The 99,939-nt window shown below is 69.5% G+C and carries 84 protein-coding genes; 45 read left to right on the top strand and 39 right to left on the bottom strand.

The window, feature by feature from the left end:
- Positions 1 to 143: 143 nt before the first annotated feature.
- From IEZ24_RS18505 to IEZ24_RS18490, 4 genes are all read right to left on the bottom strand, one after another.
- On the bottom strand, positions 144 to 428 hold the full coding sequence (locus IEZ24_RS18505) for a YrhB domain-containing protein (protein WP_129456220.1): 285 nt from the start codon (positions 426 to 428) through the stop codon (positions 144 to 146).
- 104 nt (positions 429 to 532) lie between these two features.
- Entirely contained in the window at positions 533 to 1,258 is a 726-nt protein-coding gene (locus IEZ24_RS18500; RefSeq protein WP_129456293.1) for a VIT1/CCC1 transporter family protein, read from the bottom strand.
- A 65-nt stretch (positions 1,259 to 1,323) separates the two neighbouring features.
- Positions 1,324 to 1,884, bottom strand: coding sequence for an RNA 2',3'-cyclic phosphodiesterase (gene thpR, locus IEZ24_RS18495; protein WP_129456221.1), 561 nt, complete (start codon positions 1,882 to 1,884; stop codon positions 1,324 to 1,326).
- Entirely contained in the window at positions 1,884 to 3,029 is a 1,146-nt protein-coding gene (locus IEZ24_RS18490; protein WP_129456222.1) for an acyl-CoA dehydrogenase family protein, read from the bottom strand. Before IEZ24_RS18490 ends, thpR begins: the two co-directional genes overlap by 1 nt.
- A 128-nt stretch (positions 3,030 to 3,157) precedes the next feature.
- On the opposite strand from IEZ24_RS18490, the gene IEZ24_RS22460 reads away from it, so the two are divergent.
- Positions 3,158 to 4,915, top strand: a complete 1,758-nt coding sequence (locus IEZ24_RS22460; RefSeq protein WP_129456223.1) for a sensor histidine kinase — start codon at positions 3,158 to 3,160, stop codon at positions 4,913 to 4,915.
- A 115-nt stretch (positions 4,916 to 5,030) separates the two neighbouring features.
- On the top strand, positions 5,031 to 6,872 hold the full coding sequence (locus IEZ24_RS18480) for a sensor histidine kinase (protein ID WP_129456224.1): 1,842 nt from the start codon (positions 5,031 to 5,033) through the stop codon (positions 6,870 to 6,872).
- Between the two features lie 6 nt (positions 6,873 to 6,878).
- Here the strand turns inward: IEZ24_RS18480 and IEZ24_RS18475 are convergent, their stop codons facing one another.
- A complete protein-coding gene (locus IEZ24_RS18475; RefSeq protein ID WP_129456225.1) occupies positions 6,879 to 7,628 on the bottom strand; it encodes a hypothetical protein in 750 nt (249 codons plus the stop codon).
- A gap of 70 nt (positions 7,629 to 7,698) precedes the next feature.
- A complete protein-coding gene (locus IEZ24_RS18470; protein WP_129456226.1) occupies positions 7,699 to 8,388 on the bottom strand; it encodes an NAD-dependent deacylase in 690 nt (229 codons plus the stop codon).
- Between the two features lie 79 nt (positions 8,389 to 8,467).
- On the opposite strand from IEZ24_RS18470, the gene IEZ24_RS18465 reads away from it, so the two are divergent.
- The 3 genes from IEZ24_RS18465 to IEZ24_RS18455 are packed head-to-tail and all read left to right on the top strand — an operon-like array spanning position 8,468 to position 11,495.
- Positions 8,468 to 9,271 (top strand): N-formylglutamate amidohydrolase, encoded by an 804-nt coding sequence (locus IEZ24_RS18465; RefSeq protein ID WP_207206887.1) that lies wholly within the window; start codon positions 8,468 to 8,470, stop codon positions 9,269 to 9,271.
- Entirely contained in the window at positions 9,268 to 10,458 is a 1,191-nt protein-coding gene (locus IEZ24_RS18460; protein WP_129456227.1) for a flavohemoglobin expression-modulating QEGLA motif protein, read from the top strand. The genes IEZ24_RS18465 and IEZ24_RS18460 overlap by 4 nt, the downstream gene beginning before the upstream one ends.
- Positions 10,455 to 11,495 carry a glutathione synthetase gene (locus tag IEZ24_RS18455; RefSeq protein WP_129456228.1) on the top strand — a complete coding sequence of 347 codons (1,041 nt, stop codon included), beginning with the start codon at positions 10,455 to 10,457 and terminating at the stop codon, positions 11,493 to 11,495. The genes IEZ24_RS18460 and IEZ24_RS18455 overlap by 4 nt, the downstream gene beginning before the upstream one ends.
- Before the next feature lie 2 nt (positions 11,496 to 11,497).
- Here IEZ24_RS18455 and IEZ24_RS18450 read toward each other — a convergent pair whose 3' ends face one another.
- Complete coding sequence (locus IEZ24_RS18450; protein WP_129456229.1) at positions 11,498 to 12,682, bottom strand: sterol desaturase family protein; 1,185 nt, start codon at positions 12,680 to 12,682, stop codon at positions 11,498 to 11,500.
- A 339-nt stretch (positions 12,683 to 13,021) separates the two neighbouring features.
- Between IEZ24_RS18450 and IEZ24_RS18445 the strand changes: the two genes are divergently transcribed.
- From IEZ24_RS18445 to IEZ24_RS18435, 3 genes are all read left to right on the top strand, one after another.
- Positions 13,022 to 13,645, top strand: coding sequence for an HNH endonuclease (locus tag IEZ24_RS18445; protein ID WP_129456230.1), 624 nt, complete (start codon positions 13,022 to 13,024; stop codon positions 13,643 to 13,645).
- Between the two features lie 35 nt (positions 13,646 to 13,680).
- Positions 13,681 to 14,001 (top strand): hypothetical protein, encoded by a 321-nt coding sequence (locus IEZ24_RS18440; RefSeq protein ID WP_129456231.1) that lies wholly within the window; start codon positions 13,681 to 13,683, stop codon positions 13,999 to 14,001.
- A 107-nt stretch (positions 14,002 to 14,108) separates the two neighbouring features.
- Complete coding sequence (locus IEZ24_RS18435) at positions 14,109 to 15,233, top strand: hypothetical protein (RefSeq protein ID WP_129456232.1); 1,125 nt, start codon at positions 14,109 to 14,111, stop codon at positions 15,231 to 15,233.
- Here the strand turns inward: IEZ24_RS18435 and IEZ24_RS18430 are convergent.
- A complete protein-coding gene (locus IEZ24_RS18430) occupies positions 15,228 to 17,549 on the bottom strand; it encodes a DNA-methyltransferase (protein WP_165356147.1) in 2,322 nt (773 codons plus the stop codon). The genes IEZ24_RS18435 and IEZ24_RS18430 overlap by 6 nt on opposite strands.
- Before the next feature lie 822 nt (positions 17,550 to 18,371).
- Between IEZ24_RS18430 and mobF the strand changes: the two genes are divergently transcribed.
- The 5 genes from mobF to IEZ24_RS18405 all read left to right on the top strand — a co-directional run bounded on the left by mobF (position 18,372) and on the right by IEZ24_RS18405 (position 24,351).
- Complete coding sequence (gene mobF / locus IEZ24_RS22455) at positions 18,372 to 21,008, top strand: MobF family relaxase (RefSeq protein WP_242498561.1); 2,637 nt, start codon at positions 18,372 to 18,374, stop codon at positions 21,006 to 21,008.
- Positions 21,009 to 21,172: 164 nt separating this feature from the next.
- Positions 21,173 to 21,415, top strand: a complete 243-nt coding sequence (locus IEZ24_RS18420) for a helix-turn-helix transcriptional regulator (protein ID WP_129456234.1) — start codon at positions 21,173 to 21,175, stop codon at positions 21,413 to 21,415.
- 59 nt (positions 21,416 to 21,474) lie between these two features.
- Positions 21,475 to 22,602, top strand: a complete 1,128-nt coding sequence (locus IEZ24_RS18415) for a tyrosine-type recombinase/integrase (RefSeq protein ID WP_129456235.1) — start codon at positions 21,475 to 21,477, stop codon at positions 22,600 to 22,602.
- A 13-nt stretch (positions 22,603 to 22,615) separates the two neighbouring features.
- The gene (locus IEZ24_RS18410) at positions 22,616 to 23,593 is read left to right on the top strand and encodes a DNA-processing protein DprA (protein WP_165356148.1); all 978 of its coding nucleotides are present in this window, start codon (positions 22,616 to 22,618) and stop codon (positions 23,591 to 23,593) included.
- The gene (locus tag IEZ24_RS18405) at positions 23,590 to 24,351 is read left to right on the top strand and encodes a hypothetical protein (RefSeq protein ID WP_129456237.1); all 762 of its coding nucleotides are present in this window, start codon (positions 23,590 to 23,592) and stop codon (positions 24,349 to 24,351) included. Before IEZ24_RS18410 ends, IEZ24_RS18405 begins: the two co-directional genes overlap by 4 nt.
- Positions 24,352 to 24,370: 19 nt before the next feature.
- On the opposite strand, the gene IEZ24_RS18400 is transcribed toward IEZ24_RS18405, so the two are convergent.
- Positions 24,371 to 25,180 (bottom strand): hypothetical protein, encoded by an 810-nt coding sequence (locus IEZ24_RS18400; RefSeq protein WP_129456238.1) that lies wholly within the window; start codon positions 25,178 to 25,180, stop codon positions 24,371 to 24,373.
- Positions 25,181 to 25,340: 160 nt separating this feature from the next.
- A complete protein-coding gene (locus IEZ24_RS18395) occupies positions 25,341 to 26,276 on the bottom strand; it encodes a 1,4-dihydroxy-2-naphthoyl-CoA synthase (protein ID WP_129456239.1) in 936 nt (311 codons plus the stop codon).
- 141 nt (positions 26,277 to 26,417) lie between these two features.
- Here IEZ24_RS18395 and IEZ24_RS18390 point away from each other — a divergent pair, with 141 nt between their 5' ends.
- Positions 26,418 to 26,858 (top strand): nitroreductase family deazaflavin-dependent oxidoreductase, encoded by a 441-nt coding sequence (locus tag IEZ24_RS18390; RefSeq protein ID WP_129456240.1) that lies wholly within the window; start codon positions 26,418 to 26,420, stop codon positions 26,856 to 26,858.
- Between the two features lies 1 nt (position 26,859).
- Here the strand turns inward: IEZ24_RS18390 and IEZ24_RS18385 are convergent, their stop codons facing one another.
- Entirely contained in the window at positions 26,860 to 27,030 is a 171-nt protein-coding gene (locus IEZ24_RS18385; RefSeq protein WP_165356149.1) for a hypothetical protein, read from the bottom strand.
- Positions 27,031 to 27,146: 116 nt separating this feature from the next.
- Here IEZ24_RS18385 and IEZ24_RS18380 point away from each other — a divergent pair, with 116 nt between their 5' ends.
- Entirely contained in the window at positions 27,147 to 28,463 is a 1,317-nt protein-coding gene (locus IEZ24_RS18380; RefSeq protein ID WP_242498562.1) for an MFS transporter, read from the top strand.
- 70 nt (positions 28,464 to 28,533) lie between these two features.
- On the opposite strand, the gene IEZ24_RS18375 is transcribed toward IEZ24_RS18380, so the two are convergent.
- From IEZ24_RS18375 to IEZ24_RS18350, 7 genes are all read right to left on the bottom strand, one after another.
- Complete coding sequence (locus tag IEZ24_RS18375; RefSeq protein ID WP_129456241.1) at positions 28,534 to 29,139, bottom strand: ACT domain-containing protein; 606 nt, start codon at positions 29,137 to 29,139, stop codon at positions 28,534 to 28,536.
- A 36-nt stretch (positions 29,140 to 29,175) separates the two neighbouring features.
- Entirely contained in the window at positions 29,176 to 30,927 is a 1,752-nt protein-coding gene (gene recD / locus IEZ24_RS18370) for an exodeoxyribonuclease V subunit alpha (RefSeq protein ID WP_191192881.1), read from the bottom strand.
- The gene (locus IEZ24_RS18365) at positions 30,924 to 34,268 is read right to left on the bottom strand and encodes a UvrD-helicase domain-containing protein (RefSeq protein ID WP_129456243.1); all 3,345 of its coding nucleotides are present in this window, start codon (positions 34,266 to 34,268) and stop codon (positions 30,924 to 30,926) included. The genes recD and IEZ24_RS18365 overlap by 4 nt, the downstream gene beginning before the upstream one ends.
- Positions 34,268 to 37,621: an exodeoxyribonuclease V subunit gamma gene (recC, locus tag IEZ24_RS18360; protein ID WP_129456244.1), complete on the bottom strand. Its 3,354-nt coding sequence runs from the start codon at positions 37,619 to 37,621 to the stop codon at positions 34,268 to 34,270. The genes IEZ24_RS18365 and recC overlap by 1 nt, the downstream gene beginning before the upstream one ends.
- Positions 37,622 to 37,697: 76 nt before the next feature.
- On the bottom strand, positions 37,698 to 37,826 hold the full coding sequence (locus IEZ24_RS22150; protein ID WP_263575466.1) for a hypothetical protein: 129 nt from the start codon (positions 37,824 to 37,826) through the stop codon (positions 37,698 to 37,700).
- Between the two features lie 66 nt (positions 37,827 to 37,892).
- Positions 37,893 to 38,066, bottom strand: coding sequence for a CsbD family protein (locus tag IEZ24_RS18355; protein ID WP_129456245.1), 174 nt, complete (start codon positions 38,064 to 38,066; stop codon positions 37,893 to 37,895).
- 101 nt (positions 38,067 to 38,167) lie between these two features.
- On the bottom strand, positions 38,168 to 38,350 hold the full coding sequence (locus IEZ24_RS18350; protein ID WP_129456246.1) for a hypothetical protein: 183 nt from the start codon (positions 38,348 to 38,350) through the stop codon (positions 38,168 to 38,170).
- A 112-nt stretch (positions 38,351 to 38,462) separates the two neighbouring features.
- Here IEZ24_RS18350 and IEZ24_RS18345 point away from each other — a divergent pair, with 112 nt between their 5' ends.
- Positions 38,463 to 39,296: a DICT sensory domain-containing protein gene (locus IEZ24_RS18345; protein WP_129456247.1), complete on the top strand. Its 834-nt coding sequence runs from the start codon at positions 38,463 to 38,465 to the stop codon at positions 39,294 to 39,296.
- A 4-nt stretch (positions 39,297 to 39,300) separates the two neighbouring features.
- On the opposite strand, the gene IEZ24_RS18340 is transcribed toward IEZ24_RS18345, so the two are convergent.
- Entirely contained in the window at positions 39,301 to 39,579 is a 279-nt protein-coding gene (locus IEZ24_RS18340; RefSeq protein WP_129456248.1) for a DUF7218 family protein, read from the bottom strand.
- 85 nt (positions 39,580 to 39,664) lie between these two features.
- Between IEZ24_RS18340 and IEZ24_RS18335 the strand changes: the two genes are divergently transcribed.
- Positions 39,665 to 40,126: a DUF6328 family protein gene (locus IEZ24_RS18335; protein ID WP_129456249.1), complete on the top strand. Its 462-nt coding sequence runs from the start codon at positions 39,665 to 39,667 to the stop codon at positions 40,124 to 40,126.
- Here IEZ24_RS18335 and IEZ24_RS18330 read toward each other — a convergent pair.
- Positions 40,123 to 40,560 carry an SRPBCC family protein gene (locus IEZ24_RS18330; RefSeq protein WP_129456250.1) on the bottom strand — a complete coding sequence of 146 codons (438 nt, stop codon included), beginning with the start codon at positions 40,558 to 40,560 and terminating at the stop codon, positions 40,123 to 40,125. The genes IEZ24_RS18335 and IEZ24_RS18330 overlap by 4 nt on opposite strands.
- Before the next feature lie 97 nt (positions 40,561 to 40,657).
- Here IEZ24_RS18330 and IEZ24_RS18325 point away from each other — a divergent pair, with 97 nt between their 5' ends.
- On the top strand, positions 40,658 to 41,251 hold the full coding sequence (locus IEZ24_RS18325; protein WP_129456251.1) for a Dps family protein: 594 nt from the start codon (positions 40,658 to 40,660) through the stop codon (positions 41,249 to 41,251).
- Positions 41,252 to 41,283: 32 nt separating this feature from the next.
- The gene (gene speB, locus IEZ24_RS18320) at positions 41,284 to 42,294 is read left to right on the top strand and encodes an agmatinase (protein WP_129456252.1); all 1,011 of its coding nucleotides are present in this window, start codon (positions 41,284 to 41,286) and stop codon (positions 42,292 to 42,294) included.
- A gap of 4 nt (positions 42,295 to 42,298) precedes the next feature.
- On the opposite strand, the gene IEZ24_RS18315 is transcribed toward speB, so the two are convergent.
- Together IEZ24_RS18315 and IEZ24_RS18310 are read right to left on the bottom strand one after the other, a co-directional pair.
- Positions 42,299 to 42,718, bottom strand: a complete 420-nt coding sequence (locus tag IEZ24_RS18315) for a hypothetical protein (RefSeq protein WP_129456253.1) — start codon at positions 42,716 to 42,718, stop codon at positions 42,299 to 42,301.
- 18 nt (positions 42,719 to 42,736) lie between these two features.
- On the bottom strand, positions 42,737 to 43,837 hold the full coding sequence (locus IEZ24_RS18310) for a WXG100 family type VII secretion target (RefSeq protein ID WP_129456254.1): 1,101 nt from the start codon (positions 43,835 to 43,837) through the stop codon (positions 42,737 to 42,739).
- Positions 43,838 to 43,885: 48 nt separating this feature from the next.
- On the opposite strand from IEZ24_RS18310, the gene IEZ24_RS18305 reads away from it, so the two are divergent.
- The 3 genes from IEZ24_RS18305 (at position 43,886) to IEZ24_RS18295 (ending at position 45,691) form a co-directional block, all read left to right on the top strand.
- Positions 43,886 to 44,368, top strand: a complete 483-nt coding sequence (locus IEZ24_RS18305; protein ID WP_129456255.1) for a hypothetical protein — start codon at positions 43,886 to 43,888, stop codon at positions 44,366 to 44,368.
- A gap of 109 nt (positions 44,369 to 44,477) precedes the next feature.
- A complete protein-coding gene (locus IEZ24_RS18300; RefSeq protein WP_129456256.1) occupies positions 44,478 to 45,092 on the top strand; it encodes a ClpP family protease in 615 nt (204 codons plus the stop codon).
- Positions 45,089 to 45,691 carry a ClpP family protease gene (locus IEZ24_RS18295; protein WP_129456257.1) on the top strand — a complete coding sequence of 201 codons (603 nt, stop codon included), beginning with the start codon at positions 45,089 to 45,091 and terminating at the stop codon, positions 45,689 to 45,691. Before IEZ24_RS18300 ends, IEZ24_RS18295 begins: the two co-directional genes overlap by 4 nt.
- A 1-nt stretch (position 45,692) precedes the next feature.
- On the opposite strand, the gene IEZ24_RS18290 is transcribed toward IEZ24_RS18295, so the two are convergent.
- Positions 45,693 to 45,992 carry a helix-turn-helix domain-containing protein gene (locus IEZ24_RS18290; protein WP_129456258.1) on the bottom strand — a complete coding sequence of 100 codons (300 nt, stop codon included), beginning with the start codon at positions 45,990 to 45,992 and terminating at the stop codon, positions 45,693 to 45,695.
- A 58-nt stretch (positions 45,993 to 46,050) separates the two neighbouring features.
- Positions 46,051 to 46,902: a nucleoside hydrolase gene (locus tag IEZ24_RS18285; protein WP_165356150.1), complete on the bottom strand. Its 852-nt coding sequence runs from the start codon at positions 46,900 to 46,902 to the stop codon at positions 46,051 to 46,053.
- Between the two features lie 88 nt (positions 46,903 to 46,990).
- Here IEZ24_RS18285 and IEZ24_RS18280 point away from each other — a divergent pair, with 88 nt between their 5' ends.
- The 5 genes from IEZ24_RS18280 to IEZ24_RS18260 all read left to right on the top strand — a co-directional run bounded on the left by IEZ24_RS18280 (position 46,991) and on the right by IEZ24_RS18260 (position 53,205).
- A complete protein-coding gene (locus tag IEZ24_RS18280; RefSeq protein ID WP_129456260.1) occupies positions 46,991 to 47,821 on the top strand; it encodes a hypothetical protein in 831 nt (276 codons plus the stop codon).
- Between the two features lie 36 nt (positions 47,822 to 47,857).
- Positions 47,858 to 49,888: a sensor histidine kinase gene (locus tag IEZ24_RS22450; protein ID WP_129456261.1), complete on the top strand. Its 2,031-nt coding sequence runs from the start codon at positions 47,858 to 47,860 to the stop codon at positions 49,886 to 49,888.
- Complete coding sequence (locus tag IEZ24_RS18270; RefSeq protein ID WP_129456262.1) at positions 49,885 to 50,535, top strand: response regulator; 651 nt, start codon at positions 49,885 to 49,887, stop codon at positions 50,533 to 50,535. Before IEZ24_RS22450 ends, IEZ24_RS18270 begins: the two co-directional genes overlap by 4 nt.
- Positions 50,536 to 50,602: 67 nt before the next feature.
- Entirely contained in the window at positions 50,603 to 52,891 is a 2,289-nt protein-coding gene (locus IEZ24_RS18265; protein WP_165356151.1) for an aryl-sulfate sulfotransferase, read from the top strand.
- A 119-nt stretch (positions 52,892 to 53,010) separates the two neighbouring features.
- Positions 53,011 to 53,205, top strand: a complete 195-nt coding sequence (locus IEZ24_RS18260) for a hypothetical protein (protein WP_129456264.1) — start codon at positions 53,011 to 53,013, stop codon at positions 53,203 to 53,205.
- Between the two features lie 185 nt (positions 53,206 to 53,390).
- Here the strand turns inward: IEZ24_RS18260 and IEZ24_RS18255 are convergent, their stop codons facing one another.
- From IEZ24_RS18255 to IEZ24_RS18240, 4 genes are all read right to left on the bottom strand, one after another.
- Positions 53,391 to 54,587 (bottom strand): hypothetical protein, encoded by a 1,197-nt coding sequence (locus tag IEZ24_RS18255; RefSeq protein WP_129456265.1) that lies wholly within the window; start codon positions 54,585 to 54,587, stop codon positions 53,391 to 53,393.
- Between the two features lie 13 nt (positions 54,588 to 54,600).
- Positions 54,601 to 55,734 carry a hypothetical protein gene (locus tag IEZ24_RS18250; RefSeq protein ID WP_129456266.1) on the bottom strand — a complete coding sequence of 378 codons (1,134 nt, stop codon included), beginning with the start codon at positions 55,732 to 55,734 and terminating at the stop codon, positions 54,601 to 54,603.
- A 70-nt stretch (positions 55,735 to 55,804) separates the two neighbouring features.
- Positions 55,805 to 56,143 (bottom strand): hypothetical protein, encoded by a 339-nt coding sequence (locus IEZ24_RS18245; RefSeq protein ID WP_207206888.1) that lies wholly within the window; start codon positions 56,141 to 56,143, stop codon positions 55,805 to 55,807.
- Positions 56,140 to 58,602 carry an AAA family ATPase gene (locus IEZ24_RS18240; protein ID WP_129456267.1) on the bottom strand — a complete coding sequence of 821 codons (2,463 nt, stop codon included), beginning with the start codon at positions 58,600 to 58,602 and terminating at the stop codon, positions 56,140 to 56,142. Before IEZ24_RS18240 ends, IEZ24_RS18245 begins: the two co-directional genes overlap by 4 nt.
- Before the next feature lie 169 nt (positions 58,603 to 58,771).
- Between IEZ24_RS18240 and IEZ24_RS18235 the strand changes: the two genes are divergently transcribed.
- From IEZ24_RS18235 to IEZ24_RS18225, 3 genes are read left to right on the top strand one after another with little or no spacing between them, the layout of a single operon-like run.
- Positions 58,772 to 59,938 (top strand): DUF6361 family protein, encoded by a 1,167-nt coding sequence (locus IEZ24_RS18235; protein ID WP_275938093.1) that lies wholly within the window; start codon positions 58,772 to 58,774, stop codon positions 59,936 to 59,938.
- 1 nt (position 59,939) lies between these two features.
- A complete protein-coding gene (locus IEZ24_RS18230) occupies positions 59,940 to 61,751 on the top strand; it encodes a phospholipase D family protein (protein WP_129456269.1) in 1,812 nt (603 codons plus the stop codon).
- Positions 61,748 to 64,918 (top strand): C-terminal helicase domain-containing protein, encoded by a 3,171-nt coding sequence (locus tag IEZ24_RS18225; RefSeq protein ID WP_129456270.1) that lies wholly within the window; start codon positions 61,748 to 61,750, stop codon positions 64,916 to 64,918. The genes IEZ24_RS18230 and IEZ24_RS18225 overlap by 4 nt, the downstream gene beginning before the upstream one ends.
- On the opposite strand, the gene IEZ24_RS18220 is transcribed toward IEZ24_RS18225, so the two are convergent.
- The 6 genes from IEZ24_RS18220 to IEZ24_RS21820 form a co-directional block, all read right to left on the bottom strand.
- On the bottom strand, positions 64,893 to 65,756 hold the full coding sequence (locus IEZ24_RS18220; RefSeq protein WP_129456271.1) for a hypothetical protein: 864 nt from the start codon (positions 65,754 to 65,756) through the stop codon (positions 64,893 to 64,895). The genes IEZ24_RS18225 and IEZ24_RS18220 overlap by 26 nt on opposite strands.
- A 73-nt stretch (positions 65,757 to 65,829) precedes the next feature.
- The gene (locus IEZ24_RS18215) at positions 65,830 to 67,197 is read right to left on the bottom strand and encodes an AAA family ATPase (RefSeq protein WP_165356153.1); all 1,368 of its coding nucleotides are present in this window, start codon (positions 67,195 to 67,197) and stop codon (positions 65,830 to 65,832) included.
- A 110-nt stretch (positions 67,198 to 67,307) separates the two neighbouring features.
- On the bottom strand, positions 67,308 to 68,126 hold the full coding sequence (locus IEZ24_RS18210) for a GIY-YIG nuclease family protein (protein WP_129456273.1): 819 nt from the start codon (positions 68,124 to 68,126) through the stop codon (positions 67,308 to 67,310).
- On the bottom strand, positions 68,123 to 69,139 hold the full coding sequence (locus IEZ24_RS18205; protein ID WP_129456274.1) for an EcsC family protein: 1,017 nt from the start codon (positions 69,137 to 69,139) through the stop codon (positions 68,123 to 68,125). The genes IEZ24_RS18210 and IEZ24_RS18205 overlap by 4 nt, the downstream gene beginning before the upstream one ends.
- Positions 69,136 to 70,719: a type ISP restriction/modification enzyme gene (locus IEZ24_RS21825; RefSeq protein ID WP_224745538.1), complete on the bottom strand. Its 1,584-nt coding sequence runs from the start codon at positions 70,717 to 70,719 to the stop codon at positions 69,136 to 69,138. Before IEZ24_RS21825 ends, IEZ24_RS18205 begins: the two co-directional genes overlap by 4 nt.
- A 434-nt stretch (positions 70,720 to 71,153) precedes the next feature.
- Complete coding sequence (locus tag IEZ24_RS21820) at positions 71,154 to 73,991, bottom strand: restriction endonuclease (RefSeq protein ID WP_207206889.1); 2,838 nt, start codon at positions 73,989 to 73,991, stop codon at positions 71,154 to 71,156.
- 104 nt (positions 73,992 to 74,095) lie between these two features.
- On the opposite strand from IEZ24_RS21820, the gene IEZ24_RS18195 reads away from it, so the two are divergent.
- From IEZ24_RS18195 to IEZ24_RS18185, 3 genes are read left to right on the top strand one after another with little or no spacing between them, the layout of a single operon-like run.
- Positions 74,096 to 76,786, top strand: coding sequence for a hypothetical protein (locus IEZ24_RS18195; protein WP_129456275.1), 2,691 nt, complete (start codon positions 74,096 to 74,098; stop codon positions 76,784 to 76,786).
- Positions 76,783 to 78,288 (top strand): DEAD/DEAH box helicase family protein, encoded by a 1,506-nt coding sequence (locus tag IEZ24_RS18190; protein WP_129456276.1) that lies wholly within the window; start codon positions 76,783 to 76,785, stop codon positions 78,286 to 78,288. Before IEZ24_RS18195 ends, IEZ24_RS18190 begins: the two co-directional genes overlap by 4 nt.
- Positions 78,289 to 78,323: 35 nt before the next feature.
- A complete protein-coding gene (locus tag IEZ24_RS18185) occupies positions 78,324 to 79,847 on the top strand; it encodes a hypothetical protein (RefSeq protein ID WP_129456277.1) in 1,524 nt (507 codons plus the stop codon).
- 47 nt (positions 79,848 to 79,894) lie between these two features.
- Here IEZ24_RS18185 and IEZ24_RS18180 read toward each other — a convergent pair whose 3' ends face one another.
- From IEZ24_RS18180 to IEZ24_RS18165, 4 genes are read right to left on the bottom strand one after another with little or no spacing between them, the layout of a single operon-like run.
- Positions 79,895 to 81,892 (bottom strand): sigma factor-like helix-turn-helix DNA-binding protein, encoded by a 1,998-nt coding sequence (locus tag IEZ24_RS18180; protein WP_129456278.1) that lies wholly within the window; start codon positions 81,890 to 81,892, stop codon positions 79,895 to 79,897.
- Positions 81,889 to 82,962 (bottom strand): PGN_0703 family putative restriction endonuclease, encoded by a 1,074-nt coding sequence (locus IEZ24_RS18175; RefSeq protein WP_129456279.1) that lies wholly within the window; start codon positions 82,960 to 82,962, stop codon positions 81,889 to 81,891. Before IEZ24_RS18175 ends, IEZ24_RS18180 begins: the two co-directional genes overlap by 4 nt.
- 34 nt (positions 82,963 to 82,996) lie before the next feature.
- Entirely contained in the window at positions 82,997 to 83,278 is a 282-nt protein-coding gene (locus IEZ24_RS18170) for a hypothetical protein (RefSeq protein WP_129456280.1), read from the bottom strand.
- Positions 83,272 to 84,168 (bottom strand): hypothetical protein, encoded by an 897-nt coding sequence (locus tag IEZ24_RS18165; protein ID WP_129456281.1) that lies wholly within the window; start codon positions 84,166 to 84,168, stop codon positions 83,272 to 83,274. The genes IEZ24_RS18170 and IEZ24_RS18165 overlap by 7 nt, the downstream gene beginning before the upstream one ends.
- A gap of 74 nt (positions 84,169 to 84,242) precedes the next feature.
- Between IEZ24_RS18165 and IEZ24_RS18160 the strand changes: the two genes are divergently transcribed.
- From IEZ24_RS18160 to IEZ24_RS18125, 8 genes are all read left to right on the top strand, one after another.
- Entirely contained in the window at positions 84,243 to 84,935 is a 693-nt protein-coding gene (locus IEZ24_RS18160) for a hypothetical protein (protein WP_129456282.1), read from the top strand.
- Positions 84,928 to 85,224 (top strand): hypothetical protein, encoded by a 297-nt coding sequence (locus tag IEZ24_RS18155; protein ID WP_129456283.1) that lies wholly within the window; start codon positions 84,928 to 84,930, stop codon positions 85,222 to 85,224. Before IEZ24_RS18160 ends, IEZ24_RS18155 begins: the two co-directional genes overlap by 8 nt.
- A 98-nt stretch (positions 85,225 to 85,322) precedes the next feature.
- Positions 85,323 to 86,219, top strand: a complete 897-nt coding sequence (locus tag IEZ24_RS18150; RefSeq protein ID WP_129456284.1) for a ribonuclease HI — start codon at positions 85,323 to 85,325, stop codon at positions 86,217 to 86,219.
- Positions 86,220 to 86,247: 28 nt separating this feature from the next.
- A complete protein-coding gene (locus tag IEZ24_RS18145; protein WP_129456285.1) occupies positions 86,248 to 87,555 on the top strand; it encodes a vWA domain-containing protein in 1,308 nt (435 codons plus the stop codon).
- Between the two features lie 44 nt (positions 87,556 to 87,599).
- Positions 87,600 to 87,773, top strand: coding sequence for a hypothetical protein (locus IEZ24_RS18140; protein WP_165356154.1), 174 nt, complete (start codon positions 87,600 to 87,602; stop codon positions 87,771 to 87,773).
- 110 nt (positions 87,774 to 87,883) lie between these two features.
- On the top strand, positions 87,884 to 88,759 hold the full coding sequence (locus IEZ24_RS18135; protein ID WP_165356155.1) for a WYL domain-containing protein: 876 nt from the start codon (positions 87,884 to 87,886) through the stop codon (positions 88,757 to 88,759).
- Positions 88,759 to 89,766 (top strand): helix-turn-helix transcriptional regulator, encoded by a 1,008-nt coding sequence (locus tag IEZ24_RS18130; RefSeq protein WP_129456287.1) that lies wholly within the window; start codon positions 88,759 to 88,761, stop codon positions 89,764 to 89,766. The genes IEZ24_RS18135 and IEZ24_RS18130 overlap by 1 nt, the downstream gene beginning before the upstream one ends.
- Before the next feature lie 61 nt (positions 89,767 to 89,827).
- Positions 89,828 to 91,366 (top strand): SIR2 family protein, encoded by a 1,539-nt coding sequence (locus IEZ24_RS18125; protein ID WP_129456288.1) that lies wholly within the window; start codon positions 89,828 to 89,830, stop codon positions 91,364 to 91,366.
- On the opposite strand, the gene IEZ24_RS18120 is transcribed toward IEZ24_RS18125, so the two are convergent.
- Positions 91,348 to 91,935, bottom strand: a complete 588-nt coding sequence (locus IEZ24_RS18120) for an NUDIX hydrolase (protein WP_224745533.1) — start codon at positions 91,933 to 91,935, stop codon at positions 91,348 to 91,350. The genes IEZ24_RS18125 and IEZ24_RS18120 overlap by 19 nt on opposite strands.
- Positions 91,936 to 92,103: 168 nt before the next feature.
- On the opposite strand from IEZ24_RS18120, the gene IEZ24_RS18115 reads away from it, so the two are divergent.
- The 4 genes from IEZ24_RS18115 to IEZ24_RS18100 are packed head-to-tail and all read left to right on the top strand — an operon-like array spanning position 92,104 to position 98,959.
- The gene (locus IEZ24_RS18115; RefSeq protein ID WP_129456290.1) at positions 92,104 to 93,036 is read left to right on the top strand and encodes a TY-Chap domain-containing protein; all 933 of its coding nucleotides are present in this window, start codon (positions 92,104 to 92,106) and stop codon (positions 93,034 to 93,036) included.
- Positions 93,036 to 94,496, top strand: coding sequence for an ADP-ribosylglycohydrolase family protein (locus IEZ24_RS18110; RefSeq protein WP_129456291.1), 1,461 nt, complete (start codon positions 93,036 to 93,038; stop codon positions 94,494 to 94,496). The genes IEZ24_RS18115 and IEZ24_RS18110 overlap by 1 nt, the downstream gene beginning before the upstream one ends.
- Positions 94,497 to 94,529: 33 nt before the next feature.
- Entirely contained in the window at positions 94,530 to 98,039 is a 3,510-nt protein-coding gene (locus tag IEZ24_RS18105) for a TM0106 family RecB-like putative nuclease (protein WP_129456292.1), read from the top strand.
- Positions 98,030 to 98,959 (top strand): PGN_0703 family putative restriction endonuclease, encoded by a 930-nt coding sequence (locus IEZ24_RS18100; RefSeq protein ID WP_165356156.1) that lies wholly within the window; start codon positions 98,030 to 98,032, stop codon positions 98,957 to 98,959. Before IEZ24_RS18105 ends, IEZ24_RS18100 begins: the two co-directional genes overlap by 10 nt.
- The last annotated feature ends 980 nt before the right edge of the window (positions 98,960 to 99,939 follow it).

Below are 99,939 nucleotides of genomic sequence, written 5' to 3'. Positions count from 1 at the left end.
CGACTCTGACTCCAGCGCGGCCGGCTCACAGCCCCACACCAACTCTTCGGACAAGCCACTTCCCGGACCCGCCACGCAACACCCTAGAACTCCACTCACTGCTGCGTCTTGACACAGAGGGGTGCCAGATCCGGACGTTGGCGTCAGGCCTCGAAGGCAGACCGTCCCTGGGTGATCTGGCTCGCGGTGTCGGCTCCCGACCACGTGAACCATGGTTCGTCGCCGGACTTGGGGACGACGAGGGCACCGTTGCCTGCAAGCGCGCGGGTTACCTCGCCTGTGTCGAGAAACGCGCGACTGTTGTAAGAGAACGCCCACGCGGTGTCGTACTCGGTGACGTCCGAGATCACCCAGTCGCCCGCTGCGAACTCCGGGTAGCGGGAGTTGAGCAACGAGACAGCCACTCGGCGTGCGTCATCCTCGGTCATGGGTTCGAGGCTACCGAGCGTCGGCGCTCTGGGCGCTCGCTCATCGGCAGATCCGGATGCTCAAGGCGTCAACGCCAGGAGGCGCGACCGTCCGGAGCCGGACCTCAGAGGTGCACGCCCGCGTACATGCCGATGAGGTAGGTGACGCCCATCGCGAGCACGCCGCCGCTGACGTTTCGCAGGACCGCGGGCAGCCGGGGGCTCAGCCCGATCTTGGCGCTGACGAAGCCGGTGAGCGCCAGGGCGGCGACCACGCTCAGCACGGTGACGAGGATCCGCGTCTCGGCCGGCACGAAGGCCACGATCAGCAGCGGCAGCAGCGCGCCGATGGTGAAGGCGAGCATCGAGGCCCACGCCGCGTGCCAGGGGTTGGTGAGGTTGTCGGGGTCGATGCCGAACTCGATGTCGGCGTGGGCGCGCAGGGCGTCGTGCTCGGTGAGCTCGCGCGCGACCTGCTCGGCGGTCTCCTGCGAGAGGCCCTTCTCGACGTACATCTTCGCGAGCTCGCGCTCCTCGGTCTCCGGCATCTGCCGCAGCTCGGTCGCCTCGAGGTGGAGGATCGACTTCTCGGAGTCGCGCTGGGTGCTGACCGAGACGTACTCGCCCGCGCCCATGCTCAGCGCGCCGGCGGTCAGGGCCGCGATGCCGGCGATCACGATCGTGCCGCTGTCGTCGGTGGCGCCCGCGACGCCCATCACCACGCCGGCGGTCGAGACGATGCCGTCGTTGGCGCCGAGGACGGCGGCGCGCAGCCAGTTCAGCCGCGTGCCGACGTGGTCGCCCAGGTCGTCGTGGAAGTGCTGGGGCTCCTCGTCGGTCCCGATCTCCATGCTCACCCCACGATCCTCGCCCGCGGGAGGGGCCGTCGCAACGAAGGTGAGGCTGCGCTCAGCCGTCAGGCGAGGGCGTACGTCCCCAGGACCTCGTGGCGTGGGCGCCGGCGCGGGCCCTCGCCCAGGTGGGACGCCACGAGGGCGAGCTCGGTGACCTGCCAGCGCGGGGCGTCGGCGTACGCGTCGAGGAGCCGGACCCACGAGGTGACGTTGGCCGGCCGTCCGAGCCGCGCGAGGGTCAGGTGCGGGTGGAACCGCTGCCCGTCGACACGGGCGCCGGCGCGGGACACCGCGGCCCGAGCAGCCGTTGCCAGCTGGTCGAGCGCGGCGTCGTCGTCGGGCTCCAGCCCGGCCCAGAGGACGCGGGCGGCGTCGGGGTGCGGGAAGGCGCCGCCGCCGGCGACGCGCATCCCGAACGACACCCGGCGTGCCGCCGCCTCCGCGAGCAGGTCGTCGAGCTCGTCCAGCGACCGCTCGGGCACCGACGCGGCGAACGCCAGCGTCACGTGCCACTGCTCGGGCGTCGACCAGCGGAAGGCCGCGGCCTCCCGGCGTACGTCCAGGAAGGCGTCGAGGTGCTCGACGACCTCGGCGGGCGGGACAACCGCGACGAACGCCCGCATCAGAGCCCCAGGTCGCGCCCGATCAGCATCTTCATGATCTCGTTGGAGCCGGCCCAGATCTTGGTGACCCGGGCGTCGCGCCAGGCGCGGGCGACGCGGTACTCGTTCATGTAGCCGTAGCCGCCATGGACCTGGACGCAGTGGTCGAGGACGTCGTTCTGGACCTGCGAGGTCCACCACTTGGCCTTGGCCGCGTCGACGGGGGTCAGCTCCTTCTTGGTGTGCGCGATGACGCACTGGTCGACGAAGGCCTGGGTCACGTCGACGCGGGTGACGAGGTCGGCGAGGAGGAACTGGGTGTTCTGGAAGGCGCCGATCGGCTGCCCGAAGGCCTGGCGGTCCTTGGCGTACTGGACCGTCTCCTCGAGGATCTGCTTGGCGTGGGCCAGGTTGGTGATGGCCGAGCCGAGCCGCTCCTGCGGCAGGAACTGCATCATCGAGATGAAGCCGGTGTCGAGCGGGCCGACGAGGTCGGCCCCGGAGACGCGGACGTCCTCGAAGGCGAGCTCGGCGGTGTCGGACTCGTCCTGGCCGACCTTGTCGAGCACGCGCCCGACGCTGAACCCCTCGAGGGTGGTGTCGACAGCGAAGAGCGAGATGCCCTTGGCCTTCTTCTCCGGGGCGGTGCGCGCCGCGACGAGGACGAGGTCGGCGGAGCCGCCGTTGGTGATGAACGTCTTGGACCCGTTGATGATCCAGTCGTCGCCGTCACGCACCGCGGTGGTCTTGAGGTTGGCGAGGTCGGAGCCGCCGCCGGGTTCGGTCATGCCGATCGCGGTGACGATCTCGCCGCTCGCGCAGCCGGGCAGCCAGCGCGCCTTCTGCTCGTCGTCGGTGAGGTGCACGAGGTAGGGCACCGTGATGTCGGCGTGGATGCCGACGCAGCTCGGCAGGGTCATGTTGACCTTGGCCAGCTCCTCGGTCAGCACCGCGTTGAAGCGGTAGTCGCCGGCCTCCGAGCCGCCGAACTCGTCGGGGATCTCGAGGCCGAGGAAGCCCTGCTTGCCGGCGGCGAGCCAGAACTCGCGGTCGAGGCCGTGGTTGTCGGCGTACGTCTCGAGGTGCGGGGTGACCTCGCGGTCCAGGAACTGCTTGACCGAGGCGCGGAACGCCTCGTGGTCCTCGTCGTAGATCTCACGCTTCATGCCGCTATGTTACCCGTGAGTCACCAAGCCGACCATCATTCCCAAGACGGTCCCGGGCCGGCCGGTTTCGGCGTACCGTCGCGGCGTCGGACTGGTGAGGGGGCGAGCGCACGGTGAGGGACAGCGACGTGGCGTGGGCACGCCCGCGGGGACAGGCGTGGGGCAACGAGTCGCAGCGCGCCGTCCTGCACGCCGTCGCCGAGGACATCGCCAAGCGGACCCAGCACAAGGTCGTGGCCATCGAGGCCCTGCGCTCCGACGGCTTCCTCGAGTTCGTCGCCATCGCGGGCGACGACGCGGCCCGCGACAAGATGCTCGGGCAGGCCTCACCACTGGCGCTCGACCACATCCACGACCTCGGGCAGGAGATGGACGGCTGGCGCCACATCCCCAGCGAGCGCCTCGACGACGTGACCCGCGCGTTCCTCGACGAGTACGGCCACAAGCCGGACGTGCCGGCCTCGGGGCTGCCCAACGGGTGGGACCCCGACGACCAGCTGGTGCGCCTGCTGGAGAACAAGGACGGCGAGCTGCGCGGGCTGCTCTACCTCGACGAGCCGCTCTCCGGCCTGCGGCCGACGCCCGAGGTGGTGGCGGCGATCAACGCCGAGGCGGGCGTGCTGTTCGAGGCGATCGTCAGCATCGTCGAGCGCGAGCTCTACGGCGAGCAGGTCCGCATGGTCACCCAGGCCCGCCGCGCCATCGACACCGTACGGCCCGGCCTGGGTGTCGCGGACCTGATGTCCGAGCTGTCCCGCGCCCTCGGCGAGGCCCTCGACGTCGCCACCGTCGACGTGGTCGTGTCCGGCTCGGTCGTCCCGGGCCTCGAGGACGACCGGCACCGCATGGGCGAGGTGATGCGTCGCCAGTGGGAACGGCGCGGCCACGTCGTGGTCGAGCGCGAGCGGACCTGGAGCATGCAGGAGGAGTCGGTGGAGACCCCGCCTTCCCTCACCCGGCTCCTCGACGCCCACGACCTGGGGTCCGGTCTCCTCGTCCCGATCGGCGCGGGCGAGGAGTACCTCGGAACCCTGGCCATGGGCCGCGCGGCGGACGCGCCGCGCTGGATCGCCTCGGAGATCAACGCGGCCACCGTCGTGGCCGCCGACCTCGCCCGGCTGTTGCTCGAGGCCCGCCTCGGCGAGCGCGAGCGTGCGCTCAACGCCGAGCTGCGCGGCGTCAGCGACTACCGCCGCGACATGGTCCTCACGCTCGCCCACGAGCTGCGCAACCCGGTGAGCGTCCTGTTCACCCACCTCGAGCTGCTCGGCCAGGTCCCGCAGACCGACGAGGCGCAGGAATCGCTGGACGCGCTCGTCCGGGCCACGCGCCGGATCGAGGACATGGTCGAGGACCTGATGGCCCTGGCCTCGGTGAGCGACCCGGAGCGCGGCACGTCGATGACCGAGGTGGACCTCTCCGCCCTGGTCCACGAGTGCGCGGAGTTCCTCGCGCCGATGGCGACCCTGTCCGGGGTCGAGCTGCGGCTCGCAGTGGCCGACGACCTCGTCCTCACCGGCGAGCCCGCCGCGCTCCAGCGGATGGTCACCAACCTGCTCTCCAACGCGTTCAAGTACACCGAGGCCGGGGGACGGGTGAGCATGGACGTCGCGCGCGCGACGGCCGACGGGGGCGACGGCGTACGGGTCACCTGTGCCGACACCGGCATCGGGATCCCCGCCCACGAGGTCGACAAGGTCTTCACGCCGTTCTTCCGCTCCGGCAGCGCGGAGGCGCGCAGGCGTCCCGGCACCGGCCTGGGCCTGGCGATCATCGAGCGGGTGGTGACCGCCCACCACGGAACCGTCCGGGTCACCTCGGACGTGGGCGAGGGGACCACCTTCACCGTGTGGCTCCCGCTCGCCCCACCCGCCGAGGTGGGCTGAGCACCACGCCGGGCAACAGTTCGTCCACAGCCGGGCCCAAGACCTGCGGAAACCCGCCCGGCCGCTTGGCGCCGCGCCTACCATCCCAGTGGCGGGTGGGGAGGACGAGTGCGCCATGGAGCAGGGGCAGAAGGGGGAGCGCAGGACGCGCGACCTGAGCTGGGGTGATGCACGCGCCCGTGCGCTGATGCACGCCCTCGCCCGGGACGCCGCCACCCGCGCCGGCTTCCGCGTCTGCGCCATCGAGGTGGTCCGCCCCAAGGGCCTGCTCGAGTTCGTCGCGATCTACGGCGACATGACCAGCGCCCAGGAGCGGCTCGGCACCGCCTCGCGGCTGTCCGACATGCAGCAGGTCTTCGCCGTCGGCGAGCCGTTCGGGCTCTTCATCTGGGTCCCGGAGGAGAACTTCTCCGAGGAGCTGCGCGAGCAGATGGACGGCGTGATCGTCGTCCCCGACATCCCGGTCACCGGGGAGGTCGGCGACTGGCACCCGATGGACATGCTGGTCGCACGGATCCTCGACGAGCGCGGCGACCTCCGTGCCCTGCTCTACGTCGACGTCCCCGTCGACGGGCGGCGCCCCGACAAGGAGCGGCTCCTCGAGGTCTCCGACGAGCTGTCGATGACGCTCAACTCGGTGCTCACCGCGATCGAGCGCGAGGAGTACGCCGACCACATGCGGGTCATCCGCGCCACACGGCGCCTGGCCCGCTCCGGCCCGGCCCGCCACGACGTCGGGCACCTGCTGCGCGAGGCCCGCTCCACGCTGCTCGGGGCGCTGTCGGTCGACGAGCTCGAGATCCGCGTGTTCATCGACGAGGACGTCGAGGCCCCCGACAGCCTCGGCCTCCAGATGGCGCCCGAGGTGCGCCGCGCGCTCGACGAGGCGGCCGCGCGGGCCTGGGTCGGCCAGCACGTGCTGGTCATCGAGCCGGAGAACGTCTGGGGCGACGCCGAGCTGACGGCGTACGCGCCGTGGTTCAGCGACGCGCTGCGAGCGGCCGGCTTCGAGGCGGTCGTCGTGGCGCCCGTCGGTGTCGACGACGAGGTGCTCGGCATGCTGATGTGCGCGCGTCGCACCGGGTCACGGCGCTGGACCGACGGCGAGGGGGTCGCCGCCCTCGAGCTCGGGCACGACCTGGGCCGCGCCATCGCCAACGCGTACGCCACCCAGCGCGAGCGTCGTCTGCTGACCGAGCTGCGCGAGCTCGAGGAGTCGCGACACCGCTTCCTGCGCGAGCTCACCCACGAGATCAACAACCCGATGACGGTGATCGCGGCCAACGCCGAGTTCCTCGCCTCGAGCGAGTTCGTCGACGAGCGCGACCGCAAGCGCGCGCAGGCGATCCTGCGCGGCAGCGAGCGCCTGGGCGACCTGCTGCAGGGCCTCGCGATGCTCTCCCGCGTCAGCGACCCGCAGTCCCCGCCGGCCATGCAGCACACCGACCTCGTCCCGATCGTCGAGGAGACGCTGTCGGCGATGACCGCCGTCGCCGAGCGGGTGGGCGTGACGCTGCACCTGGTCGGGGACCTCGGCGAGGCGGTGGTCCTCGGCGACCCGCGCGAGATCGCCAGCGCCGTCACCAACCTCGTCGACAACGCGGTCAAGTACTCCAACACCGGTGACGAGATCTGGCTCGGCGTCGAGCGGCGTGCCGACGGTGGCCTGTCCTTCGCGTGCCGGGACGAGGGCATCGGCATCTCCGACTCCGACCAGGCCAACCTGTTCGCGCCGCTGTTCCGCTCGACCAACGAGGAGGCGCTGATGCGCCCGGGCACCGGGCTGGGCCTGGGGATCGTGCGGGAGATCATGCAGCGCCACGGCGGCAGGGTCGAGGTGGAGTCGACGCTCGGGCGCGGCACCTGCGTACGGCTGCACTTCCGTCCGCTCAGCTCCGACGAGCCGGACGACGACCCCTCGCCACGCGACTCGACGAGCTGGGTCGTCGGGTCCTGAGGCCGGTCAGGGACGGATGACGTCCTTGCGGGGAGGCGCCTCGACCTCGACGTCGACGTCGAACTCCGAGAACGAGAGGGTGCCGCCGTCCTGGGTGGCGGTGGACTCCAGCCTCACGACGTGGTGGGGCGCCTCGCTCAGCACCCAGGTGTTCTCGTCGTGGGCACCGCCGGGGGAGGCGGTGAGCTGCACGGCCTTGTGGCCGTCGATGGTGGTCTCCTCCACGACGCTCGCCGGGACCGGGCCGTCGACCGCGTCCCGCTTCGAGCGGCCCTTGCCGGCCTTGCCCTGCTGGCCGAAGTCGACGACCTCGAAGGTCGCGAGCAGCGCGTCGAAGTCGCAGAGCCGCGTCGCGGTGCGGCCGTCGAGCTGCACCCAGGAGCCGCTGAGGCGGTCGAGCACCTGCCGGGGCACGGACCCGCCGCCGAGGCGGTTGAACGCGCCGGCCTCGCCCTTGAGCCACGCCCGGTTGCCGATGCGACGGATGTCGAGGTGGCTGCCGCCCACCCGGATCGTGCCGGTGCACCGGTCGTCGCGGTCCATGCTGAGGTCGACGAAGTACTGCTCGCCGCCGTCGCGGACCTGCCCGGTCACCCGCAGGCTCGTCACGTCGAGCATCGCCTCGCTGGCGGCGACGACGATCGCGTCCCCGTCCTTCTGGGCGAAGTCGCTGGTGGTGAAGTCCTCGTACACGCTGCACCCGGCGGTGGTCGCCACCAGCGCGGCGGTTGCCGCCACCACTCGGATCACGCGCATGGGTCCCCCTCGTTGCTGAGCCGCTCGATCTCATCACGGACCACTGCGTGCCGCAGGCGATCGGGGCAAGTCAGTCGAGCAGCTCCTCGACCCACTCGGGCACGAGGCGGCTCGCCGGCCCGCGGCGCGACTCGGCGAAGTCGGTGGCTCCGGCGCTCGGCTCCAGGTTCAGCTCGAGCGTGTGGCCCCTCGCCCAGTGCACGAACGCCGCGGCCGGGTAGACCGTCCCCGAGGTGCCGATCGAGACGAACAGGTCGCACTCCCACAGCGCCTGCTCGACCACGTCCATGCCGTGGGGGACCTCCCCGAACCACACGACGTCGGGACGCAGGGTCGCCGACCCGCACCCGGGGCAGGGCGGACCGTCGACCAGCGGCCCGTCCCACGGGTGCCGGGCGTCGCAGGCGGTGCACCAGGCGGACTGCAGCCGACCGTGGATGTGGTGGACCCGGCGGGAGCCGGCCCGCTCGTGCAGGTCGTCGACGTTCTGCGTGACGACCAGCAGGTCGTCGCCGAGGGCGTCCTCGAGGCGTACGAGCGCGTGGTGGGCCGCGTTGGGCTCCACCCGGGAGAGGGCGGCGCGCCGCGCGTCGTAGAACCGCTGCACCAGGTGCGGGTCGTGGGCGTACGCCTCCGGGGTGGCGACCTGCATCGGGTCGTGGCCCTCCCACAGTCCGCCGGAGTCGCGGAACGTGGTGAGCCCGCTCTCGGCGGAGATGCCGGCGCCGGTGAGCACGACGATCCTCTGGTGGCGGGACATGCTCCAGTCCTACCAGCCCGTCACCCGTAGGGGTGCGCGCCCATGGAGGTGGCGCGGCGACTCCGGTAGACAGACGGTCATGACCGACTTGGGAGGGACGTCGGACGCTGTCGCGTTCGTCGGTGACTGGACCGGGCAGCTGGTGGCGACGTCGGTGCACGCCGGGCACGCGCTGCGGCCCGAGATCGCCGAGGCGATGGTGCTCGACGAGGCCGAGCGGTTCCGCGAGGAGGACCCGTTCACCGACCGGCTCGCCGCGGTGGTGCCCGACCACGTGGTGACCACGCGCTCGCGCTTCGAGGCCGACCTCAACCGGCCGCGCCGTGAGGCGGTCTACCGGACGCCGGACGACTGCTGGGGGCTCGAGGTGTGGCGCGGCGGTGAGCTCTCCGACGAGCTCTTCGAGGGCAGCCTCGCGACGTACGACGCGTTCTACGACGCCCTGGCGCCGCGGCTCGACGCCGTGGCGGAGCGCGGCCCGTTCGTCCTGCTCGACGTGCACTCCTACAACCACCGCCGCGACGGCGCCGACGAGCCGCCCGCCCCGGCGGCCGAGAACCCGGAGGTCAACGTCGGCACCGGCAGCCTCGACCACGACCTCTTCGGCCCGCTGGTCGAGCGCTTCATGGGCGACCTGCGCGACGCCTCGCTCGGGTGCGGGCCGCTCGACGCTCGCGAGAACGTCGCGTTCGAGGGGCGCAACCTCGCCTGGTGGGTCCACGACCGCTACCCGCGGGTGGGCTGCGTGCTGGCGCTGGAGTTCAAGAAGACCTTCATGGACGAGTGGACCGGCGAGCTGCACGCCGACCGGTTCCGCTGCGCCCAGCAGGGGCTCGCGGCGGCCCTGCCCGGGCTGCTCGACGAGCTGGCCCTGCTGCGATGAGCGACGACGCCGACGATCCCCGGGCCCACGCGGAGCTCAGCGCCGCGGACCTCGCCGTCGACCACGGGCTCTCGCTGCTCGCCCAGAGCTTCCGCTTCCTGCTCGACATCACCCCGGTCGACGCCGACGACCTGCGCGAGGACTTCCTCGAGGGTCGCGAGCCGGACCCGCCGTTCACCTACCGTGAGCTGGAGACCGACCCGGCCGTCATCCGCGCCGAGCTCGACGGCATCGACCCCGGCGACGTCTCGGACCCGGTGCTCGGACAGCTGCTGCGCGCCAAGCACCGCGAGATGGAGCTCCAGCTCGACATGCTGGAGGCCCGCGACACCGACGACTTCCTGCCGCTCAGCGTGGAGCTGTACGGCGGGGTGTCGCCGTCGCTGCGCAAGCAGGCCGAGGCGCTGCTCGCCTCGATCACCCGCACCGAGCCGACCGACGAGGCCCTCGACGCCGAGGAGTTCCTCGCGATGGCGGAGGCCGAGATCGCGCTCTACCGCGACGAGGACCCCGACCTCGACATGCACGCCGAGATCCGCTCCGACGTCAACGGCGTCATGGTCTCCGGCGACGTGCTGCTCATCGGCCCCGAGACCAAGGTCCAGCGGCAGCGTGCGCAGGCGTTGCTGCACCACGAGGTCGGGACCCACCTCGTCACCCAGGCCAACGGCAGCCACCAGCCGATCAAGGTGCTCGGCGTGGGACTGGCCGGCTACGACGAGACCCAGGAGGGCCTGGCGGTGCTCGCCGAGATCGCCTGCGGCGGTCTCACCGCCTTCCGGCTGCGACAGCTGGCCGGTCGCGTCGTGACCGTCCACCGGCTCGTCTCCGGCGCCACGTTCGCCGAGGCGCACGAGGCGCTGGTCGCGGACGACTTCCCCCGCGGGAGCGCGTGGACCACCGTCATGCGCGTCTACCGCTCCGGCGGGATGACCAAGGACGCGATCTACCTGCGTGGGCTCGTCGAGCTCCTCGAGCACCTCGGATCGGGCGGGTCGCTCGACCGGATGTGGCTCGGCAAGTTCTCGTTGCGCGACCTTCCCCTGATCGGCGACCTGGAGGAGCGTGGACTGCTGCGCCCCGCCCGGGTGCTGCCGCGCTACCTGCTCGACCCGTCCGCCCACGACAACCTCGCCCGGGCGGCCGGCACCGAAGACCTCGGCACACTCCTGGAGGGACACGCATGAAGATCGGATTCGTCGTCAACGACATCGAGACGGAGAAGGCGGAGTACACCACCAACCGCCTCGCCATGGCCGCGAAGGAGATGGGCCACGAGGCCTGGTACATGGGGATCGGCGACTTCGCCTACGAGCCCGACGGGTCGCTGAGCACGAAGGCTCGCGCGGGGCAGGCCAAGTCGTACCGGTCCCTCGAGCGACACATGTCGGACGTGAAGAAGCCCGACGTCGAGCAGCTCATCGGCATGGACGAGTTCGACGTGGTCATGCTGCGCAACGACCCGGCCGACGACGCCGAGTCCGACCCGTGGCGCAACAACGCCGGCGTCGCGTTCGGCCAGCTCATCGCCTCGAGCGGGGTGCTCGTCGTCAACGACCCCACCAGTCTGGCCAACGCGCTGTCCAAGGCCTACTTCCAGCACTTCCCCGAGATCGTCCGCCCGCGCACGCTGATCTCGCGCGACGAGGACATGATCGAGGAGTTCATCAAGGACCTCGGCGGCAAGGCCGTGCTCAAGCCGCTCCAGGGCTCCGGCGGGGCGGGCGTCTTCCTCGTCGACCGCAAGGAGGCGCCCAACCTCCAGCAGATCATCGAGGCCATCTCGCGCGACGGCTACGTCGTCGCCCAGGAGTACCTCCCCGAGGCGGCCAAGGGTGACGTGCGGATGTTCGTGATGAACGGCCAGCCCCTCATGGTCGACGGGCAGTACGCCGCGTTCCGGCGTACGCCGTCGACGAAGGACATCCGCTCCAACATGTCGGCCGGCGGCAAGGCCGTGAAGGTCGCGGTCACCGACGAGATGCTCGAGATGGTCGAGGTCGTGCGGCCCAAGCTGGTCGCCGACGGCATGTTCCTGGTCGGCCTCGACATCGTGGGCGACAAGCTGATGGAGATCAACGTGTTCAGCCCCGGCGGCCTCGGCAGCGCGCAGGCGCTCTACGAGGTCAACTTCGCGCCCGCGATCATCGCCGAGCTCGAGCGCAAGGTGAACATCCGCCAGCACTACCCGGAGATCGACAACTGTCGCCTCGCGACCAGCTGACGTCAGGCGACGCCGGCCGCCGCGCGCCGGGCGTACGCCCATCCCGGCCGTCGGAGCAGGAACGACCAACGGTCGTGCCACGTGTCGGCGGCGGCCACGTCGGCGGCGATGTCGGTCCACTCGTGGGTCGCGATCCGCGCGGGGTCGTAGGAGTCGATGTTGGCGGTGAGGCCGTAGACCACCGGCTCGTCCTCCTCCTCGAAGGTCCCGAAGAGGCGGTCCCAGAGGATGAGGATGCTGCCGTGGTTGCGGTCGAGGTAGTCGCGGTTGGACCCGTGGTGCACGCGGTGGTGCGAGGGGGTGTTGAAGACCTTCTCCACCCAGCCGAGCCGCTGGATCGCCTCGGTGTGGATCCAGAACTGGTAGATCAGGTTGATCCCGCGGGCCTGCTCGATCAGCGCGGGGCGTACGCCGGCCAGCGCGAGGAGGCCGTACGGGACGGTCAGCGTGACCCCCTCGGCGACCGGCTGGCGCAGCGCAGTCGAGAGGTTGTAGCGCTCGCTCGAGTGGTGCACGACGTGGACCGCCCACAGCCACCGGCTCTCGTGGCTGAGGCGGTGGTTCCAGTAGTAGACGAAGTCCCAGCCGAGGGCCGCCGCCAGCAGCGCCCACCGCCCGCCGCCGAGGTCGAGCGGTGAGCGTGCGAAGAGCCGCTTGCCCGAGGTCATCGCGGCCCACGTGGTCGAGGTCACCAGCGCGGTCGACGCGACGGCGCTGACGGCCAGGGCTCCGTGGGCGCGGCGCAGTGCCGGCGGGATCCGGTCCACCGTCCGGTCGACCGTCCGGTCCTCGGGGCGTACGGCCGGGCCCTGCAGGATGTCGGCCAGCTCCTCCTGCACCTCGCGGACCTGCGCCGGCACGGTCTGCGGGTCCGGCAGCCGACCGTCGCGCAGCCGGCGGCGTACGACGTCACCGACCGTGGTCAGCGCGGCGGTCGCTGCTCCCACCGCGAGCAGGGTCCGCCCGTGCCGGCCGACGCCCGGGGTGACGGGGTCGAGCAGGCGGCGGGCGACGTACGGCGCCGCAAGGCTGCCGACCCCCATGCTCAGGCTCGCGACGGTGTCGGCGAGCTGGTAGTCGCCGGCGCGGGTACCGGGCTCGACCGGGTGCGCGCGCTGCCAGGCGTACTCCGCAGCCATCGCGCCGACGAAAGCGGGGATGGCGGCGACGGTGAGGTCGACCTTCATCCGCGCATTGTGGTGGCTCAGTAGTACCAGGGGAAGCATCCAAGCGGGCTCAAACTGGTCGCGGTTACCGTTGCTTCTCGACGAAAAGCATCCCTGACCTGCGCGAACATCGCGATGGCTGTCGCCGGTCACGTTGGTCAAGATCGGACGACGTCGAGCATCTTGCGGACTTCTTGCGGACCCGTGCGTCATCGCCAGGTACTTCCACCACCCACGAGGTCGACGGTCACAGCGAGACTGCCCATCCGGTTTCCGATCACTGCCAGCTACAGATTCCAAGCTGGTGACGAATCAACAATCGCCGGACACCGGGTAGTGGCGCGGCTACGGTCCGCACTTGTGAGTGCACGACACCTGAGCCCCAATGACCCCGCCTTCGCTGGATTGCCCACCGCTGACCACGAGTGGACCTCTGACGACTGGCAGCAGCTCCTCCACTGGCTGATCGAGAGCGGCATCCTGACCTACAAGGACGTGACTGCCCTTGTCCTCGGCCACCTGAACCCACCGCAGGTCGGGACCTCGATCGCCTCGAAGAAGACCTTCCAGGCACACTTCCCGCCGAGGAAGACTTGGCAGGCGGTACGTGCGTGGTTCTACCAGCAGCGCGGGAAGTGTGAGGACTGCGGCGCCCGCTTGGAGTTGCAGGCCGATCACGTCGAGACTCGCCAGGACTACGGCGACCAGGCGGACCGCCTCGACAACATGCTGCTCCGCTGCCGCCGCTGCAACGTCATCAGGCGGCCGTCGCACGCCCAGGGAGGACTTACCTTCTTGACGGCGGAAGCCGCCCTCATGTGGATCCTGCTCATCAAGCGTCCGCGGACGTACCAGGAGTTCGAGGGAATGTGCCGCGACTACGGCATGACGATGGCGAACATCCGGTTCCAGGAGGCCTGGGCGATGGCTCACTGGCTTGAGGATGACGGCTCGTACACGATCGACCCGTCGTCGAGCCTCTAACCGCCGACAAGTCCCGTCGACGTAGCATCGTCGCCGTGTCGGAGGACCTCTCGCTATTCGGTGATGACGATCGAGCACCCAGGCCCGCGGAAGCGGTCCCGCCTGCTGTGGCGCCGATTGCCGACTGGCAAGTCGACCTGCTTCGAAAGGCCCTCGATGCGCGAGGCCTGACCAGCATGGACGAGCGCAAGGCCGCGATCGAGTTGGCAGCAGCTAGGCCGGTCGAGGCTCTACGAGCCCTGACCCATGACGAGGCGCTGAAGGTGTTGTCCAACCTTGGCCCAACTGGTGGCACCTTGGCGTCGCGCTCGGCTTGGGACGAGCGCGACGCCGACACCTGGATCGACCGCCTTTGACGAGCACGAATCCGCAGTGATGTAGAGATCGCCGAATCGCCTCCCTGCGCCCGACGTCGTCCATATGCTTGCTCGGCTCGGCTAGCAACTAACCGGAGGACCGCGCCATGGCATCCAATGCATCCGAGGATGAGGAACTCGCGCCAGATGCGCACGGTCTCTACGACGCGACCTGGCAGCAGCCCGAATGGAAGGCGATGGTCGAGCGGCTGGTCGACGACGGGTTCGTCACCTGGAAGGAAGCCGCCGCGACGCTGCTCGGCGAGCTCAACCCCCCACAGGTAGGCACGCAGATCGCCTCGTCCGATGCTGGCACCTTTGGGTTCAAAGCGAATCACAGAGCCGCGTTCCCCGATGAGTCGTTGATGAGCCACGTCTTGGAATGGTTCTATTCCGAGAGCGGTCGGTGCGTGCATGTGGTCGATGGGGCGACGTGCGGGACGCGGCTCGACCTTCAGGCCGATCACGTGAATGGAAGAGAGAACTTTCGCGAGAACCCTCACGCCGCCGACACGCTCGACAATTTGACGCTGCGATGCCGGCGCCACAACGTCGCGAAGCGCAAGTCGCATGTCAACAATGCGAACCGAACCCTCCTTCCAGCGCAGCAAGCATTGATGTGGATCCTCATCGAGATTCAGCCCTATACCAAGTACGACTTTGGGCGCCTCTGCCGCATCTACGGCATGACGATGGCGTCGGTCCGCTTCGATGAGGCCTGGGCGATGGCCGTCTGGCGCGAGCGAGAAGGCCGGTACCAGATCGCCGCAGTGGCCGGCGAATACGACCTGATCGTATGGCCAGATGGTGCCGTCACCCGGCGATTCGCGAGCGGCGAGCCGTCCCCGCACGGAACGCAGATCCTGGCATCAGAAGTCCAAGGAGGCGACGTCTTCTGCTTTCTCGCGTCACCCGACGGCGTCAAGGCGAATCTGCGCTACTACGAGTGTGACGTCGCCCGAATCCCCTTCGTCTATCCGCTGGACTCACGACCCCCAACGGACATCGCAATCTGGCCGACCGCGAAGGGCGGTGTGCCGATGCCGCCTCGCGGCCTACAACTCCACTCGTGGGTTCTACGGCGGCCGGACGAGGAGGTCCACTTGTCTGCACTGGGCGTAGAACGGCAGACCCCGACGCCAAAAACCGTGAACGGTCTCAAGGTGACTGGCCTGGGACGACGCGCGACTGTTGCCGATCTGTCGCTGGTAATTGCGGCGGACGCGTCATAGAAGCGTGAGGATGGTGCTCTCAAAGGCCATCGCTGACGTGTGCTCGCTGATGAGCCGACGGCTCAGTTCGGCGTACGTCGGGTCTCGCTCGATGAGAACGGCCTTGTGACCAGCGCTCAGAGCGGCGCGCGCTGTCGTCCCGGACCCTCCAAACGGATCGAGAACGAGCGAGCCTGGCTCGAGTCCGTCAAGTAGGGCGATCACGAGCTCGTGCGGGTACGGGGCAGTGTGACCGAGGGTATTCTTCCCTCGAACCATCTTCACGACTGGATGGATGCGTAGGGCGCGGTTGATGCATGCCAGGGCACCTCGTAGCTTCGCGTCCTCGGGCGACTGTTCGGGCTTCTGCACGACTATGACGTGTTCCCAGCAGTTGAACGGCGACTGGTAGAACGGCGAGAAGTTCCCTGCATTGAAGCCGCGTTTCCCCTGGATCTCCCCCTTGTCCCATACCGCTGAGCCAAGGTATCTAAAGCCGATCCGGCGGAACGCATCTACCATCAGCGCGGACAGCAGGATCCTCTTCTTGCCCATGTCACTGAAGGTGACGACACGTTCGTTGTCGAAATAGTCGAAGATGTTGTACGCGTACAGCCCGCCAGGCTTGAGCGTCCGAAAGACCTCGTCGGCGATCCGATACATGTCGTGCATGTATGAATAGAGGTTCGGCCACTGAGCGTACTCACGTGCGTTGTAATACGGCGGAGAGGTGACGGCTCGGTCGAAGGTTTCATCGGGCAGGGAAGCCAAGACGTCCACTGCATCACCTTCGATGACGTCCCACCCTGACTCGCCTCCCCGAACCGGTGTCCGGTCACGACTCGAGGACGGACGCGAGGGCAAGTAGCGGTGAAAGAACGCGGAGTCCCAGAAGGACGGGCTCCCCTCGACCACCACAGGCTCCTCGCCGGCGCGAAGGTCGCGGCCGATGGGATCGGTTGGCGGCTCCTTGACGTCGAGAAGTACGACTACGTCTCCGCGCATCGAGTAGTGGGCGACGAGCGTGTCTAGGATCTCTTCGTCCGACAGAAAGGGAAGAACGTCCCGCTGCCAACGACGGACGCTCTCCTTCGAGATCTGATTGCCATCCGTCTCGATCGCCTCTTGCTTCAGCAACGACCGGAAGTCGTAGCGCTTTCCTCGGTTATAGATGCTGCGATCCGTGCACAGAGGGTTGCCGCACTCCCAACTCTTGACGCCGAAACTCGGATACGAGTTGCCGCCCACGTTGTCGCTGCGGCAACCCGGGCAAGGAATCTTGGTCTCGTCCCGACGGTTCTTCTGGAGGACCAGAAGAAGCCGACGAACGCGATCCGACTCATCGTGAAGCACGAACGTGTCGCGATACGTGAAGCCTTCGTTGAGCAGCTCGAACCGAGCCTTTTCCTCGTCGATCTGCGTGACGTGGTCGAGCGTCTCCTGTCGAATCTGCTTCACACGGAAGAAGAGCTGTTTGAGGGGCACCTCGCTGAACCGCTCGGCGAACAAGGGCAGCTCAGAGGCCAGTTGCCATGCCTCCGCCTCTAGACCGTCTTCAACGTTGACCAAGATCGCGAGGAACCCGTAGTTGTCGATCGCGTCAAACTCCTCTGCAATCCACTGGGTCAGGGAGGCGCGCTGGGTCTCGTATGAGCTTTGAGGCTCCGGTCGAACCTGGCGGACCACCAGGCTGCGACGACGCTCGAAAAGTTCAGGCTTATGGGCGCGCAAGTCCGACATGTAGTCGTCGGAGAAGGGCATCGGGTCCTCAGATAAGACGTTTGCCATCTCCCTCGGGCTCCAGATCGACCATGCAAGCGGCCCTGCAGCGGCGTTGTACACATCGTTGGCAACGTCTCGGTCGGGCTGCTTGCGAAGCTTGGTGGGGTTCGTTGTCTCAGCCGACAGGAGCCGACGCGTTTGTTCATGGCTCACCGGCTCGATCCGGGCGCGGACCCTCTCGAGCAGCTCGCGTTGCACGCCGCGTTCGTCCAGAAGGAGCTCGAGGTCGTTGATGTTGAGTGCGTTGATGGCCCACTCGAGCCTGCGCTTCGTCGGATAGTTGAAGGTGACGCCGGCAGCTGCACACTCTGCGTACAGGGACGCGATGAACTCCTTGTTCGCGAACATCTTCTGGTTGAGGCGCCCGTAGAAACCTGCCGCGATCGGACCCATGTCCACGTTCACCGGCCCCAGCTCGGCAATGACTCTTTCGATGCTTCGCGCCACGTCTCTCGACACGGCGCCATCGATGCCCGTCAGGTCCGAGAGCAAGAGCTCAAAGGACCTGACATCAGCCACGCAGCTGACTTCGACGGAGGCCTGGGGAGAGGACATGGGACGAAGGTATGCGATCGCACGGACATTACAGAGCCGACGCAACGAGGGTGTGGAGAACCCAGCCTGCATGGTGCCCTGTGGAGAGAATCTGGCTGGCCTAGTCCCTATGAGTGGCGGCGAAGACGGCGTCGCTCGCCCTGTCACGGGCACGTCGTCTCCCACCGGACTCGACTCAGCCCGGCCGATGCCGAAGGCCGACGGGCGGGTTCGATGTCACCGGGATGTGGGCGAGAACCACGATCTGCCCGAGCAGCAGTGGATCGGCGCCGAGCTCCACGAGCCGTGCCACAGCCCCTTCCAGTCGACCCAGGACCGTGATGCGACCCGCCGGCCCGGGCCAGGTGGCGGGCCGTCAGGTTCGAGAATGTCGAGGGTAATCAGGAGACGCTCGAAGCGGCTTGCCTGCACATCGTCGTCGGCCATGTCGGCCAAAAGCGACGAGACAGGAGCGTGCCTCACCGAGAGCGAGCAGGTAGTCGAGGTCGGGCGGCATCCGACGACGTTGACGCCGCGTCGGCTTGCCCACACGGGTCAGGGAGAACTCCTGCGAACAATCTCCGCCAAGCCGGCCCTCTGGACCTTCCCTTAGATCTCCCTGCATCCCGGTCTTCATCTCCTCGCCGTTGGACGCCATTGACCCTCGTCAGCCCCCCGAATCCCGTCCCCGTCAACCTCCTCTTCATGGCTCTCACCCCTAGTTCTCCAGCGGCACGCATGCTACGAAGGTTCGTAGATGGGCCGCCCCTCCTGGGGCGGCCCACGCGGCATTTCTAGGGGTCCGTTGGTTGTCGACGGACGCGTTGGGTCGGGTGATCCGAGGTGATCGGCGTGCACGGAGGGGTGAAGTTCTACCGCGGTGCAGCGAAGGCGGCGCGGACCTACGTCGAGCGTGACTGCGCCCGCTACGACGACTATTACCTCGCCGAAGGCGACGGGATTGCGATGCGGTTCGTCGCTGAAGCCAAGGGCGGCGACGGAGAGCGCGAGGTCCGCGTCGAGAAGAAGCCAGACATGGACGGCGAGACCTACGAGGGCTGGGTCGCCGGGATCGTCGTAGAGACCGGGCAGGCGAAGGGGCGGCTGCGGAAGAACGCGAACGGGCTGCGGTTCGTCGAGGTCACGATCAACGGGCCGAAGACGTGGTCCCTGGCGGCGGCGCTGAACCCGGAGGTCTCGGCGGCGCTCGATGCCGCGCAGGAGAGCGCTGCCCAACAGATCATCAGCTACCTGGCCAAGCATGCGACGACTCGCGTCGGGCCGCGCGATCGGCAGGTGCAGGTCCCGGTGGAGCACATCGAGGCGGCGGTGATCCGGCACTACACCTCACGCGCTGGCGATCCGCATCGGCATCTGCATCTCCAGATCAACGCGCGGGTCTTCGCCAAGGGCGCCTGGCGCGGACTCCACTCGGTGGGCGTGCGGGACATGATCGAGGCGATCAACGGCATCGGACACGCTGCGGTCGCCACAGATCCGGAGTTCCTGTCTGCGCTCGCGGAGGCCGGGTTCACGATGGATCCGGAGACGGGCGAGATCCGCGAGTTGGCGCCGTACGTCGGGGCGTTCAGCGCACGGACCTCGCAGATCCGGGCCAACGTCGAGCGGTACGAGGCCGAGTGGCGTGCCGAGCATCCGGGCGAAGAACCCGGGCCACGGATGCGGGAGGTGTGGGATCGGCGGGCGTGGGCGCAGGCCCGCCCGGACAAGGCGGCGCCGGAAGATGGCGCCGAGGTGGTCGAGCGGTGGAACGAGCAACTGCGAGCGCTCGGGTACATCGACCCACACCACTCCGTGCCGCTGACATCTACCCGGATCGGCGACCTCGATCGCGAGGCCGCAGTCGATCTCGTGCTGTCACGACTCGGGGCGAAGAGGTCGGCGTGGAACGCCGCCGACATCCGAGGACAGGCCGAGACTCTCATCGTCCAGACCGGGCTGATCACTGAGGCGGCTGTACGGATCGAACTGGCAGAGGACCTGACCGCGCGTACCGTCCGAGGTTGCACTCCCCTGCTCCTGCGACCCGACGTGCCCGAGCATGTTCGGTCGCTGACGTCGATGGCGGTGCTGGCCGGGGAGACGGAGATCCTCGAGCGGCTGCTTCGTCGCTCGGCTGCGGCCGCGCCGGCAAGGATGCACCGGGCGACCCTTGAGCGGCTGTCGCAGGAGCAGGGCCGTGTCGCCGAACTGCTGTGCGGTCGCGGTCCGCTTGTCGTCGTCGAAGGCGCCGCCGGGGCCGGGAAGACGACGACGCTGGCGGCCGTGAGCAGCTATCTCGCGATGCGAGGACGGCGGCTGCTGGTCGTGACGCCGACGCTGAAGGCCGCTGAGGTTGCGGTTCAGGAGACCGGCGCCGACGGACGCTCGGCCGCCTGGCTAATCCATCAGCACGGCTGGCGGTGGGACGACGACGGCCACTGGACCCGCGAGCCCGCCAAGCCCTCCCCGGCAGCGCAACTCCGACGTGGCGACCTCCTGCTGATCGACGAGGCCGGCATGGTCGACCAGGACACGGCACTCGCCCTGTTGACCATCGCCGACGAAACGGGGGCGCGCGTCGCGTTCATGGGCGACCGGCACCAACTGCCCGCTGTCGGCCGCGGAGGCGTACTCGATCACGCCATCGCCTGGGTCCATCCGTCGGCCATCGTGTCGATGCAGCAGACACGTCGGTTCGCGGATCCCGAGTACGCCAAGCTCAGCCTGGCGATGCGCGACGGCAGGCACGCCGAGGCCGTCTTCGACCTGCTCGTAGCACGGGGCCAGGTCGTCGTACACGCCTCGGAAGCCGAGCGCACGGCGAGCCTCGCGATCGTCGGCGTCGACGGAGCGCTGGTCGTTGCCGACACCCGGGAGCACGTTGCAAGGCTCAGCGCCGCGATCCGCACCGAGGGCGGCCACGACTCCGGCTCGGTTGCCACCGACCGTGGCGAGCTGATCGGACTCGGCGACCGGGTCGCGACCCGCCGCAACGACCCCGGCCTCGGCGTGACGAACCGTCAGATCTGGACCGTCGTCGGGATGGGCGAGAGCGGCAGCCTCGTCGTCAGCTCGCCCGATCAGGGACGCGACCGGGAGCTACCGCCGGCGTACGTCCGGGAGCATGTCGAGCTCGCCTACGCCACCACGATCCATGGCGCGCAGGGCGAGACCATCGACCGCGCCCACGTCGCTATCGGCGAGGCGACCGGCGCCGCGGCAGCGTACGTCGCGATGACCCGCGGCCGCCAGACCAACGTCGCGCACCTCGTCGCCGAGTCCGTCGAGGACGCCCGAAAGCAGTGGGTCGACGTGTTCAGCCGCGATCGCGCCGACCTCGGTCCAGCTCACGCTCGCGGCCAGGCGATCGACGCCATCGACCGGTACGGCCCGGCCGCCATACGCCCTCCGAGCCCGGCCCTCCCCGTCCCGGAACACCGGCCGCCCACGTCACAGCCGCCCGGAATCGGCTTCTGACAAGCCGGCGCGGCCAACGACTTAGGGATACCTGTTGACCTGCGGAAACGCAGGTTCCGGGCAGGTATCCCCCTCCAGGTATCCCGAAATCGTGGATACCTAGCCGCCCACGCTGGCCAACACGGACCGACTGTCCGTGACCACAACCGGCGAGGAGCAACGCCATGACCGCATCACCGATCAACCCCGACAAGAACCGCCGCCCGATCAAGAACCCCGGCGACGAGATGCTCACCCTTCAGGAAGCCTGCCGCTTCCTCCGCGTCGCCGAGGGGACGCTGCGCTACTGGCGCCACCTCGGCTGCGGACCGCGCAGCTTCAAGATCGGCCGCCACGTCCGCTACTGGCGTGCCGATCTCGTCCTCTGGCTCTCCGAACAGACCCGTCGTCCACAGGATCGCGACTGAGCGGGGCGTCATGACTGTCGTCGTGCTGACGATGGCTCGATCTCGGAAGGAGGGCTGCTATGGCCGGAAGCATCGCGAAGCGGCCCAACGGCCGCTGGCGTGCCCGCTATCGCGACGATACGGGACGGGAGCGGTCGCGCCACTTCACACGCAAGGTCGACGCGGCGGCGTGGCTCGACGAGGTGACGTCGACCCTGCACGCGGGAACCTACGTGAACCCGCGAGCGGGTCGGGTCACCTTCCAGCAGTTCTACGACGGCTGGGCGCCACGGCAACTGTGGCTGCCGTCGACACGGACCAACGCCGACCTGGCGATCGGCTCGGTCGAGTTCGGCGATCTGCCGATGAAGGCGATCCGGCGATCCCACATCGATACCTGGGTGAAGTCGATGTCGGCGAAGTGGGCGTCGACGACCCTCAAAACACGGTTCGTGATTGTCCGTTCCGTCTTCCGGGCCGCAGTCGCGGACCGGGTGATCGCCGAGGACCCGACGATCGGGGTCGCACTCCCTCGACGACGCAAGATCGAGGCCGCGATGCGGATCCCGACGGTCGAGCAGGTTGGGCGGCTGCTGGCCCACGCCGACAGCAACAGAGTGTCGACCCGTCACGGATTCCGCGCGTACGTCGCGCTCTGCGCCTTTGCGGGTCTGCGAAAGGGCGAGGCGGCGGGTGTCCAGGTCGGCGACATCGACTTCGCCCTGCGTCGGCTGACCGTGTCACGACAGTTGCAGCGAGACGGCTCAACCTTCGTCGCGCGGCTGCCGAAGTACGGCTCCGAGCGAGTGGTTCACCTGCCCGACGAGCTCGTGGAGATGCTCCGCCTTCACGTCGAGAGGTTCCTGCCCGAGGAACCACCGTCGGACGCGTGGCTGTTCACCGTCCGCGACGGGCCGATGTACGACAACGACATCGACTGGCGATGGCGCGCGACCCGGACCTCGGCCGGCTTGCCGCACGTGCGCATGCACGACCTTCGGCACTTCTACGCCTCTGGGCTGATCGCCGCCGGGTGCGACGTCGTCACAGTCCAGCGAGCGCTGGGGCACTCGTCGGCGACGACGACGCTGAACACTTACAGCCACCTGTGGCCGACCGCGGAGGACCGCACGCGGGCAGCCGCTGCGGACCTGATGCGCGACGCTCAGGCCCCTCCCGGCGGACCCCGAAGTGTCGGTGCGCTCTGACATGATAGAACACATGTTCGAAGACACGAGGCTCGAAGAGTCCGCAGCGGCCGCGCCGCGCGGTTACCCTTGCGACGTGTATGTGTCGTCGTTCGAAGAGCAAGCAGCACTCGTTGCTCTCCTGCGGACCAGGCCGGACGGTCTGTCATGGCCCGAGCTGACGACAAGAGTCCGTGACGAGGCAAGTGTCGAGCGGGTGATCGAGGACCTCCAGCCGAGCCAGGGCCTTTTCCCCGATCCCGAGTTCGCGGATGCACTGGCCGTTGCCGAGAAGGACGTGCACGCCTGGAACAGCGAGGGATTGACCTTCCTGACCATCCTTGATGGCCGATACCCGGCGTCGATGCGGGACATCCATCAGGCGCCGCCCTTCCTGTTCACCCGCGGGGAGCTCCGCGAAAGTGATCCGGGCATCTCGATCGTTGGCTCGCGCGACGCATCACCAACCGGCCTCAAGATCGCCGAGGCGGTGGCGATCGCCGCGGTCGAGGACGGCCTGTCGGTCATCTCGGGGCTCGCCGCCGGGATCGATACCGTCGCCCACACGACTGCACTCAGAGACGGCGGCCGGCCCGTTGGTGTGATCGGCACCGGCATTCGCAAGGCCTATCCTGCGGCCAACCGTGAGCTGCACAGCGAGGTGGCCGAGCGAGGCCTCCTTCTCTCGCAGTTCTGGCCGGATGCGCCCCCGCAGAAGCACACCTTCCTCATGCGCAACGCGACGATGTCCGGGTACGGGCTGGCGACAGTGGTAGTCGAGGCTGGTGAGCACTCAGGGGCACGCGCCCAGGCCCGCATCGCCGTGGAGCACGGGCGTCCGGTCGTCCTGACGGACCTTGTGCTCGAGCGGACGCAGTGGGCCAAGACGCTCGAAGGTCGCCCGGGAGTAACGATCGCTTCGTCGACCCAGGACGTCATCGATGCGATCCGCCAGATCCGCGCCGCGGACGACTCGATCAACGACGCGATCAGAAGCCTCGTCTCCGCTTGAACGCCGCCCAGCCCGATGCCTACGGGGTGATTCGCCAACTCCTCATCGACAACGCCGGGGGGTACCTGCGCAACGTCGTCTGGGGGCCGGCCACGTGCAGCCACTGCGCAGGAATCCCCGGCAACGAAGGGTTCTCCACGTGCTACCGGTGCGACGGCTACATCGCCCGTGCCGGGCAGCTCTCGGATCGTCGAGGCTTCATCACGTACGCGCTGGCCGGGGCCCAGTCGGGCGCCAACATGTACCGCTACAAGGACGACGTGCCGCCGCCGGCGGCGACTCGCATGATGACCCTGCTGCTGGCGGCGACGCTGACCAAGCACATGACATGTGCCGTTCATCCGGGCCACGGCCCCGTGACGGCGTGGGCAACCGTGCCGTCCCTGAGCGGGCGCGCAAACCATCCGCTGGCCGGCTTAGCGGCACCGTTTCTCAAGACTCTCCCGTGGATTGCCCTCCGGGCATCGGCCGCCGCAAGGAACGTCCGAGAGCTCCGGCTCGGCAACTACGTGACGACGGATGAGGGCGGCTCTCCCTCCGGCCAGCACGTCCTGCTCCTCGACGACACCTGGGTCACCGGCTCGAACCCCGAGTCCGCGGCTGGCGCCCTAAAGCGGGACGGTGCGACGGCGGTCACCAGCCTTGTGGTCGCCCGCTGGCTAGACGCGAGTCGCGGTGCCACCAAAGAGTTCATCAAGTCGCATCTCACCCAGGACTTCGATCCGATCGTCTGCCCCTTCACCGGGCACCCTTGCTAACAGCACGGACTTGACGGCCTCAGCCGCAGACGACGCAGGTGTCGAGACGCCACTCTTCGGCCGACTGGTCGTCGAATACTTCCCGCGTACTGCCGTACGCGGTCGTCAGGTTCAACTGGCGCCCGAGGGTGAGAACGACGACCCGGGCGGCTCCGGCTCGCTTCAGCGCCGCCGCCGCACTCGCTGCGGAACTGCCCGACGTCCAAGTGTCGTCCAGGAGCAGAACGCGCGACCCCTCGACTACGAACGGAGCCACGGAGTACGCATCCGGGGCGAGATGACCCCGGGCGGGTCGAGGCTTGGACGGGTCTCTCGTGAGGAACGCTGTATCCCAGTGCCATAGGCGGGCGAGGGGGTCGTGCTCCACGACGCCGAGTACGAGTCGCTCCAGATGGTTGAAGGCCCTTTGATCGTTCGACGGCACGATGGTGGCGACGTCGACGGCTCCTCCGGCCTCGGCCGCGACACATCCGCTGTGAACCTCGAGGAACTCATGCAGCAGGGACGACAAAGCCCAGCCGAGCCAGTCGTAGCCCTCGAAGTCCTTGTATCGATGCAGCATCGACTCCAGCCCAGCATCGAGGCTGTAGGTGATGGGGATGACCGAGTCGACTGCGCCCGCGTACCCCCTGCAGTTCAAGCAGGTGCTCCAGGTGGCCGGACCGCCGTCGAGGTAGCCGGACGATCCAAAGCACACCTGACACGCATGCGGGTGCCGAGGCGCCACGGGGACCAGCACGCCGTCGAGATCGGCCAGCCAGTCGATCCACTCGGGCGTGGTGTGGGCGCGCCTGGCGAAATCGGGTGCGAGAAAATTCCGATACGGCATGGGGGTCCTCCCTGCCGTCAAGCCTAGGAACGAGCGCGGCATCGCGCAGCCGATCACAGGCGGCCAGGACGGGACACCGTCGGCTTCTTGCGGACTTTCTGCGGACCAGACGCGGACTTGGGAGTCTCAACCCCCTCCTGACCTGCGCAAATGCGTCAGATCAGTAGTACCAGGGGAAGGGCGACCAGTCGGGGTCGCGCTTCTCGAGGAACTGGTCGCGGCCCTCCTGCGCCTCGTCGGTCATGTAGGCCAGACGCGTCGCCTCGCCGGCGAACAGCTGCTGGCCGACCAGGCCGTCGTCGAGGAGGTTGAAGGAGTACTTCAGCATCCGCTGCGCGGTGGGGGACTTGCCGTTGATCTTGCGACCCCAGTCGAGGGCGACCTTCTCGAGGTCGGCGTGCTCGACGACGCGGTTGACCGCGCCCATGCGGTGCATCTCCTCGGCGTCGTACTCGTCGGCGAGGAAGAAGATCTCGCGGGCGAACTTCTGCCCGACCTGGCGCGCGAGGTAGGCCGAGCCGTAGCCGCCGTCGAACGAGCCGACGTCGGCGTCGGTCTGCTTGAAGCGTGCGTGCTCGCGGCTGGCGAGGGTGAGGTCGGCGACGACGTGCAGGCTGTGCCCGCCGCCGGCGGCCCACCCGGGGACCACGCAGATGACGACCTTGGGCATGAAGCGGATCAGCCGCTGGCACTCGAGGATGTGGAGGCGCGCGAGCTTGGCCCGGTCGATGGGGTTGGGCGGAGCGCCCGCGTCCACGTGGCCGTCGGTCTCGTACTGGTAGCCGGCCCGGCCGCGGATGCGCTGGTCGCCGCCGGTACAGAAGGCCCACTTGCCGTTCTTGGCACTCGGACCGTTGCCGGTGAGGATCACGCAGCCGACGTCGGCGGACGTGCGCGCGTGCTCAAGGGTGCGGAGCAGCTCGTCGACGGTGTGCGGCCGGAAGGCGTTGAGCACGTCGGGGCGGTCGAAGGCGATGCGTACGGTGCCGTGCTCGCGGGCCCGGTGGTAGGTCAGGTCGGTCAGGTCGTCGAAGCCGGGGACGACGTCCCACGCCTCGGGGTCGAAGATCTCGCTGACGCCCTCGATGGCACTCATGCACGTACTCGCTTCGCTCCGTGCGCGCACGAGGCACTGGGCACCCAGCGTTGGATGATTCGTTCGCTGCGCTCACTCATGGTCGGGAGGGTAGCCGTGACGCGGCGGAAGAACCGCGCCCGCCTCGGCGTTGGACCGGGCATGGCACTGACTGGAACCTATGTCCCGAGCACCGCCCAGTGGGTCCGCGACCAGGTGGCGGAGTACGAGGCCAGCAACGGCGAGAGGGCGAACACCCTGCGCGACACCGGCTACCCGATCGTGGTCATCACCTCGGTCGGCGCGAAGTCGGGCCACCTGCGCAAGAACCCGGTGATGCGGGTCGAGCGCGACGGCGCCTACCTCGCGGTCGCGTCGCTGGGCGGGGCGCCCCAGAACCCCGAGTGGTACCACAACCTCGTCGCCCACCCCGAGGTCGAGCTGCAGGACGGCGCGGAGAAGCACGTCTACACCGCTCGGATCCTCGAGGGGGAGGAGCGCGCCGACTGGTGGCAGCACGCCGTCGCGACCTGGCCGACGTACGCCTCCTACCAGGAGAAGACCGACCGGGAGATCCCGCTCTTCCTGCTCGAGCGCGCCTGACTCAGGTCGGCTGCCCGGGGTCGGGCTCGACCTCGTCGACGACCGCCTCGTCGTCGAGGTCCTCGTCGTGCACGATCGTCTCCTCGTCGGGGTCCAGGTGGGCCGGCGCCTCCGGCTCGAACGGGTCCTCCGGGTCTGTCGCGTCGTCCGGGAGAGCCGCGTGCTCGCTCATGTCCGTGTCCTCTCGTCGGGTGGGGGCGTGCGTACCCCCATCCGACCGCGTCGTGTGCGGACGCGCAACGGCCCCGCGCACTTCCCGTCGGCGATTCCCGGCCCCACAATGACGCCGTGACGACCACGGTGCCGACCCGCTCGGCCTTCGACGACCCCGTCGACGCCCCGCCGGCGAGGTGGGTCGGCGCGCTGGTGCTGCTCAACCTCGGCCTGATGGCCGGCTGGTTCGGCCCGATCCAGGTGCTGCTCGCCCAGCAGGCGGCCGACGTCGCCGCGGCCGAGCCAGGCGGGATGAGCAAGGAGGCGCTGCTCGCGGTCGTCCTGTTCTCGGGTGCGGCGGTGTCGCTCGTCGCCAACCCGGTGTGGGGAGCGTTCAGCGACCGTACGCGCTCGCGCCTCGGGCGCCGGGTGCCGTGGATCCTCGGCGGCGTGGTCCTCGGCGCCGCGTCGCTGCTGCTGCTGTCCATGGCCGACAGCGGACTCTGGATGGTCGTCGCCTGGAGCCTGGTCCAGCTCTCGCTCAACGCCGCCTGGGCCGGCGGCGTCGCGGCCGTGCCCGACCAGGTGCCGGTCCCGCGGCGCGGGCTGATCGGTGGCCTGATCGCGATCGCCGGCACGGTCGGCGTGCTGCTCGGCATCAAGATCGCCGAGGTCACCGGGTCGATCGCCCAGGGCTACGTCGCGATCGCGGTCGTGATGCTGCTGCTGTCGGTGCCCTACCTCCTGGGGTCGCGCGACATCCCGCTGCCGCCCGACCACGAGCTGGCGCCGATGGACTGGAAGCGGCTGGTCCGCTCGTTCTGGGTCTCGCCGCGCGAGCACCCCGACTTCGCCTGGGCCTGGCTGACGAGGTTCCTCGTCAACCTCGGCAACTGGATCGCGCTCAACTACCTCTACTACTTCCTCACCGACGGTCTCGGGTTCGGCGACGACGACGCGACCGCCAGGCTGGGCGTCCTGGTCCTCATCTACGGCGGGTGCACCGTCGCCACGACCGTGGTCGTCGGTCACTGGAGCGACCGCGTCGGCCGAAGGAAGGTCTTCGTGATCTGGTCCGGCGCCCTGATCGGCGCCAGCTCGCTCGTGCTCGGGCTCTGGCAGGCCTGGCCCGGGGCGTTGCTCGCCGCGGCCGTGCTGGGCGCCGGGTTCGGCGTCTACCAGGCCGTCGACTTCGCGCTCATCACCCAGGTGCTGCCCGGCGCCGGGGACCGGGCCAAGGACCTCGGAGTCATCAACATCGCCTCCGCCCTGCCGCAGGTGCTCGCGCCGGCCATCGCCGGCCTGCTCCTGGTCGCCGTACGCGAGCTGGGCGGGTCGGTGGCCACGCAGGGCGAGTCCTGGTCGCTGGGCTACGGCGTGGTCTACGTCGTCGGGTTCGCGTTCTGCGTGCTGGGCTCGGTCTTCGTGACGCGGATCCGCTCCGTGGCCTGACCTCCGGAGACTCGTACGGAGCGCGGGCTCGTACGCGGGGGCGCGGGGGGAGAGAGAGGCGAGGACGACCTCAGGCGCGGCTGATCGTGATCGCCAGGCCGAGCAGGTGCTCGAGGCGGGCGAGCTCGGAGTCGAGGAACTCCGGACCTCCGCGGCGGCCCATCAGCACGAGGTCGTCGCCGAAGGGGGCGGCACACTCGACGTAGACCTCGTCGCCCGGCAGGCGGGTCGGTGCCGGGACGGGCCCGATGTCGTACGCCGACGGTGCGGCGTCGGTCGCGTGCACGACGCGCGCACCGTCCGCGCCGGGCGTGACGCGGGCGGCCCAGTCGACGCGGAAGGCGATCGGCAGCAGCTCGACGAGCCGGTCGCGCGCGGTGGAGGGGTCCTCGGTGAGCGCCTCGACGACCTCGAGGTCGAGGAAGAGGTTGCCTCCGGCGGCGTAGCGGCTGATCCACAGCACGCTCACCCCGTCGAGCACGGAGCAGGCCGAGATGATCGAGTCGGGCATCGTTCCGGCCGGGATCTCGAGCAGGACGTCGTCGACTGCGAAGCCGTCGCGCTTCTCGACGATCTCGATCGCCTCGATGTCGCCGCCCGCCTCACCGATCGCGCTCGCGACGCGGCCCAGCGACCCCGGGACATCGGGGAGCTCGACGCGCATCAGGTAGGGCATGCCACGAGGCTAGCGGTCGCGCGTGTCGGCCACGTTTCAGGCATCCGACAGGCGGGCGCGCAGCCCGCTGGCCCTCAGCGCCTGCCGCGCGATGGCCGCGCGCACCGCCGACTCCGAGCCGATGACCCGCACCTTGCGCTGCGCCCGGGTGACCGCGGTGTAGAACAGCTCGCGGGTCAGCAGGCGCGACTCCTCGTCGGGCAGCAGCACGGTGACCTCGTCGGCCTGGCTGCCCTGCGACTTGTGGATCGTCATCGCGTGCATCGTCTCGACGTCGCCCAGGCGCGAGGGCGCGAGGTCGAGCGAGCCCACGCCGGTCGCGATCGCGGCCCGCGGACCAGAGGGACCGGCCACGACCACGCCGGTGTCGCCGTTGTAGACGCCGAGCGAGTAGTCGTTGGACGACACCAGGATCGGGCGGCCGGGATAGGCCGCGTCGTGGACCGGCACGCCGGTCTCGGCGGTGAACCACTGCTCGATGCGACGGTTCCAGTGGCGTACGCCGAAGGGGCCGTCGCGGTGCGCGCACAGCAGGCGGTGCCGGTCGAGCGCGGCGAGCGCCCGCGCGGCGTCACCGGCCGCGGCCGCGTCGTGCACGGCGAGGGCGTGGGGCAGCACGGCCGACCGGATCGTGCCGGCGGGGTCGCCGTCGGCCACCCACTCGACGGCGTCGCCCCCGGACCGGAGCGCGTCGATGGCCGCGTCGGCGTCGCCGAGCCGCAGGGCCTCCGCCAGCCGGCCGATCTCGGCGCCGTAGCGGTGGGCGGTGCGCAGCGCGGCGACCGGGCTGTCGTCGCGGTGCTCGTAGCCGCGGACCAGGTCGGTCAGCACGGCACCGGCGTCGACCGAGCTGAGCTGGTCGGGATCGCCGACGAGCACCAGCCGCGCCTCGGGGCGTACGGCCTCCAGCAGCCGGGCCATCATCGTCAGCGACACCATCGAGGCCTCGTCGACGACGACGAGGTCGTGCGGGAGCCGGTTGCCGCGGTGGTGGCGGAAGCGGGTGCTGTTGCCGGGGTCCTGGCGCAGCAGCCGGTGCAGCGTCATCGCGGACACGTCGGCCAGCCGTGCCCGGTCGGCGTCGCCGAACCGGGCCGCCGAGGCGCGCACGGACTGCTCGAGGCGGGCGGCGGCCTTGCCGGTCGGTGCCGCGAGCGCGACGCGCAGCGCCACGCCGGACGCCTCCGCCTGCTCGACGAGCGCAGCCAGCAGGCCGGCCACGGCGGTCGTCTTGCCGGTGCCCGGACCGCCGGTGACCACGGTCGTGGCCCGGGTGGCCGCACTCCAGCAGGCAGCGCGCTGCTCGTCGGCCTCGGCGCCCGGGAAGACCCGGGCGAGGGACTCCTCCAGCAGGTCGCGGTCGACCACGTGCGCCACCAGCGCACGGGTTCGCAGGTCGTCGAGGACCTGCGTCTCCTGCTCGTGGTAGCGGTCGAGGTAGACCAGCCCGTGCTCGAGGTGCACCACCTCGGCGGCGACCAGGGGACTCGCCGAGACGGCGCTCGCCCAGCCGGCTGGCGCGGGCCAGGGGAGGTCGCGGTCCGGCAGCGAGCCCGGCACCGCGGCCAGGTCGAGGCAGACGGATCCGTGGCGTACGGCGCGCACGGCCAGCGCGACCGCGAGGAGCACCGCCTCGTCGCTCTCGCCCACCAGCCTGCCGAGGGCGGACGCGACGTGCACGTCGGCCGCGGTGAGCACGCCGGCCGTGTTGAAGGTCGCGAGCACGCCGGTCGCCGCGAGGGCGAGGTCGCGGTCATGGGCGTCGACCGGCTCGAAGACGTCGCTCACGGCACCGTCACCCCCGCGCGTACGCCGTCGAGCAGGTCGGACAGCTCCTCGACGAGGGCCACCGGCGGGCGCCACGAGAAGACGCCGCACGGCATGCCGTCGACGACGGGCGTGTCCGGCCCGCACATCCCCCGCAGGTAGAGGTAGAGCACGCCGCCGAGATGGGTCGCGGGGTCGTAGGCCGGGAGCCGCCACCGCAGGAAGCGGTGCAGGACCACGGTGTAGAGCAGGGCCTGGAGTGGGTAGTCGGAGTGCGCCATCGCCTCGTCGAGCATCTCGGGCCGGTAGTCGTGCGCGGTCAGCGGCTGGTCGACCGGACCCAGCCAGTTGGTCTTGTAGTCGACGGTCAGGAACCGCTGCGCACCGTCCACGTCGAGGCGCAGCACCACGTCGATCGACCCGGTGAGGTAGCCGCGCAGCGACTGCGCCGCCAGGTCGGGGTCGGCGTCGAGGGCGTCGGCGTAGACCCGCACGGCGTCGCCGTCGGGCAGGTGGCGGCGCAGGAGCGGCGCGAGGTCGCCGAGGCGTACGTCGGTGGCGGGCGCCGCCGTGTCGCCGCCGGCCAGCGGCACCTCGAAGTCGAGCTCGCGCAGCCGGTCGGGCAGTCCCAGCGACAGCAGGGTCCGGTCGGCGGCCAGCGGGCCGAGCGGGCTGCTGCAGACCGCGACGAGGGCGTCGGCCAGCTCGTCCGGGTCGAGCTCGACCGGCCACCACACGAGCTGCTCGTCGATGAGCCGCAGCAGCTCGCCGCGGAAGTCGTCGGCCGCCGGGTCGGCGTGCTCGAGCACGGCGTGCACGAGCGAGCCGAACGTGGCGCCCACCGGCAGCGTCGCCATCGGCGACGGCACGGACGCCGCGGCCGGGAGCGCGGTCGCGGCAGCCGCGTCGCCCAGGTCCTCCGCCGAGACGGTCGAGTCCTCGTCGGGCACGTCCTCGGGCTCCGACAGCGACGCCGCGGCCGCGTGCGACGCGCTGGCCGCGGACAGCGAGGAGTAGGAGGTGCGGCGCCAGGCGGTGTCGACCGACCGGGTGAACGCTCGCACGGCGAGGTCCTCGGTCGAGCGCTGCAGGGGGGTGGGGTCGGGCGGGACGAGGGTCGCGAGCTCGACGCTCGGACCACCGGCGTCCTGCCAGGCCGCCAGGATCGTCGTGAGGCGGTCCTCGTCGACCAGCGCCTGGCTGTCGGGGACGGGGGCCATGCCGGGCCGCCGGCCGAACAGGACCCGGTGCAGCGGGGAGTCGGGGGTGTTGCGCTCGGCCGCGGCGTACCAGGCGACGACCTGCGACTGCGCGCGGGTCATCGCGACGTAGAGCAGTCGCAGCGACTCACCGGCGTCCTCGCGCCAGTGCCGGGCCACCGCCTCGCGGCGGAAGGCGCTCGGGCCGCCGACGTCGCGGCAGCGCTGGCCGTCGTCGTCGTGGTAGAGCGGGACGACGGGCTCGCGCCCGGTGTAGCGGTTCCAGAGGGTCGGCAGGTAGACGACGGGGTACTGCAGGCCCTTGCTGCCGTGGATGGTGACCAGCTGGACGGCCTCGGCGTCGGAGTCGAGGCGCCGGGTGCGCTCGGAGGCGACCTCGAGCTTGTCGTCCGCGACCTGCTCGCGCAGCCACGCGAGCAGGCCCACCAGGCCCAGGCGCTCCTCGGTCGAGACCCGCAGCAGCGACTCCCCGATGTGGCGCAGGTCGGTGAGCGTCCGCTCGCCGCCGACGCGGGCCAGCACCCGCGCGGTCAGGCCCTCGGCAGCGGCGACCTCGACGACGGCGGCGACCCCGCGCTCCGTGAAGACGTCGGCCAGCTGGCGTACGCGGTCGGCGAGCCGGTCGGTCAGGTCGTCGCCCCCGGCGTCGAGCGACGCCGCGGTGTGGCCGAAGAAGGAGGTGAGCGCCGCGGCGCGGACGCGGTCGGCGCGGTGCGGCTGCTCGAGGGCCTCGAGCAGGGCGACCCACTCCCCGGCCGCGGGGGTGTGGAAGACGGACCCGCCGGCGTTGACCACCGACGGCACCCCCACCTGCGCGAGCGCGTGCTGGACGGCGTCGAGCTCGTTGCGGCGGGCGGCGAGGACCGCGATGTCGCCAGGCCTCAGCTCGCGGCCGTCGAAGGTCGGCCGCGACTCGATGAGCCGCCTGACGTCGTGGGCCGTGTCGGTGATGACGTGGTCGCGCCACAGCGCCACCGGCGGCTTGGAGCGCGGGCCCTTGCCGAGCTCGGCCCGCCGCACGACCCGCAGCCGGAAGGGCGCGCCGGCCCCCTGCAGTCGGGACGACGTGCGGTGCGCCTGGACCGGGTGCACGACGATCCGCTCGTCGCCGAGCCGGGCGCCGCGCAGGACGGCGTGGACGGAGTCGAGCAGCGGTCCGTCCGAGCGCCAGTTGACGCCGAGGGTCTGGACCGTCGTCGCCGTCTCCGAGGCCTGGAGGTAGGTGACGATGTCGCCACCGCGGAAGGCGTAGATCGCCTGCTTGGGGTCGCCGATCAGCACCATGGTGGTGGTCTCGGAGAAGGCCCGCTGGAAGACCTGCCACTGCACCGGGTCGGTGTCCTGGAACTCGTCGATCAGCACGAACTTCCACCGGTGCTGCATGCGGCGCCGGGCCGCGGCGGTGGTGTCCTCGAGCGCGTCGGCGAGCTGGCTGAGGAGGTCGTCGTAGCTGAGGATCCCGAGCCGGCGCTTGCGGCGCTCGACCTCCTCGAGCACCTCGGTGGCGAAGCGCACCCGCATCGCGGCGGCCGAGTCGGGTGAGGCGGTGAGGGCCGCGGCGGGCTCGACGACGGCGCGCGGGTCGCCGACGACCGTACGCGCCAGCTCGAGCGCGGCGGCACGCGTCCAGGGCGGCTTCTCCTCCTGCCCGAACCGGGCGAGGTAGAGGTCGTCGACGGTCTCGGTGGTCAGCTGCTCGAGGTCCTCGACGAGGGTGGCGGCGGCGTCGGTGTCGCCCGCGACGCCGAGGCTGCGCAGCACGAGCTGGCAGAACTGGTGGATCGTCGCGATGGTGGCGGCGTCGAACGACACCAGTGCCGCGGTCAGCCGGTCGAGGCGGCGGGCGACCTCGTCCGCGGTCGCGTCGAGCAGCCAGGCGTGCAACCGGTTGTCGGGGTCGCGGAGCGCCGGGTCGGCCAGCAGCTGGACCGCCTCGTCGAGCTGGCGGCGTACGCGCTCGCGCAGCTCCTGGCTCGCGGCCCGGGTGAAGGTGACGACGAGCATCTCGTCGAGTCGCACCTCGCCTGAGGCGACCTGCTTGGCCACCAGCGCCGCGATGGTCCAGGTCTTGCCGGTGCCGGCGCTGGCCTCCAGCAGGGTCGTGCCGGGATGGAGGTCGGCGGCGATGTCGAAGGTGTCCATCACAGGCCCCTGATCGTCTCGTGGCCGCCGTCGATGAGCGGGCTCCAGAGCCGCCACGCGTAGTGGCCGAGGCGGTGCGGCCCGTCCTCACCGTCGCGGACGCCTGCAGCCAGCAGGTCGTAGTCGGCGGCCTCACCGAAGGCGCGTACGTGCCACACGTCCGCGTCCTCCTTGGGGAACCCCGAGTCGTTGAAGCGGGGCGTCTCCCACTCCGCGCGCGCCCGTACGTCGGGGTCGCCGTCGCTGCCCGCCCGGACGCGGCGGGACTCCTCGGCCCAGGCGAGCGACGTCCTCACCGGGAGCGGCAGCGGCTCGCAGCGGCCCGCGTCGTAGAGGGCGACCAGGTCGCGCAGCCACTGCTCGGCCTCGTGCTGGGCGAGCGGCCCGACCTGCTGCACCTGCCCGCCCGAGCGGTGCTTGCCGATGGTGTGCACGGTCCAGTTCTCGTCGGGCAGGCCGGCGCCCAGGGCGAGGGCGTTGATCCACGAGGCGAGCCGGTGCTTGGCGCCGAGGTTGGAGAACGAGACCGCGACCGCCCGGTTGCCCCACACGTCGCCGACGGTGCCGGAGAGCCGGCGTCCGCCACCGAGGTCGATGTCGACGTCGAGGGTGCGCCGCGGCCCGCTGCGCAGCGACTGCGCCGTCTCGACCAGCGGCTTGACGTTGCCCACGATCTCGCGCAGCACGCCGACGCCGAGTGCGGCGGGCGGGAGGGACCCGCTGAGCTGCTCGACCAGCATGGCGTCCCGCGGGTCGGCCCCGGACATCACGTTGGTGACGATGCGGTCGCCGATGGCCCACTTGTCCAGACCGTCGAGGCTGATCGGGATCGCGTCCTCGACCTCGTCGGCGTCGTAGGGGCGCGCGATCCGCAGCCGCCGGAAGAAGCCGCGCACCGGGTGGGCGAAGAAGTCCTGGAGGTCGGCCAGCGAGACGTCCCGCGGCGTCGGGTCCGGGGCCGGCAGGGGCGTCGGCACGAGCACGGTGACCGGCTCCCGCTCGCCTCGCGCGGCGGTGGCGCCGGCCAGCGCGAGGCGGTCGAAGGTGAACGGGTCCGACCCGCGCAGCGCGCCGACGACGAAGTTGGCCTCGTCGAACGGCTGCAGCGGGTGGTGGGTCAGCACGTGGTCGCGCACCGGCTCGGCCACCGTGCGGTCGAGCGCGTCGAGCAGCTCGCCCAGCGGCACCGCCGGCGGACGCTCGGAGCCGGTGTGCTCGCCCCGGCCGGTGTAGGTGATGACGAGCTTGTCGGTGGCCGCGACGATCGCGTCGAGGAACAGCTGCCGGTCCTCGGCGCGGAGGTCGCGCTCGCCCGTGCGGGGTCGCCGGGCCAGCACGTCGTCGCCGTCGACGGTGGACACCCGCGGGAACACACCGTCGTCGAGGCCGACCAGGCACACGACGCGGTGGGGCACCGACCGCATCGGCACCATCGTGCAGACGGTGAGGGTGCCGGTGCGGAAGTTGGCGCGCGTGGGCCGGCCGCGCAGCCGCTGCTGGAGGAGGGCGCGTACGTCGGCCTGCCGCAGCAGGGTGCCGGAGTCGCCCGCGCCGGCGGCGATCCGCGCCACCTCGCGGTCGAACTGCGCGACCTGCCAGACCTCGGTCAGCGGCGTCGACGTGAGCCGGTGCACGGCGTCGGACAGGGCGGTGGTCCAGTCGGTCACCGTCCTCGCACGCTCGGCGGACTCGACGAAGGCGTGGATGCGCTCGACGAGCTCGGCGAAGCGCCCGACGAGGTCGAGGTCGCCGTCGCTGACGTCGTCGACGGGGACGGTGCCGGACACGTGGCGGTGGTCCAGGCCCGACATGGCCGCCCCCAGCAGCACCCGTCGCATCCCGGTGACCCACGTGTTGGCGTCGAGGCCGCCCAGCCCGAAGGCGCCGCGCTGGTCGCCGTCGTAGCCCCACCGCACGCCGCTGACGTCGACCCAGTGGGTGATGCGCTCGAGCTCCTCGTCGCCGAGGCCGAACCGCGCCCGCACCGGGTCCGCCCCGGCGACGTCGAGCACCTGGCTGGCCGTCATCCGGCCCCGGACGAGCCCCACGAGCTGGGCCGCGAGGGCGAGCAGCGGGTTGGTGGCCGCGAGCGACCGGTCGGCGAGGCGTACGCGCAGCTGGTGGCCGGGGTGCCCGGCGCCGTCGCCGGCGACGTCGGGCATGCCGAACGACGCCGAGATCAGCGGCGCGTAGGTCTCGATGTCGGGCACCATCACGAGGATGTCGCGCGGCTCGAGCGACGGGTCGTCCTCCAGCAGCCCGACGAGCACCTCGCGGAGCACGTCGACCTGCCGGGCCGCGCCGTGGCAGGCGTGCACCTGGACCGAGTCGTCGCCCGTGCGGGGCGTGCCGCGGGCGGCGCGCTCGCCGGCGTCGGGCGCGCGGTTGGCGCGGAGGTCGTGCTGGAGCAGCCCCAGGAGCGTGTCGGGGGCGACCGGGACGCGGCCGGCCGACTCGGCGGGCAGGTCGCCGAGGGTCCGGCGCAGCTCGCGCGAGTCGCGACCGAGCGACCCGAGCAGCGGGTGGCCGACGACGTCGGCCGAGGTGTCGCTCGACCGTGGCACCTGCCCCTCGCGGGCGGCCGGCTCCAGCGCCGCCCACAGCGCGGTCGAGGCCTGCGGCAGCCACAGGTGCACGTCGCGCAGCGTGCCCAGCGCGGCGAGCAGCGACACCTCGGTCTCGGGCAGGCGGGTGTGGCCGAACAGCGACAGGCGCGAGGGCAGGTCGAGGTCGTCGCCGCCGGCGCACAGCCGCTCGAGCGTCTGCGCGTGGCGTACGTCGGGCGGGGGAGCGGGCACCTCGTCGAGCAGCCGCCGCCACAGCCCGGCCTGCCACACCAGGTCGGGGTCGAGGTCGGCTCCGGTGCCGTCGCGGTCGCGCCCCTCGCGCCAGTCGGTCAGCAGGGCCGGCCGCTGGACGGCGTAGGAGGAGAACAGCCCGGCCAGGCGCCGCGCGACGGCGTAGCGACGGGCCGAGCGGTCGTCACCGGGGTCGCCGCCCCCGAGGTGGCGGGTGAGGTCATCGAAGCCGGCGGTGCCCATCACGTCGTCGATCACCGCGAGCAGCGGCCAGGCGAGCCGGTCGGGGCTCCAGGGGTCCTCTGCGTCGCGGTCGAGCAGCATCGAGACCAGCGAGTGGGGTGTCACGAAGCCGACGCCGGCGCACACGCCGTCGCCGCGGTCGCCGACGCCGAGCCGGTGGGAGAGCCGCTGGGTGAGCCAGCGCTCGACCCCGCGGGCCGGCACGACCACGACCTCGCGGGCGAACGGGTCGGGCAGGGGAGTGACGAGCAGGTCCGCCAGTCCGTCGGCGAGCGCGTCGGTGCGCTCGGCGGTGTGCAGGTGGAGGCTCACGGCGCCCACCCTATGAGCGCCGACCGACATCACCGGCCGGGACCGGCCGGGACCAGCCGGTGGCGAGCGGCCGCGGTCAGCGGACGTAGAAGTAGACCGCCGCCAGGAGGGCGAGCGCCAGGATGATGCCGACGACCGCCCCGGTCACCATGACCGGCCGGCCGCTCTGGTTCGTGGGGTCGAGGTGATCGGGGTCGCGGTTCATGGGGAGCCCGTACCCCTCGCCGGTGCCGTCATGCACCGGCGAGGGCGGGACGGGCCCACCGGGCAGTCAGCCCTTGAAGGCGTCCTTGACCTTCTCGCCGGCCTGCTTGAGGTTGGCGCCGGCCTGGTCGCCCTTGCCCTCGGCCTCGAGCTTCTCGTCGTCGGTGGCCTTGCCCGTGGCCTCCTTGGCCTTGCCCTTCATCTCGTCCGTCTTGTTGTCGATCTTGTCGTCGAGACCCATGTCGTTTCCTCCTGTGAGGTCGGTGCGGACCGGGTGGCCCGCTCTCCAACCTGCCACGCGGGTGCGCGGTCAACGACACCCGTGCGGGTGGGCAGGGGCCCTCAGGAGGAGGGCAGCGACGTCGGGCGGGGGGTGTCGGTGGCGGCGAGCTGCGCGCGAGGACGCTCGGGCGGCGGGGTGTGCTCGATCTCGTCGGCGCGGAGGGCGTCCATGCGCCAGATGACCGCACACCCCACGATCGCGACGATGATGGCGGCAGTGCTGATGAGGATCACGCTGACCATGGGAGTCTCCTGACGTCCGGGGGTGGGCTGGATGAAAACCTCTACACACCTGTATAAGTTATTCCTGCACACCTGACAAGGGGTGTGGCAGTTCTTCTCGAGGAGGGTCGTCATGTCGGAGGGCTTCAGCATCGGTGTCCTGGCGGCGCGCGCCGGGGTCACGCCCGGGACGCTGCGCACCTGGGAGAACCGGTTCGGCTTCCCGAGCGGCGAGCGCTCGCCCTCGGGCCACCGCCGCTTCACCGACGCCGACGTCGAGCTGGTCCGGCGGGTGCTCGAGGTGCGCGACGGCGGCCTCCCGCTCCAGGTCGCGATCGACACCGTCGTCCGCGACCGGGACGTCGCGGACGAGCGCTCGGTCTTCGCGGCCGCAGCGGCGGCGGCCCCCGGCGTACGTCCGCTCCGGTTCGGCCGTCGCGCCCTCATCGCCGCGTCCCACGCGGTGGAGGACGAGTGCCTCGCCCGCGGCGACCGCGCCGTCGTGCTCGGCGCCTTCCAGCTCGGGCACCGCTACGCCTCCTCGCGACACCGCTGGGAGGAGCTCGGCCGGACGGCTGCCTGGGCGGCCGTCGTCGCGGACTTCGACGAGGACACGCCGGCCGACCTCACCGCGTCGCCGGTCCGGTGCCAGCTGCCCGGCGACTCCCCCCTGCGCCGGGAGTGGGCGGTCGTCTGCCTCGGCGACTCGTACGCCGCGCTGGTCGCCGCGTGGGAGGTGCCGTCCGGCGCCGCGGAGCCGGCCTACGAGGCCGTCATCAGCACGCACCGCGCGGTCGCGGTCGCCGCGGCGCGCGTGCTCACGGGCGTCGTACGGAACGCGGGCGGGGAGGTCCCGGCGAGCGCCACGCGCCTGGTCGACGCGGTGCGTCCCGCGCCTGCCACCTCATCGGTCGACGCCGACCGCACGTGGCTGCGCGCGCTCGCCGAGATGGGGTCGGCGCGCTGATCGGTCAGTGGTTGCGGAGCGCGTCGATCAGCTCGGCCTTCGACATCGACGAGCGACCCTCGATGTCGAGCTCGGCCGCACGCTCGCGCAGCTCCTCGACCGTCCGGTCCTCGTAGTCGCTCGCCTCGCCGCCGCGCTCGCCCACCTTCGACCGGCCCTGTGCGGCGGCGGCGTTGGCGATCCGCGCCGCCTTCTCCTTGCTCGCCCCGTCGTCGCGAAGCGCCTCGTACACCTCGGGGTCCTTCACCGACGGGCCCGGGTCTGCCTTCTTCTTCTCGGCCATGCCTCCCACGGTGCCACCCGACGCACGGTGGCTCCTCACCCGTGAGGGGGTGGGCAGTCCGCGCCGGCCGAGTAGCGTCCGGGGGATGTCCGCACGAACCCGAGACGAGACGCCCCAGGAGCGGGCGGACCGCAACTGGAACGAGCTGCTGCAGGAGCTGCGCGTCAGCCAGACCGGCGTGCAGCTCCTGGCCGGGTTCCTGGCGACGCTGCCGTTCCAGTCACGCTTCGAGGCGCTCGACGCCTTCCAGCGCGGGTGGTACGTCGGGCTGCTCGCCCTGGCCTTCGCCACGGTAGGGGTGACGCTGACGCCCGTGGCGATCCATCGCCGGGTCTTCCAGGAGGACTCCAAGCCCGAGCTCGTCCGGGCCGCCCACCGGCTGACGGCGGCGGCGCTCGGGCTCATCGCCCTGCTGATGGCCGGCATCCTCTTCCTGGTGGTCGACGTGGTGTACGACCGCGCGTGGGCCGCGGCGATGGGCGTCGGCGCCCTGGGTGTCCTGGCCGTGCTGCTGGTGCTGCTGCCGCACCGGGTGGCGAGCGACTAGCCGGGCTGGCGGTCCAGGCAGGAGCGCAGCTGGTCGACGGTCTTCCGCGCGAGGACCGGCAGGTAGGCCTGCACCAGCGGCGAGGCGAGGCGCGAGACCCCGGAGAAGCCCATCCGCGCGGTGTAGGTGACCTCCGACCCCGCACCCGAGGCGCGGACCTCGAAGATGTCGTGACCCTCGAACTGCTCGTTGGTGCCGCGCAGGTGGACGAGGGTGGGCGGGACGAGCTCGACGGTCGTGTACGCCACCTCGACCTCGCGGCCGAGGAAGGACGAGACGTTGCGGTACGTCGTGCCGACCCCGCCGTCGCCGCCGGTCCGCTCGCAGGTCCTGGTGCCCGGGTCCCGGGCCTCCGCGTTGCGGAAGTCGGCGAGGTAGGCGTGGGCCGCCTCCGGCGGGGCGGTGGTGGTGAAGGTGCGCGTGATCGACGGCATGGGATGGACGCTAGCGAGCGCCTCCAACGGGCTCCGCCGGCCGAGCACCTACCTACGGGCGGTGTGGTTTGTCCATGGTTTGTCCTATGTTGGGGGCATGGCCAAGAAGACGACAACCACCAGCACCCCGGTCACCAGCGACGCCGACGCGCCGCTCACGGTGCCGGGCCTGACCACCAAGACGGGCCACGCAGTCGCCGAGGCCCTCCAGATGCGCGTCCACGCGCTCAACGACCTCGCGCTGACGCTCAAGCACGCGCACTGGAACGTCGTGGGTCCGCACTTCATCGGCGTGCACGAGATGCTCGACCCGCAGATCGACGGGGTGCGCGACATGGTCGACGTCCTCGCCGAGCGCATGTCGACCCTCGGCGTGCCGCCCAACGGGCTGCCCGGCGCGCTGGTCGCGGCTCGCACGTGGGACGACTACGACCTCGACCGCGCCGACACGGCCGCCCACCTCGCCGCGCTCGACCTCGTCTACAACGGCGTCATCGAGGACCACCGCGCCGCGATCGAAGCGGTCGGCGACGACCCCGTCACCGAGGACGTCCTCATCGGCCAGACCGCCGACCTCGAGCAGTTCCAGTGGTTCGTCCGCGCCCACCTGCAGGGCACGAGCGGCGCGCTGGTCACCGAGGACGCGCAGAGCGAGGTCGGCGCGGCGCGCAAGGCCTCCCGCAAGCGCTGACCCGCGCGGGTCGCGACCCCTAGAGTCGGCGCATGGCCCGCTACGGCGCACAGTTCGGTCCCGACATCACCTTCCTGGGCGTGCCCGCCTGCGACCTCGACGACGAGTCGACGTACGCCGGCGCGGACGTCGTGGTCGTGGGGGCGCCGTTCGACGGGGGCACCTCGCACCGTCCCGGCACCCGGTTCGGGCCGCAGGCCATCCGGATGACCGACTACCTGCCCCACGACGGGTCGCGGCCCTCGCTGGCGCTGCGCACCGACGGCCTCCAGGACCTGCGCGTGCTCGACGCCGGCGACGTCGAGCTGCCGCCGGGCGACATCGAGACCACGCTCGGCCGGCTCGAGGCCGCGGTCGAGAAGGTGGCCCGCGTCGGCGCGATCCCCGTCGTGCTGGGCGGCGACCACTCCATCGCCTACCCCGACGCCAAGGGCGTCGCCAACGTGCTCGGCCACGGGCGCGTGTCGATGATCCACTTCGATGCGCACGCCGACACCGGCGACATCGAGTTCGGGTCGCTCTGGGGCCACGGCCAGCCGATGCGCCGCCTCATCGAGTCCGGCGCGCTGCGCGGTGACCGCTTCCTCCAGATGGGACTGCGCGGCTACTGGCCCGGGCCCGAGACGCTGGACTGGATGGCCGCGGAGCGGATGCGGTCCTACGAGATGACCGAGATCGTCCACCGCGGCCTGGAGGAGTGCCTCACCGAGGCCTTCGGCATCGCCACCGACGAGTGCGACGGGGTCTTCCTCTCCGTCGACATCGACGTCTGCGACCCCGGCCACGCTCCCGGCACCGGCACGCCCGAGCCCGGCGGGCTGACCGCCCGGCAGCTGCTCGACTCCGTACGCCGCATCTGCCTCGAGCTGCCGGTGGTCGGTGTCGACGTGGTCGAGGTGAGCCCGCCCTACGACCACGCCGACATCACCGCGGCGCTGGCCAACCGGGTCGTCCTCGAGGCGTTGTCGGCCATCGCCCGCAGGCGGCGCGACGAGCGCGACGGCACGACCTGGGACCCGGCCCGGCCGCTGCTGGACCGGTAGGGGCTCAGCCCCAGCGCCCCGTGCCCGGCGGGCCGGCGTCGCCCGGGCGTCCGTCCTCGCGCCTCGCCTCGGCCTCCCGGTCGGCGGCCACGGCGTCGGTCTCCTCTCCCTCGGTCAGGGCCTCGATCTCGGAGTCGTCCGTCCGTTCCTCGCCGACGCGGTCCATCAGCGCCTCGCGTTCGTCGTCGCTGAGCCTGGCCAGGCCCTGCTCGAGGTTGGCCATGTTGCGGTCGGCCATCGCCCAGAAGGACGGGTGCTCGAACATCCGCCGGACGCTCTGGCGACCGGCGAGGATGTCGTGGCAGAGGTGACGGAGGTCGGGGTCGTCCGTGCGGCGGGAGATGACGGCGACGTCGGCGCGCAGCTGTCGGGCGGCGCGCTCGTCACCGTGTGCCATCGCGTCGATGGCGGAGAAGTCGTTCACGTCGGAGGTCCTCCGGGCTCAGGACTGCGAGCTGTTGGCGTAGGGGGCCGGTGGGAAGGTCGACGCGACGTCCTGGTCCATGAACGCCTGGTCGATCCAGAGCACCAGGCCCAGGAACGACTCGACGACGAGCGTCACGCCGGTGCACGCCTTGATGAACGCCGCGACCGCGTCCTTGGTGGTCCACACCTGGTAGGCGCCGATCAGGCTGACCAGCACGTTGATGCCCGGCACAGTGGACAGGCAGCCCGCCGCTGCGAGGGAGGCCACGCACATGAGGATCTTGTCGATCGCGATGGCGAGCAGGCTGCTCAGCACGGTGGCGATCTGCGCGCACGCCTGCACCAGCTCGGCGTACTTCTGCCCCAGGTCGTCGAGCTCTCGCGCATGGGCCTCCAGCGCCGTGGCCAGCTGGGAGAAGTAGAGCTGCGCCTCGTCGGCGGCGTTGCCTGTCCAGTCCTGGAGCATCGCGCCGAGCCCGGTGTTGATCGCGTCGGCCGCCGCGCGCTCGAAGTCGGCGAGCGCCTCGGCCGCGTGCCCGGCCTGCGCGAGCTCGCCGTAGTTCCCCGTCACGGCCTTCGTGAGGCTCGCCATCGGGTCGAGGCCGAAGAGGGACGCGATCTTGAGGGCAGTGCCGGCGATGGAGATCCAGCCGGCCTTGTCCATCACCCAGTGCACCGGGTCGGGGATGCTCGCGTCGCTCGAGGGAACCCCGGACAGGCGCGACGTCGGGTCGGTGACCCTGCCGTTCGAGGAGGGGATGTCCGACAGCGGCGGGACGGGGCCGAGCCGGCCGTCCCACAGACCGTCGGCCCGGGCGTTCTGGGCCTCGTCGGTCGTGCGGTAGTCCCGGGCGGACGCGACCAGCGCTGCTGCCGACTGCTCGAGCAGGAGCTCGATCTCGGGCATCGCCCGCTCCAGCCGCGCCACGACGCTCGCGTTGGCCCTGTAGACCTCCTCGAACAGGTCGCTCGAGTCGTACGGGACCGAGGAGTAGCTCGACACGTAGCCGGCCGCTGTCGTGCCGAACGCGCTGGCCAGGTTGACGTCGTGCCCCCCGTCGCCCAGCACTCCGGCGTACTGGTCGAGGGATCCGGGGATGACTCTGAACGCAGGCATGGGTCCTCAGGGAGTTTGGCGGGTGTGGCGTGGTGGCACCATGCCCATGTGCCACATGACGCAAACACCCTCATCGGTCGTCCGCACTGGTCGGAGCGCTGGGCCTTCCTCGCCGGCGGCGCGCTGCTGCTGCTCGTCGGGCTCGGGAGCGTCGCCTGGAAGCAGAACCCGTGGGGCCTCGCCTTCCTGGCCGTGGGTGCGGTCACGCTGCTGGAGCTCCGGCGGTGCGTGGTGGTGCGCGAGGGAGAGCTCCGTGCCCAGGGCCGCTTCGCGAGCCGTACGGTCCCGCTGTCGAGCCTGCAGCAGGTGGCGGTGTCGCCGTTGGCCGAGGTGTGGGTGCAGCCCGGCTCGGAGCGGCCGTTCTACCTCCACATGGTGAACCGCCTCGCCACCGGTTCCGGAGCGGGCGTGTGGGAGTTCCCGATCCGACTGCGTGAGCTGGCCGCCGCGGACGGCGCGCAGCTCGACGCATGGGGGCCCGACGAGACCATCGCGCCGCCCGAGGACATCCGGCCGGTGTTCAGCCGCTGACCGACGGCTCGCCTGCCGCGCGCGCCGCGTGCTCCCGCTCTGCCCCGGGCGGATCCGCCCCGGGCAGAACGCCCTGTGGCGACGGCCCGGGCGGCGCCACGCTGGGTCCATGAGCACCCACACCACCCCTGACCGCATCGAGGACGAGCTGGTCCGCCGCCTCATGCACCGACGCATCATCGTGCTGGGAGAGGAGCTCGGCGAGCGCAACGGCAACCGGTTGATGCACCAGCTGCTGCTGCTGTCCGCCGAGGACCCCCGCGCCGACATCAGCCTCTGGATCAACTCCCCGGGCGGGTCGGTCTCCGCGATGCTGGCCATCCACGACGTGATGCGCCTGGTGCCCAACGACGTCAGCACGATCGCCATGGGCATGGCGGCCAGTGCCGGGCAGTTCCTCCTCTCCGCGGGCACACCCGGCAAGAGGTACGCCCTCCCGCACGCCCGCGTCCTGCTCCACCAGGGCTCGGCCGGGATCGGTGGCACGGCCGTCGACATCGAGATCCAGGCCGACGACCTCCGCCACACGCGCGACACCGTCCTCGGCCTCATCGCCGAGCACACCGGCCAGGACCGCGACACCGTCGAGCGCGACTCCCGGCGCGACCGGTGGTTCAGCGCCGAGCAGGCGCTCGCGTACGGCTTCGTCGACCAGCTGGTCACCAGCATCGACCACGTCGCGCCCGGGCGGTCGCACGCCCTCGGGCTGGCTGGTGTGCGATGAGCGGCTACCCGATCCCGTACGTCGTCCAGCAGACCCCGCGCGGCGAGCGCACCCTCGACCTCTACTCCCGGCTGCTGTCCGAGCGCATCGTCTACCTCGGCACCGAGATCGACGACGGGGTGGCCAACGCGGTGATCGCGCAGATGCTGCACCTCGCCTCGGAGAACCCCGAGCTGCCGCTCAGCCTCTACATCAACTCACCGGGCGGCTCGATCTCGGCGAGCCTCGCGATCTACGACGCGATGCAGTTCGTCAAGCCCCGCGTCGAGACCGTGTGCGTGGGCCAGGCGGCGTGGACCGCGGCCGTGCTGCTGGCCGGCGGAGCGCCCGGCAGCCGGGCGATCCTGCCGCACGGCCGGGTGGTGCTCCACCAGCCCGCGACCCAGGGACGCGGCACCGTCCCCGACCTCATCCTCGAGGCCGACGAGGTCGCCCGGGTCCGGCTGGTGCTCGAGGAGATCCTCGCCGAGCACACCGGACGCACGACCGAGCAGGTGCGGCAGGACACCGACCGCACCCTGGTGCTCCCGGGGCAGGCGGCCGTCGACCACGGGATCGTCGACACCGTCCTGCGCGAGCAGGTGCCGGCGCTGGCGTGAGTCAGGCCGCGAGCGCCAGCGCGTCGGGTCGGGCCACGCGGGTGGCGAGCTCGCGCACGCCGAGGTCGAGGGCACCGGCGATGGCGTGGAGCATCTCCGAGGAGGGGTCCTTGAGCCCGCGCTCGACCTCGGAGAGGTACTGCACCGAGACGCCCGCCCGCCCGGCGACGTCGACCAGGCGCTCGCCGCGCTTCGTACGCTCGCGGTGCAGCTCGCGGCCGACGAGCTCGCGCCACAGGGGCTCGGGCGCCTCGACCGCCTCGTCGCCCGGTCGGTCGGGGAACCGCAGGATCTCGCCCATGCGCCGAACCTAGCCAGTCCGGTGCTGCCCGGCCCACTTGTTCCGCCCAGAGCAGAACTCAGGCAGTCAGCAGGGCGTCGACGACGGTGCGTGCCGCACGCTCCCGGTCGACGTCGACCACGACGTCGACCCACCGCCCGTCGGGTGTCTCGGTGAGGTGCTCGCCGACCATCCCCATGCGTCGCCGCTCCACGCGGAACAGGGTGGGGTGGGTGATCAGCACGAGGGCGCCCGCGTCGCCGACCAGGTGACCCCGCCGTACGGCGAGCAGCTCGCCGGCGAGCTGGGCCGCGGCACGGCCGGACGACCTGAGCCGCGCGACGTCGTCGGGCCGCACCGAGACCCGCTCGAAGACGTCGGCGACGTGGAGCGTGAGCGGGCGGCCAGCCGCCAGGACGCGCGCGGTGGCGCCGGGGTCGTGAGCGGCGTTGGGCTCGGCGGGTTCCCCGCCCCCGAGCTCACCGGCCACCAGGACGACGTCGTCGGCCATCGGAGCCAGCACGGCGAGGTTGGTCAGCGGAGCCAGGCCGACGAGGGTCACCGGACCGTCGGAGGCGACGGACCGGAGCAGGGACCGGGGTCCGTGCTCCGAGGGCGCGGCGCCGCGACGCACGCGTACGCCGCCCAGTCCGTCCGCACCGTGGTCGGTCGGTCCTTCGCGCGGACCGGACCCCGACAGGGTCCGGCCGGCACCGATCGCGACCGGTACGTGGTCGGCGCCCACGTGGGACAGCACGGCCGTGGAGTTGCGGGTCGCGACCTCGACCGGCACGTTGCCGGCCACCACCGTCACCCCGCACAGGTCGAGCGCCGGGCTGGCGGTCGCGTACAACAGGGCCAGGGCGTCGTCGATGCCGGTGTCGACGTCGAGCACGACTCGTCTCGCGCGGAGATCGCGTCGCACCGTCACGGCGTCAGGATAGGGACGGAGCGGCCCGGGACCTCGCCGGGACATCTGCCCGATGTCCCCGGGACACCGGGAGCCGCAAGGTCGAGCCATGACCACACACACCACCCCGTCCACCGTCCACTCCACCTCCTCGTCCGCCTCCCCGTCCGCCTCCCCGTCCGCCGCCACCCGCGACACCCGGCCCGTCGGCCGCGGCCGGCGCTCCCTGCTGGTCCTCACCGGCCTGCTGGCCTGCGCGATCCCGACCGTCTTCACCGTCACCATCACGGGCATGCTCGTCACGGGCACCGACTCCGACCACCGGTTCCACCAGCTCACGGGCCAGGGACTGATCCTGTGCGCCCTGTGGCTCCTGCCGATCCTGGTCCTGCTCCGCGCCGGCTGGCAGGGTCGTCGACCGAGCACCGCGGCGGGCCTGGCCCATCTCGTCCTGATGACCGCGGGTGCCGGGTGCGCCCTGGCGGCCCAGGGCGGGGGTGCGCCGGTTCTCATGGCGATGATCGGGATCCCCGGCGCGCTGCTGTGGGCGTCGCTGCCGCTGCGACCGCGGCTGCGCGTCCCGGTCCAGGTCGACCCGCTGCTCGCTCCGGTCGCGCTGGCCGCCAGCGCGGTGCTCCTGCCCTTCGCGGTCGACCAGGTCGCCCTCCAGAACGCGTCGACCACCGGCTACCACGCGGAGAACCCGCACTACTTCGACATGGCCTGGATCGCGATCACCCTGGCCGCCCACGCGCTGCTCGCCGCCCTGCTCCCCGCCGCCCGGGCGCTCGCGGTCGGCTTCGCCCCGGCGATGGTGGTCCTGGGCTCGGCTGGGCTCGCCCTCGGCGAGAGCACCCCCTGGTCGCTCTTCGTCCTGGCGTGCGGCGCCCTCGCCGGGGCCGCCTCGGCCGTCGTACGCCGCCAGGCCGCGCGGAACTGACCTCGCGCGGTGTCCGCCCGACTTACACTCCGCCACGTGCAGCCAGCGTCGCGACCCCGGTCACGTCCCGTGACCGCGGTCGCGGCGCTGGCCGCCGTTCCGGGCGTCGGCGGCGGGCTCCTGGCCCTCGTGCTCGCCGCAGTCCTCGACACGTGGGACCTCGCGGTGGCCGGCGAGGTCCCGGTCGACGTGGTCGTCGCCGTCTCCTACCCCGTCACGGCACTCGTCGTCCTCAGCTCACCGGCGCTGCGACGCGGGGGGCGCGCGCTCGCCTGGATCCTCATGGTCGCCGGAGCCTGCGCGGGGGTGGCTGCGCTGTCCACGGTGTGGGCCCAGGCGGCCACGGAGCCCTCGGTGGCCACCGGCGTCGCGGTCATGCTGCTGACGAGCATCTGGGCGCCGGGCTTCCTGTCGCTGCTGACGCTCGTCCCGCTGTTCTACCCCGACGGACTCCTGGCGGGCAGGCCGTGGCGGTGGGCGGCCGGGGCCGCCGGGGTCGGGCTGGTGCTCCTGACCGTGGGCCTGGCGATCCACCCGCTGACGTTCGAGGGCCGCACCGAGCTCACCAAGCCCGTCACCGACCTGACGGTGTCGCGGGGACTGACCTGGGTCGCCGTCGCGCTGCTCGTACCGGCCGGTCTCGCCGGTGTCGCCTCGCTGGTCGTGCGCCTGGTCCGGAGCCGGGGTCTCGCGCGCCGGCAGGTGCTCGTCCTCCTGGCAGCGGTCGGGGTGCTGATCGCGGTCACCCTCGCCCAGGGCCCGCTCCCGTCCCCGGTCGACATCCTCGCGCAGGCCTTCGCCGCGGCCCTCGTCCCGCTCGCGATCGGGGTCGCCATCACCCGGCACGGTCTCTACGAGATGGACGTCGCCGTACGCCGGGCACTGGTCGCCACCAGCCTGGGCACGTGCCTGGCCGGCGCCTACCTCACGCTGTTCGCGCTGCTCCAAGCGCTGCCGCAGCACCAGTCCGCGCTCAGCGCCGCCGTCGCAGCAGGCTTCACCGGCGCACTGATGCAGCCGCTGGCGAGGCGGCTGACCGCCGGCGTCGACCGGATGTTCTACGGCGACCGGGCCGACCCCTTCGCCGTGACCAGCGCGCTCGGCACCAGGCTCTCCGAGGCCGGCCTCGACGTCGCCCGGGTGCCGCAGCTGCTGGTCGACACGGTCGTGGAGACGCTGCGGCTACCCGGTGCCCTCGTGTGGTTGTCGGGCGACAGCATCGAGCGGCCGGTGGCCGCTGCCGGGACCACGGGCGACCAGCGCCCGGCCGCCTTCGAGCTGCGGCACCGGGGCGACGTGGTCGCGGAGCTCGACGTGTGGCCCCGCGCGGGCGAGCGCTCGCTGCACCCGCGTGACGAGGTGGTGCTGCGCGGCCTCGCCGACCAGGTGGCCCCGGCCGTGGCGGCGCTGCAGCTGCACCAGCAGCTCCAGCGCAGTCGCGAGGCCCTCGTCGCCGCGCGGGAGGACGAGCGTCTCCGCCTCCGGCGCGACCTGCACGACGGGCTCGGCGCCACGCTCGCCGGCGTACGTCTCCAGGTCGAGACCGCTCGGGACCTCGCCGAGCAGCCGGCGGTCGACCGCCTGCTCGACTCGGTCGGTGCCGGGGTGGCGCAGGCCGTCGCCGAGGTGCGGGCGATCACCGACGGCCTGCGACCGGCCGCGCTCGACGAGCTCGGCCTCGCGCGCGCCCTGTCCGCGCTCGTCGACCGCGTCCGTGCGCCCGGCCTCGAGGTCGAGGTCGAGATCGACGAGCACGTCACCGCCGACCCGGCCGTCGAGGTGGCGCTGCACCGCATCGCGGCCGAGGCGCTGGCCAACGCCGTACGCCACTCCGGGGCCACGGAGATCCGCCTCGACGTACGGGACGGCCCGCACGTCGAGCTGCGGGTCAGTGACGACGGCGTCGGCATGGCGGCCGCAGACGGCTCGACCACCGGCTCGGGCCTCGGCCTGGAGTCGATGCGGCAACGCGCCGAGGAGGTCGGCGGCACGCTCGACGTGCACACCTCCGACTCAGGCACCACCGTCCACGTACGTCTGCCGCACGCCGTAGGAGACCTCCGATGACCACCGTCCTGCTCGTCGACGACCACCCCCTGTTCCTCGACGGCGTCCGCGCGGCCCTCACCGGGGTGCCGGACGTGGAGGTCGTGGGTGAGGCGCACGACCGGCGCGAGGCCGTGGAGAAGGCCGCGGCCCTGCGCCCCGACGTCGTGCTGATGGACCTCAACCTCCCCGACGGCTCGGGCATCGACGCGACCCGCGAGATCCTCGCGACCGCGCCGGACACCGGCATCCTGGTGGTCACCATGTCCGCGGACGACGACGCCGTGGTCGCCGCCATGCGAGCCGGTGCGCGTGGCTACGTCGTCAAGGGCGCCGGCCGCGCCGACCTCCTCCACGCCGTGGCGACGGTCGCTGCCGGGGGAGCGGTCTTCAGCCCGGCCGTCGCGGCGCGGCTCGGCAGCTGGTTCAGCGGTCTCGCCGCCCAGCCCGGACGCGAGATGTTCCCCCAGCTCAGCGAGCGCGAGCGGGAGGTGCTCGACCTCGTCGCCCGTGGCTTCGACAACCGCAGGATCGCCCGCGAGCTCTTCCTGTCCGAGAAGACCGTGCGCAACAACGTCTCGGTGCTGCTCAGCAAGCTCGGGGTGGCCGACCGCGCCGAGGCGATCGCCCGGGGCAGGCGTGCGGGGTTGGGTCAGGATCCGGGGTGAGCCACCCTTGCTGCTCCGCTCCCAGCAGAACGGGTCGCTGACCTGCCGGTGCGGGTTAGTGTCGAGCGTGATCCGGACCGCGCTGCCGCTTCTGCTCGTCTCCACCGCCGTTGCGGTGGCCCCCCTGCACACCGCGGCGACCGCAGCGCCTGAGCCCGACCACTCGCTGGTGGTCAGCGGCACCGGTGTCGCGACGTACCCGGCGTTCGACCCCGACGTGGAGCGCTACGCCGCCACCACCACCCCGGAGACCGCCGGGAGCCTGACGATCACGGCCACCACCACGGACCCGGCGGGCCGGATCTGGATCGACGGGGCGCCCGACCCGGACGGGACAGCCACGGTCACCGGCCTCGAGGACGGCGACGAGGTGGCCGTCTTCATCGACGACGCGGCCGGCCGGTCGGTCCACGCGGTGGTCTACCTGCCGCACGGGTTCCCCGCGCTGTCGACGCCGGTCGCGTCGCCGGGAGCGACGCCGGGGCACGTGCTGATCACCCCCAACCGGTTCGCCAACGGCAGCGACACGTACGAGGCGGCGGTCGACGCGCGCGGCGTCCCTGTCTTCGTGCACGCCAACCGTGACTCGGCCTCCCAGGACTTCAAGCCCACCGGTTTCGGTGGCTACACCGTCTTCCGCGACGACGTCAGCGGGGACGCGGCCGGCTCCCGGTTGGTGCAGCTCGACCGGGCCTTCGAGCCGATCCGGGAGATACGCAACATCGGCCTGACCACGGACGCCCACGACGCCATCCTCCGCGAGGACGGCAGCCGGATCATGGCCGCCTACGAGCGCGACCCGGCCAACCACGACCGGCAGAACGCGGTGCTCCAGGAGGTGGACGCCGCCGGCGACGTGGTGCGTACCTGGAACTCGGCAGACCACTTCGCGCCGGTCGACCCGACGCTCACCGGAGACGCCCGGGACGCCGCGATCGCCGCCACCGACACCATGAACCCGTTCGTCACCAACCCGACGACGGGCGCGGAGACCATGCGTCTCGACTACGCCCACATCAACAGCTGGGAGCTGGTGGACGGTGACCAGAACCTGCTGCTCTCCTTCCGGCACACCAGCTCGGTGGTCAAGATCGCCTGGTCGGACGCCGAGGACCGCACCGACGGCAGGGACTTCGGCGACGTCGTCTGGCGCCTCGGCGGCAAGTTCAGCGACTTCGACTTCACGGACGACCCCTACGCCGGTCCGTGCGCCCAGCACACGGCGAGCCAGCTGGACAACGGCAACATCCTGATCTTCGACAACGGGTCGCCCTCGCCGACCAACGGCCTCTTCAACGACGCCGCGATGTGCCCGGACCCGGCCGACCCGGCCGGAGAACCCGTGGGTCGCCAGTTCACCCGGATCACCGAGTACGAGCTGAACGAACGGCTCGGGACCGCGCGGCTGGTCTGGGAGTACACGCACCCGGTCGACGGCGGTCCCGAGTGGTTCGCCCTGTTCGCCGGCGGCGTGAACCGGCTGGACAACGGCAACACCCTGATCAGCTGGGCCTCGGCGAGGAAGGCCATGGTCACCGAGGTCGAGGCTGTGACCGACGAGGTGGTGTGGCAGCTCGAGGACGACCGCAGCCACGGTCTGTCCACTCCCTACTTCAGCTACCGCGCGGTCAAGCACCAGGTCGCCGACGCCATCGACCCCACCGTCGTCCTCGAGGCCCCCGCCGACGGCGCGGTGCTCGACCTGGGCAGCACCGTTCGGGTCGCCCAGCAGTGCCGGGACCGGGGAGGCTCCTCCCTGCAGCAGTGCACCAGCACGGCGACCTCCGGCCTGCTGGACACCAGCCGATCGGGACCGTTGACGCTGCAGGTGGTCGCCGTCGACGGTGCCGGGAACCGCACGGTCGTGACTCGTGGCTACACGGTCTCCGGACCTCCGTCCGTCCCGCCGGTGACTCCGGCACCCGCGAACCCGGCACGACCGGACGCCGTTGTGCGTGCCCCTGGCGGGTCGTGGGTCGGCGACGGGCAGTACGACGGGCGCCAGCGGGTGCGGACCACGCTGCGCCGGGCGAGCACGACGGTGCGGGTGCGCCTGCAGAACGACGGCGGCACATCGACCGACCTCCGGGTCCGGGGCACATCGGGCAGCCGTGCCGTCCGGGTGCGCTACTTCGTGGGCGCGGAGGACGTCACTCGCCAGGTACGCCGGGGCCGGCTCCGGCTCGCGGAGATGGCTGCGGGCGAACAGGTCGTGCTGAAGGTGAAGGTCTCCCGACGGGAGGCAGCCCGGTCCGGTGACCGGCTGAGGATCCGGGTGCGTGCCAACGTCCCGGGTCGGCCCGACCTGGACGACGCGGTGCAGGCGGTGGTCCGGGTCCGCGGTGGTCAACGCTGACCGGCGCCCACGGTCTCCCGGGACGGGCCTTCCGGCCCACCCACGACGGGTCCTCTGGACCTGACGCGCCGGTGCTCGCCGGGCCATCGTGGGTGCATCGACGAGCCCAGGAGGTCCCGATGCCCACCGACCAGTACGTCCAGCACGACTGGCCCCCCGCCGTCTTCGCGCTCATGCTCCTGGCGATGGCGGTGTTCGTCGTCATCGGCATGGGCGTGTTCCTGATCGGTGCCAACCGCGAGCTGCGCGGCTGGACCGCGCGCCACGCGGGCCCGGACGCAGAACAGCCCGGTCGTGGCGACCGGGCTGCGTGACTTGCGCCTGTAGGGATTCGAACCCAAACCTTTTCATCCGTAGCGGCGCGTAACCTTCCTCGGGCCTGCTGCGCAACCGCTGGGGGCCGGTGCGCAGCGTCAGCGTCGTCTATCAAGGGCACTACGCGAGGTTTCGTCGACAGGCCGAAGTCGACATGACGAGATGAGGGGGAACCCGGACTCCGTCAGGCCCTCAACAGGTCGCTGAGGTAGTCGTCCTCGTCGATCGTCACGTCGTCGCGGTGGGTGGTCAGCAGCCGGTCGAGTACCGCCGGCGAGATTCCGAGAGTGCGCCCGGCGGCCGTCTTGGCCATGCCGCGGTCCAGCAGGGCCCGACCCACCGTCGCGAACCGGCGTTCGCGGGAGACCAGGTTCCGTGCCTGCTCGATCTCCACGAGCTCGCTCACGTAGGAGCGCCGCGCGCGCTGGGGGACGTCGGCGAGCATGCCCTCCAGGAGAGCAGCCTGGGCCGCGGGTCGTCGGTTGAAGCCCAAGGTGTCCCGCGTCTGGGGATCCAGTGCCTCGTAGAGAGACAGACCATCGCGATTGGCCGCGGCGTGGACCTCCTCGCGGAGCTCGGTGAGTCCCGACCGGACCGCACCGACCACGAATGGAGCAAGCTGCGGGTCGAGATCGGGGATCGAGCTGAGGACCACGGCCTCGATCTCGCCCCAGCGGTACATGTCGATGTCCAGGTCGTGACGGGCCAGCAGGTCGCCGGAGATCTCAGCCGCCTGGGCCGTCAGACCGGGCTCCACGAACACTTCCCAACGGTGGTTCACGGCGCGGCGCACGAGCGGACGGTCGCGGTCGTTCAGACCGGTCAGGTGCCGCTCCAGAATCGGCTGACGGTTGCTGAACCGGCCGTAGCCGGGATCCTCGACGACTGAGTCCACGATCGGTTCGAGCCGGGCGGCCCGCTTCCTGCTGCCCATGATCCTCTCGAGGGCTTGGGGCCACGTCTCTCCTGCGGGTCCCTTGTCTGAGTACGCCCGAACGAATGCGAAGGCCTCGACGTCCACGTGGGCCAAGTCAGAGGCGGAGTCGGAGTCCTCCCAGTTCCCGTCGACCACGTCGGTGTCGGCCTCCGGGGCCTCGTGGCGAGAACCATGGGCGAACCGATAGATGACCCCCTGATGGGCGAAGGCGGCGCCGACGTGACTGACCGCGTCGGGAGCCTCGCCAGCAGTCGCCAGGTAGAGGAGCTTGGCTCCGACCGCTGCGGCCTCACGCACGAAGCCCGCTGGGTCCTCGTCGTCGGGCCAGCTCACCGTCCCGTGCCAGAAGTCGCCGGGGAGGTCCGGCCAGATGCGCAGGCCGACCTCTGCGGCGGTGTCGCGAAGCACGTCGGTGATGTCGTTCGGTGTCGGCGGCGAGGTCATGGGCGAGTCCCTTTCACTGGTTGGCCTCCAGGAGTCGCCTCAGATGATCCGACTCGTCGATGTCCACGTCCTGGGGGTACGACGTGAGCAGGCGGTTGAGAGTGTTGGGAGTGATGCCCAGCTCGCGTGCAACCGCCGCCTTGCTGGGGAGGCGCTGCGCGAGCGCTTGAGCCACGGTGGCGTAGCGCTTTTCGCGGGACAGTCCGTACAGCTCCTCCTCCAAGCCGCGCATCTTGTAGAGCACGTGGTCGCGGAGACGGTCGAAGTGTTCGAGGGTCTCCGAGAGCTCGTCGACCGCCTCGGCGACCATCCCATCTCGGATGGCGTTGCGTGAGGCGAAGCCAAAGCGATCACGGGTCTCAGGGTCCAGCGAAGCCAACACGTCGCGCGCCGCGTCCTCAGCTCGCCGGTAGGCGCGCTGCCTGTCTTTGTCGAGCTTCTCGTCGATCCACGGCGCGACGTAGGACGCCATGCGCGGCTCGAGCTCGGGGGCTCGCTCTCTCACCCAGTCGACCACCTTCATGTCGTAGGACAAGAACGGATCGGGGGCGTGCTGAGAGACAAGGCTTTCGGCAATGGGTCGAGCACGGCGGCGAAGGGCATCGAAGACGGGCGAGAACCGTATACGGGCCTCCATGTCAACGTTCGCACGCTCGTCGGGCGTGAGGGATCCGGCGTGCCTGTCGAGCACAGCCTCCACGTCGAGGTGGTAGGGGTCGTACTCAGGATCGTCGACGATGGCCTTGACCATCGCCATCACCTCCCGCTTGGTGCGCCCCGTCGCGTCGCCCGCGGGCGTGGGCAGCTCGTCCTCCTCCTCGATCTCGACCGTGACGTCGTCGTCGTCCTCAGGATCGCCCGCAGACCTGCCGCACTCGTACCAGTGCAGGACTCCGTCCAGCGCAAACATCGCGAGACCCCAGTCCTCGATCATCTCCGAGTGAGGTTCCTCGATGTGCAGGATGCGCATCCCCAGCTCCGCGGCTGTGCCGACGAAGCCCTCGGGGTCGAGAGGCTCTGGCCACCAGACCGATGCCGCTGCGTTCTGCGCCGGCACTGCGTCGAAGATCCGCAAGCCGTGGTGGACGGCCGCTTCGCGCAGCCTACGTCGGGCGTCGTCCGGTTCGAGAGACGGTTGCATGGCCACGGACCGATCAAACCTCAGATCGAGGTGCGATGCTGCGCGTTCAGCGGATCCAGGTGGTGCGCGGGCGGCATCAGCACCTGTCGGTCAGCCGGGAGACGGCGTCGACCAGGTCTCTAGCCTCGAGCGCGGTGGGGGAGAGCTCGTAGGCGTGGTGGTGGCACGCCTCGGACAGCCGTGTCCAGGCGTACTGCGCCCGGGCGGCGAGGCCCGGCTCGTCGTCGTACGTCACCTCGAGGCAGGAGAGCTTGGCCCGGGTGCTTGCCAACGGGCCTGTGTCGACGCCGCGCTCCAGCAGCAACGTGTCGAGCGCCTCCTCCATCGCCGAGCGCGCGAGCCAGCAGGCGCGTCGGCTGCTACCAGCGTCGCCGGCGTCGAGCTGGGCCCGAGCGAGCGTCAGGAGGTCGCTCACGACCCGCCCCGTAGGTCGGCGATGAGCTTCTCCACGTCGCGTACGGCGTCGCGCGCGTCGAGGTCGGCCTTAAGGCCGGAGTGCATCGCGGCTCCGATGCTCCTCAGCGCGAACTTCCGGTAGGGAGCAGCCGCCCACTGGTCGAGCTCGTGGTGGGGGCGAGACTCGCCGAAGACCGCCAGCCCCACACGGTCCCTGGTGGTCGACACCGACGTCCAGGCGTCCTCCACGTCGTCCAGGGCCACGCCCGACTCGAGCTGCGAGCCGAAGAACCTGTCTCGGGCGACGGCCTCGACGGCAAACCTGAGCAAGCCCGGCAGCGTACGACGCATGACGGCGTCGGGCAGTCGATCCTCCTCGGTCTCCCGGATGAGCGCGAACGCGTCGCCGATGTAGCGCGCCGCGGGGTCCGTGGCGATGGTGACGCTCACGCGCGACCCCGAGCCGCGAGCCACCTCGAGGACCGTCGCGTCGACGTCGGCACGGCGTACGGCGGCGGCGAGCCGGTCGTCGTGGCTCAGCACGATCACCTGGCGGGTCTGAGCCAAGTCGGACAGCAGCTCCACCAGGCCGTCGACCTTGGCAGGGTCCATCGCCTGCACCGGGTCGTCGAGGACCACGAACCGGAAGGGCGAGGCGGCCATGGTGGCGCGCGGCAGGAAGAGCGACAGGGCAAGAGCGTGCAGCTCGCCCTGGCTCAGCACAGTGAACCCCTGCACCTGCGTGCCATCGACCGATGCGTCGATCACCACCCGGCGCTGGTTGCCCGAGCCGGTCAGGGTCAGGTTTCCGATGTCGACGTTGCTCTCCTGGCGCAGCCGCGCCCACGCGCCGCGGGCGCTCACCTCGATCGGGGCAAGCCGCTCGTTCTTGAGGCGGAGGTCGTTCTCCTTGAGCCACTGGTGGGCCGCATTCAGCTGGTCCACCAGTGGTTTGTCCGCCAGCCACGCGGTCCATGCGTCGCACCAGCCGGCGAGCTGGGAGGCGAACGGCTGCCACACGTCGTCGAGCTCGGCCACCCTCGCCTGCGCCGCTCCGCGCAGGTCACTAAGCGATGTCGCCAGTTCCGATTGCCCCGCGAGGTGGTCGGCGAGCGCCGTGGCTGTGGCCGCGTCGTGACCGGCTGGGACATCGGCCCATGCGTCCCACGCCTGCCGGGCGCACCGTACGGCGTCGTCGAGCTCGGGCACCGGCGCGCTGGAAAGGGCGACCGGCGGGGGAGCGACCAAGCGTCTCGCGGTGCTGAGCGCCACCGTCAGGTCCTGCCGCGCGCGGCGCACCTCGGAGTACTCCTTGCGCTGCTGGGAGACGAGCTCACTGCTGAGGGAGTGCCACTCGGCATCCAGCTCGCCGGTGCGGCACACCGGGCACTGCATGTCACCGTGGGTCTTGTGCACGCTCAAGGCCGTCTCGAGCAGCTCGAGTCGGGCCATCGACCTCTCGGAGACCTCGTCCTTGGCGTCGGCCAGGCCGGCGACGGCCGAACGCAGCAGGCCGACCGCTCGGTTCACCTCGTCGGCGGTAAAGGGGTCGGGCAGTGCGACGAGCCGACGCAGTGCCGCCACGGGGCCGGTCTCGACCGTTGCCGAGCCGGTGGCCAACGCGCGCAATGCGGCGACATCGGGAGCCGTCTTGCCCAACAACTTCTTGGCCGACTCGGCCCGCTCGTCGTCGATGGAGTCGACTTGGGTGGCCAGCTGGCGCCGTCGGGCGGACAGCTCGGTGCCAGGCTTCTTGCGCTCCTGCAGCTGGACGTGGATGCGCTTGAGGGCGTCGCTGAGCTGGTCAACACCCAGGATGCTGGTCAGCGCGTCGTACAGCTGGGCGCGGCCCCCCTCGAGCAGCCCTCCGAGCTCGTCGTACGACAGGATCGGGCGGAACTGCTCGAGGGCCTTGGCCCAGCCGAGCTCGCCGAGTCCGTCGGTCTGCTTCTCCCCGGCGCGCTGCGACTTGACGGTCGCGTTGTCGACTGTGCTCTCGTCGTCTACCCACGTGGCTGTCACCTTGAGCGGACCGGAGTCCTCCTCGACGAGCCCGACCTCGACCTTGGCGTGGGGGTGATGGAGGTTGCGCCACGCCTTGCGCCACTCGACCGACGACTTGTTCCAACGGTATGTGTCGCCGGTGAGCACGAACTCCAGCGCCTCGGACAGGCTCGACTTCCCCGACCCGTTGCGTCCCGCAATGATCGTGAGGCCAGGACGCGGGGTCAGCGGCACATTTACGGCCGGGCCGATGCCGCGGAATCCCTCCACGGCGAGAGAGCTCAGGAACGTTCCGCCCGGCTCGCGTGCGGTGCTCGCCTCGGCCGAGGGTCGCTCGGGTGCGGTCTTGTCATCGAGGTAGCCGCGCAGTACTCGGTCGCCCTCGAGAGCGGCGAGGATCAGAAGCCCGGTCTCGTCATCGAGCCCCGACTCCTCGAGCTGTTGGTCCACCCACCGCACCAGGTCTCCGGCCATGTCGCTGACGTTAGCCCGCAACTGCCGGCCCTTGCAGGGAATCGGTCCAGCAGGGTGCCGGGTGCAGCGGCCCGACGTTGTCACGGCGCCTGCACTGTCCGACTCGCATCGTTCGCACCCACCTGAATGATCGTTGACGCTCCTCGATCCCTGCGCTTTTATCTCTGAGGTGGCTCATTTCGGGTGGCTCGACGGGGACGACTCGCATCGCAGCGCGATGCTCGAGGTCGTCAAGCTGTTCGAGGACTCGTCCACCGTCGACGAGCTGGGGATCGGAAGTGTGCGGGACACGTTCTCCAACGCGTTCTTTCCAGGGACTTCGACGCTGCACACTCGCGCGCGCTACCTCCTCTTCATCCCTTGGTTGGTCAACGACGTGGCGCGCCACCGGTGGCCGGCTGAGAAGGCTCAGGGAGAACTTCGCCGCCGGGAGACCGAGCTCATCCACTCCCTGATCGCCGGTCAGGAGGTGCAGGGGGTGATAGGTCGCGATGCGAAGAAGTCGCTGAAGACCATGCCCAGCGCCCTCTACTGGGCCAGTCTCGAGACGCTGGGCATCAGGAGGTGGAAGACCACCATCTCCGGCTACTTCCGCAACGCGGCCCAACGGTCGTCGACGATCGACGACCCTGACGCCGACGGCACCAGCCTTGACCACCTCGGCATGACCCACCTTCCGAGGATGCCGGAGGACCTGACGACGAGCGCCACCTTCGACCTGAGTCGCGACGAAGCTGAGTTCCTCAAGACACAGATCGCCACGAGCAAGCGCGACTCGCTCTTCGCCTGGCTCGCCATCCACCATCCCGACTCCGGCGCGGGCCGACTCTGGGAGCACGAGGCGCACGACGAGTTCCCCCGGCCGATCGCCGAGCTGGTCGATGAAGCGAGACGTTTCCACTTCACCGGAACCGGCCCTGCGATCCTCTACAACCTGATCTTGGCCGAGCTTGCAGACAACGAGGAGCTGGTGGAGCAGTTCACGGGCGCCCTGTCCGCTTGGGCTGAGGACCTCGAGGTGCATGGCATCTTCGACGGTTGGGATCGACAGCAGTTCTGGACGAGGCTCCTCCACCTGAACCCAAGGATCCGACCGGCGACTCAGACCTTTCTCAACGACTGGTGGCAGTTGGCCGCCACAGATACACATGCCTCGCAGGCTGCCCGTGACCTCGTCACCATGAGGGAGCTGCGTCTCAAGCGCGGCCGGGCCCGGATCACCTACGCCGATGCCCGCTCCACGTGGGGCGTCGGCGCTGGGACCGGACCGCTTGACTTCCGCTGGTCGATCGCACGGAGCCACCTCAACGACATCGCTGATGGCTTGGAGGCATGACGTGCTCAACCCCGACGTACGACACCTGTTGACAGACGCCCTGCGCCCCCCTCACGGCTGGAGGATCGACGCCGCGATCGCGACGACATACACGCTCGACATCAACTCCCTCCTGCTCGCTCCCCTGTCGATGGCGGCCTACGACCAAGTCGACAACGGCATCGAGGGGGCCGCCCCGCACGAGCTGCTCGAGGCCATCCGGCGGTACGCCGAACGCACGGTCGTGTTCTGCCAAGCAGGCGGGATCCACGTGCCCTCGACCTACCGCAAGCTCACCGTCTTCGCAGAGGACACCGTTGTCGAGGTCGTACCCCCGCCGGGCCGGGTGTTCCATCCCAAGATCTGGGTGCTGCGGTTCACCAACATCACAGGGGAGTTCACGCACCGTTTCGTCTGCCTGAGCCGCAACCTCACCGGTGACCGCTGCTGGGACACCGTGCTCTCGACGGACGAGGACCCTAGCGCCACCCACCAGATGTCGGCCGAACCCGCAGCGTCCTTCCTCGAGGAGCTCGTGGACCTCAGCGTGCGTGATGTCCCGCTGGCACGGGCAGCGCTCGTGCGCCATGTGGCCGGGACCCTTCGAGATCGGAGGTTCGCGGTGCCTTCGCCGTTCACCGAGGGCACGCTGCTGCCTTTCGGCACGCCCGGCGGCGCCGCCTGGCCGCTGCCGGTGCGAGCCGACACGAGTGCGGTGATCTCGCCCTTCCTGGATGTGACGACCGTGCGCAAGCTGCCCGCCGGCACGACCATCGTGTCGAGACCGGACACCTTCGATCGTCTCGGCGCTGACGCCCTGGCCGGCTTCGACACGCGGGTGCTCCAACCGCACGCGGATGCGCCTCCAGATGACCTCGATGGCGACGAAGAATCCGAAGATGGCGACACCCGTGCCTGGGAGGTCAAGACAGGTCTGCACGCCAAGGTGTTCGCTTGGGACGTCGCGCGAGAGGCCACGCTGCTCACGGGGTCCGCCAACGCGACATCCGCGGCGTTCGGCGGCAACATCGAGTTCGGGGTCCTGCTCACAGGGCCGACCTCGAGTTGCGGCGCCGCCGCCATCCTCAAGGACGACGACAAGCAGACCGGATTCACCCGCCTGCTGCAGCCCTATCAAGCCTCGGCCGATCCCCAGCCCGACCTCACGTTCGATCTCGAGCGTGAGATTGAGGAGTTCCACGTCGCCCTGGCGGGGGCTCGTCCGAGCCTCACCGTTTCGAGCACCGGCGAGGAGTACGACGCGCGACTGGAGCTCGAGTCGCGGCCTGTCGATCCCGGCCAGACCTGGGTACGCCCGATCACCTTGAAGCCCCAGCTCGACCGCTCACTGGACAGCTCGACCTCCTGGCGTGGTCTCGCGCATGCAGACATCACGCCATTCGTCGCGGTGCGCACCCGGGTCGAGCGGGACGGAGTGGTGGTCGAGAAGTCCAGCGCACTCCGCGTCGACCTCATCGGTGCGCCCGAGGACCGCGCAAGGCGGGTGCTGCGCGAGCTCCTCTCCCGGGTCGAGGACATCCTGCGCTACCTCGCGCTGCTCCTGAAGGATCCCGGGATCGATGACATCACGTCCGCTCTCCTGGACGCGACAAACGACGAGCCTGCCGGTGACCACAGGTGGGGTGGCAGCTGGGTCGACGACTTGATCCTGCTGGAGCCGCTCGTGAGGGCAGCAGCACGCGACGACGACTCGATCGACCGCGTGAAGTCCTTGATGGACGACCTGCGAGACGCCGACGGCGCGCTGCCGGATCTCGGTGAGGACTTTGAGGCCCTGTGGCACGTCGTCGTGGCGGCCAAGGAGGCACCATGAGCAAGAAGCAGGTGCGGCGGCCGGACGCCGAGGCCGAGCTCCAGGGACTGAAAGACTTCCAGCGAGCGACGGTCGACTACATCGATGACCGCCTGTGGGGCGACGACCCGGTCCGGCGTTTCCTCGTCGCTGACGAGGTCGGATTGGGCAAGACGCTGATCGCTCGAGGAGTCATCGCGAAGTCCATCGAGCACCTGTGGGACAAGGTGGATCGCATCGACGTGGTCTACATCTGCAGCAACGCCCAGATCGCCAGGCAGAACCTGGCGAGGCTCCGTGTCGGCGCAGAGCTCGAGGGTGACGAATCCGGCGCCACCGACGAGTTCGCCGACCGGCTCACCCTGCTGGCCCAGAAGATCGACCAGCTGAAGGGGCGGAAGCTCAACTTCGTCTCGTTCAGCCCGGGCACCTCCTTCAACGTCAGCGAGAGCGGCGGCACGGCCCGCGAACGGGTATTGCTCTACTGGATGCTGCGAAGCGAGTTGCCCGAGCTCAAGGGCCGACACTGGTTGCGCTTCTTCCGCGGCGCCACGCAGCTGAAGAACTTCGAGCGCCAGGTCAACGAGTTCGACCGCTCCACGATCCCGGTCGAGACCAGTCGAGCGCTCGTCGCGCAGCTGCGCACGGATCCCGGTCGTGGCGACCACGACAGCGCGCTGGACGAGATCTTCGCGACCGCCGAGGAGTTCAAGTACAAGAACGACGGCTGGTGGCCGGAGGGACCTCTCAGCCGCCGAAGGTATGCCCTCGTCGGCGCCATGCGGCAGATGATGGCTCGCGCGGCAGTCCACGCGCTGGAGCCCGACATCATCGTTCTCGACGAGTTCCAGAGGTTCACGTCGTTGCTCCATGACGACAACCCCGGTGCGGAGCTCGCCCGCGCACTCTTCGACCACGGTGAGGCCAAGCTGCTGCTGCTCTCCGCGACGCCGTTCAAGATGTACACGTTGCCCGACGAGGCGGAAGGTGAGGACCACTACGACAACTTCGTGCAGACGATCAACTTCCTCGCCGGGCCGGAGCGAGCAGAACGGGTGAAACACTCCTTGGCTGACCTCCGGCGGGGCTTGATGAGCGGCGAACGTGAGCAGGCTGCCGCGGCACGTGATGTCGTACAAGCAGAGCTGCGGCGCGTGATGGTGCGCACCGAGCGGCTCGCGTCCACACCCGACCGCGACGGCATGGTGGTCGAGAAGGAGCTCGACGGCCTGGCTCTCGCCCCGCAGGACGTCTCGGACTACCGCTTCCTCAGCAAGGTCGCGAAGGCGCTCCGACAACAAGACATGCTGGAGTACTGGCGCAGCTCGCCCTACGTCCTGGAGCTGATGGACGGCTACGTAGTCAAGAAGGAGCTCGAGAGCGCGGGCGCCCAGAGCGCTGAGGTCAAGCAGGCGATCCGCCAGAGCCCCCGGTCCCTCACCAAGCGGACGGTGAACAGATACGAAGAGCTCGAGCCCGGAAATCCGAAGATGCGTGCGCTGACGCACGACGTCCTCGATCGCGGTGCTCATCGGCTGGCGTGGATCCCACCGTCGATGCCCTACTACGAGACCACGGGCGCCTACGCAGACCCCGAGCTTCGCGACTTCACCAAGCGTCTGGTCTTCTCGGCATGGAACGTCGTCCCGAAGGCCATCTCCAGCGTCCTGAGCTATGAGGCCGAACGTCGCCTGCGAGAGCTCAGCGGAACGACAGACCGTGCGTACGACGCCACTCGACAGCGTGGCTTGTTGGCCTTCAACCGGTCTGACGGGCGGCTGTCCGGCATGCCCGTTCTCGCCATGATCTACCCGTGCGCGGCGCTGGCGGCAGCCGGCGATCCCCTGTACGTCGCGCGCCGCCTGAGGGCGCCGCTCCCGCTGCCTCGGGAGACGATGGTGGCGGAGATCCGCAACGAGATCGAGCGGCACTTGGAAGCGCTGCCGGCTGGACCTGAGTCCGGGCCGGCGGATGACTCCTGGTACTGGGCGGCTCCCGTGCTTCTCGACCAGATCACGATGGACCTCGCGCCGAGCGAGGCGGTCACGTTCGACTACGGGGAGGAGTGGGGGGAGGGGGACAACGAGTCCCGATTCCAGGAGCACCTGAGTCGTGCTGCCGCTGTGAGTGCCGAGGAGCTCGGCCGCCGCCCCGACGACCTCGCGGACGTCCTGACCAACATGGCCTTGGGTGGCTTTGGCGTCTCGGCACTGCGCGCGCTCAGTCGCGTCGCGGGGGGCGACGAATACCTGCGCGATCCCAAGGTCCGTAACGAGGCGTCCACCATCTCCTGGGCACTGCGAAACCACGCCAACCAGCCCGAGATGATGGCGCTGATCCGCGGCGCCTCCGAGGACACCGCGTACTGGAAGGACGTGCTGACCTACAGCGTCGACGCGGGCCTCACATCGGTTCTTGATGAGTACGCTCACGTCCTGAACGAGAGCCTCGGGGTGAACCTGAAGGACGCCGTGACCAAGTCAAAGGCGATCGCGACTGAGATGAGCGCCGCGCTCGGGATGCGCGCCAGCGTCAACAAGGTGACCGACCTGTCGTTGAACCGGAGCGGCGATCTGCACCTCGACACCTTCACGCTCCGCAACCACTTCGCCGTCCGGTTCGGTCGCGGCGTCACCGAGGACCAGGCTGTCGCGCGTGAAGGTCAGGTTCGTCAGTCCTTCAATTCGCCCTTCTGGCCCTTCGTGCTGTCGTCCACGTCCGTTGGCCAGGAGGGTCTGGACTTCCACCAGTACAGCCACGCAATCGTGCACTGGAACCTCCCCAGCAACCCCGTCGACCTCGAACAACGTGAAGGACGGGTGCACCGCTACAAGGGCCATGCCGTGCGTCGAAACGTGGCGCTAAAGTACGGCGCCCGACAGGAAGTGCTAGACGCGAAGGATCCGTGGCAGGCAGCTTTCGAGCTGGCCGACGCGGACAGGCCGGCAGGCCAGTCGATGGTTTATCCGTACTGGGTGTTCCCCCTCGATGGTGGACACCGGATCGAGAGGTACGTGCCAGCGCTGCCGCTCAGCAAGGAGGCGCACTCATACCGGCGGCTCATGCGAACCGTGGGGGCCTATCGACTGGTCATCGGGCAGCCGCGCCAGGAGGACTTATTGCGATATCTGGGGGACGACGCAGAGCAGCTCTCTGACCTGCTCATCGATCTTTCGCCTCGAGCCTGAGGCTCTTGAACCTCTCGACCACCTGAGGCGCCAGGTCCGCCGATGCGTTCATGCCAAACCCCTCCTGAATGGGGTCCCTATCGAATGACGCCAGTCCTTTGTGCACGTCGAAGGCGGCCCAGCCGTCGAAAGCGATCCTCCGACCGTGATCGAACTCGCCCCTGACCAGCAGCAGGTCCAGCGTTTTCGTGGGGGCTTGCTTGCGGAACCAGTCCCCGACGATCTGGATCGCCTCGTCAGGGGTGATTCCATCCTTGAGGCCGCCGTGCGAGCTTGCAAGGTGGACCGCCGTGACCCGGGAGCGCGCCAAGCGGCCCAAGAACCATTGCGCCCCAACGGGCAGGCGCCTTGCCGACGGGTACTTCAAAGCGCTTGCCAAGCTGCCAATGGCCCACGCGTCCATGATGAACACCTGAGTCGGCTGTCGCGCCAAAAGGTCGAACCGATCACGCCACACCTGCTCCCGCACGTCCCCCGGCTTCACGCTGCTCTCCCACAGTTCGTACACCCTGTTGACAGCGGCTGCATGGAGGAGGTCCCGAAGAGCCGTCTGCTCCGGCGTCGCGTCAGGCGCGAGCTCTGCCCAGTACTCCGCTAGATCGTCATCGAGCACGAGAAGGTCCGCGACGTCCCGCCATGTCTCGAGGTCGTCCTCGTCCTCGAGCTGTTCCAGCACGGTCGGAGCACGATCTGGGAAGGCCAGAAGTCGATGACTCAGGAGGAGTTGGATGATCTGGCGCACCTCGGGCGCTGCCCCTGCGAAGCTGCGCATCAAGTCCGCGACCGTGCTGGGTGAGTCAGCAACGAGCAGGCATCTCTCCCGGAGGAACCGGACCATCATGGGGCTCGTCCGTGCCGCTGGCGTAAGCCGGCGGCCCGCTGCCGGGTCGATCGCTACGCGCAGGAGCACCCTAGCCTCCCTGCTGGGGATCAAAGATGGCGACGAGGTCGTCCATACGGTTGTCGAAGAAGCCACCCGGCCACTGATAGTCGAGTTGTCCGCTCTGGAGGATCCCCACTGGGCGGATCTCAGATGCCGACCCTTCCCGAAGCACGTGAAGCACCCGAACGCCATCCGCCGCGATGCGCCCTTCGGCGATCCGCCGCTGCAACCTCAGGAGGAGCGGCTCGCTGTGCGTCTCGACGATGACAACATTGCCGTAGTCCTGGTTGCTGGTGACGAACAGATCGCCGAGAACTGACTGCAATCGGGGGTGCACATGGGCCTCAGGCTCCTCGATCAAAAGGGTCTTCTCACGGCTTGTCAACAGCTCGACGATGATGGGCAGTAGCTGACTAACTCCGAAACCAACATCTCGCAGCTGCACCTTCTCGCCCGCGGCACCGTCGCGGATCAGGCTCAGTTCGAATTGCTCGTCGCCGTCGTCATCGCCGTACTTGTCGATGGTGACGGTGTAGGGAATCTCAAATCGATGCAACCACTCGTTGACTTCGAGCTGCAGGTCCCCTTCATCCTCGAAGAGGTCGGACAGGTAGGCAGCGTGATCCTCAGCCCAGCTGAGCGAGATGTCGCGTGGAGGTACCGGACGCGCAGGCGGGAGGAACTCGACCGAGTCGAACAGCTCAGTGCCCCCCTCAAGCATGGCCGCGAGCAGCTCGGCGGCCTCAGGATTCGGAGGAAGCCCGTCGCGTCCTTCAAGCCACTCGTCCGGGTCCGGAAAGCCGTCCGAATCGCTTCCGATGGAGATGTAGGAACCCTCATCGGTGGGCGCCGTCCCCTGCGGAAGCCACTTGCCGACCCACCCGTCGTCCTCCGTACTCCGGCGCAAGACCACCGAACCCTCTGGGGAGAAGAACAGCACGACGCGAATTGGCTCCGTGGTGGTGAGCGCGTTGTCCTCGGCGGCAGCGGCGAGACCGACCGTCCAACTGTCGCCCGTCTCGTCGTCCAGCCAAGTCGCGGATAGAACCATCTGTCGTCCGAGGTCATGGCGGTGAATGACGTGCTCGAGCCATCCATACCGCTCCAGCTGGATATCTCCTGCCCCCCAAGAGTCCTTCAAGACCCTGAGCGCCTGGAACAGTGCGGACTTGCCGCTCGAGTTCTCTCCGTACACGAGCGTGACTCCGCCGAAGGCTACGGTGACGTCCTCGAACGACTTCCAATTCTTCAGTACGAGAGCACCTACTCGATAGGGCTTTCGTGCCTGATACGCGATCGAGACGTCCAGTAGCGACCAGTTCGGAGGGATCGCACCGTCGTTCTGGAAGAGGTCGCTGCGCCTGTAGAGCACCGAGTTGATGACGGTCTTGTCCACCGCGTGGCCCGCTCGCCGCGCAAGCCGGGTCAATGAACGAGCGTTCAGCATTGACTCGTTGCCCAACGAGGTACGCAAGAAGTCAACGAGTTCATCCTGGGATGTCGAACTCACGCGTCGCCTGTCTCAAACTCATTGACGATCTCGATGTCGAGACCGAGTGACTGGGCGATGCGGTCGAGGAACTTGGTAGAGGTGAGAAACCACTCGGCACCGGCCCGCCGGGTGCGCGTGCCGCTGTGGTCGGCTGCGTTCAACCACGCGTGGAACTGCTTCTCGACGGACGCCGACTCGGCAGCCTCGTAGATCCGAAGCAGGATCGGCTCCTCAGGGAGAGCAGTGAGGCGACCCGCTGAACCCGCGCGGTAGTACACGTCGCGCGCAGAGTGGCCCACCTTGAGCAGCGTCTTGCCTGTCTCCTCGTCCACACGGTGCTTGAGGTAGTGCGGCAGCGTGTAGACGTAGACGCCCGGGGTGTTGGAGTTCTCGGCGGCTTTCGACTTCGCCACCGCCTTGTCGACCTCGACGGCCTGCGCATCAGGGTCTTCCGCCCGGCTCTGCAGTGTGGCCTCGAACTTGGTGATGTCGTCGCGCAGCTCTGGGCTGAGGTCCAGCGTCTTGAGCCAGCGCCTGAGCTTCGCCGCGACGCTGCGCGCCGCCCACGGACTCGCAGGCACCTCCCCGCTCAAGAGTGCATCGATCTGGAGGCGGTAGTTGTACACGAAGGCCACGCCTTGGTTGTCCTCTGCCGCCGCGATGTCGGCAGGACTCATGCCTTCGAGGTCGTAGCGATAGATGCGACCGGTGAGCGAATCGTCCGCGGCGAGGATCGCCTCCACCGCAGCACGCCGGTCGTACGCCTCAGTAGTCGGGTGAACGGCGGGCGCCTCGCCGACGTGCTCGGGATCGGATGCCAGTTCGTCGCTCATCGCTTGGTCCCGTGCTCGTCATCGTGATCCATGCCATCCTCGATCTCGTCCAGGGCGGCGCCCAAGACCTCGTCGGTGGCAGCAGATTCGTCTTCGGCCGTCCAGGTCGCTGGATCGATTCCGTACTTCACGGACAGGAACCTCAGTCGATAGGCATCGCGCGCACTCCGGTAGGCGCTGTCGGCCATCTGCGCTGACAGGCCCGCGTTGATCAGCACGCCGGCGATGGGGACCGCTTGTGCGAGCTTTCGCTTCACCAGCTTTTCGCCGAGAGCTGCGAACACGCGGTCGATGACTCTCACCAGCGCGAACCTGTTGAGCTCGGCCCACGTGGGCTGCCGCATCATCACGCCAGTGAGCCGACGCAGCTGAGCGAGAGCCGCGGCCTTCTCTGCGGCTGTTGCCGCAGCACCAAGCGACATCACACCCAGTGCAAACGCCTCCTCCTCGGGGAGCCGTACGTCGTAGCCGTACTCCGCGGCAACCTGACCGATGATCCTGCCCATCAACGCCATCGACGTCACGGAGTCGGCAGCCATCGCAGCAGCGGCGGCGGCGAGCGTCACCCCACCACTCACCGTGGCGGACACCTGCGCGCCGGTGACGACGAGCGCGCTTCCGCCGCCTTCGACGAGGGCGAGGGTCGCGAATGCGGTGCGGAAGCCTGGCAGTGACCGATCGAGACGCTGTAGGTCGATCTGCAGCAACTCGCGTTGTTCCCCGACTCCGTGTCGCGCAAGCACCTTCGATGCGTTCACGCTCCGGAGCGCCGGGTCGAACGTGACCGCTTTCATCCCGGCCATTGCCTGCATGACCTGGCTCTCCAGCTCGTCATGCGCAGGAACCCTGTCCCAGGCGCCGCTCGCGACGCGCTTGACTGGCGCAGACAAGGTCCTTGCGGTGGTCCGCATGCGGTTGTCGCGGCGTCGGTTGAGCCTCCGCAGTGTCTCTTTCCACGCCTCCCGTTCGTACGGCGACATGGCCGCGTAAGTGTCGACCTCGATCACGCTCATGAAGGGTTCTGGTCCTCTCGGATGGCCAGGGCGGGAAGATTGTCGACGACCTTCATCGTCTCCAGGCTCACTGTGACGATGCGGGCGAGCAGGTCGATGATGTAGCGGGGGTCCGACACTTCCCTGGACCAGTCGTTGGGGTCGTTGACGATGCCGGAGGCCTTATCGGTCTTGACCTGGTACCGGTCAAGGATCCACTCGATCGCCGAGCGGGAGCCGAGCATGTAGCGGTACGCCCCCTCGGGGATGCCGCCTAGCTCGATGTGGGAGTTGTAGATGACGCGCGTCTTGTCGGCGACGAGCTTCTTGGTCTCGGGGTCGCGGACCTTGGGGAACGCCATCTTCTGCACCCGGAAGAAGTCGTACCTCTCATCGCTGGTCGAGCTCGTCGAAACCGGCTCAACGTCCAAGCCGTCGAGGGGGTACGGCGTCACCGTCTCGTAGCCCAGGTGCAGCTCGGACAGCTTGCGGCCGGCCTCGACGAACGGCCACGGGTCCTCGACCAGCGGGATGCGGGGCAACATCTTCTTCAGGTCCGCGGCGTAGGTCTCGCGGTACTCCGGCGAGTGGAGGAGGCCATAGACGTAGAAGAAGATGTCGTCCTTGGTGACCTTCTCTCCGTACGCCGATGCGAAGTGGCGCAGCGCCTGGTCGGTGATGTTATCGGTCAGCCCAGTCTCCTCGCCGAGGTCAAGGCTCTCCGCGTCATGGGTCGTGTAGGTCCATCGCGGCAGGACCGCGCCGCCGCTGCCAGCGCCTGTGAAATGCAGATTCGGCACGTCACCCGCCATAAGTGGCGTGAACGGCACCGCGCTACTCATGCCGACCACATATATGACCTGATTCGTGCGACTCGGTCCAAAGAGACGCGCGTTAGCTCCGGTCCGGCTGTTCCAGAGAGGGTCGAAGTACAGGTGCTGCTTGAAGAACGGCCGGTAGTCACTCACGATCACACGGTCCGATGCGACCAGTGCCGGCTTTCCGCGGCGCACTGCCTGAAGCAGATTGCTTGACCAACTGATCTGGGCGGAATCCCTGTTTACGAAGCGAATCATCCCTTGGTCTGACGTATCCGCCTGCGGCGCCGCCGCCCAGCGGTCGACCTCACTGTTGAACACCCGAGAGCACCTGCGCATCGAGTCCATCAGCGCGCTGGAGCTAGAGCCGTAGACCCAAGCATCCCGGCCCGTATTGACACCGTGAGTAACGACGCTGAAGGTGCTGTCGACCGGAATGAAGGTCTCGAAGTCGTCGCGACGCTGGTTGAGCCAGTCACCGTGCGCATTGGGCGTGATCTTGACCGAGTGGGGTTCGAGCCCACCAACTGACCCAGCCCCCGCAACCTTGTTGAGCTTCTGCTCACGACTGAGGCAGTCGCCGATATCTGTGTAGTGGATGGTGGCAGGATCGGCGGTCGAGTGCGGCTTCTTGACGAGGACCGTGATGGCGACGGTGGCGCGGCTTCCGGCATCGAAGACCGTGCCACCTTCCTTTCTTCGCTGCTCGCCTGCCGTGCGGGCATTGCCGCGGAGATTGTAGACGTGGATCGAGTCGAACTCCTCGGCCAGCGTCTTCCGCATACCATCGGCAGTGTTGCTGTCGAGGAAGCCACCGTTGGTGACGAACGCGATAACGCCGCGGTCCTTGATCCGCAGCGTCGCCCACTTGATGGCACGGATATAGGAGTCGTAGAGCTTGTTCTTCAGCTGTGCGGTCGAACGCTCGGCGTATGTGATCCGGATAGCGTCATCCAGGCCCGGGTACCTCTCGTTCGCGTTGTTGTCGTTCGCACTGTCCTGCCCTGACGAGTAGGGCGGGTTCCCAACGATCACCGTGATCGGCAACTTCTTGAGCCGCTCCAGACGCTCGTTGTTCTCCGGGAACACGTCGAGGTCCTGCCGGTCGTCGTCCTCCCACGACTGGAACGTGTCGGTGAGGATGAGCCCCGGGAACTCGACGTACTCATGCCCAGGCGCGGCCGCGCGCTTGCCCTCGCCAGGAGCGGCGATGGATGTCATGACGTCGTAGTAGGTGGTCTCGATGTTGACCGCGGCGATGTAGTAGGCCAGCAGCAGGATCTCATTGGCGTGCAGCTCGTTGGCGTACTTGCGGGCGAGGTCCTCCGGCTTGATGAGCCCGGACTGGAGCAGCCTGACCATGAAGGTGCCGGTTCCTGTGAAGCCGTCGAGGATGTGCACGCCCTCGTCGGTGAGGCCCTGGCCGAACTCCTGACGGAGCACGTCGTCGGCGGACTGGAGGATGAAGTCGACGATCTCGACGGGGGTGTAGACGATGCCGAGCTTGTCGACGGTCTTCTTGAAGGCGGTGGCGAAGAAGGTGTCGTAGAGCTCGAGATGATCCGCTGCCGGCCCTCGGCGTTGTCGATCCCTTCGACGCGCATCCGGACCGACTCGTAGAACTTCTCCAGCGTCCGGTTCTCGTCGTCGACGTTGTGCTCGTCGAGGGCGGCGAGCATCCGGTCCATCGCCTTGGCGACCGGGTTGTGCTCGAGGAACTGCGAGCCGGCGAAGAGTGCGTTGAAGACCGGCCGGGTGATCAGGTGCTGCGCGAGCATGTCGACGGCGTCGGTGCGGCTGATGCCCTCGTTGAGGTTGCCGCGCAGACCGCCGAGGAAGACCTCGAACTCCTTGGCGACGTCGGTGTCGGGATCGGACAGCAGGGCGTTGATGCGGGTCGTCTGGCGGGTGGCGATGTCGGCGACCGACTTGGCCCAGTCCTGCCAGTATCGACGGGTGCCAACCTTGGCGACGATCTTGGAGTAGATCGCGTCGCGCCAGGCGTCGAGGTCGCCGAAGGCGAGGCTGAGGGCGCCCTGCACCGAGTCTCCCCAGTCGCTGCCGCCGACGCCGATCACGTTGATCTTCTCGTCGCGCTTGGAGGTGAGGTCGATCCGGTTGACCATCGCGTCGAAGCGCTCGTCGTGGGCGCGGAGTGCTTGGAGGACCTCCCACACCGCGGCGTACCGCTTGTTGTCGCGCAGCGCCTCCTCCGGCGACATGCCGGAGGGGACGCCGACGGGAAGGATGATGTAGCCGAACTTCTTGCCGGGCGCCTTCCTCATCACGCGGCCGACCGACTGGACGATGTCGACGACGGACTTGCGCGGCGACAGGAACATCACCGCGTCGAGGGCCGGCACGTCCACTCCCTCGGAGAGGCACCGCGCGTTGGTGAGGATCCGGCAGTGGTCCTCCTTGGGCTCCTCCTGGAGCCAGTCGATCTTGCGGTTGCGCTCGAGCGCGTTGAAGGTGCCGTCGACGTGCTGGACGGTGCAGCTCAGCGGGGACTTGCCGCTCGCGTCCTCGAGGTTGGCCTGGTCGACGTAGTAGCGGGTGACCTCGGTGAACATCTCCTCGATCCGCTTGGACGACTTGATGTTGCCGGCGAACGCGACGGCACGACGCATCGGATCGGTGTCCGGCTCGAAGTCGTGCTCGGCCTTGCCGCGCTTGGCGAGACCGTTCCAGCAGCCGACGATCTTAGCGACGTCGTCCAGGTCGAGCTCGTTGTCGGCGTCGGAGAGCTGCTGCTGGAACGTGCGGGCCACCGACTCCTCATCGACTGTCAGCACGAGCACCTTGTAGTCGGTGAGCAGGTCGGCCTCGACAGCCTCCCCGAAGCCGAGCCGGTGGAACTCGGGGCCGTAGAGCTCCTCGTCGTCCATGGACGCCAGGACCGCGTTGGCCTGGCCCGCCTTGGCGCGCGAGTTGTCGTCGTAGATCCGCGGGGTGGCGGTCATGTAGAGCCGCTTGGCGGCCGGGAGGTAGGCGTCGTTGTGGACGCGGACGAACGCCGACTCGTCCTCCCCGGCGAGCGTCGTACCAGTGGTGCGGTGCGCCTCGTCGGACACGATCAGGTCGAAGCGGCGACCGTCCTTGGTCGCCTGGGCCACGACGTCGATGGACTGGTAGGTCGCGAAGACGACGGTCATCGCGTCGCGATCGGCCGCGGCATCGGCGAGGCGCTGCTTCAGCACGGCCACGTCCGTGGTCGCCGGCAGCGCCAGGTCGGTGACCGAGATGTCCTCGTCGGTGTTGGCGGACCGCTTGGTCGACTTCGCGTCCGAGCAGACCGCGAGGGGTCGGATCGGCAGCTCGGCTTCACCCACCCATTCGCGCACCGTCTGGGAGAGCAGCGAGATCGACGGCACCAGGAAGAGCACCAGGCCACCGGCGCCGACGTTCTCCTCGGCCAGCCGCAGAGAGGTGAAGGTCTTGCCGGTGCCGCAGGCCATGATCAGCTTGCCTCGGTCTGACTCACCGAAGCCGGCCGTCACCTTGTCGATCGCCACCCGCTGATGAGGCCGCGGCGTCTTCCTGCCGTGCATCGGCAGGACCTCGGGGGTCTCGAGGGAGAACTGCGACCAGTCGACCCGCGAGTGCTCCAGCTCACTCAGTCCGATCCGCCGCACCGGGATCAGCTGGTTGCGGATCGCGTCCTCGGCGTTGCTTCCCCACTTCTCCGTGGTGGAGACGACGATCCGCTCCTTGAACTCCGCCTCCCCCGAAGTCGAGACGAACTTGCCCGAGGCCGAGAGGAAGGAGTCGATCATCGGCTTGGCCACCGTGGTGGTCGGCGCGAAGAACTTGCACTGGATCGCGACTTTCTCCCCGGTCACCCGGTCCTGGGCGACGAGGTCGATGCCGGTGTCGTGCTTGCCGCCGTTGCCGGGGTACTCGTTCCACAGCCACACGTCTGAGAACTGGTCGGCGAAGACCGGGTCGACCCGGAGGTAGGCCTTCATCAACCGCTCGAACTTGGTGCCCTTGTCGGTCTCGGAGATGGCGGACGCGCGCAGCTCGTCCAGGACTTCATAGATCGTCGACCCCATGACACGTTCCTATCGCACCCCTCCGAGAACTTCACCCGATCCCGAGGAAACGACCTCTTGTTTCGGAGGGTCGTCCTAGGGTCGAGTCGGACAGGGGGTCGACAGTGGCAGCGCTCATCTCAGGAGGCGGCAGTGGTGCCGTCGCGGCGTCCTCGCACGCGCAGTGCGAGCGGTTCCGTCGTACGGATCCGCTCCTCACCAACGTCACGCGCAGGGGGCTCGCGCGGTCGTTGGGCTTCCCGGACACGGGTGGTCGCATCCCCGAGGCGCGCTGGGTCAGGGCCATGGCCTTCGAGTCCGCCGTCGACTCCGACACCTTCGTCTCCGAGCTCATCACCCGCGCCATCGGCCGGCTCGGGCTCGACCGGCCTGAGGGCGTCCGCAAGCGCTCGTGTGCCGACAGTGCCACCGAGACGGTCACTCAGCTCGCCCAGGCGCACCTCAAGGCGGCGTATGCCGACGAGGCGACCATGCTCACCAAGCTCGCCATCCCGTTCCTCAGCCTCGAGGACGCCGACAGTGCCACCTCGATCAAGCCCGACTTCGCGATCGTGGCGCCTCGCAAGGAAGGTGACGTCACGGTCGGCTCGTGGCTGATCATGGGGGACGCCAAGGACTACGAACGCGTCCGCGCCCGCATCGACGACGGCCGGATGCTCAAGGGCTTCCTGCAGGTCGCGCTGGGCGCGGAGTCGGCGGCCGCATGGAGCCAGCTGCCGGACGGCATGGAGGTCCACCGGTACGGCGCGCTCGCGGTGCCGCGCAACGTCTACCTCCGGCCGGAAGCGGTCGTCGAGGACCTGGCCGACCACCGGCGTGAGGTCCGGACGCGGGCGGAGGAGCGTCTCGCTGCGCTCGCGGAGGTCGACGACGACCCCATCGAGACCGACGAGCTTCCCGCCTACGTCGCCCACCTCGAGGCGACCTACGACCCCACTTCTTGTGCGAGCTGCAACCTGTTCACCTACTGTCGCGATGAGCTCCGTCGACAGGACACGACCGAGGCGCTGCTGCTCGAGCTCGGCATGGACCGCGGACTGCATCCGGCGCTGCTGCACCTCGCCGCGACCGGTGAGCCGGGCCTGCTGCCGACCACGGAGGTCGCCCGGCTGACCGCGACCACCACGGGCAAGCCACAGTGGGCCGGGCGTCGCCGGACGGACGCTGCAGGCGAGCCCGGCACGATCAACGTCGTGCTCGTGAAGTCGGACTCGGCTGCCCTGGGTGTGCACGGGATCGCCGTGCAACGAGTCACCGCGCACGACGAGCAACCGTGGCGTCACGAGGTCTTCGAGCGCACCAACGCGACGGCGACCCGTCACGACGTCATGCACCTCCTGGGGGCCGAGATCGCCGCGGTCATGGAGTCCGGGGAAGGACCCGTGCACCTCGTGGTGCCGGACGGCCCGACCGCCGACGTGCTGGTCACCATGGCCGACTCGCTGGCAGGGGTCGAGCTCAGCCGGCTGCGGTGGCAGCGGGACTTAGACGAGGGACGACCGATCCTCACCTTCGACGGCGAGGAGGCGACCATGCCGGATCCGCTCTCGGACACGGCACGGCTCGCGGTCAGCTTCCTGCTCGAGGAGGACCGGGCCCGAGCCTTCCACCTGCGGCAGCCCATCGTCGTCCTGCGCACCGTCTTGGCCGAGCACCTCGTCCCGGGAGGCCCCGCAGTCGATGCGGGACGTCTCGACTACCTCGTCACGTGGGCCGAGGCTCCCGAGGACGGGCTCGACCACCGAGCGGTGTCCGACTCCATCGCCGAGAGCGAGCGCACCGCCGGCGCACGGATGGCTCGCGACACCTCCGACGAGGTCCACCGGGCCGGGCGGCCGACGCGTGGGGACGCCGTCCGCTACCACGACCTCGTCACGAGCGAGCTCGAGTACCGCATCGACATCCTGCTCCGCGCGATCGCCGTCCTGGGCGGCAGGCCGGACTCGCGGCTGCGTCCGGCCTACCGCGCTCTCGAGGGGGCCGCCCAGGACGTGTGGTGTCGCAGGCTCGCACTTCAGGCCTCCGACCTCGTGCGGTTCTCGCGCACCTATCGCTACTGGCGCAACGCCCAGGTCGACATGATCGACGCCGATCGGTCCTGCGACGAGCAGCTCAGGACGCTGCTCGACAGCGACTGGGCGGCCGACCGCGCGGCCGACGCCGGCGTACGACACCTCACTTTGGCGTCCGTCGTGTCGACCAGCCCGGTGCGATTGGCGGTGGAGTCGCGACGCTTCATCGACGGCACGAAGACGGTCCTGCTCCACCGCGCGGGCGAGGCAGTCATCGAGGGCGCTGCTGTCAGCCTCACGATCCAGAAGGGCAGCTTCAAGTTCGGCGGCGCGTCCGTTGGCAGGCTCGAGGATGACGGGGACGCGGCCGGCCTGCTCTGGTCACCCGGGGTGCCGGCTCCCTTGGCGGTGGGTGACCGGGTGGTCTTGGCCGAGGCGGAGTGGCTGGGTGCGACCTACAGGTCGGGCCACGAGTTCGCAGTGAAGCGTCCCGTCGTCGACGGCCTCGCGGCCCCGAAGTCGGACTGCACAGCCGACTCCTACGCGCAGGATCCGCAGGCCCACGCGTGGTGCTGCCGCCCCCACGCCGCCGCGGAGGCCGAGTGGTCCGACGACATCGCCGAGCGACGGGCGAAGGGTCAGCTGAACCCGGAAGTGTGGCCGCCGATCATCGACGAGGAGCGCTTCGACATCCAGCGCGAGGATGACCCGGACGTGGAGGTCGACGACTTCGTCGTGCCCCCGGACTGGATCTCGAGCGACGACCTGGGAGAGGACCAGTGACCGTCGACTTCCTCGCGCCGCAGACGAGTGCCGACGGCGCCGAGCACCACACTGCCGCCGCTGCGGGCAACATCCAGGCGGCGGCGGACGCGATCCAGGCGCTCATGCGCCGGCTGGACGGGGTGTCCGACACGCAGAAGGTGCTGCTCCGCGCCGCTGCCGGCGCGGGAAAGTCCTACGCGTTGGTCCGGATGGTCAAGGAGGCCATCGCCAACGACAACTGCCTGCGGGTGGCCGTGGCCGCCTTCAAGAACAAGCAGATCGTTCCTCTGGCGCGAAAGCTCGGCGAGGAGCTCGGCAAGGACACGGTCTGCCTCTTCGTGTCCGAGAAGCGTGTCGCCGACCTGCCGCAAGCCGTGCTCGACGCGGTCACCATCGCCTGCAAGTCGTCCGAGATCCCCGCTTCGGCTCGGGTGGTGCTGGGGGTGTCGCACAAGTTCGGGGTCTGGGGAGAGCTGCGGCGCCTCAACGACCATCTCGGCGCCGGCGCCAACGGGGAGAAGGCCTTCGACGTGCTCTTCGTCGACGAGGCGTGGGAGCTGCCTCTCTACCTCTTCGCCCGCATCGAGGCTCTCGCCCCCGTCGCTGTGGGCGTTGGCGACGTGGGCCAGCTGCCGCCCATCGACCCCAATGAGAACCCTTGGCGAGGTGACCCCGGTTACAACCCGTACCGCGCCTGGCCGACGGCGTACGAGAACGACGACACCTCCGTCGTGATCGAGCTGCCGGCAGTGTGGCGGCCCACCGGCGAGCAGCTCCCGCTGTGGCGCGCGTTCTACAACGACTGGGACCAGCTCAACTGCGTCGCGGCCCCCGGTGACCGCTCCGTCGAGCTGCCGGGGATGGACGGGGCCGCCGCCGACGTGTGGGAGGCGGTCGCCACGGGACGGCCGGCGCTGCTGGAGATCTCCGGACTAGAGGACCCGGAGGCTCCGGACATCGACAGGCCACTGCTCAGCGCGGTGGAGGACCTGCTGCGACCGCTGCTGGCTGGCGGCTTCACGTGCACGGAGGTGTCGTACGACAACTTCGGGGCACCCGGCACGAGCCACTCCGTCTCCTCCAAGGCCCCCGAGGGAGACCCCATGGTGGTCATCCTGGCGACGCGCAACCAGGCCGTCGACGACGCCACCGAGATGGTCGAGCGCCTGACCGAGGAACTTGGGCTGCCCGAGGGCGTGATCCAGGCGTCCACCGTCGACTCGTGGCAGGGGCAGACCAACCGCATCACCGTGGCCATCCACCCGCTGTCGGGGGCGACCAAGCTCGACGACTTCAACTCGGCGTTCGGGCGCCTGGCGGTCACCTGCACGCGGGCGACCCACGGACTCTTCATGGTCGCCCGTGCAGGGCTCGACGAGCTGCTCGCGGACGCTCCCGCGCGTCCTGGCACGCCCTTCGGGGAGCCGGGCACGCGTGCTCTCCCGCGGCAGACCCACCAGCGAATCCTCGGGTCGTTCACGCGCGGTCGCCTCGACCTGTCCGACCACGGCTCGGTCTGATGGCAGGACGTGGTGCTGGTCGCTCGGGCAGACGCGTGCGCAACGACGGCCCCCTGCACGACGACCCCGAGATTGCGGCGCTTGTGGCTCGACGAGAGGAGCTGCGACGCAGGGTCAGACGGCGCCGTTGGTGGCGCATCACTGCGTTCACCGCCGCGCTGGTCATCGGGCTGGCAGCTGTCCGAGGGGTCTGGGTCTCACGGGACAGCGACGGTGACGGCATCACCGACTGCCAGGAACGTGCGGGACTCCGGCTGGGGGCAGGAGGAGCGGTGGTCGTCACCGATCCCAGAGACGTCGAAACCGACTCCGACGGTGTTCCGGACGGCGAGGAGGTGCCGCCGAGTCGGGCCGGCGGCCTGACGAAGTCGGTGGCCGACTCGTTCTGGTCGTGCAGCCCGCGCACGTTCGCCGCGCTCGCCGACCCCACCGCCTCCGACAGTGATGAAGACGGGCTGCCGGACCCCGTGGAGCTCAGCGAGGGGAGCAACCCGTTCCGCGGGGACTCCGACCGCGATGGACTGGCCGACGTCGCTGAACGCGAGTGGGGCTCGGATCCCAACGCCGCCGACACCGACGGAGACGGCCGAAAGGATGGCGACGACGCCGACGAAGAGCTCTCGCCCGTGCTTGCGGATGAGCCGCGGGATGAGGGGAGATGGTCGGACGAGTTCGCCGAAGGTGCGTGGTACGGCGAGTTCAGGGAGATCGACAGCGTGCCCCAACTACTCGGAGCCGTGAGCGGAGGCGCAAGCAGCACCGTGCCGTATGCGGGCTGGATCACCGGAACCCTCGCGGATTCACGCGACATCGTCGCCAATGCCGTTCATGGCAGGTGGGGAGATGCGGGCGCCTCCGGCATGGGACTCGTTCCTTACGTGGGCGACACCGCGAAGGCTGTGAAGGTCGTCAGCAACTTCGCACGTGCGAAGCCCGCGTTGGTTCGGACGGTCGTCAAGTCCATCGCGACGTGGGACAAGATGCCCCAAGACGCCCAGATGGCGCTGCTCGGAGCCACCGACAAGGCGAGCATCGAGACCCTGGTGGACCACAAGCTGAGCGACGGGCAGATCGTCAAGCTCGCTAAGCGTGGTGCCCTCCTCGCGACGGTGGCCTCGAACCTGGATCGGCACGGCGATCAGGTCATCGCGGGCATCTCCGCCGCGTTCGCCGACGACGACGGCTTCGTGTTGTCCCTCGAGGCTGCGGAGGAGGCACTGCGCGCCGAGGTTTCAGTGGAAGGCGACGCGGCGGCCAAGGCGGTGTACGTGGACCAACTGCCGGCCCAGTTCCGTGGAGGCCGGTACTTCTCCGCGTGCACGCGATGCGACGAAGGAGCCACGCCTGGCACCTCCATCCTGCACGTGGCAAAGCTCGGCACCCAGCCCTTCAATGCCACGGTCAGCGGCCAGGTCGACAAGGACGCGTACCTGGTGAGGCGCGGGTACACGATCGAGTGGCACTTCTTTGCTGGACCAACCGGTCTGGACGTCGACGCGGAACTAACGGGGGCCTTGGACAAGGCCGGGATCACTTACCGGCTCCACCTGCCTCGATAGAACTGCGTCACGCCTTCCGGACCGCCTTGGAACATCGCGCCGCCGGTTCATCCCTCGAGGAGCTCCACCACCGCGTCCGCCACCGCCTCGTCGCCGCGTCCGCGCAGTGTCGGCTCCAGCTCGGAGACCGGGACGTGGACTGCTGCAGCGAGCGCCGCGACGTCGTTCGTAACGGTCTCGGACATCCCGGTCAGCCAGGCGAGCCTGGCCGAGGGGATGGTGTCGACGGGCGAGGGCTCCCGCACGATGGCCTGCATGGATCGGTCGCGGCGGTCGAACCGAAGCTGGAGCACGTCGCCGATCTGCGCGCCCAGCTCGTCGGCGTACGCCTTCAGTGAGCCGATGCTCGGACCAGTGTGACTTGTCTCTGCCCACCCGATGGGGATGTCCTTCACCGGCCCGTGGACGGTGATGTGAACCCCCGGGGTCACGCCGAAAAACGTCCCGACCTCCGTCGGGAGAGCTCGACCGCTGCCACGCTTCAGATCCTTGTCGACGGTCACGTTCCATCGCAGGACGTGGGCCGACGGCTGAAAGAGGCCCTGCACGCGGTGCGGTTCAGCTCGTGGGACGAAGGACTCAGGCGACTCTCGCAGCCGGATCTTGCCGGCGACGGTGCGGAAGACAGGCGCGGCGGAATACATCGTCACCGAGTTGGCGGAGACACCGAACTGACTCGCGAGCTCGGCCGCCAGGTCGGTTAGCACCACCTCGCCGTGCTCCTCAAGACGACGCATCATCGCGTTGACCACGCCATCGTAGGCCTCACCGCCCCACGTGCTGAGGCCTACGCTGTGGCGTGACACGCGGGTCACACGTGGGTCGTCGAAGAGTCGTCCGCGCAGGCTCCGCTCGCTTCCTCCGAGCACGTCGTGCAGTTCAGAGACCTCCATCGGTTGGCCGTGGACAGCCAGCAGGGCGCAGGCCCGGTCACTCACGCTTGTGCCCCATCGGACGACCGAGTCATCCACCCGGGACAGGCCCTTGATCGAGTCGATGGCGAAGTCCAGGAAGTCCTCTCGCACCCCTCGAGCGAGGAGATCGGCATCAAGCGCGGCGCGGTCCACGACCCATGAGTCTTCGCGGAAGGGCACCTCGTCGATACCTGGCGCTGTCCACCCCAGTCGCCGGAACGAGGTGTCGGTGACCGAGATGCCCGCAAACCAGAGCAGCAACCAGCGATCGAACCGTTGCTCGCCGTCAGCCGCTCGTGTGTCCACGACGCTGCGCGGGGCGTAGGCGCCGAGCTCCTCCTCGAGCAGGAAGCCGGCCCACCGCACGTGCCTCCACGCAGGGTCTTGTTCATAGAGCGAGCGAGCTCGCTTGGTCAGCTTGACCTCGAGCTGGCGGACCCGCTCACGGGTCACGTCGTAGGCCTGGCCGATCGAGTCAAGGGTCTCGGGCTTCACTCGGACAAGCCGGCTCTCGAAGATGTGGCGATCGCGATCGTCGAGCGCGTCGATCCACTCGAGCAGTACGTCGCCGGGATCCTGCTGGGCGGCCAGGCCCGTCGGGAGGGCTCTAACGCGCTCGGCGGAGGCCGCGACGTCAGCCGGAAGCATGGGGCGGTCGAGGGTGGTCTCGACAGCACCCCACGTGTCCGCTCGAGCCGCGAAGTCGCCCCACTGAGCCAGGACGTCGAGATCGTCAACCAGTTGGACGCTGCCGGGGTCTGACTGATGCGCAAGCGCGTCGTGGGCGCCGATCAGCAGGTGCCCCAGCGATGCTGCGTCAGCTGCAATCTCCGACAAGAGCTGAAGGATGCGCTGAAGCTTGCCGTGCCCGATCTGGTGCCAGTTCAGGATGGCGTCCTCGGTGAGCGAGAGAACGCTGGCAAGGTCCGTGCAACCACCGCGGGTCAACCACGTCAGCACCAACATGCCCTCGTGTGATCCGAAGTAGGGGCCGAGCAGGCGATGGCGCAACGGCAGGGACCCGAAAGGAGTCAACGCAGCGAAGCGGCTCGCGAGCGTGGGCGTGAACTGCTCCACCTCTCCGCCCGTCGTCCACGGGGACCACGAGGTTTCATCGAATGCCTTCGTCATGCTGTGCCCTTCCCGAATAGTGCACCCGACGCTAGACGAGGCGTGGGCCGTGCGCCGGCGTTTGCATCGGGCGGCGAGAGTCTTGCCACGGCCGGGCCGTAACGGTCGACGTACTCGGCGCTGGTGACCACAGGGTCGAGGAACACGGCCGGGTCGATGTGGACGAAGCGGTCAGGAGTCCGCAGGAGCTCCGACCACACCTCATCGACGGTGGCTCCAGCAGCGCGGTGCTCGGCCCTGACCAGCGAGTCCTGGTAGCCCGTGTTCTCGGGAGACAGGACGTGGAGGACTCTCACGACGTCGGCACCAAGGATGCGGTCCTGTTCCAGACGGTTGGCCAGCAGCTGCTGGCGAGTGAGCTGGTAGAAGGGCTCGTCGAGCAGCAGCTCCATAGGAAGGACGCTGAGGTCGATCGGGCTGTCCGTGGCGTCAAGGTCAGCGGCGTACTGTGCGATCCGCACAGCGTCGGATGCTTCTGCCCTGTTCTTCGCATCCAGATAGCACTCCGTGAACTTCCACTCGACCAGTGCCAGTTCGACAACGCCAGCCGAGGTCTTGTAGAGGAACGCGGCGTCGACGCTGGTGCAGTGGGTCCCCCGTCGCCGCCCCACCTCCCGGCCCCCTCGGAAGCCCTCGCCGAAGTAGTCCGTCGGCCCGATGTACTCGAACGTGAGGAACCGACCCTCCTCGATCGGGAGGACCTCGGCGATGTCGACAGCGCCGCCGAAGGCGAGCTTGATGCGTCCGGCGTCAGCGACCATCGCGAACAGCGCGTTGACGCACTGCACCTGCGAGTCTCGCAGGTGGTTGCTAGGCCCACTGTCGACCCCGTCGTGCCATGGGATGTCGAGCTCGTGGAAGAGAGCGATCGCGGCATCACGGACCTCGGGCAGGAGGTTGTACGACGCGTGCTCCCCGGGCAGGCAGACGGGGTAGGGCCCGCGGTCACCGCGGTAGTACCCCGGACGCCGCGCATCAGCGGGGAGCACTGGGCTGCGGTGCTTCCACGCAACGGCTTGACGGTTCTGCTCGTTGACGTAGGTGCCCGGAGAGGTCTGGACCTTGTTCACGGTCAGACCATGGGAGGTACCTCCGAAAGATCGTCTACTCCGGTACCTGGTGGGGACCGAGCATCTTGACGTTGGCGGCATCGGGTCTGTCCCAATCGCTCAGCAGCGCGACGCGCCACGGGACGGCGGGGTCGATGTGCTTCAAGTGGCTCTTCTCGTACTCGCCGAGCTGCGGTGGTGACCCTTGCTTCCCAGCGACGGCGTACAAGAGATGCGTGCTGGCAGACGCATCGGCATAGAGCCGGTCCCTCAGCCATGCTCGGTTCTCGTCCTTGGAGGCCCAGATCCAGTAGTCGAGGCCCTGCAGGATCAACATCTCGTCCGAGCCCAGCTTCGTCTCGACCAGGACAACGTCGCCAGCGCCATCCATCCCGACGAGATCGATGAACCCTCGCCCTCGAGGCCGCCAAGCAGGGACCTCCCGGAGGACGGGATGCTCGAGGAGCAGCGTCCCGGGGGATCGACGGAGCGCGACCTGCAGGTGGTGCTCCTCGAACCTGCCGTACGCCTTGGCGTGAGCATTTCGGATGCCGCGTTCGACGTGCTGGACGATTTTTCCTTGAACTGGCGGGGATCGAGTTGGGAGTCGACGCGATAGGCCGTTGCGGGCTCCGTCTTGGCGTTGATGCCAGCGTGGATCACCACTCGGCGTTTGCCCCTGATCGTCAGGACTCGCTGGCCGTTGTAGGACCAACCCCGCAGAGAACTCGTGTGCGCCTCGACCAGCTCGCGGTGCTGGGTTGCCCACTCGACAAGGATTCGCACCCAGTCACTCGCCCGCGGGCCGAGGGTATACGCGCGGGCGGTCTCCGGACCCTTGACGCTTTCCAGCGTCTCGGCCTTGCTCAGGGGCGTCGGAAGGGTGATCTTGCCCTTCTCGTGTGTCCAGAGGGTGATCTCGGCGGTGAGCCACGGGCGCCGGAACTGCGTTGGGTAGGCAAACGCTGCAGGTAGCACCAAGGCGAGCTCGCGACCTTCTGCGAGGTGCAGACCGTGAGCGAGCAGTCGGTCCGTGTGGTTGCCTTCCTGTGCCCCGACGACTGCGAGCAGCGTGCTGTCGTCGCCGTACCAGGTGGCCCGGCGCGTCTGCCGGCTCCGCTGCGGGAGCCGGGGCAGGCCGGGCCGTACCTGATCCCGAAGATGATCGGCGTCGCGCATGGCGGCATGGCGGAGCGACTTCACGTCCTTGGTGGTGGCCCGGCTCATCCGGCGAGCGTACGGGTGCGAATGGTCCAGGGCGGGGGCTTCGCAACGGAAGCGGCCGGAGCATCATGGGGCCCATGCCTGACGACGGACCGATCGACGGACTGGACGACCTACTGCTCGCACTCGACTGCGAGGACCTCGACGAGCTGGGCGACTACATCGAGGAGCACGTGGTCGAGGTGGGTGAGGTGGGGTGGAACTGGTACCCCTCAGAAGACGGCTTGGTCGGGGATATCGGCAACGAGTACATCGGCCATGTTTCCCTCGAAGTGCCGATGTCGACCGACCTGCTGGCGTTTCACGAATTGATCGAAGAGCTGAGCCAACGGCTGGTGCACCGCTTGGCCGCAGCCGAGCTGCCGACCGAGGAGTACAGCGAGGAGGAGTGGGACCAAGGTTCCACCGCTCGGGCGCTCGCGGAGTTCTTCGACGTCGATCTGGGCACGTTCGTTTCCGCACTAGGTACGGACTGGCGCCCGGTCGACGGATCACGCCTTGTCGGCGAGAACGACTATCCATTGCGCTGGTTCGGAGCAGGAGTGCCGCTGCGTGTCCTGCTGGGCGTCGGGGAGGACTACGCGACGCTGGCCCAGCCGATCGAGACCAAGAGCGTCTCCGACGGAGCCGAGACACTCGACAGCGAGCACGCGACCGACGTCGAGCTGAGGTCCCCTACGACGTTGGACCGACTTGCCGAGACGTTTCCTCGCTTCATGGCGATGGCCGAGGAGAGCGGGCAATCAGGCAAGGAGCAGGGCGATGACTGAGTCGCTCGAGCCGTGCGATCTGCACGAGGTGAGCAACTGCGCGATCTGTCATCCGCCCGCCCCGGGCTATCGCAGGGGTGGCGTGGCCCAGGACGCGCCGGCCGGGCACTACATCGAGATCATCCCCGGGACCGGCGTCTACCACCAGCCTGACTGCTACATGGTTAGTGCTGACTGGGAGGGCGCGTCGGGCGCCAGGCTGGGCAATCGCGTCGTTCGCTCTCCCGACGACATCAGACGGCTGGCGCTGCGACCTGCACAGTGCTGCGAGCCGCCGCTCCCTCGCTGATCGACTGGCTGGTCGACGGCTGCACATCCGCGAGGGGCCAATGATTCGGACCCCTGCCGCACAGTACGTCTCCCGACGCCGATGAAGGAGGAGACGAGATGGCCGAGCGGATCGCACTGTCACTCAAGCCCGACTTCGCGTCGGGCCGGTGGGCCTGGAGCCTCATGGGGGAGTGCTTCGGGTCCACCGGGACCGTCCGGGCGCAAGGTCGGGAGGACGCCGTGCTGTGTGCACTGGCGGCTGCCTACCCCGCGTTGCGGACTCGGGTCCCGGCGTACGTCGTCGTCTCGCTGCCGCCGACGGCTCGGCTGTGGTCGTTCGTCGTCGAGGTCGAGGTCCACTTCAGCGGTGTCAGTCTCGTGCCCTGCACCGACGCTGACGCCCCCCTCCGCGCCGCCGCGATGCGGGCGTTCCACCCGGCGCAGCCCGTCGTGGCCCCGCCGACCGGCTCACTCACCGTTGCCACCGACGGTTCCGCGACGCGAGGTCGTATCGGCTGGGGGTGGCTCGCCGAGGACGGACGGCACGGGCACGGCACCGAGACGCCGTCCGTCAGGCAGTGCGCCAGGCGCAGGCACCCCGTGCTCGCCGAGCTCCGCGCGATCTCTGAGGCCATCTCAGCGCTGCCGCAGCACCATCTGGTGATTCGCACCGACTGCCGGGCTGCGGTCTCCCTCGTGGAGGAGTGGGCCGTCGGCGGACACAGACTCCCCGACGGGTACGTCGCGACCCACCACACCGCCGTCGCGCCCGGCGGGCTGCTGTGGATGCAGGAGCAGGTCCGCAAGGAGGCTCCCCGTGTCGACATCGGCTGGGTGCGCGGCCACGCCGGCGACCCGCTCAACGAGGGAGCCGACTCCTTGGCCAAGCTCGCCCGCCGCGCCGCCGAGGGCACCTGGGGGTTCACCGCCGCCGACGTCCCCCAACGGGCCCGCGAGATCGCCGATGCCTTCACCACCGCACACCAGACCACTCAGTCCGCCGACGCGGCCTGAGCTTCCCGACGATCCCCTGGAGGATCCCATGAAGATCAACGCACTGCTCGACGTCAACGTCGTGGCCCACGAGGCCGAGGACGAGGTCGCTGTGCTCCTCGAGCTCGAGGCTCCCGCCGCCGTCGCGGACGCCGCCCGACCGCAGGCCTCGCTGCAGGTCGTCCTCGACCGTTCCGGCTCCATGCGTGGCGCGCCGCTCGAGGGAGCGAAGCGAGCGCTCGTCGCGCTGGTCCGCCGGCTCGACCCGACCGACAACTTCGGGCTGGTCACCTTCGACGACTCTGCCCAGGTCGTCGTGCCCGCAGGCCCCCTGACAGACAAGGACGCAGTGATCGACCGGATCCAGACGGTCCACGCTGGCGGCACGACCGACCTGTCGGCCGGCTATCACCGCGGCCTGCGCGAGGTTCGGCGCGTCATCCCCACCGAGGGCGACAAGCGCGGCAGCGGCACGGTCCTGGTCATCTCGGACGGTCATGTGAACGCCGGCATCCGGGACGCCGACGAGTTCGCGTCGGTCACATCCAAGGCGTACGCAGACAGCATCGTCACCTCCACGCTCGGCTACGGACGTGGGTACGACGAGACGCTGCTCGCAGCGATCGCTCGCGCCGGGTCGGGCAACCACGTCTTCGCCGAAGACCCCGACGCGGCCGGTGCAGCCATCGCGGGTGAGGTCGACGGCCTGCTCAACAAGGTGGTCCAGGCGCTGTCGCTGACGGTGCGGTTCGAGCCCGCCGTGGAGTTCCTGCGGCTCTACAACGACCTGCCCGCGCAGCAGATCGGCGACGGTCAAGTCATGATCGAGCTCGGCGACCTCTACTCCGAGGAGGCCCGCAAGGTGCTGCTCAAGCTCAAGGTCCCTGCGCTCCGCGAGCTCGGCCTCGCCCGGGTCGCCACCCTCGAGCTGGCGTACGTCGAGCTGCCGCGCCTGGTCGAGCAGGTCGTGTCGCTGCCCATCACCGTCAACGTGGTGCCCGGCGACGAGGCTGCCGGGCGGGTGGCGCACCCGACCGTGGCGTCCGAGGTCCTCTTCCAGGAGGCGCAGGACGTCAAGCGGCAGGCGTCGGAGGCCTTCGAGCACGGCATGTTCGACGTGGGTCAGCGACTCATCGGCGAGACCAAGCAGCGGCTGACGCGCTCCCTGGAGGTCGCGCCCGAGGCTCTGAAGCCCGAGATCCAGCTCGAGCTCGACGACGTCGTCCGCATGGAGCGACTCGGTGACGTCAGCGGCCCGAGCGGTGCGCCGATGATGTCGAAGATCTCCCGCGACTCCTACCACCAGATGAACCGCAAGCGTGGCCGCCGCCCGCGCCCGGACGGGGGAGATCGGTGACGTCGGGAGCCGATTGTCTCGGACCCTGGGCGGAGTCTGCTCCCGTGAGCGAGACGATCAACGAGTTCCGGACCGCCGGCGAGTCACCAAGGGCCTACTTCCGCACCGCCACGAGCACCTGGGTCCACCGGCCCGAATGCCCGCACCTCGTGAGCACCGACGCCCACGCGGCCACGGTGGCCGAGCGGCTCCAGCACCCAGTCTGCGACGACTGCTGAGCAGTCCTGTTTCCACCCCGCGCTCCGCCGATTCGGGGCACGATGGACGGCCTACAGGCAGCCGAGCGGGGGAGACGCCCATGCCACCAGGTCGAAGTGCGGTCATTGCGATGCAGCGTCTCGCTCGCATCCTCGCGGTCCTTGACGATGCCGGCGTCGTGGGGGCAACGGCCGAGCGGCTGATCTCCGTCGCTGGCTATGGCGACAAGGCACCCGAGGACCAGCTCGGCGTTGACCTGAAGAACCTGAAGAAGCAGGGCTGGCAGATCGACAACGTGGCGCCCGCCGGCGCGCCGGGGCGCTACCGGATGGTGAGCGGCGACAACCGGCTCCAGGTCAAGCTCACGGCACCCCAGCGAGCCGCGCTTCAGCGTGCTGTGCTCCTGGCCGAACGGTCCGACCTCGCCAAGCGTCTCGGTGTCCGCCCCGCCGCGGTCCCCGAGGGGATCGGCAGCATCGTGATCCGGAAGCCGAAGGGCGACAAGCTCTCGCTCGCCTTCCAGTCCGTGCAGCTGCGGAGCCGGATCAGGTTCACCTACAAGGGCACGTCGCGGCTGGTGCACCCCGGGACGGTGCGCTTCCAGAACTACAAGTGGTACCTCAGCGGCGTCGAGGACGGGTCCGACCTCGTGAAGCACTTCGTGGTCAGCGAGATGAGCGACATCGCGCTGGAGACTCCTGGTACTGGTGCCGAGGTGCCGTCAGCGAGGCGCATCCCTCTGCACCCGCTCCGGTGGGAGGTCGACGCGCCGACGGAGGTCACGCTGCGTACGACCCGCGACTTCGTGCCCGACGTCATCCGATGGCTCAACGAGCCCGACACCCAGGTCGAGCGCGACGACGCAGTCGACCTGACCTACACCGTCACTCATCGGCACGCCTTCCGCGCCCGCCTCTACGTCCTCGGCCCGCGGGTCACGATCACCCAGGGCGCCGATGTGTACGACGAGCTGGTCGTCGAGCTGCGCGATATGGCGGGTCTGTGATGGCCGTGCCCAAGTTCCTCGAGCGCATCGCCCGCCTTCCCGAGGTGCTCAACGTCCTTGGCGCCTATCCCGACGGGTTGCCCCTGAGCGAGCTTGCCGCCCAGTTCGGCGTCGGCGTCGAGACCATGCGCGAGGACCTCGTCACCTACCTCGACCTGGAGTCGTGGGGCTGGACGTTCGACATCTTCCGCAAGCCCGCCCTGGAGTTCGTGCAGCCCGAGCCTGACCATGTGACGGACGGGGCCGGACGCACCGTCGTGCGCGTCGTGCCGGATGCCACCCCCGGACTCGGCGCAGAGCACCTCTCCGCCGGTGATCTCGCCACGCTCTACACCGCCGGTACGGCACTGCTCGAGGTCGACCCGGACGATGCCGATCTCGCCGCGGCGCTCGCCGTCATCGCCGAGACGATGTACGGCGAGCCCGCCGCGACGCCGTACGTCGGTGACTGGGCCCGCCATGTCCGCGACCTCCAGGACGCGCAGGAGCAGAGGCGCAAGGTTCGGATCGTCTACTCCCGCGCCTGGCGTCCGGGCGTGACCGACCGGGTCATCGAGCCGCTGCGCCTGGTTCAGACGCGTCGTGGCTGGGAGGTCGACGCCGGGCCGGTCGGGCCCGAGGGCAACCTGCGGACCTTCCTGCTCTCCAACGTGAGGGCCGTCGAGGTGTTGGACGAGGGGTTCGAGCCTCCCTCCGGTGTCGAATCGCTGCTGACGAAGCAGCGCGCGACGACCACGGTTCGGATGCAGCTGGCGCAGGACGCCCGATGGGCCGCACGTCAGCACGCCGAGGGTGTGACCGTCGTGGCGGAGGACGAGGAGACCTTCACTGCCGACCTTGAGATGCTGGCTCCGGTCGGGGAGCGGGTGGGCCTGATCATGCTGGCGAGTGGGCCCTCGACCCGGGTCATAGCGCCGGGCTCGGTCCTGCCGGGGGCGATGACGCTCGTCGACGAGCTGCTGGCACATCACGAGGCGGCCGGGAGACCCGGTTGGCGACCCCACTAACGGTGCTCCGCGGTCACTGAATCCACAGAGCGCGACTCCATTGAGCGGCATACTCGCCGACATGAGCGAGCATGAAGGCCACCTCTTCATCGTCCACGGGCGGATCGAGTCGGTGATCCACGACGCGGCCTTGGTTCCTGTGGACCAGGCATACGACTTCAACTCCATCTGGACACCGCTGGTGGGCGGACGACCGCCACTGCCGCTGCAGTGGAAGGAGCGGGGGTACGGCCGGATCAAGCCCGCGCCTGACCGAGTGTGGGCCGTCAGCATCGGCAACGGCCTGGATCGATACGAGGATGTGCTCGATCGGATCATCGGGGCGCTGCAGAGGATCGAGCTCCGGCGTGACGCCTATCCGCCGAAGCGGGGGCCCGGAACACTCCCGCTGGTCGCTGTGCCCGTCATCGGCATCGGCCGTGGCGGCTTTGGAGGCGATCGCGGCTCAGTACTGCGCATGCTGGTCGAAGGGCTGACCCGTGCGGCCCGCGAGCTCAGGCTCGACGTCGTACTCGTCAGTCCGGACCCGGCCGTGTTCGCAGCCGCGCAGTACGCACGACGTCGCCTGACCGTCAAGCTCCCACCTCGTCTGGAGACGCTTGCCCGTGAGCTGGGTACAGCAGCACGCAGTGGCCAGCTCGCCGTCCTCATGGGCGCCGGAGTTTCAGCTGCGGCGGGCCTTCCCTCGTGGCACGGGCTGCTCGAGCAGCTCGAGCGCGACGCGGGCATCACTTACCCTGACCCGACTCGACTCCCGAACGCGATCGATCGCGCAGAGCTCATCGAACGCCATGACAAGACGCGCTTCCAGAAGCGAGTGGCGGAAACGGTGACCGGCGTCCACCACCCCTCCTTGTTGCACGCACTGCTGGCCAGTCTCGATTGCCATGAGGTCGTCACCACCAACTACGACACGCTCTACGAGCAGGCGGTCAGGGCGACCGACCGCGAGATCAAGGCGGTCATGCCGTGGAACTCCGCTCACGGTGCCGCCAGGTGGATCCTCAAGCTTCACGGCGACGTCGAGCACGTCAGGCAGATCGTCCTCACTCGCCGGCACATGGTGAGGTACGACGCGGCGAACCGCCCGTCCGCGGCGGTGCTGCAGTCACTTCTCCTCACCAAGCGACTGCTCGCCGTGGGCGTGTCGATGACGGACGACAACGTCATCCGTCTGGCCCATGAGGTGCAGGCCTATCGCGATGAGCACCAGCAGGGGGCGCACGGCACCTTCGGCACCGTCCTGGACACGGATGGGGACGACATCCGAGCGTCACTTTGGGCCGGTCAGCTGGACTGGGTGAAGCTCGAAGCGGAGTCAGGGGTGCCCGGGCGTCGGGCACAGGAGCTCTTCCTCGACCGCGTCGCCGACCATGCAGCACGTGACTCCTCCTGGCTCCTCGACCAGCGTTTCGAGGGACTCCTGGATCGCGACGAAGACCGACGTCTGGCGGCGGAGGTCCGCGACCTCTATCAGCGCATTCCCCACAGCCCGGGTGACAAGTGGACGCCCTTGGTGCAGCGGCTCGAGGAGCTCGGTGCGTCCTCCGGTGACCTCATCAGGGCCCCTCGCGTCGAAGGTCAGCGCGATTTTCGATAGAGCGTCGCCGGCCGCCCCCGGAGCCCATCCGACACGACGACCTTCCCGTTGCGAGTCAACGGCTCGACGTACTCCCTCATCCGTCGGTTGAAGTTGTCCTTGTGCAGCTCGGCGCCGACGACAGCCTCGTGCACCTTGCGCAGCTGTCGCAGGGTGAAGGGCTCCGGCAGGAAGCCGTCGGGGTCGGGATGGATGTCGACGTAGCGGTAGCGGATCTCGTAGCGCTCCCGCAGGGCCTCGACCGCCGACGACACGATCTCGTCGTGGTCGAAGAGGAGCCGGGGCTCGCCGCGGAGGCGGCCGTCAGCTCCGACCGGCACCAGGTCGCCGGTGGCGTCAAGCAGCTCGGTCTCGGGAAGGGACAGGGAGTGCGCGGCTGAGATCACCCAGCTGCGGTCGTCGCGGTCGGGGTCGTCGAAGAGCCGCAGCAGCCGGGGCCGGTTGCGGTCCGAGGGCTCGATGCCGACCTTGCGGCGCAGGACGTCGTCGACGGTCCGATCGACCGTCCACCGCTCCCGGATGAATCCGCCGGGCAGTGAGCGGCCGCTGGGCTCTCGTCGGTCCTGCACCAGCACCCGCAGCTGGGGGTTTGTTTCGGAGGGTCCGCCTACGGTCAGCACAGCGACATCGACAGTGACGCCGGGACGTGGGAACGAGTCGAGGTCAGCCACACGGCAGACATTAGCGCGTTGCGCGTGTTAATGTTTAGAGACAACAGAGTGCTAAAGGGGGATGCCATGAACGACCGGCACCAAGGCGGCGGGACCGCCCACACCGAGAACTCCGACCACGAGCTCCTCAAGGCCTGGAACGACCTGGCCACCGGACTGACCGCGCAGCTGTCGCGGATGCGCGACGAGAGCGACCACCTCATCGTCGAGCTGCCCGACGGCGACGACGGCGAGACCCGCCCCTACGCGCAGTTCGCAGGCTTCGGCCCAGGCATGGTGCGCGCCGAGCTCAGCGGCAACGCCTACCTCGGGCCGGCGTACGTCCTGTCTGACGAGTGGTGCGAGTCACTGGTCTCGATGGGGTGGAGCGGCAACGAGGAGGGCGAGCCGAACTGGTACGTCGAGCGCCCGGTCGCGGACGCCAAGAACATCGCCGCCCTGGTGGTGGCCGCGCTGCGCCTGGCCTTCGGCGTCGCCCACCCACAGCTCCTGACGTACCGCGCCTGGGGGCGCAACGCCGGCGGGGCAACCGAGCTCGGGTTGAGCGCGAGCGAGGACGTGCCGGTCGAGCAGCCCTCCGAGCCGATGGTTCTGCAACCCGAAGACCGCGAGGACCTCCTGGCGATGATCCGGATGACGCTGCATGTCAAGCTCGACGAGGAGCCCACGGTCGACGACGACGGCGACGTCGTGCTCACCCACCTGGACCAGCCGGTGTGGGTGCGGGCCCGCGAGGACATGCCCGCGGTCGAGATCTTCGCTCGGGTCGTGCACGCAGTCCACTCCCGCCGAGCCGCTGCGGTGGAGATCGGGATCCTGAACCGCGACCACCCGCTGGTGAAGTGGTCGATGCAGGAGCGCGCGGTGTGGCAGCACATCGTCATCCCCGCGCTGCCCTTCGTCCCCGGTCACCTCGACGCGATGGTCGACGTCTTCCTCGCCACGATGACGGTCACGCGCAACGACCTGGCTCTGCGCGTCGGCGGGCGGGTGGCGTGATGAACCTGACCTCCGCCCAGGTCGACCGCGCCTGCGGCGTGCTCATCGCCTCCGCGGCCGGGGACGCCCTCGGTGCCGGCTACGAGTTCGGCCACGTGGGGCCAGACCTCGTCCCCGCGATGGTCGGGGGCGGCCTCGGTGGTTTCGCCCCCGGCGAGTGGACCGACGACACCTCCCAGGCGGTCGCCATCGCGCGGGTCGCCGCCACCGGCGTCGACCTCCGCACGCCCGAGGCGCTGACGCAGATCGCCCAAGGCATCGCCGACTGGTACGCCGGTGGTCCCGCCGACGTCGGGATCCAGACCTCCGCCGTCCTCAGTCGCGCCGGTCGCAACCCGACGGGGGCCGAGATGGCCGAGGCCGCGCGAGTCGTGCACGAGCGCTCCGGACGCAGTGCCGGCAACGGCTCCCTGATGCGCACCGGCCCGGTCGCCCTCGCCTACCTCGACGACCCCGCAGGCCTCGTCGGGGCCGCCATGGCGGTCAGCGCCCTCACCCACCACCAGGACATCGCCCGGGAGGCGTGCGCGGTCTGGTGCCTGATGATCCGCCACGCGGTGCTGACCGGCGAGCTCCCGACGTACGACGACATCGCCCCGTGGGTGCCCAACGAGGGCGAGTGGCGCGAGCTGCTGCTCGAGGCGGAGACCAAGCCGCCGTCGTCGTTCGCGCGCAACGGCTGGGCCGTGGGCGCCCTGCAGGCGGCGTGGTCGGCGATCATCCACACGCCCGTGCCGGACGACGGCCCGGCCTGCGGTCACCTGGGCGACTCGCTCGCCACCGCGATCCGGATCGGCCACGACACCGACACCGTGGCCGCGATCGCCGGCGCCCTGCTCGGCGCTCGGTGGGGGATGAGTGCCGTCCCCGCCGCCTGGCGTCGCGTGCTGCACGGATGGCCCGGACTGCGGGTCCACGACCTCGAGCAGCTCGCGTACCTCACCGCCCACCGCGGCTCCGCGGGCAAGTACGGCTGGCCGCTGGTCGACCACATCGACTACACGCGCCTGCAGTACGGCCTGCCCGCGCTGGCCACGCACCCGTACGACGACGGTGTGCTCATCTCCGGCGCCACCGCGCTGGACGAGGTTCCCGACGAGGTCGATGTCGTCGTCAGCCTCTGCCTGACCGGTCGGACCCAAGTGCCTGCCGGCGTGGAGCACATCAACTTCCGGCTGATGGACCAGGCCGAGCCGGAGCAGAACCCGAACCTCGACTTCGTCCTGATGGACGCTGCGCGGCTCGTCGCCGACCTGCGCGACGAGGGCAAGACCGTGCTGCTCCACTGCGTCGCCGCGCACTCGCGCACGCCCACGGTCGCCATCGTCTACTCCATGCTGCGAGGCGTGGAGCTGGAAGACGCGCTGCCGGCGGTGTGTGGGGCGCTGCCGGCAGCGCGACCGAACCGGGGATTCCGAGATGCGCTGAAGCGCCTCGCGGACAGTGCCGTCCGGGATTGAATTGCGGAACCGGCTGGAGGAGGAGAGACAAGGATGTTCATCGTCGACGGAGCCCTCCACTGGAGTGCCTCCGACCTGACCGCAGCCGCCACCTGCGAGTACGCCGTCCTGCGCACGTTGGACCACAAGCTCGGCTGGGCTGCCGCGCTCCAAACGCCCGAGGATCCGCTGATGCGGCACATCGCCGCGCTGGGTGACGTGCACGAGGAACGCTTGCTCGCGGAGTACGTGGCATCTGGCGACGTCGTCCAGATGCCTCGTGTCCTGGGATCGCACACTGCGGCCAAGCTGCAGGCTGCGAGGGACGACACTCTCGAGGCTCTCCTCTCCGACGCCCCGGTCGTCTACCAGGCCGCCTTCTCGGACGGGGAGTTCTTCGGCTACGCCGACTTCGTCGAGCGAGCCGACGACGGGTGGTGCGTCTGCGACGCCAAGCTCGCGCGTCAGGCCAAGCCTCAGGCCTTGCTGCAGCTGGGTGCCTACGCCGAGCAGATGCGCACGCTGGGATTGCCCGTCTCTTCCAGGGTTGCACTGCTGCTGGGCAACGGCGAACGCGTGGAGTTCCATCTCAGCGACGTGCTGCCGGTCTTCTCCGAACGACGGGAGCGGCTGCGCCATCTCCTCGGCGCCCACCGCGCCGGGGGTCAGCCGGTCGAGTGGAGGGCGGACGGCGTCCTCGCCTGTGGCGGGTGCGCCGAGTGTCGTGACGCGGCCGAGAAGGCCGACGACCTCGTGCTGGTGGCCGGCCTGCGCATGGACCAGCGTCGCAAGCTGAGGGCTGCGGGCATCCTGACGATGGGCGACCTCGCCGGCGCTGGGTCCGGACCTGCCGACCTGGCCAAGGCCACTTTCGAGAAGCTTCGCTCGCAGGCCGCCATCCAGTGGAGCCACCGACACGCAGGTGAGGGAGCGCCCGTCGTGTTCGAGCTGCTCGACGGCGCGGCGGAGGCCCTCCCCCGACTGCCGGCACCGTCGGCTGGTGACCTCTTCTTCGACTTCGAGGGCGATCCGCTCTACGACGAGGGAGACCCCTCGCGCGTGGGGCTGGAGTACCTCTGGGGCGTGCTCGGTACCGACGACGACTACATGCCGATCTGGGCCCACGACTGGGCGGAGGAACGAGAGGCGTTCGTGACCTTCATGGAGTTGGTGGCCAAGCGTCGGGCAGACCACCCCGACATGCACATCTATCACTATGCGCCGTACGAGACGACAGCCTTGAAGCGCCTCGCGATGCGCTACCAGACGTGCGAGAAGGAGCTCGACGACCTCCTGCGTTCCGAGGTGTTCGTCGACCTCTACGCCACGGTCCGAGCGTCGGTCCGAGTCTCGGCCCCCTCGTACAGCATCAAGAAGCTCGAGCCGCTCTACATGGGCGACGAGCTGCGCTCCGACGACGACGACGCCGTCTCCGACGGAGGCGCCTCGGTCGTGGCGTACCACGAGTTCCGCACGTGGCGGAGCGAAGACCCGCCCGCGGCAACGAAGCGGCTGGCAGCCCTGGCCGACTACAACGAGTACGACTGCCTCTCGACCCTGCGTCTTCGCGACTGGCTGCTGGCACGCGCCGAGGACGTGGGCGTCCGGCACCTGATCGTGCCGCGCACCAACGTGGTCGAGGGTGAAGAACTGACAGTGAAGGACCCGGTGTTCCTCGGCCTGATGGAGCTGTCCGGACCCGAGGTGCGCACTGAGCGCACTGCTCCCGAGCAGGCGTGCGCGATGCTCGCGACGTCCCTCGACTACTTCCGGCGCGAGAACAAGCAGTTCTGGTGGGAGCACTTCGAGCGCCTGACGCACCCGCTCGACGACTGGGCCGGCGCCCGTGACGTGTTCGTGGTCGAGTCGGCCGAGGTGGTCTCCGACTGGCAGGTACCCGAAGGCAAGGCCAAGAATGCTCGCCGGGTCGTGCGCCTGGTGGGTGAGTGGACCCCAGGCAGCAAGAACGGCTTGGGCGCCAAGGTCGCGTATCCGCAACCAGCACCGCCGAAGTCGCACGGCCCCGAGCGCGCGCCGTACGGTGCCTGCGACAGCGCCGAAGTAAGGCCCGACGACGCGGACACGAGGGTGGTGTTGCTGACCGAGAGTCGCAAGCCGGAGGACGCCTTCGCCGCTCTCCCGGTGGCGTTACTGCCCGGCAGCCCGCCTCACGTCGGCAAGCTCGAGGACGCCATCAAGGAGGTCGGTCAGGACGTCGTCACCGCGGGTGCGCCGCCGAGCTCTGCCGCAATGGACATCCTGGCGCGACGTGCACCGCGGCTTCGCGGTGGGCGCCCGCTTCCGCGTCACGAAGCGACCATCGCCAACCTCGTCGAGGCTCTGGCCGGCATGAACGACTCCTACGTCGCGGTCCAAGGGCCGCCCGGCACCGGCAAGACGTACGCCGGCTCCCGGGTGATCAAGTGCTTGGTCGAGCAGCACGGCTGGCGGATCGGCGTCGTGGCACAGTCGCACGCCGTCGTGGAGAACATGCTCGACGGCATCGTCAAGGCGGGCCTCGACCCGACGCTGGTCGGCAAGGCAAAGGTCGAGAAGGCCGACCCGGCCTGGACCAGCCTGAAGAACGTGCCGAAGTTCCTCGACGAGCACGTCGCGGCGGGCTGCGTCATCGGGGGAACGGCCTGGGACTTCGCCAACGACAACACGGTTCCTCGGGAGAGCCTCGACCTCTTGGTCATCGACGAGGCCGGGCAGTTCTCCCTCGCCCCGACCATTGCGGTCTCGGTCGCTGCCCGGCGACTCCTTCTGCTGGGAGACCCTCAACAACTGCCCCAGGTGAGTCAGGGGACCCACGCCGAGCCGGTCGACACCTCAGCCCTCGGGTGGCTCCTGGATGGACACCGCACACTGCCCGAGGACCGGGGCTACTTCCTCGCCGAGTCCTACCGGATGCACCCGGCCCTGTGTGGGCGCGTCTCGGTGCTGTCCTACGAGGGACGACTGCGCGCTGCGGCGCCCGCGTCACAGCGCTCCCTCGAAAGCGTCCCGCCGGGACTGGAGGTCGTGACGGTTCCGCACGCAGGGAACCAGACGGCGTCTTCCGAGGAGGCTGCCGAGGTGGTCGCGCAGGTACGAGCCCACCTCGGCGCTCGCTGGGACGATCCGGACGATGCGTCCGCGCCGCGGCCGCTCGACCAGTGCGACTTCGTGGTGGTGGCGCCCTACAACGCGCAGGTCACCCTGATCCGGGCCCGCCTGAAGGAGGCGGGACTGGGGGATGTGCGGGTCGGCACGGTCGACAAGTTCCAAGGTCAGGAGGCACCCATCGCGATCGTCTCGATGACGGCCTCCTCTCCTGGTGACGTGCCCCGTGGGATGGGCTTCCTGCTCAGCCGCAACCGTGTCAACGTTGCGGTCTCGAGGGCCCAGTGGAAGGCGATCGTCATTCGGTCGGCATCGCTCACGGCCTACATGCCGTCGAGTGTCGACGGGTTGCTGGAGCTGGGTGCGTTCATCGGTTTGTGCGGCGAGCGGTCCTCGGCAAAGGATCGAAGCTGCGACCAGGCGGACCTCCGAAGCCGTACGGTCGAGCCATGGAGTTGAGTGCAGAACTGCTGGGGCCCCTGAAGCCGGAGTGGGATAGCGCGCCCGGGGATCCGGAGATGACGGCGTTCAAGCGGGAAGCCCGGCGCCGTCAGGCCACGTGGCGAGTCCAGCAGGGTCTTGGCTTCGGGGAACACCCGCCCGGGAACAAGAACGGCTCCGTCCTCATGGAGGAGAATGGCGATGCCTACGCCAACTTCCTCTCCCCGCGAATCGTCGAAGCCGTCAAGCACAGGTTGCATGAGGATCAGCGACAGACGTCGCAGCAGCTTCAAGAGTCCAGGCTTCTCAACCACCTCCTCTCCTCGATGCCGATGTGCTTCAACCTGTTCGGCGAGCTGCACGACGATCCTGAGCGTCTCACCGCCGCCGGCAAGGCCCTGTGGAACGTGGCGGGGGAGGGGCAGGCCTTCGAGTTCGAGTGGTCCCCAGGCCGTCACGACGCCCGCTACACCGGGGACGGCACGGCGTTCGACGTCGCGCTGTTCTTCGGCGAGCCGGGAGGCGCGTCGCGGACCGTCATCGGGATCGAGACGAAGTACCACGAGCACGCCGTCGCCGAGGCTGTACCAAACGCAGTCACGCGACTGCCGCGCTACCGGCAGATCGTCGAGGACTCTCAGGTGTTCAAGTCAGATTGGGAGGATCGCATCCTCGGCACCGAGCTGCAGCAGGTGTGGCGCGACCACCTCCTGCTGCTCGCGATGCTGCAGGACGAGGAACGACCCTGGACGTCGGGGACCTATGTCCTCGTCTATCCGAAGGGCAACACCTCCTTCGCCCGACTGGCCGAGCGCTACACGGATGCGCTGCAGGACGCCTCTACCTTCAGCCACGTCACCTTGGAAGCGATTCTCGACGCCCACGTCCTCCACGAGCCCGACACCGAGCAGAAGTTCCGCGACAGGTATCTCTTCTGAGAGCGCGCCAATGCACCTTCTCGCAGTAGGAGAGCTCTACGATCCGCCGCGCACTCGACTCGAGAATCGCGAGGCTGCACGCCTCGGGAGGCATTTCGAGGAACTGGTCCGGTTCTGGCCCGACCCGACCCCTCGAACGGGCCGCACACCAGGCGAGTCCCGGCCGAGTTCGCGCTGATCGACCTGACGCGTTGCCCTCGGCGTTCTCAAAACGCTGTGCATGTTGCGGTGGCCGAGCTGTTGTTGGACGAGCCTAACGACGACGAGGCGCAGCGGCGACTCCGCGCCCTTTGCGGCAAGTGCCCAACCCGGAGGTGATGGTCCCGCCAGGCCGTCACCCTCACGTGCTCCAGCGACGGGCCCACGCTCGGAGGGACCAGAGACCTGAGCATCAACCACTGGTGATGCCGAGATCGATCCTGGGCTCGCGTCGGCGTCGACGAGCATCAGCGCCGTTCCGTCCGTCCGAGGACGTGCGCAGCTGGTTCGACAAGCGTGCGCCGGTTCGAGGTGAGGACACGCCCGAGCAGCGATCAGCGGGCGGTGACCATGGCACCGTCCGATTGACTCGTTTCAGCCTCCCGCGAGCTCGTCCTGATGTTGAATGGCGCCGCGCCGCGCTGCGCTACAGACACAGGAGAGGTATGGCTGACGGACCGACTCGAAGACACGGCTTGTTGGACGGGATAGTCGTGAACTATCCGACGGCTCTGCCGTCTCGGGCCTGGCTCCGCGACAAGTTGTTGTGGGCCGAGCACCTAGGAAGCATCTGGCCGGCTGGAGACCCTTGGCCTAGGACGGAAGCTGAGGCCAGTCTTCTGCATGAGACCCAGACGCTCAGGGAGGCAGGACTGGGACTGCTGCACGGATAGGTGACATCTGAATCTGCGTCGATGTGTCGGCGCTGGAAGGATGTGCACCATGCCGAAGGCGTTCCCCAAGGAGTTTCGTGAGGACGTGATCCGGGTCTACAAGGACTC

Source organism: Nocardioides ganghwensis, from assembly GCF_014779655.1.
In the GTDB taxonomy this organism is placed as follows: Bacteria; Actinomycetota; Actinomycetes; order Propionibacteriales; family Nocardioidaceae; genus Nocardioides; species Nocardioides ganghwensis.
Note: the sequence above shows the minus strand (reverse complement) of the source record. Positions and strands in the feature narration are given on the sequence as shown.

What these genes read in the sequence shown, in the direction of transcription:
- IEZ24_RS18505 (WP_129456220.1), bottom strand. Translation starts at nt 428, where the DNA reads ATGACCGAGGATGACGCACGCCGAGTGGCTGTCTCGTTGCTCAACTCC.
- IEZ24_RS18500 (WP_129456293.1), bottom strand. Translation starts at nt 1,258, where the DNA reads ATGGAGATCGGGACCGACGAGGAGCCCCAGCACTTCCACGACGACCTG.
- thpR (WP_129456221.1), bottom strand. Translation starts at nt 1,884, where the DNA reads ATGCGGGCGTTCGTCGCGGTTGTCCCGCCCGCCGAGGTCGTCGAGCAC.
- IEZ24_RS18490 (WP_129456222.1), bottom strand. Translation starts at nt 3,029, where the DNA reads ATGAAGCGTGAGATCTACGACGAGGACCACGAGGCGTTCCGCGCCTCG.
- IEZ24_RS18480 (WP_129456224.1), top strand. Translation starts at nt 5,031, where the DNA reads ATGGAGCAGGGGCAGAAGGGGGAGCGCAGGACGCGCGACCTGAGCTGG.
- IEZ24_RS18475 (WP_129456225.1), bottom strand. Translation starts at nt 7,628, where the DNA reads ATGCGCGTGATCCGAGTGGTGGCGGCAACCGCCGCGCTGGTGGCGACC.
- IEZ24_RS18470 (WP_129456226.1), bottom strand. Translation starts at nt 8,388, where the DNA reads ATGTCCCGCCACCAGAGGATCGTCGTGCTCACCGGCGCCGGCATCTCC.
- IEZ24_RS18465 (WP_207206887.1), top strand. Translation starts at nt 8,468, where the DNA reads ATGACCGACTTGGGAGGGACGTCGGACGCTGTCGCGTTCGTCGGTGAC.
- IEZ24_RS18460 (WP_129456227.1), top strand. Translation starts at nt 9,268, where the DNA reads ATGAGCGACGACGCCGACGATCCCCGGGCCCACGCGGAGCTCAGCGCC.
- IEZ24_RS18455 (WP_129456228.1), top strand. Translation starts at nt 10,455, where the DNA reads ATGAAGATCGGATTCGTCGTCAACGACATCGAGACGGAGAAGGCGGAG.
- IEZ24_RS18450 (WP_129456229.1), bottom strand. Translation starts at nt 12,682, where the DNA reads ATGAAGGTCGACCTCACCGTCGCCGCCATCCCCGCTTTCGTCGGCGCG.
- IEZ24_RS18435 (WP_129456232.1), top strand. Translation starts at nt 14,109, where the DNA reads ATGGCATCCAATGCATCCGAGGATGAGGAACTCGCGCCAGATGCGCAC.
- IEZ24_RS18430 (WP_165356147.1), bottom strand. Translation starts at nt 17,549, where the DNA reads ATGTCCTCTCCCCAGGCCTCCGTCGAAGTCAGCTGCGTGGCTGATGTC.
- IEZ24_RS18420 (WP_129456234.1), top strand. Translation starts at nt 21,173, where the DNA reads ATGACCGCATCACCGATCAACCCCGACAAGAACCGCCGCCCGATCAAG.
- IEZ24_RS18415 (WP_129456235.1), top strand. Translation starts at nt 21,475, where the DNA reads ATGGCCGGAAGCATCGCGAAGCGGCCCAACGGCCGCTGGCGTGCCCGC.
- IEZ24_RS18410 (WP_165356148.1), top strand. Translation starts at nt 22,616, where the DNA reads ATGTTCGAAGACACGAGGCTCGAAGAGTCCGCAGCGGCCGCGCCGCGC.
- IEZ24_RS18400 (WP_129456238.1), bottom strand. Translation starts at nt 25,180, where the DNA reads ATGCCGTATCGGAATTTTCTCGCACCCGATTTCGCCAGGCGCGCCCAC.
- IEZ24_RS18395 (WP_129456239.1), bottom strand. Translation starts at nt 26,276, where the DNA reads ATGAGTGCCATCGAGGGCGTCAGCGAGATCTTCGACCCCGAGGCGTGG.
- IEZ24_RS18390 (WP_129456240.1), top strand. Translation starts at nt 26,418, where the DNA reads ATGGCACTGACTGGAACCTATGTCCCGAGCACCGCCCAGTGGGTCCGC.
- IEZ24_RS18385 (WP_165356149.1), bottom strand. Translation starts at nt 27,030, where the DNA reads ATGAGCGAGCACGCGGCTCTCCCGGACGACGCGACAGACCCGGAGGAC.
- IEZ24_RS18375 (WP_129456241.1), bottom strand. Translation starts at nt 29,139, where the DNA reads ATGCCCTACCTGATGCGCGTCGAGCTCCCCGATGTCCCGGGGTCGCTG.
- IEZ24_RS18365 (WP_129456243.1), bottom strand. Translation starts at nt 34,268, where the DNA reads ATGGACACCTTCGACATCGCCGCCGACCTCCATCCCGGCACGACCCTG.
- IEZ24_RS22150 (WP_263575466.1), bottom strand. Translation starts at nt 37,826, where the DNA reads ATGAACCGCGACCCCGATCACCTCGACCCCACGAACCAGAGCGGCCGG.
- IEZ24_RS18355 (WP_129456245.1), bottom strand. Translation starts at nt 38,066, where the DNA reads ATGGGTCTCGACGACAAGATCGACAACAAGACGGACGAGATGAAGGGC.
- IEZ24_RS18350 (WP_129456246.1), bottom strand. Translation starts at nt 38,350, where the DNA reads ATGGTCAGCGTGATCCTCATCAGCACTGCCGCCATCATCGTCGCGATC.
- IEZ24_RS18345 (WP_129456247.1), top strand. Translation starts at nt 38,463, where the DNA reads ATGTCGGAGGGCTTCAGCATCGGTGTCCTGGCGGCGCGCGCCGGGGTC.
- IEZ24_RS18340 (WP_129456248.1), bottom strand. Translation starts at nt 39,579, where the DNA reads ATGGCCGAGAAGAAGAAGGCAGACCCGGGCCCGTCGGTGAAGGACCCC.
- IEZ24_RS18335 (WP_129456249.1), top strand. Translation starts at nt 39,665, where the DNA reads ATGTCCGCACGAACCCGAGACGAGACGCCCCAGGAGCGGGCGGACCGC.
- IEZ24_RS18330 (WP_129456250.1), bottom strand. Translation starts at nt 40,560, where the DNA reads ATGCCGTCGATCACGCGCACCTTCACCACCACCGCCCCGCCGGAGGCG.
- IEZ24_RS18325 (WP_129456251.1), top strand. Translation starts at nt 40,658, where the DNA reads ATGGCCAAGAAGACGACAACCACCAGCACCCCGGTCACCAGCGACGCC.
- speB (WP_129456252.1), top strand. Translation starts at nt 41,284, where the DNA reads ATGGCCCGCTACGGCGCACAGTTCGGTCCCGACATCACCTTCCTGGGC.
- IEZ24_RS18310 (WP_129456254.1), bottom strand. Translation starts at nt 43,837, where the DNA reads ATGCCTGCGTTCAGAGTCATCCCCGGATCCCTCGACCAGTACGCCGGA.
- IEZ24_RS18300 (WP_129456256.1), top strand. Translation starts at nt 44,478, where the DNA reads ATGAGCACCCACACCACCCCTGACCGCATCGAGGACGAGCTGGTCCGC.
- IEZ24_RS18295 (WP_129456257.1), top strand. Translation starts at nt 45,089, where the DNA reads ATGAGCGGCTACCCGATCCCGTACGTCGTCCAGCAGACCCCGCGCGGC.
- IEZ24_RS18290 (WP_129456258.1), bottom strand. Translation starts at nt 45,992, where the DNA reads ATGGGCGAGATCCTGCGGTTCCCCGACCGACCGGGCGACGAGGCGGTC.
- IEZ24_RS18280 (WP_129456260.1), top strand. Translation starts at nt 46,991, where the DNA reads ATGACCACACACACCACCCCGTCCACCGTCCACTCCACCTCCTCGTCC.
- IEZ24_RS18270 (WP_129456262.1), top strand. Translation starts at nt 49,885, where the DNA reads ATGACCACCGTCCTGCTCGTCGACGACCACCCCCTGTTCCTCGACGGC.
- IEZ24_RS18260 (WP_129456264.1), top strand. Translation starts at nt 53,011, where the DNA reads ATGCCCACCGACCAGTACGTCCAGCACGACTGGCCCCCCGCCGTCTTC.
- IEZ24_RS18255 (WP_129456265.1), bottom strand. Translation starts at nt 54,587, where the DNA reads ATGACCTCGCCGCCGACACCGAACGACATCACCGACGTGCTTCGCGAC.
- IEZ24_RS18240 (WP_129456267.1), bottom strand. Translation starts at nt 58,602, where the DNA reads ATGGCCGGAGACCTGGTGCGGTGGGTGGACCAACAGCTCGAGGAGTCG.
- IEZ24_RS18225 (WP_129456270.1), top strand. Translation starts at nt 61,748, where the DNA reads ATGAGCAAGAAGCAGGTGCGGCGGCCGGACGCCGAGGCCGAGCTCCAG.
- IEZ24_RS18220 (WP_129456271.1), bottom strand. Translation starts at nt 65,756, where the DNA reads ATGGTCCGGTTCCTCCGGGAGAGATGCCTGCTCGTTGCTGACTCACCC.
- IEZ24_RS18210 (WP_129456273.1), bottom strand. Translation starts at nt 68,126, where the DNA reads ATGAGCGACGAACTGGCATCCGATCCCGAGCACGTCGGCGAGGCGCCC.
- IEZ24_RS18205 (WP_129456274.1), bottom strand. Translation starts at nt 69,139, where the DNA reads ATGAGCGTGATCGAGGTCGACACTTACGCGGCCATGTCGCCGTACGAA.
- IEZ24_RS21825 (WP_224745538.1), bottom strand. Translation starts at nt 70,719, where the DNA reads ATGCGGAAGACGCTGGCCGAGGAGTTCGACTCGATCCACGTCTACAAT.
- IEZ24_RS21820 (WP_207206889.1), bottom strand. Translation starts at nt 73,991, where the DNA reads ATGGGGTCGACGATCTATGAAGTCCTGGACGAGCTGCGCGCGTCCGCC.
- IEZ24_RS18180 (WP_129456278.1), bottom strand. Translation starts at nt 81,892, where the DNA reads ATGACGAAGGCATTCGATGAAACCTCGTGGTCCCCGTGGACGACGGGC.
- IEZ24_RS18170 (WP_129456280.1), bottom strand. Translation starts at nt 83,278, where the DNA reads ATGTTGATCCTGCAGGGCCTCGACTACTGGATCTGGGCCTCCAAGGAC.
- IEZ24_RS18165 (WP_129456281.1), bottom strand. Translation starts at nt 84,168, where the DNA reads ATGAGCCGGGCCACCACCAAGGACGTGAAGTCGCTCCGCCATGCCGCC.
- IEZ24_RS18160 (WP_129456282.1), top strand. Translation starts at nt 84,243, where the DNA reads ATGCCTGACGACGGACCGATCGACGGACTGGACGACCTACTGCTCGCA.
- IEZ24_RS18155 (WP_129456283.1), top strand. Translation starts at nt 84,928, where the DNA reads ATGACTGAGTCGCTCGAGCCGTGCGATCTGCACGAGGTGAGCAACTGC.
- IEZ24_RS18150 (WP_129456284.1), top strand. Translation starts at nt 85,323, where the DNA reads ATGGCCGAGCGGATCGCACTGTCACTCAAGCCCGACTTCGCGTCGGGC.
- IEZ24_RS18145 (WP_129456285.1), top strand. Translation starts at nt 86,248, where the DNA reads ATGAAGATCAACGCACTGCTCGACGTCAACGTCGTGGCCCACGAGGCC.
- IEZ24_RS18135 (WP_165356155.1), top strand. Translation starts at nt 87,884, where the DNA reads ATGCAGCGTCTCGCTCGCATCCTCGCGGTCCTTGACGATGCCGGCGTC.
- IEZ24_RS18130 (WP_129456287.1), top strand. Translation starts at nt 88,759, where the DNA reads ATGGCCGTGCCCAAGTTCCTCGAGCGCATCGCCCGCCTTCCCGAGGTG.
- IEZ24_RS18125 (WP_129456288.1), top strand. Translation starts at nt 89,828, where the DNA reads ATGAGCGAGCATGAAGGCCACCTCTTCATCGTCCACGGGCGGATCGAG.
- IEZ24_RS18115 (WP_129456290.1), top strand. Translation starts at nt 92,104, where the DNA reads ATGAACGACCGGCACCAAGGCGGCGGGACCGCCCACACCGAGAACTCC.
- IEZ24_RS18110 (WP_129456291.1), top strand. Translation starts at nt 93,036, where the DNA reads ATGAACCTGACCTCCGCCCAGGTCGACCGCGCCTGCGGCGTGCTCATC.
- IEZ24_RS18105 (WP_129456292.1), top strand. Translation starts at nt 94,530, where the DNA reads ATGTTCATCGTCGACGGAGCCCTCCACTGGAGTGCCTCCGACCTGACC.
- IEZ24_RS18100 (WP_165356156.1), top strand. Translation starts at nt 98,030, where the DNA reads ATGGAGTTGAGTGCAGAACTGCTGGGGCCCCTGAAGCCGGAGTGGGAT.